Raw genomic sequence first — 115,343 nt, 5'->3', positions numbered from 1 at the left:
AATCGTGCTTTCCCCCATCGTATGGGAGATATCAAAACATTCCATTCGAGCTATAGACTCCAAATTCAATGTTTCGCGAAGCGCATGAAAACGCTGATTAATCGTCATTTTGTGATTGATTTTGGTGGTAATCGCCGTTAGTGCATTAGTGTTCGAAAGCTTGAGATACCTTGCTCGAGAGCCAGTTGGCGACGTATGAAAATGAACCTTACGGCCTGCCACTTCACTTAACGCTTTCTGTATTGGCGCAATATCTTCTGCCAACTCTTGATTCAAAATAATACGAGAAGGAATTGTACGTGCTTCGTTATGGCTCAAATAGTATTGAGTCAGAAAACTATCGAACACTTCCTGCTGGCTTGTATTTTGTGGGATTTTCGGAAAATGACTACGGCTACCAAGCACTTTGCCTTGACGTATCATCAGGATATGGATACACGCGATACCATTCTCCTGAGCAAACCCGAGTACATCCATATCATCCATGCTGTCTTCTGAGACGTACTGCTGCTCTTGAACACGCCTAATCGCTTGGATTTGATCGCGAAATTTAGCGGCATCTTCAAAGCGCAATTGCTGACTGGCAACTTCCATTTTCTCGATCAGTTGTTTGAGTACTTGCTGATCTTTGCCTTGCAAAAACATGCGCACAAAGCCAACCAACTCTGCATATTCTTCATCAGAAATGATGGTATTAACGCATGGTCCTGCACAACGACCAATTTGGTACATCAAACATGGGCGCGTTCGGTTGGAATAGACAGTGTCTTCACACTGGCGCACAGGAAATATCTTTTGCAGCAAATGCAATGTTTCTCTTACTGCACCAGAATCTGGGTAGGGGCCAAAATATTCACCTTTGCGCTTCTTGGCGCCACGGTGGATAGAAAGCCGTGGGTGCTTATGACCGCTAATAAAGATATAAGGGTAAGACTTATCATCTCGCAGCAACACATTGTATTTCGGCAAATACTGCTTGATGTAGTTATGCTCTAAGATCAGCGCTTCTGTCTCAGTGTGAGTCACCGTGACGTCTATTTTGGCGATATTACTGACAAGCGCGCGAGTTTTCTCACTGTCTACTTTTTTCCGAAAGTAGCTTGAAAGGCGCTTTTTAAGGTCTTTGGCTTTACCTACGTAGATTACAACAGCTTCGGCGTTGTACATTCTGTAAACGCCGGGCTGATTAGTTACTGTCTTGAGAAAGGAAGCCGAATCGAAGGGAGGATTCACGCTAAAGGGTCTCGGTGTCCAGCATTCCGTGGCGAATCGCTAAGTGAGTTAACTCAACGTCACCATTAATGTCCAATTTACTAAAGAGTCGGTAGCGATAGCTGTTGACTGTCTTTGGACTTAAATTAAGTTGCTCAGAAATATCCGTTACCTTTTGGCCTTTGGTGATCATAAGCATGATCTGCAATTCACGCTCGGATAAGTCTTTAAAAGGGTTCTCAGAGGCTGGAGAAAATTGACTCAATGCCATCTGCTGCGCAATCTCTGGCGAGATGTAACGCTGCCCACTATTAACTACACGAATCGCATTCACCATTTCGTCAGGGCCAGCACCTTTGGTTAAATAACCAGACGCACCTGCCTGCATCACCTTGGTTGGAAACGGGTTTTCTGTATGAACGGTAAGTACGATGATTTTCACATCAGGATTCACGCGAAGAATTTTTTTAGTGGCTTCCAAGCCGCCAATTCCTGGCATGTTCATGTCCATTAAAACTACGTCAGCATGATTACTGCGACACCATTTTACTGCATCTTCACCGCTGTCAGCTTCTCCTGCTACGTTCATTCCACGGACGTCTTCAATAATACGTCGTATCCCTGTGCGAACCAGCTCGTGATCATCTACAAGGAAAACATTTATCAAACTTGTATCTCCACACTTTGTATTGGTTCTGCACCCACATAACCATTATTTGTTAAATGTGGATATCAGTATGACTGCCTATATACTAACGTAATCGACAAAAAATTGCTTTCTATGAATATGTGCTGAAACGCAAACTTTAGCAAGAACTTATTCATAAACCACTCTATTATTTTAGAGCGTGATGAGCAGAACCGAAATCTAAGAAAAGACAATTAACAACATTAAGTACAATAAATCAAGTAACTAGATTTCATATTGCCCAGAGAAACACGCTATAACTTAAAATGACACTGTCCCTCTTGCACCAAAGACTAACTTGTAATCACTAATTCCAGCAAAAATTGAGACGCTTTCTTTACTGGTTATTTTTACAGTTCTTAGTGTTAAACTAACGTTCTTCAAGTTTTCTAAGGTTTCTCACATTTGAATATCCAACAAGGCTTTCTGCTTACTCGACAGGCACGAGACATCAAAGGTCAAACTCAAATCGAGTTGTGGCTTTCGACAGAAGCAGGTCCTACTCAGTTACTTATTAATGGTGAGAAGCCAGTATTTTTCATCGCTCAGAAACACTCAGAGCAAGCAAAGACACTCGCACGAGAAAAAAACATATTCGTCGACATCCGCCTTTTGGATCTCAAAACGTTTGAACATACGCCTCTTGCTGCCTGCTATACCAATGTAACCAGAGACGCTCTCGCACTCAAAGACACATTCGCTCAAAAAGATATCACTACGTACGAAAGTGATATTCGCCTCGCCGATCGCTACCTAATGGAGCGTTTTATCAAAGGCAGTATCGAGTTTACAGGCAATGTGACTCGCACCAATGGCTACCAACGCGTCCAGAGCGCAAAATGCCGTGCGGGGCAATATGAGCCGAAGTTAAACGTTGTCTCGCTAGATATAGAATGCTCTGAGAAAGGCATTCTTTACTCAATCGGATTAGACAGCGTCATGGATTCCCGCGTTATCATGATCGGAGAAGCAGAACCTTCGGAGACACCGATACAATGGGTTAAGGATGAAAAAGCGCTTCTAGAAGCACTCATCGTTTGGTTTAAACAGTTCGACCCCGATGTCATTGTCGGTTGGAACGTCATTGATTTTGACTTTCGTCTGCTACACAAACGAGCAGAATGGCACAACATGAAGCTAATGCTTGGTAGAGCAGACCAAGCCAGCTTTTTCAGAAGTTCATCTCAAAGCCAACAAGGGTTTATTTCCATTCCAGGGCGAGTTGTAATGGACGGTATCGATACGTTAAAAACGGCGACTTATCACTTTCGGTCTTGGTCATTAGAGTCTGTATCTCAAGAACTCTTAGGGGAAGGGAAAGAAATCCACAACGTTCATGACCGCATGGATGAGATCAATCGTATGTACCGCTCCGACAAACCATCGCTGGCTAAATATAATTTACAAGACTGCGTGTTAGTGAATAAGATTTTCAATCACACTCACCTGCTTGACTTTGCAATAGAGCGCTCTCGTCTCACTGGTGTCGAACTGGATCGTGTCGGCGGTTCGGTTGCAGCATTCACAAACCTATACATGCCTCAGATACACCGAGCAGGCTACGTTGCCCCAAACCTACACCCTGAAAGTTGGATTGCGAGCCCAGGCGGTTACGTGATGGACTCCATCCCTAACCTATATGATTCTGTTTTAGTATTGGATTTTAAGAGTCTATATCCATCGATTATTCGCTCTTTCTTGATTGATCCTATGGGTTTAGTTGAGGGGTTATTGCTCGATATTGGAAAAGAAGAAAATCAGGCTGTACCTGGCTTTCGCGGTGGGCAGTTCCATCGTACGAAACACTTTTTACCAGAAATGATTGAAAAGCTTTGGGCAGCACGTGATGTTGCAAAGAAGAACAATGAAAAAGCTTTTTCTCAGGCAATCAAAATCATCATGAACTCCTTTTATGGCGTACTGGGCTCATCGGGATGTCGTTTCTTTGATACTCGGTTAGCTTCTAGTATTACCATGCGCGGACATGAAATCATGAAGCAAACTAAGGTGCTGATCGAGGAGCAAGGATATCAAGTGATTTACGGCGATACGGATTCCACATTCGTGTCGTTGAATCGACCATACAGTCAAGTAGAAGCTGACGCTGTTGGAAATCAATTAGTTGATTACATCAACTCTTGGTGGCAAGAACACCTGCGTTCTGAGTACAACCTAACATCTATGTTGGAAATCGAGTATGAAACCCATTATCGCAGATTCCTTATGCCAACGATTCGTGGCGCAGAAACTGGCTCGAAAAAGCGCTATGCGGGTTTAATCGGTGAAGGAGAGCAAGAACGGATTGTATTTAAAGGGTTAGAAAGTGCCCGTACTGACTGGACCTCGTTAGCACAGAAATTTCAAAATACACTCTATAGCATGATTTTCCATGGTGAAGATCCAAGCGACTATGTCCGAGAGATGGTTGAGAAAACTAACAACGGTGAATTTGATGAACAGTTGGTGTATCAAAAGCGACTGCGCAGAAAACTGCATGAGTATCAGAAGAACGTCCCGCCACAAGTGCGTGCAGCTCGTTTAGCGGATGAGATAAATGCCAAGCTTGGCCGCCCATTACAGTATCAAAACCAAGGACGAATTGAATACATTATTACCGTGAACGGCCCTGAACCTTATGAGTACCTCAATAGCCCGATTGATTATCAACATTACATTGATAAACAACTCAAACCCGTTGCAGATGCGATTCTCCCTTTCATTGGGACGGACTTTGACAGGCTTTCAGCGCCGCAAATGGGGTTGTTTTAGCCGATACGAAACTCTGTTTTCTGGTACTGTTTGACTAACCAATCACCAAACGCATCAATTAGCCCGATAACAGAACGCTTGGGAATCCCCCGGCCAGAAAGTAAAATTTCTAGCCGCTCGATCTCAAGCTGCTTTTCAGGATGATAAGTTAAGAATACCTTGCCACACTCTACGGGGTCATCAAACCAACGTTTATCTCGATACATCACCAAAGAGTATGACGCTCTTAGTAACTTTTTAGCAATCACGCGCTGGGCGGCCACCTGCTCTTCTATCGTCTTCGCTTGTACGATTTTTTTGCGATAAGCCGTAATCCAATCTTCCACATCCATATTCCAGTGCTTAGCAATTTCCCAACTTGGGACGTAATCACCAAAACAGTCTGCTAGATCATCACCATAAACACAGACACAGCAATGCTTAAGCATAAAGCCCCAAGTGAAAATACTGTCTAAATTAGCTACTTCGCTCACTAAGGCTGTACGGACCGATACACCATTAACGTGAGGGTAACTCTGCTGCGCACGCCACTTAATTGTGTTGAGCAAAGTCGCGCTATTGTGCTCAAAGGATGATTGAGTAACGACAACCAAGTCTAAGTTCGACTTCCCAACGATCGCTGTTTTGCGAGCAACACTACCGTATACATAAACGCTGTGTAAGTTTTGCCCCAGTCCACCTTTGAGACAAGCGGTGACTTCCCTAATTAAAGGCGCAAACTCTGGTTGAAATGGTTGTTTAGGATCGATAACAGGCAGAGACATGACTTAAAACGTGTTCTCAGATGGTTCAAGAAGTTGGGCTATATGTTCTCTTAGCCGACTCACCGAATCAAGTCCATTCAGGTGTTTAGTCATGGGAGTAACAACAAATTTCTGCAATGAATTTTAATGCTAGGCGGCTAACTTAGCGCTATAATCACCGAGTTTTGCTTAATAAGTATGAATAGGAATATACAATGCCAAAGGCAAGTGAAATCAAAAAAGGCTTCGCAATCGAGTCTAATGGTAAAACTCTTCTAGTTAAAGACATCGAAGTAACGACTCCTGGCGGTCGTGGCGGCGCTAAAATCTACAAAATGCGTTGTACAGATCTAAACACGGGCGCACGTGTAGATGAGCGTTACAAGTCTGATGACGTTGTTGAAACGGTAGAAATGAACAAACGTGCAGTTGTGTACTCATACGCTGACGGCGATGAGCACATCTTCATGGATAACGAAGACTACTCACAATACACATTCAAGCACAATGAAGTTGAAGACGACATGCTGTTCATCAACGAAGATACACAAGGTATCCACATTATCCTTGTTAACGGTGCTGCAGTGGGTATTGAACTACCATCTTCTGTTGAGCTAGTGATTGAAGAAACTGACCCTTCAATCAAAGGTGCTTCTGCATCTGCTCGTACTAAACCAGCACGCTTCGCTTCAGGTCTTGTCATCCAGGTTCCTGAGTACATTGCAACTGGTGACCGTGTTATCATTAACACAGCTGAACGTAAATACATGAGCCGAGCATAAGCATGTCTGATTTGATTTCTTACGACGACGTCATCGACGCAGCGTACGACATTTTCCTTGAGATGGCTCCAGATAACCTAGAGCCAGCTGACGTGATTCTGTTTACTGCGCAATTTGAAGATCGTGGTGCCGCAGAACTTGTTGAAACCGGTGATGACTGGGTTGAACATGTTGGCTTCGAGATCGACAAAGAAGTATATGCAGAGGTTCGTATCGGCCTAGTAAATGAGGAAAATGACGTTCTTGATGACGTATTTGCTCGTATGCTAATCAGCCGAGACCCTGAACATAAGTTCTGCCATATGCTTTGGAAACGCGATTAACGTTTCTTCATCATGAACAAAGATACCAGCCTAGTGCTGGTATTTTTTGATCTGTTGTTTTCGTCTAGCTGAGATATATGTTTATACAAAGCACCCTGCTCTATATAGGCTTTAGATCCTTTTGTTATGTAACAGATAAGAAAAAGGCTTGCCGAATTGGCAAGCCTTTCTGATGTTTTGCTATCGATTAACGATGCTTATTGCGTGCGCCTTGGTCACCAGCAGTCTTCTTCGGCTTACGACGAGAAGGGTTGTTGCTGCGACCTTTTGGCGTGTTAACACGCTCTTCATGGCGCTTAACTGCGCGACGAATTTTTTGGCTGCGTGCACGCTCACGTTTGCGTGACGTATTGTCTTTGTTCAGATCAAGCATGGTTTCTTTCTCTGGACGAAGCTCTACAAGCTCACGCAAGTAGTTTACTTCTTTCAGGTCAAGCTCCATCCAACCGCCACGAGGCAGTTTCTTGTCTAAGAAGATGTCGCCGTAACGAACACGTTTCAGACGGCTAACGGCACACTCTTGCGATTCCCATAGTCGACGAACTTCGCGGTTACGACCTTCGTTGATAACAACGTAAAACGTGTGGTTCATGCCTTCACCACCCGCGTAAACAACATCTTCAAAGCGAGCTAAACCGTCTTCCAGTTCAACACCTTTTACTAGATTACGAACTTTCTGTTCAGTTACTTCACCGAACACACGTACTAGGTATTCACGTTCAACTTGGCGGCTTGGGTGCATTAAGCGGTTCGCCAGTTCACCATCCGTTGTGAAAAGCAGAAGACCAGAAGTGTTCGCATCCAGACGACCAACTGAAATCCAACGAGAGCCACGAATTTTTGGCAGACGATCAAAAACAGTACGACGACCTTCTGGATCGTGACGAGTACACAGTTCACCCTCAGGTTTGTAGTACGCAAGTACACGACAAATCACTTCTTCTTGAATCTTTGCAGAGACAATGTGACCATCGATACGAACTACGCTGCTCTCGTCTTCAAGTCTTTCACCAAGCTTAGCGACTACACCGTTCACGCTAACGCGACCAGATTTAATTAACGATTCAATCTCACGACGAGAACCGTGACCAGCACGTGCTAATACTTTTTGTAACTTTTCGCTCATTTATCTACCTATGTGTCGTCTTCACAGACGTCTAGACCAGGATTGGTCTGCATTTTGCTATTTACCCATTTCAGTGGGATTTTTCGGTCGGACATTATACGTAACTTTCTTAGTTAATGTAAGCTAAATCGGCGCCATTCTCCACACCAAAATTCACTTCAAAAATGACCGAAATATTTGTCCTATTCTGCAACTTTTTTACTACTTAATGCAGGCATTGCTCAACGAGAATCCCACTAATATCGGTCTTCCTGAACCACTTTAACCACGCGGTACCTGATAAAATTGTCAGGGTTACAACAATAACCACTTGGGGTGTGTTTACTGTTCGTATTGCTAGAAAGCAACGAAGAATAAGCCGTCCCTGTTTGCTGCTAAGTAATACCAATCACCGCAGACAATGAGCGCTCATAGCAAAACAAGGTCGTGGGTAGCAAGACAAAAATTGTCTTTAAGTCATTAGTTCACATCAAAAAATAACACTAATGCTATCGTGTACTCTGACTCTCTAGGTTCGCTCTGCACTCTCGGCGATTGGCATAAATCAGACAAAAAGGAATAGAACAATGTCTATGCTAAATCTCGACCTAAATTGGATTTTTGGGACATCTCAAGATGACGATATGACAGGCACAAAAGGCTCTGAAACAACCGATATTTTCTTCGGCTTCTGTGGTGATGATAAGTTTGTAGGATACGGAGGTAATGATATTGTCTTCGGTGGCTGGGGAGACGATACCTTGCTTGGTGGCCGAGGTAACGACTTTGTTTCTGGCGGCTTTGGAAACGATTTCCTATCCGGAGGATTAGGAAACGACAAACTCTTTGGTGGCTGTGGCGACGACACAATTTTTGATTATTCAGGCAACAACTACTTGAGTGGTGGCTGGGGTAACGACACCCTCGTTGTTGGTGATGGTGAATCAGTACTGAGCGGTGGCTGTGGAGACGACACCTTCGTGCTTACAAACCGCCTGGCTATTGGTGTACCTGATCAGCCAGTATCTTCCAACGATATTGATGTCAAAGCCGACATTGTCGATTTTAATATTTTCCATGACAAACTTGTCTTTGATATGGGCCGAGACACTGATAACGATGGCATTCGAGATACGTTCTTGGATTCAGCGGATGATCTGACTTTATCTTACAATGAATGTGGCTGGGCAGTATTCTCAAGTGATGAATACAATGTTGAAGTGACACTAAACGGTGTGAGCTCTGCATACATCAACTATGCAGAACAAAATGGTATCGACATTTTCGATTTTGCTTAACCTCAATCAGTTAAGTTCAATGAGATATTCGATATGACAACTAAAATAGGAGGCGCGATGCCTCCTATTTTGTTTGGCGGTGGTGCGTCTACTATTCGAATGGTGCAGGGTCACCTGATCCCAAACGAACTACAACAGGTTCACCTTCGCTAAAGTCAATTACAGTCGTAGGTTGTTCACCTAGGTAACCGCCATTAAGAATCACATCAACCGCATGTTCTAGTTTATCGCGAATATCCTCTGGATCAGATTCTGTTACGTCACTGCCAGGTAGAATCAACGACGTAGACATCATCGGTTCACCTAATGCTTCCAATAAGTCCAAGGCAATTTGATTGTCTGGGACACGGATACCGATGGTCTTACGTTTTGCATTCATCAAACGACGCGGCACTTCTTTTGTGCCTTTGAAGATGAAGGTGTAAGGACCTGGTGTGTTATTTTTCAGCAGTCGGAATGCAGAGTTATCCACTCGCGCATAGAGAGAAAGCTCCGACAAATCACGACACAGTAAAGTAAAGTTATGCTTATCATCCAGACGACGAATCTGACAGATTCGTTCCAGTGCTTGTTTGTTCTCCAACTGACAGCCAAGTGCGTACCCTGAATCAGTAGGGTAAACCACAACGCCGCCGTTACGAATGATTGCTACTGCTTGATTAATCAAGCGAGCCTGTGGGTTTTCTGGGTGAACGTAAAAAAACTGGCTCATTGTAATTCCTCATTATCGAGCCTCTCGGCTCTATATTTTTATGGGTTCTCGACTTCGTATTACTGAGTATTATTCAACGAAGGATCTATTCCCCAATCTTTCCAAACTGGTTCGACGCCAGCAGGCAACCATAGGTTCCTTCCTAGCTCCATCCACGGTGATGGGTAGTGAAAATCACTGCCTTGAGAGGCTAATAGTTTGTATTGTATAGCATAATCAGCCAAGTTGCGCCTTTCTTGTTGCGCTTGCTGTGGCTGTGCAACTTCCATCGCATCACCACCTGCTTCGACAAACGCTGCTAGAAGACGCTTAATCCACTTCGCTGTCAACTTATATCTGCCAGGATGCGCTAATACCGCCATTCCACCAGCCGCATGGATAGCATCAACCGCATCCTTCATCGAACACCAATTCGGTGGTACATAACCTGGGTTATTACGCGTTAGGTATTTTTTAAACACCATTTGCATGGTTTTTGCGTAACCATTATCTACCAACCATTTCGCGAAATGCGCTCTTGTCACTGGAGCATCACCGGCGATTTGCCTTACCTCTTCAAGCACACCTACTCGAGTTGCTTTTTGTAGTCGCTCTGCAATTAACTCAGATCGTGTTATGCGATGCTGCTTCTGCTGTTCTATGAGGGCAGATAATTGTTCATTTTCCGGATCAATATTCAGGCCGACAATATGAATGTCTTTGTTTTGCCAGACGGTCGATATCTCAATGCCATTGATGATTTTTATCGGCAAATTATTATCTTGAACGTATTGCTTAGCTAACGCCAAACCGTCAACCGTATCGTGATCAGTGATCGCCAAAACCTCGATATCAAAACTCAGCGCCCTTTCCACTAAATCTTTAGGTTCTAACCGACCGTCCGATGCAGTGGTGTGACTATGTAAATCAATTCTCATATTTTTATCGTTTTAATGCCGTTTTGGGGTTGACTTTTTACTCTCGCACTAGTTAACTAGTACACAAATACAAAGTACGTAATTTAAGGTTCACCATGTTACAAGAATTTAACCAAAACCAAAAAGCGAAAGTTGCGGTTTGTCTTAATAAGGCAAACTCATCAGATCTTGCTTGGTGGCGCACTTGGACTAGTTCTTGGTGGGCAAACGTATACTTCTAGTTTATAGAACCAAACGTTGTAAAGCCCGCTACTTAAGCGGGCTTTTTTGTTTTGTTGCTCATTTCACATTCAACTGCCTAAACATTAATCGAATATAGCCAACTCTAGATTGGGAGAACGTTTGCTTTATGCGACTATGTACGGTAGGAAGATTTAAACAGCTACAAGGAGGTCTTGTGAACAAGGCCATTGAAATTAAGAAACTTGGACAGCTTGAAGTGCTAACGGCTTCCGTCCCTTATACTCAAGACCCGACTCGCTTGTTCCACACACTATGTGAGAACAAAACTGACAGCCTATTGCTGGAATCTGCTGAGATCGATTCAAAGCAAAATTTAAAATCCCTGCTGATCGTAGATTCAGCGGTTCGCATTGTTTGCTTCGGCCATACCGTTAGCATGCACGCCTTGACCAATAACGGTAAAAACCTACTGTCTCACCTAAACCAGAACATCCGTGGTGACGTTGAGAGCAAGTTCGATGGCGAAACGCTAACTTTGCAGTTTAACCAGCCATGCGACACGTTAGATGAAGACTCTCGCCTACGTGAAGCCTCTTCTTTCGATGCGCTACGTTTGGTTCAGCATAGTTTTGATATTTCACAGCAAGACAAACACGCAATTTTCCTTGGTGGTCTGTTTGCCTACGACTTAGTCGCAAACTTTGAGCCGCTTGGTAATGCCGAAGTAACAAATCAGTGTCCAGATTACGTTTTCTACGTCGCGGAAACACTACTTGTTGTCGACCATCAAACGGAATCTTGCCAGCTTCAAGCGACGTTGTTTGTTGATGGTTCAGAGAAAACAGCGTTAGAGACTCGCATTGCAGAAATCAGCGCTCAGTGTGCAGCGCCAAAACTACTGCCAAGCGCAAAACAAATCGCTGACATAACGATAGAACCTAGCGTATCTGATACAGACTTCTGCCAAACCGTTCGCAACTTAAAAGAGTTCGTAGTGAAAGGCGATGTATTCCAAGTTGTACCGTCTCGTAGATTCACTCTACCTTGTCCTTCTCCACTGGCGGCTTACAAAGAACTGAAACAAAGTAACCCAAGCCCTTACATGTTCTACATGCAAGATGAGCTGTTCACTCTGTTTGGCGCATCACCAGAAAGCGCGCTTAAGTATGAAACCGATACCAACCAAATTGAAATCTACCCAATTGCAGGCACACGTCGCCGTGGTAAACGCCCGAATGGAGAGATCGATTTCGACCTAGATAGCCGCATCGAACTTGAACTGCGCACCGACATGAAAGAAAACGCAGAACACATGATGTTGGTTGACTTGGCACGTAACGACGTCGCTCGTATTGCTCAAGCTGGTACTCGCCACGTAGCAGACCTTCTAAAAGTCGACCGCTACAGCCACGTAATGCACTTGGTGTCTCGTGTGGTTGGTCAACTGCGTGAAGACCTAGACGCGCTGCACGCATATCAAGCATGTATGAACATGGGTACGCTCACCGGCGCACCTAAGATTCGTGCCATGCAGTTGATTCGCGATGTAGAAGGCGCACGACGCGGTAGCTACGGCGGCGCTGTTGGCTACCTCACTGGTGAAGGCACACTCGACACCTGTATCGTGATCCGCTCAGCGTACGTTGAGAACGGCATTGCTCAAGTTCAAGCTGGTGCTGGCGTGGTGTTCGACTCTGATCCGCAAGCGGAAGCAGACGAAACGCGCGGCAAAGCACAAGCGGTAATCTCTGCTATCCAAGCAGCGCATAAGTCACAATAAGGAATAGGGTTCAGAGATGGCTAATATCATTTTTATCGATAACTTTGACTCGTTCACCTACAACCTTGTGGATCAGTTCCGCTCGTTAGGTCACTCGGTCAAGATTTACCGAAACAACATCCCAGCAGAAACCATCGAACAAGCGGTAAACGAGCTTGAAAACCCAGTGGTTCTGCTATCGCCAGGCCCTGGTGCTCCTTCAGAAGCAGGCTCAATGCCTGAGCTTATCCAACGCATGAAAGGCAAAGTGCCGATGATCGGCATTTGTCTTGGTCACCAAGCGATTGTTGAAGCGTACGGTGGCACCGTTGCTGGCGCGGGCGAAATCATTCACGGTAAGGTCTCTATGATGGAGCACCAAAACCATGCGATTTACCAAAACCTACCATCACCACTTGCAATTGCACGTTACCACTCGCTAGTTGCGACCAAGGTTCCTGAGAGCCTAACCATCACAGCAGAAGTGGATGACTTGGTAATGTCTGTTGTACATGAAGAAGATAAAGTTTGCGGGTTCCAGTTCCACCCGGAATCTATTATGACGACCTACGGAGCAACACTGTTGGCCAATGCCATTGAATGGGCACTTGAAGAACAAACTTCAGCGACCCCACTCACTGCTTAAAAAGCACTTGGCACATAAGAAATTTAGGAGAGGAAATATGGAAGCAATCATCAACCCTATTATTACCAAACTGTACGAGCAAGAATCGCTTACTCAGGAAGAGAGCCAACAGCTATTCGACATCATTATCCGTGGTGAACTAGACCCAATTTTGATGGCATCAGCACTGACTGCACTAAAACTCAAAGGCGAAACGCCAGACGAAATTGCAGGCGCGGCGAAAGCACTGCTGGCAAACGCAAATCCATTCCCTCGCCCAGATTACGATTTCGCAGATATCGTAGGTACTGGTGGTGACGGTCACAACACCATCAACATTTCAACCACTGCGGCGTTTGTTGCTGCAGCATGTGGTCTAAAAGTAGCGAAACACGGTAACCGCAGCGTTTCAAGCAAATCTGGTTCTTCTGATCTTCTTGATTCATTTGGTATCAACCTAGCTATGAGCGCAGAAGATACGCGCAAAGCGGTAGACGATATTGGTGTCGCTTTCCTATTTGCACCTCAATACCACGGTGGTGTGCGACATGCGATGCCAGTGCGTCAAACCATGAAAACACGCACCATCTTTAACATTCTTGGTCCACTGATTAACCCTGCACGTCCTAACATCGAATTGATGGGCGTTTACAGTGAAGAACTGGTTCGTCCTATCGCAGAAACCATGCTACAAATGGGTATGAAGCGCGCCGCTGTAGTACACGGTAGTGGTTTGGACGAAGTAGCAATTCACGGTGAAACAACGGTTGCAGAAATCAAAGACGGCAAGATCACTGAGTACACGCTAACACCAGTAGACTTCGGTCTAGAAGCGCACCCATTAGAAGCGATCAAAGGTGGCGATCCTGAAGAAAACAAAGCAATCATTACCAATATTCTGACGGGTAAAGGTACAGACGCACAATTGGGCGCAGTGGCAGTGAACGTTGCTCTGCTAATGCGTCTATTCGGCCACGAAGATTTGAAAGCCAACACGCAACAAGCGATTGAGGCAATGAATTCAGGCAAGGCGTACCAATTGGTACAACAACTTGCCGCACACGCTTAAGGAATTGAAGAAGATGACTGACTTCAACACTCAGCAAGCTGGCAACCTGTCTGAACACGTTTCTAAGAAAGAAGCAGAAATGGCAGAAGTACTGGCGAAAATTGTCCGCGACAAATATCAATGGGTAGCAGACCGTAAGGTGTCTCAACCGCTAAGCACATTTCAGTCTGATTTGCTGCCATCGGACCGCAGCTTCTACAATGCTCTGAGTGGCGAAAAGACGGCATTCATCACCGAATGTAAGAAGGCATCTCCTTCTAAAGGTTTGATTCGTGATCACTTCGACTTGGATTACATTGCATCGGTTTACAACAACCATGCTGATGCGATTTCAGTCCTAACAGACGAGAAGTACTTCCAAGGTAACTTTGACTTTCTTCCTCAAGTGCGTGGTCAAGTTAAACAACCCGTTCTGTGCAAAGACTTCATGATAGACACCTACCAAGTTTACCTAGCACGTCATTACAGTGCTGATGCTGTGCTATTGATGCTTTCTGTCCTGAATGACGAAGAGTACAAAGCGCTAGAAGAAGCAGCACACAGCCTGAACATGGGTATCTTGACCGAAGTCAGCAACGAAGAAGAGCTTCATCGTGCCGTTAAGCTTGGCGCACGCGTTATCGGCATCAATAACCGTAACCTTCGCGACCTAAGTACTGATTTGAATCGTACTAAAGAACTGGCACCGACAATTCGCGAACTGGCTCCTAACGCAACAGTAATCTCAGAATCTGGCATTTATACACATAAACAAGTTCGTGATTTAGCGGAATACGCAGACGGCTTCTTGATTGGTAGTTCACTGATGGCGGAAGACAACCTAGAACTTGCTGTACGTAAAGTGACGTTAGGCGAAAACAAAGTGTGTGGCTTAACGCATCCAGATGACGCAGCAAAAGCATATCAAGCTGGCGCGGTATTTGGTGGCCTGATTTTTGTCGAGAAGTCGAAGCGTGCGGTTGACCTTGAAGGTGCTCGCTTAACCATGAGCGGTGCTCCACTGAACTATGTAGGCGTTTTCCAAAATCACGATATCGATTTTGTTGCTTCTGTCGTCACCTCTTTGGGTTTAAAAGCGGTGCAACTGCACGGTCAAGAAGACCAAGCTTACGTAAACCAACTCAAAGCCGAACTGCCAGCAACGGTAGAAATTTGGAAAGCTTACGGCGTGACTGATGCCAAGCCAGAACTGCTAGCAGACAACATTGATCGCCATTTATTAGATGCGCAAGTTGGCACTCAAACTGGCGGAACTGGTCAAGTGTTCGACTGGTCACTGATCGGCGACCCAAGTCAAATTATGCTAGCGGGCGGACTGTCGCCAGAAAATGCTCAACAAGCAGCGACACTAGGTTGCTTGGGATTAGATTTAAACTCTGGTGTAGAAAGCGCACCAGGCAAAAAAGATTCACAGAAGTTGCTCGCGGCATTCACCGCTATTCGCAGCTACTAAAGCTGGATATCAGCTAAAAAATTTAAAGCTATTCGTAGCGAAAAATACGAGAAGGAATATAACGATGGCAAAACTGAATGCCTACTTTGGCGAATACGGCGGTCAGTACGTTCCGCAAATTCTAGTTCCAGCACTGGAGCAACTAGAGCAAGCGTTTATCGACGCGCAAGAAGATCCAGAATTCCGCAGCGAATTCATGACGCTTCTTCAAGAGTATGCGGGCCGCCCAACGGCTTTAACTCTAACTCGTAACCTAACCAAAGGTACGAAAACCAAACTGTACCTAAAACGTGAAGACCTACTTCACGGTGGTGCCCACAAGACTAACCAAGTGTTGGGTCAAGCGCTACTTGCGAAACGCATGGGCAAAAACGAAATCATCGCTGAAACTGGCGCAGGTCAACACGGTGTTGCAACCGCACTAGCATGTGCACTGCTTGGCCTTAAGTGTCGCGTGTACATGGGTGCAAAAGACGTTGAGCGTCAAAGCCCGAACGTATTCCGTATGAAGCTAATGGGCGCAGAAGTTATTCCTGTCCACTCGGGCTCTGCGACACTTAAAGATGCATGTAACGAAGCGCTACGCGACTGGTCTGCAACTTATGAAGACGCGCACTACCTACTAGGTACAGCGGCAGGCCCTCACCCATTCCCAACGATCGTGCGTGACTTCCAACGCATGATTGGTGAAGAAACGAAGAATCAGATTTTGGCACGTGAAGGTCGTCTTCCTGATGCGGTTATCGCATGTGTGGGCGGTGGTTCAAACGCGATTGGTATGTTTGCTGACTTCATCGAAGAAGAAAGCGTTCGCCTAATTGGTGTTGAGCCAGCAGGTAAAGGTATCGATACTGACCAGCACGGTGCACCACTTAAACATGGTAAAACGGGTATTTTCTTTGGTATGAAAGCGCCATTGATGCAAGATCCAAACGGTCAGGTTGAAGAGTCATACTCTGTCTCTGCTGGTCTTGATTTCCCTTCAGTTGGTCCACAGCACGCACACCTAAACGCAATTGGCCGTGCTGAATACGACAACGTGACAGACGATGAAGCGCTAGAAGCATTCCAAGAGATTGCACGCCATGAAGGCATCATCCCTGCACTTGAATCTTCTCACGCCGTGGCACACGCACTGCGTATGGCACGTGAGAATCCAGAAAAAGAGCAATTGCTGGTTGTTAACCTATCTGGTCGTGGTGATAAAGATATCTTCACTGTACATGCCATCCTAGAAGAAAAAGGAGCGATCTAATGAGCCGTTATGAGAAGATGTTTGCGCGCCTAAACGAAAAGAACCAAGGCGCATTTGTACCGTTCGTAACGGTTTGCGATCCAAACGCAGAGCAGTCTTACAAAATCATGGAAACACTGGTTGAGTCTGGCGCAGATGCCCTTGAACTTGGTATTCCATTCTCAGATCCGCTAGCCGATGGCCCAACCATCCAAGGCGCTAACATTCGCGCGTTAGATTCAGGTGCAACACCAGATATCTGCTTCGAGCAAATCGGTAAGATCCGAGCTAAATACCCAGAGTTGCCTATTGGTCTTCTGATGTACGCGAACCTTGTTTACTCTCGTGGTATCGAGAACTTCTATGAGCGTTGTGCAAAAGCAGGCATCGATTCTGTTTTGATTGCAGACGTACCAACTAATGAAAGTGCTGAATTTGTTGCTGCTGCAGAGAAGTTTGGTATTCACCCAATATTCATCGCACCACCAACGGCAAGTGATGAAACACTGAAGCAAGTATCAGAGTTAGGTGGCGGCTACACTTACCTACTATCTCGTGCTGGCGTTACTGGCGCAGAAACCAAAGCAAACATGCCTGTAGGTCATATGCTGGATAGACTGAACCAATTTGATGCGCCACCAGCACTACTTGGTTTTGGCATCTCAGAGCCTGCACAGGTGAAACAAGCACTAGAATCTGGCGCCGCTGGTGCAATTTCTGGTTCAGCCGTGGTCAAAATCATTGAAGCGAACGTTGATCAGCCACAAATTATGCTCGACAAGCTAGGTGAATTCGTTTCTGCAATGAAAGCCGCCACTCAAAAATAATTTCAGTTTGATATGACACAACAACGCCCGCTTAACATTATGTTTAGTGGGCGTTTTCTTACTATCGCGTTTATGCCACGTCATTTTTTGTTCAACGCCCGCACTTTCCAAATCTATCTCAAGCAGAGCACTCAAAGAGTGTTAAGCTTGGGTAACTTAACTAACTCAATAAAGCAATGTGCAGTAAGGTTGCTACATGGAAGAAGTCAAAACACTGCTAGCCAAATGTCCTGTACTATCAGGGCTGCCAGATAAAGGGCTTAGTGAAGCAGCGCAAATGACTAAGGTTCGCTGCTTCGACGAAAAAGCACTGATTTGCAATAAAGGTGCGCTTCAATCTTCTCTTATGGTCATAGCTCAAGGTGCAGTGAGAGTGAACTCAATTAGTTCAAAAGGCAAAGAAGTCACACTGATGATTTTCGAAGCTGGTGGCTGGTTTGGAGACAATGTTTTTTCTCCCGGTATGCCTCGTATTTTTGGTGCGACCGCGCATTCTGACGTGACTGTAATGGAGCTTCCTGGAGATAAATTTCGCCAGTTACTCGCCAAATACCCTCAAAGTTACCCCACTATACTCGACTTACTTAGCCGCCGTTTATGGTCTGCTATTTCTGTTATCGAAGATGACGCGATTAGAGGAATTGAAGAACGAGTCGCCAAAAGGTTGCTGCTGCTTGCTGAATACCAACTTAATCAAGCGATCGATACTCGACCATGCGTTGTCAGGGTAACAAGAGAACATATCGCTAACATGATGGGGCTAACTCGTCAGAGCGTACACAAGATACTAAAACGATTAGAAAGTATTGGGATGCTAGAGCTAAACTATGGCTCAGTAACCATTACCAATCCGAAACGCTTAGAAGAATACTTTAAAGAACTCGAGCAATAGATCCATTCAACAAACGGTAAGTATTGTCTAACGATAGCTAAAAACCTTATGCATCTAATTGGTCAAGAGCACAACACCATTTGCACTTAGGCAAGTGGCGCTGTGACACAAAAACCATTGAATTGACTAAGCTATATTCAATTCAGATTTCAACTCACGTTTCAAAATCTTTCCTGTCGCACTCATCGGGAGGTGTTCACGAATTTCGACATAACGAGGATATTTAAACGAGGCTAATTGCTCTTTACCCCACTTTTGTAATGAATCGGCGTCAATGTATTCTTTTGGTTTAAGTACAACGTAGGCTTTTATCTCTTCGCCATACTCTTCATTTGGAATCCCTATCACCGCTACCATTGAAACTGCAGGATGAGTCATGAAAACTTCTTCAATTTCTCTGGGATAAACATTAAATCCACCTCGAATGATCAGATCTTTCATTCTATCGACAATAAATAAATTACCTGAACTGTCAAAGCGGCCCACATCACCAGTATGGAACCAACCATTTTGTAGCGCAGATTCAGTAACTTCTGGGCGGTCAAGATATCCCTTCATAACATTATGACCACGCACAACAATCTCACCTTCTTCGCCTATCGGTAGTGCATTACCTTCAATATCGATAACTTTTACTTCGACACCTTGAACCGGTTGACCTACCGAGCCTGGTATGCGCTCCTGATCCAAATGATTAAAACATGCAATAGGACTTGTCTCCGATAACCCGTATCCCTCTAAGATCGGCACATTAAATGTTTCTTCAAAGGTTCGAAAGATTTCGGTTGGCAATGGCGCACCACCGCTTACTGCAACACGCAATGACGAGGTATCAAATTGATGCTGCACGTGAAGCAGACCGATGTACATCGTTGGCACACCAGCAAATATCGTCACCCTATGTTTTTCCACCAGCTCAAGAACATGTTTAGGCTCAAACCTAGGCACTAACACCAATGTTGCCCCGCCCAAAACACTAGCATTTAAGTGGACGGTTTGACCAAATGTATGAAATAAAGGCAAAGTTACTAAGTGAATATCATCGGCCTGGCTGCCCATAATGTTTTGTGCCACCAGAGCGTTCATTATGATGTTCTGCTGAGTCAGCTCAGCGCCTTTTGGTAAGCCTGTCGTCCCTGATGTATACAAAATCACACAAGTATCATCCGCATTACGCGGTATATAATCCGGCAACGGTTGGACATCGGCTATAAACGCATTGAGAGTTATTACACCATTCCAATAGCTTTGATCTTGAGATTGAGTCAGTACGACTATGCCTTCGCATGTATCGACTTGTTCAAAGGCTTTGACGCCCTCTTTTGCCATTGGCAGTTCTTTCGTCCCTTCAAAGCAGAAATAAAACTTCGCTTTTGAATCTTCTAAGTGATACTTAATTTCTCGCGCTTTCAAAAGCACATTTAATGGGACTGCAACCGCGCCAGCTTTTTGTATTGCATAATAAACAAACGCGAAAAAAGGAATGTTTGGGCATGAAATCGCAACGCGGTCACCTGGCTTTACGCCTTTATTGATTAAAGACGCTGCGATCTTGCCGGCGATCGCATTAAACTGCGCATAATTTATCTTTTCAGCGCCACATATCAACGCCGTTTTATCTGGTTTACTCGCAGCATTTCTTTGTAACGCAGCAGCAAGATTCATCATAGTCTCTTCACCTCTTACTTGTCTTTCTCGTCTAATCAGCTCAGGAGCATTAACTAAGCAAGTTATCCTTAACACTGGATCGTCAGCATTTGATTCTCACCAGTCATTACCATTTAACATTATGTTTACAACGCAATCAGGACTAAGAATGTAAAGCAATTAACATTTCAGAAGGCAAATTAATAAAAGTGTGAGCTTGAAAGAGATGAATTGTTATAAATATCACCCCAAGTCACTAAAAACTCTGACTGCAATAGCAAATACAAAAGCGGTTAAAATTAACAAAAAGAAAACAAATAAAGAAAAATAAACTTGAACAATCCCAAGCGTAACCCTTATAAGAAAAATCAATAGCAAACGTTTGCTATTGAACAAAACTTTATCGTTCGTCAATAAAATATCGATTAATCCATCAATAATACCTTGCTGCATATTGCCAATTGTAAACGATAAGTGTAAAAAGCAAGGCGAGATAATTATCCGTAAATCCATTTATGGTTAGTGGGTAATTTTAGGATTTTACATTTTATTAGCACAGAGGTTATGGAAGTGTTAAAAGAAAAGAGTTTGCTAAACAACATTGGCGTACAAGTCGTAATCGCCATGATCGTGGGCACAGCCGTTGGTGCCATGATGGGTCATGATGCGACAGTGTTCGCTCCTTTAGGTGCTATCTTTATCAACTTAATCAAAATGTTGGTTATTCCTTTGGTCGCTGTAGCCTTGATTTCTGGCGCCGCTGGTCTTGGGAACAGCCAGTCAGCAGGTAAAGTTGGTATCGTCACTCTAGGTTATTTTGGTTTAACATCCGCCCTAGCCGTTGCGCTTGCACTATTTATGGGTGAAGTATTCCAACCAGGCATGGGTATCGACGTCTCTGGCGTCGAAGGCATGTTCTCAGCAGAATACGCTTCAAAAGGTGAACTACCTACTTTCTGGGCAACCATCACTGGTATGATCCCAACCAACGTTTTCCAATCACTAAATGAAGCAAACATCCTACAGATCCTCGTTTTCTGTATGTTCTTTGGTATTGCGATTTCTAAGCAAGCAAAAGAGCGTCGTGAACCAATCATCAATGGTGTTAACTGCATCGTTGACGCAATGGTTTGGATGATCAACAAAGTAATGATCATTGCACCTATCGGTGTATTTGGTCTGATGGCAGAAGCCGTCGGTACGTTCGGTTTTGGTGCGCTAATGGTGGTGTTTAAACTGTTCGTTGTTTACGTTGCCGCCATCCTAATCTTCGGTTTCGTTGTTTACCCAGCAATGGTGCATGTTTTCACGAAGACATCTGCGAAGAAATTCCTGTCTTCAATGAAGAAACCGCAAGCAGTTGCGCTTTCAACAGCGTCTTCTATGGCAACACTGCCTGTTACAATGGACACCTGTGAAAAAGAGCTGGGCGTAAAAAATTCAACTGCATCATTTGTTCTGCCTCTAGGCGCAACGATCAACATGTCAGGTAATGCGATTTACTATGGCTTGGTTGCTATCTTCTTTGCTCAACTGTTCAATATCGATCTAGGCATGGGCGCTTACATTGCAATTATCGTAACGTCTACATTGGGTGCGGTTGGTCAAGCGGGTGTTCCTGGCCCTTCTTTCCTAGTGGTTGCCGTGCTTCTTGCCGCTGGCATTCCAATTGAAGGTCTACCGCTGCTATTCGCTCTTGACCGTATTTTCGATATGATTCGTACAGCACTGAACATCACAGGTGATGCTGCATGTGCAGTTATCGTTGATGCGCTAATTGAAGAAGAAACGGCAGAAGCTGAGCTAAAAAAGCAAGAAGCCTAACCCTTTCTTGAATAGACCAAAAACCGCTCATAATGAGCGGTTTTTTTGTCTTTTCTTGCATTACGTAACTATACAAATAGAAACCGATGGCATAAATTTTTCAAAATGATATAAACCATTACAAAATATAACAAAACGTTAGAGCTAGGTTATATCATGAGTCTTGAGCAATCTTTGGACTATCTCACCAAAACAAATTTGCCGATCGAATCAAAGCAGCAGGCCTTGGTTGACTCAGTTATTCTTACCCTAACGAAACAAAAACGAGATGCTCTTTTTCAACAGGTTGCTCTGTATCGAATAAAACTGCTTAAATCTCTCTTTCCTAAACACGCATCAAAAAGTCTTTCTGCACTATTTGAGTTAATGGATTATCGAGATTTAGTGCAACAGTATCCGACAGGTTTCTCCAAAGAGATTCGTTTACTTGAACAACTTGCCGCAGATTGTTACCCGCATTGGATGGTTTTCTGGTGTCAATGCGAGATCGAAGCAATCAAGCAAAAATATCCTTCAAACGAAGCTGCGATTCCTACTCCGCTTCCGTTTGACGACCACAGCTATACTAGCGTGTTAATTGAAGATATCGCAGATTGCGATCTTGAGGTAATGCTGCCAAATCATGCTGCGTTAATGCCGATTTCCGAAGCGATCACACTGAGTAATCTTGAGCTTTTCGTCCAAGCTGAACAGTGGTTTGAAATCTTGCCTCTTTTATCACTCTCGCAAAAAGGGCAGCACTTTGCGCTCTTGCTCAAATCGTCATCTTCACCAATCATGGTCTCCTCCGCTATAGTGCAAGGCTGGCATCAACGAAATAACTGGCTCAGTTACTCACCACAGTTTAGTAACGAACAATGGCAGTTTTGCTTTCCTAATCATGGGTACAGTGTTCTCTATCAACTGGGTATTTTGGAGTGTCGTGCTCTAACTCCTGAGCACACTCTTGTTGGGTTTGATGCTCAGTTTCAATCTCATGTAAAGAACACTGAAGCGGTTTGCGAAGTACTGCGTCTTACGGTGGGAGGCAACATTCAACAAAAGCTGTATTTTTTGTATCTGGCGCAAAAAACTATGATGAGCGAGCTCTATAAAGCAGGCTATAAGCTCGGCTTTACCATTATTGAGCAAGTATTTATGTTAAATTTCTATCAATCTATTGATTTAAGTGCCTACTTTCACTCAGGATACCGCGACATTAACGGTGACGGTACCAAGACATACCGCGGTTTCTGGAATTTAGGTATGATGGTTGAAGCATTTCAAGACATACAATTTCGCGACTACAAACATTGCGTACGAACAAAAAGAATGGATAAAAAGGTGAATGAGCATGCTTGATGTTCATTTGCACGGTCTCTTTTACCCAAAAGCAATGGCATTGTACGCGACTGTACTAATAGTATTCGCTTGGCTACTGTATTACTGCTATCGCCTAAAACAGAAGAGTGAATCAATCTTAGGCTCGCATCACGCGCCTTACATCGCTTATTCCAGCTGTATCATTGTTTGGATAAGCAGCAACGCCTATTTCCATACCGATTTATTGCCAGAATTAGGCTCTGTTGGTGGCATTTTTATGGCTAAGTTAGCGAACTTAGCGTCTTTTTTCGCCTTTGCGTTTGCATTCTATTTTTCTTGCCAGTTAACCGCAGATGTTAAAAAAACAGCGGTCAAAGTCTGGCAAAAAGTCGTCTTTGTCGCACTAGCAACGTATTCACTGTACATCAACTTAGTGCCGAATCTTACTGTCGAAAATGTCACCATTAGTGGTCCAAGCCAGTTCGTCATTGAATTTGGCCCACATACCTCATATTTTTTCATTAGTTTGCTAGCTTTCGTGGTACTAACGCTGCTTAACTTGATTGCCATGCGCGCGAACAGCAGCAAGCTCACGCTAGCAAAAAGCAACTATATGATCGCTGGCATTTTGGTATTCATGTTATCTACGGCAGTGATACACCTTGGAATGACGTATTTCCTTGGCGACTTCTCCCTAACTTGGTTACCACCAGCACTTTCAATCAGCGAAATGTTGTTTGTGGGCTATGCCCTACTTACCTCTCGCTTCTACAGCGCTAAATATCTCACGTACTTAACGGTAAGCGCGCTCTTAGTCTGCGCCATTTTTGTTCTGCCGCTAGGGGCGATATTTATTCCGATCTCTGAAGATAACCAATGGCTTGTTGCGGTACCTTTATGTGCGCTTATCGGTATCACTTGGCACTTGCTTTTTAAGCGAGTCAGTCGTTACGCTTCGTATTTTATTTATGGGAAACGACACACTCCCGTTCAGCAAATCCTTGGGTTAGAGGAAGAGTTTAAACGCTCAATAGATGATGCTATGCGTCAGTTGGCATCGTTACTTAACATACCAAACAACAAGCTACAGCTAGTCACTAGCAATTACACAGAAACGTTTTACGAAGAGTACCTGCCGTCAAGCAAGTCAGTTCTCGTGCTTGATGAGTTGTCTGAAGAAATTGATTATGCCTCCTCTTCTAAAGGGTCGATGAGAAAGCTCTACGAGCGTATGCGCTCAAGCAATACTGCGCTCGTTATGCCTCTCTTCGGTCGTGGAAAGTCTGTTACTCACTTGCTGATTTCTTCACATAAAATAGATAATAAGCTGTTTTCTAATGAAGAAATCTCAGCTCTGCAAACGTTATTAGTTCGCATCCAGAGCACCATTGAAGCCGATAGAAAGGTACGCCAAAGCCGTGCGCTGGCTAACTCCATTGCACATGAAATGCGTAACCCTCTCGCTCAAGTACAATTACAATTTGAAGCTTTAAAACAGCATATAGAGTCAAACGCCTCACTGGATACGCTAAAAAGAGAAATTGATAAAGGTGAAGCCGCTATACAACGCGGTCGACAACTTATCGATATTATTTTACGAGAAGTTAGCGACAGTTCATCAGAGCATGAGCCTTTAGCTCTCACTTCCATACATAAAGCCATCGACCAAGCAGTAAGCCGTTATGGTTTTGAAAACGATCAAATAATAGAGAGAATTAACCTGCCACAGGCACACGATTTTGTCGCGAAGTTAAATGAGACCCTGTTTAACTTTGTCATTTTCAATTTGATTCGTAACGCTATCTACTATTTTGATTCTTATCCCGACAGTCAAATTGAGATTCGTACCCAGACGGGGGCTTACGAAAACATTCTGATCTTCCGAGATAGTGGGCCAGGTATAGATAGCAGTATCTTACACAAGATATTTGATGACTTTTTCTCGTATCAAAAAAGCGGAGGCAGTGGCTTAGGTTTGGGCTATTGCCAACGTGTTATGCGCTCCTTCGGAGGACGAATAGAGTGCCAGTCTGAATTGAACGAGTTCACAGAATTCTACTTGTATTTCCCAGTCGTACCAAACGCACCAAAACCAGAGACATTAAGAGCACCGGACTTTGATAGCTGGAAAGCAACTGCATCACATTTTGAAAATCATTCAGCTCAACACGTACAAGTATCTAAAGATGCACCAACAGTGCTCATTGTTGATGACAAAGAGGTGCAACGCACCTTGGTACAGATGTATTTAAAAAGGCTGGGAGTCAACAGCTTACAAGCAAATAATGGAGCCTCTGCGGTAGAACTATTCCACTCTCACAAGATTGATCTCGTTCTTATGGATGTCCAAATGCCGGTAATGAATGGATTTGACGCAAGCCAACGGATTAAGCAAATCACATCCTCCGTTCCAATCATTGCCTTATCTGGTGAGTCTGGAGCTAGAGAGTTGGAGCTAATTTCGAAACTCATGGATGACAGACTCGAAAAGCCCACCACGTTAAATGCACTTCAAGTCGTCATCCAAAGATGGTTACAGAACGAGAATTTTGCACCTTCCAACACTTTTTAATCTGCAAATATAGAATTGGCACTAGATGTGCATTATTGGAGTAAATCGAATTATCCAGAAGGTCAAGCAGGCTGCAAAAGAGTAGCGTATGAGCTTGATAAGGAGATCGCCATGTTACTTCATCGACATACATACTACGGCTTGATTCATCATGGAATCAAAACACTGTTACTTGATCGCTTAGGCCACTATACAGAAGAAGAGTATCATCAATATCTGAGCCTGATGACTGGTAAATCCACTTGCTTCACGATGTCTCTCGAAGAGCTAGAAGCAACGGTCGATAACTTACTGCGGGAAGGCTATTTAGAAGATGTAAAAACGCTTATTTCCCAATATCAACGTGTGGCTTAAGGTTTAAAACTCTCAACTTTATTGCCGCTTCACGCGGCAATTTTTATTCCTTCCATTTGCTGTTTAGACATGGAAGAAGCTTGCGGGCTGTACGATATACTAAGCGTTACTATTCTTACCTTAACTTCCTCAGTATTCACATCTTGTCAGATTCGGTTAGACTGTCTTCAATTCAACAATTAGGTAGATTTTGCCATCATGAAGCAGATCCTAGACTTTATACCACTCATCATTTTCTTCGCTTTATACAAGCTGTACGACATCTACGTGGCGACAGGTGCACTGATCGTAGCAACAGCCATTCAACTTGTCGTCACCTACGCGCTGTATAAGAAAGTCGAAAAGATGCAGCTAATAACATTTGTTATCGTCACTATCTTCGGCGGCATGACCCTTTTCTTCCACGACGACAATTTTATAAAGTGGAAAGTCACCATCATTTACGCGATTCTGGCGATTGGCTTAGCAGTGAGCCACGCATTGGGAAAATCAGCTATCAAAGGAATGCTAGGCAAGGAAATTACGTTACCTGACGCTGTTTGGGCAAAGATTAACTGGGCTTGGGTTGGCTTCTTCTCATTCTTCGCTGGCTTAAACATTTATATTGCTTACGAATTGCCGTTGGATGTTTGGGTTAACTTCAAAGTATTTGGAATGTTGATCGCGACATTTGCCTACATGATTGCGACTGGCTTTTACATTTATAAACACATGCCAAAAGAACAAAAAAATAACTCATCCGATGTGTCCACTGATGATTAAAAACTCAGTTTTGCTATAATCCGCGACTTCACAGCGACCTTAGGGTCGCTGTTTTGCTCCATGTATCAGTAAACCGCTCAAACAACGTACCGTTTTCAGACCATTCTTGCTGCTGTAAACCAACTTTCTCTGGTCCGGTATCTGCGGTTTTTTAAGGACCTTTGGTTCTAGGTATTTACTATGTTGGCGCTTAGTTTGAGCGCCTTTAAGATTTAGGATGTCACAATGAGTCAAGAAATTAGCTCTCCGAAAGGTCAAATGCTGCTTCGTACCCTTGCAATGCCTGCAGATACAAACGCCAATGGCGATATTTTTGGCGGTTGGATAATGTCTCAGCTCGACTTAGCGGGCGCGATTCTGGCAAAAGAGATCTCTTGTGGTCGCGTTGTCACCGTTTCGGTATCAAGCATTACGTTCAAAAAACCTGTTGGTGTGGGCGATGTCGTATGCTGCTACGGCGAATGCACTAAGATCGGCCGCACATCCATGAGTGTCGATTTGGAAGTATGGGTCAAACCCGTCAAAGCTCACGGTGTTGGCGAACGCTTCATGGTTTGTGATGCGACCTTCAACTACGTAGCCATTGACAGTGAAGGTAAACCACGTCCGGTTCAGAATTAGTCAACCTACAACGCTAACAGTTAGAAAGGATCTCACATTTTCTGTTGTTCACTTGTGAGAGACACAAAAAAGGCGTTAAATTAACACTTTACCCTACCAATTAAGGAACTATGCTATGTGGTATGTCATCTTTTCACAGGACGTTGAGAACTCGTTGGAAAAACGCATGAGCGTTCGCCCACAACACTTGGATCGCTTACAAAAGCTACAAGACGAAGGTCGCCTTCTTACAGCTGGTCCGATGCCTGCGATAGATTCTGACAATCCTGGAGAAGCTGGATTTACGGGCTCAACTGTCATCGCTGAATTCGCCTCTCTAGAGGATGCTAAAGCGTGGGCAGAAGCCGATCCTTATGTAGCGGCTGGTGTTTACGATCATGTAATCGTGAAACCGTTCAAAAAAGTGTTTTAATTTATGAAAAAATTACTGTGTCTTTTCTTGGTATTTGGTGCTCTGGCTGGCTGTTCATCAACCGATGATAATCAGCGCCAACTTGAGCTTATGGCATCAAACCGAGCAGGAGTCTTGTCTGCGGGCCTCCCTTTAGAGTACGGTCCACTGCAAATAATGCGTGTCTCATCCAACAAAAATGTTGTAGAGATGATGATGATTTATAACGATGGCGCACTCGGTGCAAAGCCGTTAAATCAAGTACTGAATACCAGTATCTATACCTACTGCAGCAACCCAGAAGTTCGCAAGCAAATTGATATGGGCTTGATGTATCGTATTAAGGTACGTAATTCTCGCGGTCAGTTGATGGCAGATGAGTTGGTTTCCGCACAGACTTGTACTCAGGTGAAGTAGCTACAGTAATTTTTGTTGCTTTCGGCATGAGACGATGATTCGCTATTATTGGATAATCTGAAAACGAAAGTTAACAATTAAGAATAGAAAAACGGAGACCACAGTCTCCGTTTTTATTTGCTGTAACGATGTGTTACGCCAGCTCAGCACGGAGCTTCTTCGCCGCTGAAACCAGATTTGCCAATGCGGCTTCTGTCTCCTTCCAGTTTCGTGTTTTCAGACCACAATCTGGGTTTACCCACAAACGTTGAGCCGGAATTTTTTCTGCCGCTTTCTTGATTAAACCTTCAATCCATTCTTCCGTAGGAATGTTTGGTGAGTGAATGTCATAAACACCAGGGCCAATTTCGTTCGGGTAATTGAACTCTTCAAATGCTTTCAGCAACTCCATATTCGAGCGAGATGTTTCAATGGTAATGACGTCCGCATCGAGTGCCGCAACCGAATCAATGATTTCATTGAACTCGCTGTAACACATATGAGTGTGAATCTGAGTTTCTGGTTTTGCACTTGCCGCAGAGACCTTAAACGCATTTACGGCCCATTCTAAGTACGCTTTGTGATCGCGTTTTTTTAGTGGTAAACCTTCTCGAATGGCTGGCTCATCAATTTGAATGATATTGATGCCTGCATCTTGCAGGTCAGACACCTCATCACGCAGTGCCAAAGCAAGTTGCTGCGCAATTTCTTGACGTGTGATGTCTTCACGTGGGAACGTCCAACATAAAATCGTTACTGGTCCAGTCAACATGCCTTTCATCTGTTTGCGGGTTAGCGACTGGGCGTACGTCGACCATTCAACCGTGATCGGTTTTTCACGTTCAATGTCAGCAACTACAATGGCAGGTTTCACACAGCGAGAGCCATAACTCTGTACCCAACCAAATTTGGTCGTTTGAAAACCCGCCAAGTTCTCAGCGAAGTATTCCACCATGTCGTTACGCTCTGCTTCACCGTGAACAAGCACATCTAGGTCGAGCGCCTCTTGACGTTTCACTGCGTCAGCAATATGTCCTTTAAGTGCTTGGATATATTCAGACTCAGATAATTGACCTGTACGATAAGCGCTGCGCTGCACCCGGATTTCACCCGTTTGAGGAAAAGAGCCGATTGTCGTTGTTGGCAACAAAGGCAAGCCCAATACTTCAGCTTGATGCGCAGCACGCTCTGCATAAGGTGCGCTGCGCTCGGCAAGTGACGCGGTAATGTTGTTTAAACGCGCTTGTACTTGAGGTTTATTCACATGTGTTGCTGTCTTGCGCGCTTTGATTGGCTGGCTATAGGTATCACAAGCGCGAATCGCATTTTGATCACCATCGAGCGCTCGGCCAAGCAAGGCGACTTCTGCCACTTTTTGTTTTGCAAAGGCAAACCAACTTTTTACTTCTTCGCTCAGTTCTGTTTCCAGTGCTAAATCAACAGGGCTATGTAGCAGAGAACATGAACTGGCAACCCAAAGTTTGTCGCCCAGTTTCTCTTTGACTGGCTGTAGACGCTCGAGTTGGGTACTTAAATCTGAACGCCACACATTACGACCATTCACAACACCAGCAGAAAGCACCCAATCCTCCGGTAACTTGGTAACTACATCGTCAAGCTGCTTAGGGACGGTAGATAAATCGATATGCAAACCATCCACCGGTAACTCTACAATTTTGTCTAGCGTATCGCTTACGGAGTCAAAGTACGTCGTTAGCAGCACTTTTACATCGCTTCGAATCACTTGGTAGGCCAGCTTAAACGAATCAGCCCATTTGCTTTCTAGCTCCAGTGACAAAATTGGCTCATCAATCTGAACCCACTCAACACCTTGACTTGCTAGCTTTGCCAAAATAGCTTGGTAAGCAGTAAGTAAGCGTGGTAGCAGGGTTAAGCGGTCAAACCCTTCTTCGACCTCTTTGCCCAAGTAAAGGTAACTGACTGGGCCAAGCAAAACAGGCTTCACTTGGTGGCCAGCTTGAAGCGCTTCATTGACTTCTTCAAACAGTTGGGGCCAGCTCACTTCAAACGTATCGTCCTTACTGAATTCAGGGACGATGTAATGGTAGTTTGTGTTGAACCATTTGGTCATATCCGATGCCGCAGCGCCCGCACAGCTGCAACCCGCCTGAGATTGACCGCGACCCACTTTAAACAACGTATCCAGGTTAGGGAAACCACCAGCGTGACGCTTTGGCACATGACCCAATAGCAACGTGGTCGTCAGTACATGATCGTACCAAGCGAAGTCGCCAGCTGTGGCAAAACTCAGACCAGCATCCGTTTGTGTTTGCCAGTTTTTGGCGCGTAGATCTGCCCCAACCTTTTTAAGCTCAGCTTGATCAATTTCTCCTCGCCAGTATTTCTCCTGAGCGAATTTTAATTCTCTTTTTTCACCAATGCGTGGATAACCTAGTATGTGAGTCGTTGTCGCCATGTCCCTATTCCTTTCTCAATTTTGTTCAATTTGTTTGGATCAGAGCATCTTTCGGTAAAGAATGAGATGTCTGGATGGCTAAACTATCGCTCTCATCTGATATTAGAACAACGTCCATTTATTCAACTTGTTTATTAAAAAAATTCATCATGAAGCGACATGATTCGCAGATAAAAACAACAAATAGACGTCTAGACGTTTACATATCCATTTTTTGTCGTTAAGTTATTTACACGATTGCTATTCTGTTCATAGCGAGCAACAAAGGATGAAAGGAATTCATGATAGAGCTAAAACATTTGCGGACACTCACTTCGCTTCGAGACACTGGCTCTCTAACGGCGACAGCGACCGCTTTACATCTCACTCAGTCGGCACTGTCTCATCAGATCAAAGATTTGGAGGCGCGAATTGGAGGGCAACTGTTCCTGAGAAAGACTCGTCCGGTGAAGTTCACTTCAGAGGGAGAAATCCTATTGCGTCTTGCAGAAGATATCCTTCCGAAACTCGCAAGAGCAGAAAATGATTTAGCGAGCTTGAAAGAAGACGTCAATGGCCGATTACATATGGCCATTGAATGTCACTCTTGCTTCCAATGGCTAATGCCTGCACTTAGGGAGTACCAACTTGCTTGGCCTAGCGTAACATTGGACTTTTCCTCTGGTTTTGGCTTTGAACCACTCCCAGCTTTATTGGCAGGCGAACTCGATCTTGTTATTACTTCCGATATCCAACCTCGATCTGAAGTCCACTACGAGCCTCTATTCGACTTTGAAATGCGTTTAATTACCGCAACCAACCACCCATTGGCGGAAAAAGAAATTATTGATCCGCAAGATCTCGCAGATCAAACCATGCTCTCTTATCCTGTTCAAAAACAGAGGCTAGACGTCGTAAAACACTTTCTTCAGCCAGCAGGAATAGAACCTGCGAAATGGAAGCAAGCCGACAATACTCTCATGTTAGTTCAGATGGTCTCTGCTGGATTAGGGGTGGCGGCACTACCCAATTGGGCGATTTCTGAATTTTCTCGCCAAGGTCTTATTACCAGTAAACCTTTCGGCCAAGGCTTATGGCGTCGCTTGTTTGCAGCAACGCGTCACTCAGAGAGAGAGAAGCGTTACTTACAAGCTTTTTTCGCAACCGCGAGGCTACAATGTAAAAGCCACCTTGACGGAATCAAGGTGGCTTAAAATATTTGGGTTATGAAAGGCTTAGCGTTGATATGCTTTAAATTGGTTAGTCAATGGATCGTACTGATAACCGAGCATATCAAGCTTGCCGACTACAGACTCTACATCCATCTCATACACTGATACTAACTCGTCAAAACTGTCGCACTCTAAACGTAGCTTTTCGTTGACGATACCTAGCAAAATAGTGCTGTCCAGATTACCTACATTGCTTAAATCCATCGCGACTCTCCTCTTCGACAAGGTATATAAACAAGCGTAGTAGTAATCACGCGAATTTAAAGTGAGTGCGATCTAAAACGTGATCACCTTATACCCAAGCACCAAGAAAGCACTTGGATATAAGCCGTCTAGCTTTGTCTTTAGAATAGAGGTTAAGCCGCGAGAGAGAATAAATCTTGCAGGCTCGTCATCGACGCGAGTGCTAGAAACAAGGCAACGCTCAGTTGCACCTTTTCTGGTTTCTTATGCGTAAAAATATGCCAACACCACACAATAATTGAAGAAATTAGCATAGCTAAAGACAGCAAGATTGGCTGTGTTGCAGCGTTCAGTGCAGCTTCATTTAACTGGTAAGAAGCAAACAACGTTGCGATGACTAATAGCATTCCAGACACAATGCCCGTAACTGGTAAAATACGGTGAAATGCCTGTAATCTGCTGCGAGCTATCGTAAGCAGCAATTGAGAAAATGACGCCCCAAGGAAAAATATCATTAGCGCCATCGCTATCGATGCTGGCCAGCTTGATTGCTCAAATACTTGAATACTCACATACGCAAAGGCCAAACCATTCGCTAAATGCATCGCCCATAGTGGCCCTTTTTCACGCGTTTTCTTGGTTTGAACCTGAGAATAGAAGTAGAAAATAGCAAACACGATCATAAATGCTTCAATGCGAAGTGACGCAACAGCGAGCCACAATACAGCTACTGCTGGCAACATTTTATGAAGACGTCCTCGCTGACCAGGACAAATATCGCCCTTGATTAGAAGCAAAGTCAGTAGCGCTTGTGCGCCAAATAGCATCGGAGGGAAAGTAACCAGCAATTGTTGAATCATGTTGAATGCACGCTCAAAAGTCATTTTGGGGGGGCGATAATATCAAATCAACTATCGCCAAACCACCGAAAGTCGGCCCCCAAATGAGCTAAAACGGTAAGACAATTTTATTCACAGAGAAGCAAGATACTTCAACGCGTCTTCCTGCGTTAAAACTCCACGGTACTCTTCTTTGGTATTACACAATACCCAAGGGAAACGAATGCCGGTTTTCACCAACTCTCGAATAACAGAGACAGGTAAATCCTCATCAACCAACACAAATTCGGTGCTCATTATCTGATTAACAGGACGTTTCCAAATTCTGCTTTCTCGTTCAGTTTCTCGCTCTGTGCCCATCGAGGGCGTTAGGTGTAAATTCACCGTCTCTTTCGTAATTAACCCAACACAACGATTTTCATTGAGAACAACTAAAGGCAAGCTTGGATTCAAATTCATGTACTCAACTGCCAAGGAGAGCGGTTCTCCAGGGTCCATAGACCTGACTTGTTCATGGCTCAAAGATTGCAACACATCACTTTGCTTAGACTCAATCGCGATGTCAGAGAACAGATGCTCATAACTGTCCGCTTTATCCATCAAATCGACAGGCACGGCAGCAGAAAATAGAAAGCCCTGCATGTAATCGACACCGATTTCTGCCAATACTTGAAGTTCTTGCTTAGATTCCACGCCTTCAGCAACCACTTTTACATTCATTTGCTGTGCAAGCTCGGTGACCATTTTCACAATGTTATAGCTGGTGCTCCCTTTATGAATGTTCTTGATGAATTTTCGGTCTATTTTCAGTAAATCAAACTGCCCTTTTTCTAGATAAGAAAAAGAAGAATACCCAGTACCGAAGTCATCAATCGCGATCTCAACGCCCTCTTTCCGCACTTCCTCTAGAGCTCGAGTATGCTCCTCATCTTGTTCAAAATACGCGGTTTCTGTTAGCTCGATAGTTACTCGCTTAGGGTCTACACCACTGGCTTTAATCAAATCATGCGACCGCTGAAGGATCTGAAGAGAATCCAATTTCGTGTTGAGGGAGCGATTGATGGTCACGCCCACTTCCTCGCCATAAATTTCTTGTAAGCGCGGAAAGTGCTTCAACGCAGCTTGGCAGACCACGTCATCAAGTGCCGCTATGAGTTCTAGATCTTCAATAATAGCGATCATCTTTTGCGTACAATACGCATCATTTTCATCATAAAAGCGTGCGAGAGCCTCGAACTTAACCACTCTTCCGGTTTGAACGTCGATAATCGGTTGAAAGTAAACGTCCACTAGCCCACTCTCTATTTGCGCCTCCAAAAACGCCTCGAGATGTTGGCGCTTCACTAATTCAGAGTGAAGTTCACTGTCGTAAAAGTTGAAATAGCTGCCTTCACCGGAAATAGAGGACAACATCGCTTGCGCTGCATGTGCTAGCGCTTGTCTTGGTCGGTTCGTATCATAGCCAAGGATTGACACACCAGTTTGGCCTTTAACGATAGTGGCATGCATTTTTGTGCCCATTTCATTTCTAAGCTCATTAAAGAACCCTTTCATGGCAATTTGGATCAAACGAACCGGGCTCAACCATTGACAATGAGGGGTCTGCAAGCATACGACAAACACATCCCGAGATAACTGCCCCGCAATACTGGTGTAGCGACTTCGCATAATAAAATCTGCAAAACCTAATTGCTGTTCAAGCAAGTATCTCTCCGAAAACTTGGGTCTGAGTGTCATAACAATGTTGAGTTCTTTATTTCTGCTTTCATTCGCTAAGGTAGCTAATTGGAGTTCAAATTCTTTCCTCGTTGGTAAAAAGGCAGCCCAATCATGCTGTTGTTCACAACGATTTTTCATCCACAACAACGAAGCAGAAATATCCGTAGAAAATCCGAGATAAAGAATTCGTCCAGAATGAAACGTAAGTCGGTAAATACAAAGATGATGAGCTTGGTTGCTACCGTTTGCTGTTTTGCTCAGCAAGTTACCACACCAACATCCTTCATCATTAATTTGCTGCCACAGCTGATCATAAAACGCTTGGCTATGGTGAGAGGTACTGAAAATATGAGTTTTAAGCCCAACCAGGTCTCGGTTTTGATAGCCCATTTGTAACTCAAAGGCACGGTTACAACCTAAGATGCGCGTATCTTCATCGGCAACTAAAACGCCTACATTCGGCAAATCAAAAATCGTTTCGAGGATTGTCGCTAACTCCTCGCAACCAGTGATTGTTAATTGTGGAATGATAGTGCCTTGGATAATGCGCTTATTGAGCCTTTCAAAACTAATAGTCACGTGCACTAAGTTAACGTTTTTCAGCATCATGCAACAAGAAAACCGCCCCCGTCCGCCAAAGAGTTCCACTTCTAGAATTCGTTGTTTTAGCGTTTCTTGTTGCCCCATCAGCATATGATCAAACAAGTTATTTAGGCTGGTTACTGGCGTACTTATCCCAAATGCCTTTGCCATTCCTTGCTGATCACATTCGAAATCGCGAGTATCAATATCGTAAGACCACTCTATAACAGGAGTTAGACTGGAAGTCGTTTGCATTTTTGGATGCACTGTTGTCGTAGATTCACTCATACCCTAGCCCCTTTTTTTGTAATTAGCCCAAGGCTCAAAATTCACAGTCAATTCGCGACATTCCAGTTGGGACCTGCCGATCCTCTTTATAGATGGATTGTGTCAACGATAAGCCTATCGACTTAGAACTATTTCCAGAGCAGCTCAGCCTTTTGCATTTAATATGCACTAATTTGATTATAGACTTTACCCCACATAAGCACACCATTGCTTATGCTTTGTATTAAGATTGCGACATTTTTCATGAACCGATCTATAACCATGAGGCTTTCAAGGTGAAATTAGACAGAAAATCGCCGATAGAGCATTGATATTTTTACAAACCAAATAAAACTCGATGAACTAAGCTGGAATAGATGAGTTTGTTATAGATACCTGATAATCAAATCGCTATAATTCGCGCTCCCTGGAACAGAGAGCAAAATATGACCAATAACATCACTCCTATTCATGAGTACAAAAAATACTGGGCAGAGTGTTTTGGTACGGCACCTTTCTTGCCGACCAGTCGCAAAGAAATGGATGCCCTAGGATGGGATAGCTGTGACATTATCATTGTAACCGGTGACGCTTATGTGGATCACCCAAGCTTTGGTATGGCTATCATTGGCCGCCTGCTAGAAGCACAAGGTTTCCGTGTCGGTATCATTGCTCAACCAGAATGGCAAAATAAAGATGCGTTCATGCAACTTGGTAAGCCAAATCTGTTCTTCGGGATCACTGCGGGTAACATGGACTCCATGATCAACCGTTACACCGCGGATAAAAAGCTTCGTCACGATGACGCGTACACACCGAATAACGAAGGTGGCAAACGCCCAGACCGCGCGACTTTGGTTTACTCTCAGCGTTGTCGTGAAGCTTACAAAGAAGTACCTATTGTTTTAGGTGGTATCGAAGCCAGCCTACGCCGTGTTGCGCACTACGATTACTGGTCAGATAAAGTTCGCCGTTCGGTACTATTTGATGCAAAAGCAGACATCCTACTTTTTGGTAACGCAGAACGCGCACTTGTCGAAGTAGCACATCGCATCGCAAACGGCGAAGACATCAGCACCATGACCAATATTCGTGGTACTGCCGTGAACTTGCCAACCGCGCCAGAAGGCTACACGGTTATTGATTCTTCTCGCATTGAAAAACCTCGTAAAGAAGCGTTCGTACCAAAGAACCCATACGAAGTAGAAACTCAGTGTGAAACTAAAAAAGACGAGCCAATTGCACAACCAATCACAATTCGCCCATCACGCCACGATGCTGCGACGACTGCGGTCCGTTTACCTTCGTTTGAAAAGCTAAGAAACGATCGCATTCTTTATGCGCATGCAAGCCGTGTACTGCATTTAGAAACGAACCCGTACTCTGGTCGAGCGTTACTTCAAAGCCATGGTGATCGTGAACTTTGGGTAAACCAAGCTCCAATTCCATTAACGACCGAAGAGATGGACTTTGTGTTTGGCCTGCCTTACGCGCGTGTTCCTCATCCTATGTACGGCAAAGCAAAAATTCCTGCGTACGACATGATCAAGACGTCTGTGAACATCATGCGTGGTTGCTTTGGTGGCTGTTCTTTCTGTTCGATTACCGAGCATGAAGGTCGAATCATTCAAAACCGTTCGAAAGAGTCTATCATCAACGAGATTGAAGAAATTCGCGACAAAGTTCCAGGCTTTACCGGCACAATTTCCGATCTTGGTGGCCCGACTGCAAACATGTACCGCCTGGGCTGTAAAGATCCAAAAGCGGAAGCGAACTGTCGTCGTCCTTCTTGTGTATTCCCGGGCATCTGTAACAAGCTAAACACAGACCACAAACACACGATCGATTTATACCGCGAAGCGCGTAAAGTTGAAGGCGTGAAGAAAGTGATGGTTGCATCTGGCGTACGTTACGACCTTGCGATTGAATCACCAGAATACGTGAAAGAGCTCGTGACTCACCACGTAGGCGGTTACTTGAAGATTGCACCGGAACATACAGAGAAAGGTCCTCTTGATCTAATGATGAAGCCAGGCATGGGTACGTACGATCGCTTTAAAGAGATGTTCGAGAAATACAGTGCAGAAGCAGGCAAGAAGCAGTACTTAATCCCTTATTTTATCTCTGCGCACCCAGGCACAGAAGACGAAGACATGCTGAACCTTGCTCTGTGGCTGAAAAAGAACAACTTCGAATGTGACCAAGTACAAAACTTCTACCCTTCGCCAATGTGTAACGCAACGTCGATGTACTACTCAGAGACAAACCCTCTGAAACGCGTGAAGTACAAAAAACGTGAAGATGTACCTGTAGCAAAAGGTGAACGTCAACGTCGCCTACATAAAGCGCTGTTGCGTTACCACGATCCAGCAAACTGGCCAATGATCCGCGAAGCCCTAGTCAGTATGGGTAAAAAACATTTGATTGGTGACAAACAAGGCTGTCTCGTTCCTGCAGAAGACATTGAAGCACAAACACCTGCGCAACGTCGTAAATCTGGTCGTCACGGGGCAAACCGCTTTGCAACCAAACATACCAAAAACCAACCAGGCTTCGGTGGTCATTTGAACAAACGCTCTGAAGGCGGTTCAAAAGATGGTAAACCATCTGGTAACCGTAACGGTTCTGGCAAAGCTACAGGTGGTCAACGCCCTGCAAGCAACGGCCAACGTCCTAGCGGCAACGGTGCAAACCGCCCGGCAGGTAGCAAGCCGCAAGGACAAGGCAAACCAGGTGGTCAACGTAAACCAAAGCGTCGCTAATTATTTAGAGCTTAAATACTAGAAAGGGCTCCAGAGTTAACTCTGGAGCCCTTTTGTTTTGTCGGCTCATTGAGGCATCACTAATAACTCAAACTTTGATTCAATCAATACAAAAAATGGTAAACACCAACCAACTTATTGGAAAAACAAACAATTATTTGATTGAAGCAAAACCATAAAAATCTAACTCATTGATTTTTAATTGCTTTATTTTGGTGCGATATTTGCGTAACAGAATAAAACTCTTAAACATGGGCTAACGATGAATAATCCACTTCCCCCAAAAACTTCTATGTTCTGGTATGACAACAGCTATACCTATGAGGAGGCCGTTCAGGCATTTGAAAGCGATGGTACACTGAAATCGCTGAATATCGTTCCAACCACGGAATCCGATGATCTTGCTGGCTCACCCCCAGAGCGCAGTATGTTTTGGGAGGGAGAAACAAAAAAAATCGATCCGCCACCGCCGTCTGAACCAGAGCCTCTCAATTTAAAAACTGAGAAAGAAGCAACGGAAGCATCACCTGCGCACTTTATCCCAGTCCGCTATGCCATCGATCAGCTAGAAACAGAAGAGACACAACCTTTTGGTTTGCCTGAAGAATGGAAAGGCCAAGGCCCAGCCAAACTCAATACCGTTGGTTACACCCTGCGTCAACTGCGCGACGGTTGGCTGTATGTCTATGATGCAATCAACAAAAGCTTAGACGAATACGAAATCAAAGGAACGCAATTCACGCTCTATAAGTTGGGAGAATCAGAAAGCCCAAAATCAGAGCAGCGTGGGACACCACAAGATGCAAAGCCCTTTCTTACTTACGTCAACGGAAGCGTACTATCGATTTGCTTCTCTGAGCACCGCTGGACATGGCACACGTTCATGCGCGTACTTAACAATCCGAGTAATCATATCGATCGCATGCAAACCATTGTTCTCTCCTCAAACGAGAATCAACACAACATTGCACCAATAGATAAGTTAACCCAAGTCGCTGATATTGAATCTTCTGCCGTCGATGATGGTCGCTTTGCGGATTCTGGCATCGCCACCAAAGCAGATGAAGATGGTTCTGTCTTTAAACCTGTCGCAGTCGAAAGCGATTTAACCTCTGCGATTCCAGAAGAAGAATCAGGCTACTTCGTCGCGATAAAAGATTACGCCGCAGACATTCAAGATATGTCACTGCATTTTGTTGGTGCCGCAAGCCCTTACCGCCTTTTCACTGACCAGTTTTCAAACCAGTGGAACTTGATGCAGACCGCCATGCAACTGTGTATGTTCGGGGCAAGTGACAATATAGACATGCCCACAGGAGTAAAGCGCAAAAACCAAGAGCTTGAATTCTATATGGACATGGCGGATTACTATGACAACTCAGCAATGGTTGACCTTACCAGTGAATCTCAAGCAGCTATCATCAAAGGAATGCCATCTTCATTTTCCCAGCAAGCTATCGATGATTACCAAAAATCCACTTCAGAAATAGCAGGGGCCATACAGAAGAAATATGGCATTTCAGCAAACCGATTTGGTAAATACGAGCAATGGATAGCGACTGAGCGTTGGCGTAAGCAACTCAACTGGAAACAAATGCTGAGCGAAATGCAAGAGCTGTCAGAACAAAAAGAAACCATGCTAGCCCAAGTTGTCTCGGTCAAACGCGACTTTATCGCAGTAATGGAGTCCTTAACGCCGCATCATCTCGAAAGAACCTTCGACCTATACAGCGAAGACACACAGTACAGCTTGTATCAACTGCACAAGCAAGCGGTTGAGTCATTTACTTTGGTGATACAAGAAGAAGACCGACAGTGGGCTGAAAGCCAATGGGAAAAACCAACCAGTTTACTTGCTCTCTATGCCTCTGGGTTTAGTCGTAGTTTATTTAAAGTGATGGAGAAGAATATTACTGAGGCGCAGAATGAACAGTCGATCACCTCAGAAAATTCTGATGCTGATAATCAGTTGATGGACCGGATCTCGGCTACCAGCAACCGTGTGAGCATGTACTCTAAGATCATGGATTTTGTTTCCAACCCAAACACTGCGGAAACGGACTTTCTCAAGGATATCGCCAAAGGTTTCCAAGAGCTGGACATTATCTTTAAATCTGCAATAGGTGCACTTGCAAAAGGCGTTGTAGAGTTTGGCGTTAGCATGACTTCACAAGCATCGATTTTACTGATGCCTGTTTTCGCTAAACCTCTGAACCGTCAGAGCTATTATTTGTTTGCCGTTATTGCAGAGCATATGGCACACAATATGCCGGTGACTGTAAATGAAAGCTACGCTCGCGATTTTGAAAAATGGAAAACACGCGTAAATGATTACCTAAGTGAGCTCAAGAAAAACGATGCGGTCATTGCTGACTTCCAGAAAAACAACCGCAAAGCTGACTCTAAATACACAACAGCTTTAAAAAATAAAAAGAGAATTAAGAAGGCACTCGCTGTGGCTACATTGGAGTACCCACAGTATATTGAATTACCCGATGATCTACCGCAAAGAACCGTCGAGCTTAGAACTGGGATCGCTATGAATAAGCTCGATGATTTGAATAAACTGTTCGAGAATGCCGGTGGTCTAGGCTTTATGGCATTAGTATTTAACTGCATCGCGCTTGGTGATGCCATGAGCAGTATTCAAGACACTGGATTAATGTCCTCAGATGAATTTTTGGATATCCAACAAAAGCTTTTTTATACAGTCAACGCTTGGACGGGTATTCGTACAGGTAAGCTGTGGAATCGTGTACAAGGAAACAGTGAACTTAGAAAAACTGCCCTGAAAGCGATTCAGACATCAAGAAACCCTAGAATACGAGCACTACCTTCTGCCGATTTAGCAATATTTAATAAATGGTTGGCGATTACGGGAATGCTAGGCACCCTAGCTTCAGGTATAGAAGCCTATCGCTCTTGGCAGAAAATAGACAACCTTCATGGAACAGCTAGAGTTGTGGAGTACTTCAATTTTGCATCTTTATTTGGATTGACACTTATCGGTGGATTTCAAGCTATCGGTGGATTAACCGGGGTTTGGTCGGCAAATATCCTGTTTGGAGGTCCGATCATGTTTGCCATTATGGGCCTCACTACGGTTTACCTTCTTAGTAACCATATAATGAGTAAACTTAAACAAGACGATTATCAAAAATGGTTAGATAAACTTCCTTGGGGGCATCACTCGAATAAAGCACGTTGGAGTCAATCCTCAAGCTTGGTAGAGAGAGAAAAGCATAATTCTTCTTTGGTACAAGAGGCTCTTTTTAAGTTAAAAACCATAATGGATAAACCTTTAATCTGCCAAATACCAATGATGCGTACCGTTCCGAATTCAACAACACAGTATCCAGCAGCAAAACAAGAATTGTTTGGTATTGAGTTACATATCCAAGTTCCTACCAATGCAGCAAGAGATGGAATAAAGCTTAGGACAAATACTTCTGTAACAGAGGGAGGACTGGAGTCGGGAGCTTGGTACACTGGAGTAGATCTAGAAACGTTGGATAGTTCAACTGATTCATCAGATTCTCAAAGCGTCTATAAATTGACTCTACCAATGAAAGACTCAGCTAACTATCTAGCATTTGAGATAGAATACATCCTTGATGATAAAAACGAATTAAGCCGTAAGTACTGGTTCCAAAATAATGCAAAACAGCGTGCAACTTATACGGCGATTTCAGACAATACTAAACAAGCAACGATCAGAAGTTCATTAACTTCAGATGCTAGTGAACTTAGCTTACAGGAGTAACCCTTGGCTTATTTACCTTTTTACATCACGCCAGAAGAATTTTCGTCCTACCAAGAAGAACAAGAGCAACAAATTCTAAAGGGGATGAATCTAACAATCTGGCACAAGCACGATATTGAAGAGCCTTTTCGATACTTATACCTATCGATTGCTATAGCCGCTGTCAGTCCATTATTTTTCCTTACCTATTTCCTACATGACAACAGCGACATGATCTTAACTTACATTTTATCGGGTCTGACGATAATCATGTCTGGTGTATCTTATCTGACATTTGGGTTGGACAATCGTTATGATTACACCTTGTCCGATCGCGGGTTGGTTATAAAAAAACGACGTAATTTACCGAATTGGGTAAACTCTGCAACTCAAGTCATGGGCTGGATTGGAGCTATTGTATGTATATTGATGGTTACGTTTGCCGGACCTGTGGTTCTTGTCGGAGCCGGGGGGTTTATACTGGTTTCGTTTCGAATGCTAAAGCGACAACAAAATGAGGAGACTGAAGTACTTGTGGCTCTCCGTGAAAATTGGCTTTGTTGTGAATACTGCAAAAATAGAAAAGTAATCGAACTATTTCATAAACACGATGACTGCTCGTACCAAGACACTGCTAAAACAACGGTAACAAGATACCACTCTATTGGAAGTTCCTATCTATTCGTCTCTTCACCAAAGCAATTAGAGGAAACCTTAAACATGCTTAATCAAGAGTTTGAACTGGATTGTAAAGAAGTCCCAAAAGCGAAAGACTTATTCGATTTCTCGAAACTTCCAGAAATATACAAAACAACGCCATTCCGCGGGACACATTACCCGTTAGAAGCAGTGGGAACGTTACGAACATCAAACGCTCCATTACCTGATTTAGAATATATATCTTCAATTTTAGCCAAGGAGTAACCCTTGGCATATTCACCATTTTATATCACCCCAGAAGAGTTGGCGGTTTATCAAGAGGCGCAAGAGCAAGAGATCCTCTCAGGAGACAATTTAACAACATGGCGTAAATATGATATCGAGGAAGCGAATCGTTTTTCATATATATTTGACAGCTTAGTTCCAATTGCCATCATGTCAGTGGTTCTTTTCTTATTTTGGTATACCTTAGGCCAAGACCCTATGATGGGGTATGTTGCTGTTAGTGTGCTAATAATGGGGTACGGACTCAGCTACCTATTGTTTGGCCTCGATTATCGCTATGACTATATTTTTTCTAGCAAAGGCTTTGTGATGAGAAAGCGTCGCAATATGCCTAAGTGGGTAAATACCGCTACGCAAGCCGTTGGCTGGATAGGTACAGTGGTGTGTTTGGTTATGGTAGCACTGGTTGGTCCAATGGCATTAGCGGGAGCAGGTGCCTTCATTTTGCTTTCATTTGGTATGTTAAAACGCCAGCCTGATGAACCAACAGAAGTGAGAGTTGGAGAGCGAGAAGATTGGCTTTTTGCTGATTACAATAAGAAAAGAAAAGTACTCCAATTCTATTTTAAGTATGACAGGTGCGAATACCAAGATACTGCTCAAAAGATTGTCTTTCGCTCACAAGATCGATTCGATTGTTACGTTTTCTTTAAAACTGAAGCGGATTTAGAATCCATGGTCGCGCAACTGTCAAAGGTCTACAAACTGAATTGTACAGAGGTTGATGACCATAAAAAGCTGTTTGAAGCAAAGCCAGAATCAAGGCTTTTTAGTATTCCTGTTTGTAGTAGAGAATACCAAACCGATGAGGTATTTGATTTTAGGGCGTCAAATGCCCCGCTCCCAGAGCGAGAGTACCTTTACAACGGCAAGTGGCAAACCGAGTCTGAAATCGAACAATCAAAGTCTAAACTAACTACAGCTCTGGAGTAACCCTTGGCATATTCACCATTTTACATCACCCCAGAAGAGTTGGCAGTTTATCAAGAGGCACAAGAGCAAGAAATACTCGCAGGCGATAATGTCAGAACATGGCACAAGTATGATGTAGAGGAACCATTTCGCTATTACTTTAAACTTTTTGCGCTTCCATTTGTGATCGCTCCATTCCTATTAACTTTGTTTATACACACGAGTGACACGGTTGACGTAACTATTTTTTCTTTTATTTTGTCGGTGATTGTATCTGGAGCCTTTTACCTTACGATTGGCCTCGACTATCGCTATGACTATATTTTTTCTGACAAAGGCTTTGTGATGAAGAAACGTCGCAACATGCCTAAGTGGGTGAATACCGCCACGCAAGCCGTTGGCTGGATAGGTGCAGTGGTGTGTGTGGTGATGGTAGCGATGGTTGGCCCGATGGCGTTAGCAGGCGCTGGTGCTTTTATATTAGTCTCCTTTAAAATGCTTAAACGTCAGCCTGATGAACCAACAGAAGTGAGAGTTGGAGAGCGTGAAGATTGGTTGTTTGCCGACTACAACAAAAAGCGCAAAGTGATCCAGTTCTACTTTAAGCAGGATAAGTGTGAATATATCGACACTGCTCACAGAACTATTTTCCGTTCACACAGTAGATCCGATTGCTACGTATTTTTCAAAACTGAAACGGACTTAGAATCGATGGTAAATCAGTTAGCTACGGAATATAAGCTGGATTGTACAGAGGTAGATGACCACAAAAAGCTGTTTGAATCGAAGCCAGAAGCTAGACTGTTTAACATTCCTGTTTGTAATAGAGAATATCAAACCGATGAGGTATTTGATTTAAGGGCTTCGAACGCCCCTCTCCCAGAGCAAGAATACCTTTACAACGGCAAGTGGCAAACCGAATCTGAGATTGAAAAATCTAAATCTGAACTAACAACAGCCAAAGAGTAACCCTTGGCTTATTTACCTTTTTACATCACGCCAGACGAGCTTTCGGCTTATCAAGAAGAACAAGAGCAACAAATTCTAAAGGGGAAAGATCTCACAACCTGGCACAAGCACGATATTGAAGAGCCTTTTCGATACTTATACCTATCGATTGCTATAGCCGCTGTCAGTCCATTATTTTTCCTTACCTATTTCCTACATGATAACAGTGACATGATCTTAACTTATATTTTATCGGGTCTAACGATAATCATGTCTGGTGTATCTTATCTGACATTTGGTTTGGACAATCGTTATGATTACATCTTGTCCGATCGCGGATTGGTTATAAAAAAGCGACGTGATTTACCGAATTGGGTCAACTCTGCGACTCAAGCCATGGGCTGGATTGGAGCAATAGTTTGTGTCGTGATGGTTGGGGTTGCTGGACCCATGGTTCTTGCCGGAGCTGGTGGGTTTATATTGGTTTCATTTGGTATGCTTAAACGACAGCCTGATGAAGCAACAGAAGTGAGAGTAGGCGAACGAGAAGATTGGCTGTTTGCGGACTACAACAAGAAAAGGAAAGTGATCCAATTCTATTTTAAGCAGGACATATGCAGATATCGAGATACTGCTCATAAGACTATCTTTCGCTCACAAGATAGATCGGATTGTTATGTTTTCTTTAAAACTGAAGCAGATTTAGAATCCATGGTCGCGCAACTGTCAAAGGTCTACAAGCTGGATTGTACAGAGGTAGATGACCACAAAAAGCTGTTTGAATCGAAGCCAGAATCAAGGCTCTTTAGTATTCCAGTTTGTAGTAGAGAATATCAAACCGAAGAGGTATTTGATTTAAGGGCGTCAAATGCCCCACTTCCTGAGCGTGAATACCTTTACAACGGCAAGTGGCAAACCGAGTCTGAAATCGAACAATCAAAATCTGAACCAACAGCAGCCAAGGTATAAACATTGGCTTATTCACCTTTTTACATCACCCCAGAAGAATTGGCGGTTTATCAAGAGGCTCAAGAGCAAAGAATCAGCTCGGGTAGCAATGTTTTACGTTGGAGTGTTGTAAACGTCGAGATGCCTTCTCGATACATTCACCTCTATTTTACTCTCGTAACCTTGTTTGTCTGTATTGCGATGTTTTTTGCCTTAGCAAACTTCAATCAAAACGATGACACCATTTTCTTAGCATGTGTACTTTCATTTTGCGTGGCACTTTTTTATTTCCTAATGAGATGGGGGCTTTTAAAGCAGTACCATTATGTTTTTTCAGAAAAAGGACTTGTTGCAAAGCCTAGTAGTACCATTCCAAAATGGATGAACAATGCGAGTCAAGTAACAGGCTGGGTGGGCGCCACCACATGTATATTAATGGTAATTCTTGTTGGTCCAATGGCTTTAGCTGGCGCAGGCGCTTTTATTTTGGTCTCATTCAAAATGCTTAAACGCCAACCCGAAGAGCGCACAAATATCAGAATTGCAGAGCGTGAAAATTGGCTATTTGCTTACTACAACAAAAAACGCAAGGTTATTACTCTTTATCATAGGTATGACGATTGTGATTACAGAGATGTAGCGAAAACGACCGTTAGTCGATGCCACTATAGAGGTAGGAGCTTTATATTTTTCAGTTCAACCAATGATTTAGAGAGAGTTTTGGAAAAATTGTCTAAAGAGTATCAACTTAAATGTACCGAATTCGAGGATATCAAAGCCTTGTTCAATGCTTATTCACCTGATGAATTGCTCTCGGAACCAGCAAGAAGCCTAGAGTTCCCCGTGGATGATACGTTTGAACTTAGAGCTCAAAACGCACCTATCCCTGAATGGGAATACCTTTACAACGGTAAGTGGCAAACCGAGTCTGAAATCGAACAATCAAAGTCTAAACTAATAACTACAGCTCTGGAGTAACCCTTGGCATATTCACCATTTTATATCACTCCAGAAGAGTTGGCAGTTTATCAAGAGGCACAAGAGCAAGAAATACTCGCAGGCGATAACGTCAGAACATGGCATAAGTATGATGTAGAGGAACCATTTCGCTATTACTTTAAACTTTTTGCGTTTCCATTTGTGATCGCTCCATTCCTATTAACTTTGTTTATACACACGAGTGACACGGTTGACGTAACTATTTTTTCTTTTATTTTATCGGTGATGGTGTCTGGAGCCTTTTACCTTACGATTGGCCTCGATTATCGCTATGACTATATTTTTTCTGACAAAGGCTTTGTGATGAAGAAACGTCGCAACATGCCTAAGTGGGTGAATACCGCCACGCAAGCCGTTGGCTGGATAGGTGCAGTGGTGTGTGTGGTGATGGTAGCGATGGTTGGCCCGATGGCGTTAGCAGGCGCTGGTGCTTTTATATTAGTCTCCTTTAAAATGCTTAAACGCCAACCAGATGAACCAACAGAAGTGAGGGTCGGAGAACGTGAAGACTGGCTCTTTGTTGATTACAATAAGAAAAGAAAAGTAATTAAGTTCTTTTTTAAGCATGACACATGCGAATATATTAATATAGAACATACTAAGATTTCACGCTTACACAACCGATTCCACTATTACGTATTTTTCAAAACCGTGTCTGACTTAGAGTCTATGGTCAATCAGCTAGCTACAGAATATAAGCTTGACTGTACGGAAGTCGCCGACCACAAAAAGCTATTTGAAGCTAAGCCAGAGGCTAGACTGTTTGGCACGCCAGTTTGTTATAAAGAATATCAAACCGATGAGGTATTTGATTTAAGAGCTTCAAAAGCCCCGCTCCCAGAACGTGAATACCTTTACAACGGCAAGTGGCAAACGGAATCTGAGATTGAAAAATCTAAATCTGAACTAACAACAACCAAGGAGTAACCCTTGGCATATTCACCATTTTACATCACCCCAGAAGAGTTGGCAGTTTATCAAGAGGCACAAGAGCAAGAAATACTCGCAGGCGATAACGTCAGAACATGGCATAAGTATGATGTAGAGGAACCATTTCGCTATTACTTTAAACTTTTTGCGCTTCCATTTGTGATCGCCCCATTCCTATTAACTTTGTTTATATACACGAGTGACACGGTTGACGTAACTATTTTTTCTTTTATTTTGTCGGTGATGGTGTCTGGAGCCTTTTACCTTACGATTGGCCTCGACTATCGCTATGACTATATTTTTTCTGACAAAGGCTTTGTGATGAAGAAACGTCGCAACATGCCTAACTGGGTGAATACCGCCACGCAAGCCGTTGGCTGGATAGGTGCTGTGGTGTGTGTGGTGATGGTTGCGGTGGTTGGCCCGATGGCGTTAGCAGGCGCTGGTGCTTTTATATTAGTCTCCTTTAAAATGCTTAAACGTCAGCCTGATGAACCAACAGAAGTGAGGGTCGGAGAACGTGAAGACTGGCTCTTTGCTGATTATAATAAGAAAAGGAAAGTAATTAAGTTCTTTTTTAAGTATGACAGGTGCGAATACCAAGATACTGCTCAGGAGATTACTTTTCGCTCACAGGGACGATTTTATTGTTACATTTTCTTTAAAAATGAAGCGGAATTAGAATCCATGGTCACGCAACTGTCAGAGGTCTACAAACTGGATTGTAAAGAGGTCAATGATCATAAAAAGCTGTTTGAAGCGAAGCCTGAACCTAGACTTTTTACGACTCCCGCTTATTATCGAGAATACCCTACCAATGAAGTGTTTGATTTAAGGGATGCGAAAGCGCCACTCCCAGAGTGTAAGTATCTTTACAACGGCAAGTGGCAAACCGAGTTTGAAATCGAACAATCAAAATCTGAACTAACGGCAGCCAAGGTATAAACCTTGGCTTATTTACCTTTTTACATACCCCATGAAAAGCTTTAGGTTTACTCTGATGTACAAAAAGAAAAATTGGTTCAAATAACGAATTTTTAACTCGAGGATAGGATAGTAAGCCCGAACCTTTCTATCCTCAACTAAACACCCATTTTGCACTGAGTAAATAGTTACTCACCATGCCTGCCAATATGCCTAAAATCAAAGCCAAATAGACCATCACTCCTTGCGTCCCTAACGAGAGCGTTACGCCTTTGAACACAATAAAGTTCGGCAAAGCACTGATACAGGCACTCGCCATAAATTTTTGCCATTGAGCGAAAGGGTTGGTTTTTTCTGCTTGAGAGAAAGTCAGCCAGCGATTGCCAAGCCAAGTTGTGGTTGCTGCAAACAAAAATGCTATCCCACGAGCCAGCATCAGCTCCAGACCAAACCAATGGAACAACACAGAAAAGATAAGGGTGTCGACCATAAAGCCGACACCACCTACTAGAGCAAACCTTGTTAACGAAGCAAACCTTTCCAGCGAAGCAAATTTTGGTAATTTGCCCATTCCGCTATCCAACCACACAGGTGTAGAGTGAGCGTTTCGATTTTGCTGTGAACTCGTTGGTACAACTCAACGCATTTTCATGAATCATGCTATCCACTTGCTGCGATTTACCAATCAGGTGGAATTTCTTCAGATTGTTTAAGTCATTCTTGTCTTCAAGCTTTTTCGCCTGACCATGACTATAGAACTGACCTGAGAACGGACGCTTACCAATATAAAAGACCGGAGCGTTGTCATCAATTTGCGCGAAGATTATGCGGTCGCTGCGGCTATCCGCTTTGCCCATATTCAAAACCAACATCGCAATCATAAGCAGGGCTGGCAACACCGCTGCCGTTCCGGTCAACCATTTGAAATCGTGTTTATCCACCAGCATCGCAATCAAGATACCCAATGCAGGCACACCCGGTAGCACGTAAGCAGGCAAGATATTCCGAGCCATGGTGAACAAGATCATTGGGGAAATCAGCCAACACATCAGGAAGCTAAATAGGCCTTGATGATCAGTTTCAATGGCTTTGAGTACTTTACGACGTTTCCACGCCAAGATAGGCAATACAATTGACCAAGGCGCAGCCGATTGCAGCCAGAATACCCAGATCATCCCACGTGGTTGATCATGAGCAGAGCCATACAGGTCTCCTTCCCAACCGCTGACAACAAAACGCTTAAAGTGCTCGCCAACAATAAAGTAATCAATAAATCCAGGCGTCGCCATTTCAGCCATGATGTACCAAGGTAGAGCAATCGCCAGCATGAGCGCCAACCCCAACACAATTGGAAAACGCTGCCACAAGGCTTTGAAGGCACCGAAGAAACCATGCTGAATCACAAGCCAAGGAAACACTGCGATGCCCATGATCACGATCGCCACCGGACCTTTTGCTAACAGCCCGCAAGCCAAGCCAAAGAAACCGAGATAACCCCACAATCGGCTGTGTTTGTCTTTGCCAAGCCAGCAGTAGTAAAAGCCGACCATCGCCATGGTCATTGCCAATGTCAGTGCCATGTCTGTCATCACTGCACCCGCCGCAATTGAAAAGATGCCACACGTCGCCAATACCAACGCTGCGATGACTGCATTAAAGCCAGCGCGATGCGCCATGGCTGCAACAAAAATAATAGTCGCGACACCCGCCAACCAATGAGGCGCGCGCACTGCGAATTCATTCAATCCAAACAACTCAATGCCATAAGCACTCATCCACGTGAACAGGGGTGGTTTCCCCCAAAAAGGCACGCCGTAATCAAACTGTGGGGTAAGCCAATTGCCTGTTTCCACCATTAAGCGCGCCATTTCGCCATAGCGGGCTTCTGTGGTGTCCATCAAAGGGTATGCGGCAAGTGAAATAAGACGGAGTAAAAGAGCAAACGCCAACAACAACCACAGATGGGTTTTATTAATACTCATGATTACGCGGTTTCTCCCAGTTTAAACTTCATGGTTTGGATGGATTGATGTTTTGCAGGCTGCTCGTAAACAGACTGAACAAGATAAAGAGGGCGTTGCTTGGTCTCGACAAAAATGCGGCCAATGTATTCGCCCAAAAGGCCAATCGACAGCAGTTGCACACCGCCCAAGGCAAGTTGGACGACCATCATGGATGGGTAGCCAGTGACAGGCTCACCAAACACAACAGTTTTCATCACTATGAATGCGCAATAGATAAAGGCACTGAACGCCACCAATGCACCAGCAAGTGTCGCTAAACGCAAAGGACGAATGGAAAACGAGGTGATGCCGTCCATTGCAAGGCCAATCAGCTTGAGGTAGTTCCATTTGGTTTCACCACAGAAACGAGCGTCACGCTCAAACTGAACCGTCACTTGCTTGAAACCCGGTCAAGAAAAGATGCCTTTCATGTATCGGTTACGCTCTGGCAACGCATTGATGTGTTTAACCACTTTTGCGCTCAGTAGACGGAAATCGCCCACGTTCTCCGGCACATCCAATTTCGCCATGCTATTAAGCACTTTGTAAAAGCAAGCGGCCGAGAAGCGTTTGAACCAAGTTTCACCGTGGCGTTCACTGCGCTGCATGTTCACCACGTCATAACCTTCACGCCATTTTGATACCATTTGCGGGATCAACTCCGGTGGGTCTTGCAAGTCGGCATCAATCACAATCACCGCTTCACCTTGGCAGTGTTCCAGACCCGCACTCATGGCGGACTCTTTGCCAAAGTTACGGCTTAGTGCAATACAACGAACGTCGCTAGAAGATTGAGAAAAGTTTTGCGCGATCATTAGGCTGTCATCTTTGCTGCCATCGTCGACATAAACGATTTCACAGCGTTCTGGCATTTCATCCAAAACGGCGGCTAAACGACGATGAAATTCAGGTAAGACTTCTTGCTCGTTAAAGAATGGCACCACAACAGACAAAACTGTTTTAGGCTCAGTGTGTTGGCTCACCTTTGAAAAGGTTGCAGCGTGAATGTTGAAGGTTGACATGCTACTCTTCCACTAAATCCGATGAATGAATCCAGTCTACAAACATCAACGTGAAAGAGATGTTATTGACATCTTTTTCACGTCCTTAGTGAATAATGTTCGGTTAAGACGAAATCTTATTTTCGAGCACCTGCCCACTTGGAGAGAAATACATGAAACGCGTACTTTTAGTCGAAGATAATCGAGAAATCGCAGGCATGCTGTTCGATTATTTTGAGTGTGCAGGTATGGAACTCGATTATGCAGACAACGGCGAGCTCGGCCTGAAACTGGCGATGGAAAACACCTTCGACATCATCTTGCTCGACCTCATGCTGCCACGCATGGATGGCCTGACCATGTGTAATAAACTTCGCGATGCGGGCAACAACACACCAGTGCTTATGCTGACTGCACTCGATAGCCGTGACGATATGCTCAAAGGCTTCCAACACGGTGCGGATGACTATCTGACCAAACCCTTCGATCTTGATATTCTTGAAGCGCGCATGATGGCACTGATCCGCCGTTACCGCGGCACTGTCGCGTCGAGCAAGTTGGAATATGGCGAAGTCTCTATCGACCAAAAAACACGTAAAGCTTACCGCCAAGATAAACTGTTGGCGCTAAACCCAACCACTTACACCATTCTGGAAATGCTTGTGAAAAGCGCGCCAGACGTAGTAACACGTGAAGAAATCGCCTTCCAACTATGGCAAGAGAACGAGCCGAACAACGACGTTCTGCGAAGCCACATTTACCAACTTCGCAACCAACTTGATAAGCCATTTGAACAACATGTGCTGATCACCGTGCCGAAAGTTGGCTTCCGCTTGGAGACAGTTGCATGATCAATCGCTTACTTGCTAGCACGCAAAGCACACAAAGTATGACAGGGCGGCTCGCTCTGTTTTTCTCTTTTGTGTCGGTCGTGATTGGCATCTTCTGTTTTTTGTTGATTACCGGCTCCCTGCTTTGGTCTGAAGACCGCGTGGGCGAGCGTCGTATTATGGTCGACAAAAAAGAAGCGATTGAACATTTCCAGTCCCACCCAGAGCAAGGCAGTATTCAGCTTGACCTGCTCACCACCGCATACAACGACATCTCATTGGTTGCCGAGCGCTACCAAAAATACCTAATAGGTCAAAAGCACTTTCTTGATGAAGTAGAAGATGGTGAATACTCGCGCATGGTTTACATGAGTACTTACACCTACAAAGGCGTTGAACATCCCGTTATTCTGGTTTCCTTGATTGATGAAATCGAGATCACCTCAGAGGAATTCATTCTCGTCGTCGCTATGGTGCTGTCCATTGTCGCCGTGCTGGTGTTCCTGTTTGGTAGCCTCCTGCTGCGCTTATCACAACGCTTGATTGAACCCGTCAATGCGCTTAAAACTCAACTCGACCATCATCAAGGCGATGCTACGCAAACTTTTAGCGTGCCAGAGGGATCAGCCAAAGAGTTCCAAACCCTCGCGGATGAGTTGAATGAGTACCGCCATAAAATCAACCAAGTCATCAAGCGTGAGCAAGCCTTTGCACGATACGCAAGCCATGAACTGCGTACACCGTTAACCGTAATGAAAGGCTCAAGTAGCTTACTAGCTAGAAGTGCGAACACGGATTTCCAAACCCGCCAAGTGAACCGAATTCAAGATGCGACGCAGCAGATGTCGACCATGGTGGATGCCCTACTCGGCTTAGTACGTTACGAGCGCAATGCAGATGATTCACCAGTACGAAGCATCACCGAAGAAGAACTCAACCAAATCATCTTCCAAAGCCAAGCTCAGGCGGATGAGAAAGCACTCAGCTTTGATGTTCAGATCGACGGCAACCCTAGAACGCGCGCGACCAATGCCGTGTTGACCATAATTCTTGGTAACCTGATTCGCAACGGCATCGCTGCGACACCTTCGGGATCAATTCATATCAGCATGGATGAAAACACCATCTCGGTGCGCGATGAAGGTGAAGGCTTTTCAACCATTCCACATTCTGATGGGCACGGATTAGGTTTGATGATTGTGGATGATTTGTGTCAACGCTATGGCTGGCAATTTAAGATTGGTACACATCCAGAAGGTGGTTGTGAGGCAGTAATTGATCTTGCGTCAGAGCATCAGGAATAACCGAAATGGTTGTACTGAAACACAGACTTTTTATCTGGGTTTAATGGCGTTACACTACGCGCCCTTTTTAACGGCAAGGTCGCGTGGTTGGACACGTCAGCAGTCACATGAAACTCTCTGAAAGCCCGATAACTCAACACAACTTCAACGGTCATACGTTTTTTCTTAAGCGTGATGACATGCTGCATTCTCACTTTTCTGGGAACAAAGCACGTAAGTTTATGACGTTAATGGAAGAGCAAAATCCCGACATCACCACGTTAATAAGCTTTGGCTCCGCTCAATCCAACGCGATGTATTCGCTAGCGGCTCTCGCCCAGATTAAAGGTTGGGCATTTGAGTTTTATGTTCATCACATTCCATCTTGGCTAAAAAGCTCCCCCATCGGAAACTATCGCGGCGCTCTCGATTTGGGTATGAAAATCACCGCCATGCAAGACATCGGTAGCGAACTCCACCCTAGTGAATACATCCACCAGGTACGAAGATTAGATGAGTCGACATTGCTTATTCCAGAGGGTGGACGTTCCCACCTCTCTGAAGCTGGCATCAAACAGTTAGCACGAGAAATTCTTGATTGGACGCGATTGAGAGGTAAAGAACAGTTTACCGTCGCCCTGCCATCAGGCACTGGCACGACCGCTTTATATCTTCATAAACATTTAAGCCCACACGGCATAGAAGTGCTAACTTGCCCTTGCGTAGGCGATGTAGATTACTTAACTGAGCAGTTCAACCAGCTCTGTGAAAACAGCCACCCAACCATTTTAACCATCCGCAACAAACACCATTTTGGTCGCTTGTACGAAGAAGATTACATCACATGGAAAGCGCTCTTTGAGCAAACCGACCTCGAATTTGACCTGTTATACGACCCGTATATGTGGCAATGCCTCACCCCTTGGTTGGAAGAGAACACTGATAAAACGGTGATTTACATTCACCAAGGCGGGTTACTTGGCAACGAGTCGATGTTGCCAAGGTATCAACGAGAATTTGAATAGCGTGTTCAAATAAAGTTGTTGCTGATTACAGTGATTCCACTATTTGATGAGCGCCAGAATTTCTTTGAATTCAGGTGCTCGGCAATCTTCGACCATTTCATACAAACACATTTCTAACCCAGTGAGCACCACACCGTTTGCGGTTAACTTCGCAAGAGCGAGCGCTTTATTGGCAGCGGTTCGGGAAGATACACAATCCGTGACTAATTCAACGCGATAACCGGACTGACGCAGAGAAACCGCGGTTTGATAGACGCAAATGTGGGATTCAATACCGCAAACCAACCAGGTATCAACTTTCGCGTTCTCCACCGCGACCTTAAACGTCGCCTCTTTGCAACCATCAAACGTGTACTTGGTAATAGGTAAATGCGTGCTTTCAAGCACTTCACGAATCGGCTCCGCGGTTGGGCCCAATTTTTCTGGATTCTGTTCTAGCCACAGAATAGGCAAATCTAGTGCTTTGGCGCCCTTTACCAGTTTCGTGATATTTTCAATCAGAGCGTCGCTTTCATGCATTAATGTAGCGAGTTTGCCCTGAACATCCACCACAATCAGGCCCGTGTTTCCTTTCGATAACATTTCCATCTCCTATCTTGTGCGACCACAAACCATACTCAACAAGTTGAGCAACAGTTAATGTATCAGAATCCTTTCATGTTAGAGCACTAAAACCTAGAAAGATGACCTTCGCTCACACATTTGCTCTTAGTTAAGAGTGGTTTGAACTGACTATTTAAATTTCTCTCGAATTAGCTCAATCAAGGCTTTGACTTTATTGGGCAGAAATAAGGCCGAGGGATAAATCAGAGTAAGATGCTGCTTCGGATGCGCGAATTGAGGCAGCACCTCGACCAACAAACCATCTCGCAATGCAGGCTTGGAATGAATTTGTGGAATAAACGCGATGCCGTTTCCTGCTATCGCCATCGAGCGCAGCAAGTTGAGATCGTCCGATCGCAACGCGACATGTAAATCTGAATCGAGCAAATCGGCATTGTAACGATTAGTTAAAAGGCGATGCTGCTTAAGATCTTCCACCGTTTTTACTGGCGGATGCGATTCTAGATAAGCTTTTGACGCAACAAAGTGACTACGATAAGGCAAAAGACTGAACTGCACATAGCTGTCATCGGTAACTTTGACCACGCTCGGAAGAAGCTGTAAATCAAACGATTGACGCTTGAGATCGACACTCTCTTGATGGTTTTCAATCTCGACCGAAATCTCCGGATACCGCGTTGTGTACTCGGTGATGATCGCGTTAAACGCGGCAGAGCTCATCAATGCGGAAGGAATGGCTAAACGCACTTTGCCCGTCAGCTCTTGTTGATATTCGTGCATGGCATTTAAACCTTGCTGAATATGGTCAATAGGCTGCCCCACCAACTCAAACAAACGTTTCCCGTGCTCCGTCAACTCAATGCTGCGTGTTGTGCGGATCAAAAGCTGTACCCCGAGCGATTTCTCTAATTCTTGCAGGCGACGACTCACTTTTGAGCGTTGTAGTTGATTCGCCTCTGCCGCTGCACTTATACCGCGGTGAACCACCGTCTGAGTGAATAGATAAATATCATCAAAACTAACGTTCATTGTCCTATTTTTAGGTCATTTATGTTCGTATTATCATTCTACTGAATTGTGAGTGACTTCTCTATAATCCGCTATCCAATATGTTTAACGGAACTTGTAATGACGGCTGACCAAAAATTCAAACACTGGATGCGAACTTTGATTGTCCTGTTCATAGTACTATTTTTGTACATTATCATTGCTGACCGCCACGCCCCCTTAACGACCGAAGGACGAGTGCAAGGATACGTTGTCCAAGTCGCGCCCGAGGTATCTGGTAAAGTGACCGACGTTCTCATCGAGAATAACCAGTCCGTTCAAAAAGGCGATGTGTTGTTTACGATTGATGATCGTAAATACAAAATAGCACTTGAACAGGCGGAGCTGTCTCTGCAATCCGCTTATGAAAAAGAAGCAACGCTGTATTCTCAACGCGAAGCCGCTCTTGCCAATATTGCTCGCGCACAAGCGACATTTGATAATGCACACCGCGAATACAACCGCTTACTGACGTTATCGAAGCAGAAAGTCATCTCTCAATCGACACTCGATAATGCCTTTGCCCAAAATCAGGTATCACGTGCTGCGCTTAAAGCGGAACGACAAAACTTAAAAGTAATTGAGGCGCAGTTAGGCGCTCAAAAAGGTCAAAGCACTGCCGTTCGAATTGCCAAAAATGGCATCGAAAAGGCGCAACTTGATTTGGCAAATACCGCAGTACTCGCTCCCAGTGATGGTGTCGTGACCAACCTGCAACTAGAAGTTGGCACGATGGCAAACACCAACATGCCATTGCTGACATTTGTACCAACAGGATCACTCTGGGTAGCCGCTGATTTTCGTGAAAAATCCGTCGCGAACATAGACAAGACTTTCCACGCCTTGGTCACATTTGATGCCAACCCAGGTTCGGTGTACGACTTTGATTTAGCTAGCCGCGATTACGGTGTAGCAGCCGCACAACAAACGCCTAATGGCGCACTAACCAAAGTGGAAGTGAACAACCGCTGGGTACGTGATGCGCAGCGTACACGAGTGAACCTAACCAGCAGCGAAGAGTTACCACCAGCACTGTTTGTCGGCTCTCGCTCTACCATTGTTTTGTACCCAGACAACAGCATTTTCTGGCAGTGGATGGCGCAAGCACAGATTCACCTCGCAAGCTGGTTCCACTTCATTTACTAGGCGGCGACAATGAAAACCTTACGAATTTGGTTCGGCTGCTCTTTAGGGCTTGCGCTAAGCATGGTCTTCGGTTGGTCTTACGGATTTTTTGCCATCATGATGCCGCTGTTTATATTGGGCAGAATGGACAACTTTAATCTTTCGGCTTTATTGATCGTGTTTTTCTCTGCGGTGTGGACAACCATACAAGCCACATTTTTGCTGGAATACTTGCAGTTTCATCCAACATTAATGACCGTTGCCGTCGGAATCATGATGCTGTTCAAGTGCATTGCAATGATGAACCAGAAAACCTATTTGTTTGGTTACATGGGGTTGTTGGTGGGTTCAATTGTGTTGAACTTTGCCAGCTATAACTTCATGGATATTGAAGAGTTCAACGTCAACATGTGGGTGATGGCGTTCAGCAATATTTTTGTTTGCGCATTCGCGTATTGGTTGTTCCCGGAGCCAAAATCCCCCGCCGAGCACATTGATATGTCGACCCCAGTGAAAAGCGATATTGACTACATCAGCCAAGTTACCATGGGCTGGGTAGTGGCGATGGCGGCGTTTATTGTATTCCAAGTAGCGGACTTATATGACTCGCTATCCGCACAAGCTTCCATTTTGATCATCCTAACCCCAATGACTTTAGCGGGCTCGCTCGCCATGGCAAAAATCCGCATCATCGGCACCGCACTAGGCTGCATCGCAGGGATGGCTGTTCAGCTCATATTGGGCAGTTGGTATGGGCATGGGCTACTCTTTTGGCTCGCCTTTACCATTGCAATGGGGCCATTCTGCTCGTGGCTCACCAAGGGGCAAATTAAAGCGGCTATCGCGTTTTCTGCCATGTCTGCCCTATCGGTTCCGCTGACGACCTCATTGGTGCCAGAACAAAAAGACGCGTTCTTTTCAATCTTGTACCGTTTCAGCTCGATTTTCGTCGCGGTTCTGCTCACCGCGATGGTGATGTGGGTAGTGCATCACTGGATTCGTGTAATGTTGCTAAAGCATCCTGAGATGAAGAACGTGGAGTTGAATTAAACCTGGCCGAGGCTGGAAACGGGAAATGTATGTCGCTCACTTTACTGTGAGCGGCATTTTTATTTAAAACGGTCACCCTAAACATCGAGGAACGAGCGTGGTTCAGGATCGACTCACCGAGTGCTGTGAAGTTCTAAGGTTATCGTCATTTCCTAGCGAGCTGTAACCCGATTCCTAGTCTCACTTAAACTCGCTGGAATGACCCTATCTTGGAGCTGCTCAAATATCGGTTTTGTGGCGAGCGATGTATCTTCCAACATCCATCATCCTGAACAGCGAGGGACGAGCGTGATTCAGGAGCTACCCACCGAGTGCTTTGAAGTTCTAAGGTTATCGCCATTTTCCAGTGAGTTGTTAGTAGATTCCTAGTCTCGTCTAGACTCGCGATGTATGGACTCCCTCCCTCTGGAGGGAGCTAGAATTTATGGTGTCAAAGCCTAAATCTAAGGAGTCCATACATGAAAAAGTCTACTACTATCGCCATTGATTTAGCAAAGCACTCTTTCCAAGTTTGTAAGCTTCAAGGAAGCTCTGATGAGTTTAATAAAGTATTTACTCGCGAAAAATTAAAAGCTTGGTTAATACAACAACCTCCAACGACCGTGGTTATGGAGGCATGCTCTACAGCCCATTATTGGGGACGGTTCTGCTGCAACCATGGGCATTCGGTTTGCCTCATTGCCCCAAAATATGTCACGGCATATCGAACGGGACAAAAAACAGATAAGAATGATGCAACAGCGATTGCTGTTGCATCTCAGCAAGCTAACGCCCGTTTTGTCGCTTTAAAATCTATTGATGAACAGGCACTACAATCGATCGATAGAATAAGACAGCACTTAACCGATTCGATGACAGCGACAAGTAACATGGTTCGCTCCTTGCTTTCAGAGTTTGGCTTCAATATCCCCAAAGGACATAGCGCCTTTAAAAGGCACATTATTGAAATTCTGGAAGATGGTCAGAACTCACTTCCTGATATCTTAAGAGAGCACATAGCAAACGCATTTCATTTGCATGAGACCTTAGCAAAAAAGAGGGCAGATTTAGAAACGAGCTTAACCCAACACCTCAAGCACCATGATGCATGTAGAAAACTTGAAGCTCTAGAGGGCGTTGGTCCAGTCAATGCTTTAGGGCTTTATCTTTCGTTAGGAGCCAATGGCGGTAACTTCAAAAATGGTCGAGAGGCTTCGGCTTGTATTGGACTTACTCCAAAACAGCATAGTACTGGAGGAAGAGTTACCCTTTTGGGTATCAGCAAAAAAGTTGGACAGAAGAAGTTACGTTCAAGCTTGATACAGGGAGCGCTTGCTGTTGCGAAGGTTGTAAATAAACGAGAGCCAAGGAATGTTAAAGAGACTTGGCTCAAGTCACTGATTCAGCGTGCAGGGTTAATGAAAGCCGCGGTTGCTTTAGCAAATAAGACCACAAGAACAGCTTGGGCATTGCTTCATTATGGCAGTGAGTATCAAGTGCCTCTAACTTACGAGTAGTAAGTCAAAGACGTTATTTACATCTTGATATAGCGAAGAACAGGTAAGACCGACCTTGAAGAGCCAGATCATTCCTTTGGATTATTTCCGCGCTCGCGAAATGGCATCAAGGTGCGAATACATCTAGGGTCGAGTTAGCTACTCATTAAAACCCGAATATACGCATGCATCTAATCTATTCTCGCTAAACAAGTTGTAATAACTCGGGAGTCCATATACTGGAATGACCCTACCTTAGAGCTGCTCTAATACCTGGGGGATGGCGAGCAATGTATCTTCCAGCATCCGTCATCCTGAACAACGAGGGACGGGGTGATTCAGGAGCTACCCACCGAGAGCTTTAAAGTGCGAAAGTTATCGTCATTTCCTAGCGAGCTGTAATCAGATTCCTAGTCTCGTTTCAACTCGCTAGATTGACCCTAATTTTAGTTCATGGTGCGGAGCCTAAGTATTAATATCAACCCACCAACTCTTTACGAATGATCTCCGCACCCGCACTTAACGCATTGAGCTTAGCGGTCGATACTTCACGAGACAAAGGTGCCATACCGCAGTTGGTACATGGGTAAAGCTTGTCGGCATCAACGTACTTCAACGCCTCTCGCAATGTGTTCGCTACTTCTTCTGGCGTTTCAATTTCGTTAGTAGCGACATCAATCGCACCAACCATCACCTTCTTACCGCGAATCAACTCAAGCAACTCAATAGGCACTCGCGAGTTATGACACTCAAGCGAGATAATATCGATATTTGACTGCTGCAATTTAGGGAATACTTCTTCGTATTGTCGCCATTCAGTGCCTAGCGTTTGCTTCCAATCCGTGTTCGCTTTGATGCCGTAGCCATAGCAGATGTGCACTGCAGTTTCACATTTCAGCCCTTCAATCGCACGCTCTAAACACGCAATGCCCCATTCGTTCACATCATCGAAAAACACATTGAACGCAGGTTCATCGAATTGAATAATGTCGACACCCGCCGCTTCAAGCTCTTTCGCTTCTTGGTTGAGGATCTTTGCAAATTCCCAAGCCAGCTTTTCACGGCTACCGTAATGATCATCATAAAGTGTGTCGATCATCGTCATAGGGCCTGGCAGCGCCCACTTGATAGGTTGCTTAGTTTGCTGACGCAAGAACTTGGCATCTTCAACAAACACGGACTTTGTGCGGCTTACTGGGCCAACCACAGTCGGAACACTTGCTTCATAACGGTTGCGAATAGTCACCGTTTTGCGGTTTTCAAAATCTACGCCGCTTAAATGCTCAATAAAGGTCGTCACAAAATGTTGCCGAGTTTGCTCTCCATCACTGACGATATCAACGCCTGCCAATTCTTGCTCTTGCAAAGCGACGCGTAGCGCATCGCGTTTGCCATCAATCAGTTCTTCACCTTGCAGTTTCCACGGTGACCAAAGTTTTTCTGGTTCGGCCAGCCAAGAAGGTTTCGGTAAGCTGCCAGCCGTTGAAGTCGGTAATAGTGTTTTCATCGTCATTCCTTTCTAGATTCTCGTTATCGATTACGCGTAGCTTGCAGACCATTGTTCAAGCACAGATTGATAGGGTTTGATGAAATGCTCCTCGGCAAATTTCCCTTGTTCAACTGCCAGTTGGCTGCGCTCTTCTCGGTCGTAAACGATTTGAGTTAGCGAGTGGTCTAGGTTTTTTAGGTTTGGCTGGTAGCAATTACCGGCAACCGCGTTGGCATTGTAAATCTCAGGTCGGTAAATCTTCTGGAATGTCTCCATCGTGCTTATCGTGCTGATAAGCTCTAGGTTTGAATAATCGTTCAACAAGTCACCGAAGAAGTAGAATGCCAATGGTGCAACACTGTTTGGCGGCATAAAGTAGCGCACCTGTAAGCCCATCTTTTTGAAGTACTGCTCCGTCAACGAAGATTCGTTCGGCTGATATTCAAAGCCCAAAACAGGATGTTGGTTTTCGGTGCGTCGATATACCTTGTTGTCCGATACACTCAGACAAATCACTGGCAGCTTTTTGAAATGCTGTTTGTAAGACTCAGAATTAACGAAAGCTTTGAACAGTTTGCCATGCAAATCACCGAAGTTCGCTGGGATGCTGAACTGTGGCTGGTTTTTGTTGTGGTCCAACAGCAAAACGCTAAAGTCGTAATCACGCACGTATGAAGAGAAGTTGTTGCCCACAATGCCTTCGATACGCTCGTTAGTGTTGTGGTCAACAATGTTAGTTTTGAGCACTTCAATCGATGGGAAGGCTTCTCCACTACCTTGGATATCCATATCAACGGAGATGATTTCAAGTTCAACGGAGTAGCGGTCACCTTGCGCGTTATCCCAATATGCCAACGCATTAAAACGATTGTCGATCATTCGGAGCGCATTGCGCAGATTCTCTCGGCGGTAGTTTCCGCGAGCCAGATTAGCAAAGTTGGTAGTGATTCGCGTATTGTCTGATGGTTGGTAATTCTCATCAAAGCGAATGCTTTTGATAGCAAATGTGAAATCGTTATTCATCGTGAGTTGGTATCCTATTTCCTTAGATAAAGCAGACTTTTCCTAACTCTGTGCATGGGGACATTTTTTGTTTTTTGGTTTTCCCAATCGTTAGGTTGCACAGCACTTACGACGAACGGTTCGTACAAAAATGACCGTCGCAGTGCCTAACACCAGAGCAGTCCTTTTTTTATACTTGCTTCACGAGTTGAGTAATATTGGTATTGTTTCACATTGAACATGAAGGAATTTCATGATTTGAGGAAAAAGCCTGTCTCGTGCGTGTTACACATGCAGTCGATAAAGACTTCCATTGCAGGCGTAACACACTTTCCGGCATTGCAGCCACACTGCGGTTTGATCATTTGCGGTGCGTTGGTAAACTCAAGCTCTTGCTGGCTGCCCTCTTGTAGTTCTTTTTCAACAGTGAAGCGAGGCAGATAAGAGATACCGATATTACTCTCTACACAGTTTTTGATGGTGTTAATACTGCTCAGCTCAATCCTGTTATCGATGCTGATGTTTCGCTCTTGGATGATGCTCTCAAAAGTCTGACGGAAAAGGCACTTAGGACCATTGCTGATGAATCCCAAATCAATGTGTTGCTCCCCTTTCTGTAGATCCAACCCTGTTAAAAGCGGCGAAGCAACAAGGACCAACGGCTCTTGTTCAAACTCATGCACCTTGAGTGCATCATCATTACCGACACGATAAAACACACCCAAATCGGCTTTATCAGCAATCAATTCATCACGAATCTTATAGCAGTTTTGTGATTGCAGTGAGAGCCTTACTTTCGGCGCTCGTATTCTGAATTCCTTCAAAACATTGGCCATTTTATAAGCGAGCTGAGTTTCTGCGATTAAAACCTTCAACTCCCCTGTCGGCTCAGAACTCTCTTGCTGCGCCGTGCCTTCAATGTTTTCCATCACTCGTGCGAGCTCATAAACGTAAGGAAGGATCTTTTCTCCTGCCTGAGTCAGCACCATTTTTCGGCCAATCTTTTCGAACAACTGCAATGAGAGATCTTGTTCTAACTGCCTGATCTTAAAGGTCACTGTCGACTGAGTGCAATAAAGCTTTTGCGACGCTTTAAGAAACGAGCCTTCCTAAACAATGGTTTTAAACGTAAGGAAACGCTTTAGATTCATGACTAAACTCCTGACGTGATAGTTCAAAAAATTAAAACTCTTAGTTTAAATATATTCAATTTCTTAATTGATTAACGCGAAGTATAGTGCACAAAAAACAGGAGAGATAGAGATGAGTGCCATCTACACCGCATTTTTCACCTACGTCATCATTACTTCGCTCACGCCGGGTCCCAACAACATTTTGTCGCTTAGTGTTGCAACCCAGCACGGGCTAAAGCGTTCTACTAAAGTCATTTCTGGGATGTTCTGCGGCTATATTGTTTTGATGCTGTTGTGTGGCGTTTTCACTTACCACATGGTCAGCCTGCTTCCTGTGATTACACCTTGGCTCACATGGGTGGGTGCGGCTTACATCATTTGGTTAGCTTGGGGAATTGCGACAAGTGATATCAAAGCCGCATCAAAAGATTCTGAGGGCATCACTTTCTTAACGGGCTTTGGTTTGCAGTTCGTAAACGTGAAAATCATTCTGTACGGCGTAACATCCATCTCGACATTCGTGTTGCCTTATACACAAAACATCTACTGGATCTTGGCCACCAGTCTAGTGTTCGCATTTATCGCATTGGTGAGCAACTTAATCTGGGCAATAGCAGGCAAACTTCTTCAATCGCAATTCCAGAAATATGGTAAAGCGATCAATATGACTTTAGCGGCGACGCTACTTTACTGCGCGGTACAGTTGTTTGTTTGAGGCTGAGGTTGAGGAGATGAGACGCAGCGATTTCCGCGTCTCGAATTTGTAGGTGGAGAAGTGGTTGGCTTTGAGTGTGCTAACTCAAAGTTGGACAGAAGCTTGTTGAACTTTCTGCTCTATTTTGGCTGGCGGTGATTAGGAGAAGTATGGATAGATCCATAAATATAGTTTTTTAAGATATCAAAAATCCGCCAAGATGCGCGGTCACTTGACAGTCATTCAATTTATGAGCGCTAAAACACTGAGCAGACGAAATGTTGCTGAAATGAGATTTCCAAATAAGTCGAACTGCCCTGTGGGAGTTAACTGCTCTTGTATGCTTTACGTTTGTTTGAATCACAAAGCCTTTCTGCTACCCAAACGACTAAGTAAATAACTGAAAGGCGTCTCCGACGGTAGCTATATTACCTTCAAAACAAAAGGAAGATCTTAAACATCTCCTCCCGTGCTCTACTGAATAGCTTTTGCATGTGGATCTGTCGTTAATTTTTTACCTTTCAGCAAGCCAAGCTCGTGTAAAAAAGAACCTGCACATTTATGTACTTTCGCCTTTTCGAGACTCATACAAACAAACCGTCAAAAGAACTACTGCCTTTTATTCGGCAGTACTCGTTTTGTGTGCCTCAATATATATGGTTTCAAGGATAACTTATCAATAGTTGCTATTTACCAGCTCAAGACGACAGCATCCAAAATAGCTTTAATTCCGCTTAGTTACTACACCAAGATCAAACGCCCATGGGCTAATAGTGCGCACCGAACCAGGAATGATCACACTAGTGATCTCGTTATCAGTAAATGCCCTCCTCCCAATGGTAAGTACTGAGTCAGGTAGAGTTACTCTGGTGAGCTCATTATGGCTAAGTGCCAGCTCCCGAATGGTAGTCAACGTGTTTGGAAGGGTTACGTTAGTGAGCTTATTTTCATAAAGTGCCCCCTTCCCAAGAGTAGTCACGGAGTCAGGAACAACGATATCTCTTCTTGCTCCACCGTAGGAAACAACGACCCTTTTGTTCTCAGTTCCATCATCATTCCGAGCAAAAATAAAGCCATCTGATGGTATATTGTTTAATGTGGATAACGCGTTACCATTGAACCCTCCAGCACCGATGGTGGATAACGAATCTGGGAGAGTTACGCTAGTGAGCTTGTTATCACTAAACGCCCCTTTGCCAATGGCTACCACGGAATCTGGAATGGTCAGGTTGGTGAGCTCATTGTCCTTAAATGCCTCATCTTCAATTGTGGTAACCGAATCCGGTATGGTTACATTAGTGAGTTGGTGACCAACAAACGCGCCTTCACCAATAATGGTCACCGAGCTTGAAATTATGACATCGGTCTCTCTACCGGTATACTCTACAAGTATTGATTTGTTCTGCGAGCCATCTAATTTTTTAGCGTAGACTAACCCTTCCGTTGCATGCTCACAGCCTGTTAGAAGGGCTAGACTAAGCAAGATGCCAAAGATTTAGCCAGTTAGCCTATTGAGTTTTATTCTTGATAATGACATTGCTACTCTCGGGTTTATAATTAGACCGTTATCGGTCTTTCTATGCAAACGCATAAAATGTTCACAGAAATTTAGCTCTACTCAGAGATAAAAGGATGATAACAATACTTTTAATGGATTATCACTCCCAAAAAGATGCTTAGATAGTTTCTCTAACAAAAGAGGCACTTTGACAAGCCAAACAAGCATATAAAACGCTTAAATCGTGTTGAATTTCATTCTATCGGATAAACTTTTGCAGGGTATTTGATCTAATGAGTATAGGGGCAACAGTTTCCTGTAATAAAGAAAACTGTTGCCTATTTGATCATCCATATTCAAGATGAATATTCATAAGAAGACTAGAGATGGGCAATTTCTGCGGCTATCAAAGTCGAGCTAAAAGTCGCGGAAGCGAACAAAGGCTCAGACCAAGCGGAAGTTACGCTCCTAACCCAATTCAATATTATCGGGATGTTTGCACGCAAGCGCCTGAAGGGGCGTAACAGCTGGTAAAACTAATGTATTTCAAGCGATGAGATTGGTTTTAGATTAATCATTATCTACTCCAGTCTGGCTGGAGTAGTTCATGTCAAAAATCGCCTTCGAATAAGTCAAATTAACTTAAATTCAACGCATAGAATCCATCAGACATTCACAGATATATTATCTCAAAGGAATAAGAAAGTGCGCTATATTCGTCTAATTATAATCGCATTGAGTATAGCGATTTTTTCTGTCCAAGCTTTTGACGGAGCTAGGTTTGATCACAAAGATTGGTATTTGGCTTGTGACAATACTGGCACTTGCCGAGCTGCGGGGTACGCGCCAGCTGGTCTTGGCTATGGTATGGCAATGATGTTTAGACGTGAAGCTGGACCTGCAACCCAGATCACGGCAAAGCTTTTTCTGCAGCTACATGATGAGCAGGCGTTGCCAGCAAGTGTGACTTTGTTGATTGACAACCAAGACCTCGGCCCAATCTACACGGATAAAACGAGTCAGCTGAGCGCCATGCAAGTACAGGCATTATTGGCGGTGGTTACTACTAACGCGGTAATTGAAGTAGGCGCTGGCAAGCAGCGCTGGCGCATTTCGAACAATGGCGCCAGCGCTGTGTTTCGCAAAATGGATGAGTATCAAGGGCGTAGCAACACACCATTTGCTGTGGTTGCCAAAGGTAAACAATCTGAGAACGAAGTACCACCCGCTAAAGTACCACCAAGTTTGACTGTGCAAGCACCGCTATCAAACGCTGTTACCCTTGAAATCGGTTCGTCAGCTTATAATGAGGTGTTACAGTTGCTGACCACTAATGTGCCAGCATCTGAGTTGGATTTCGAACTCCAGAGCGCATCACTTGAAACTGCAGAGCTGGGCCAGGGTAAACGCTTTATTGGTGCTTGTTGGCTTATGGCTTACAACGCGCTTTGCCACCATTGGTTAGCGGATAAAAATGACCCCAATCAGTTGGTTGCATTGAAGAGTGATGGTTTTTATATCGATGGTATGGCGCGCCAAGACCGCAAGGTACGAGGATACGGCGATTGCTGGGAAAGTCAGGCATGGGTGTTTGATGGGCAATCTATGGTACCCACTTTGATATCCAGCACGGGTCCATGCAGGGGTATTGCCGGCGGTATTGACCCTATGCCGACCTACATCACTGATGTAACTTTTCCTTCTAAGCAATAATTTTGTAAATGAGGTGAGTTTAAATGTCGCTCTTGGTAGCGGATTGCTAAGTTGTTCGCATCAATAAGTGGTGGAGTATAAAAAAGGATTACTTTCAGTAGGGCAGGTACATGCGGCCTCTGTTTTATAGGGTATAAGATTCTAAGCGATTTAGGGCATTTTCAAGCTAGAAAACACCATGTGTTAAAATTCAGATCGTGATATTTCTGTACAAAAACGTGTTTAGGAAAATTGAATATAAGCAACTATCAAATAACTACAGATGCGGCAACATGAGTTTGGAAGTGCTAGTGCGATGAGCGAAATCGCAATAGTAAAAAGGCTTTGTTTAGATACAGATTATTAAATACCATTACTTTAAATACCTAGACAAGGATGTTGCACGTCGACCTCGGTCGTCATAAGAGAGCCTTCAAAAACAATATCTGATGAAAACACCATTCTCCAAAAACTTTGTGTACTGCCACATATTAAAATTGCAACAGCACACAAAATAGTGTTAATACCAGTGAATATCTACACCTTCATCAAACGCTATCAAACCATTGTGGGTCGCCAAAGATGGAATAGTCACACTGGTGAGTTCATTGCCAGCAAACGCTTCACTTTGAATATCGAACACTGATTCTGGGATAGTTACGCTGGCAAGTCGGTTATTCCGGAACGCTTTATAACCAATGAAGGACACTGAACTTGGTATAGTCACCTTAGTGATCTTATTATCAGCAAACGCCTCCGGTGCAATGGTATTTACCGAATCTGATATAGTTACGCTAGTGAGATTATTGTTACTAAATACCCCATAGCTAATAGTGGAAACCGATTCTGGGATGGCCACACTGATAAGTTCATTGCCAGCAAACGCCTCACGCCCAATGGTGGTAACCGAATCTGGGATGACCACACTGGTTAGTTCGCTGCTAGCAAGCGCCCTACGCTCAATGATGGTCACCGTATCAGGAATAACAACTTCTTTTCTTGCCCCACCATAGGAAATAACAACCTTCTTATTCTCGGTGCCATCCTCATTACGAGCAAAAATAAAGCCATCTGATGGTGCATTATTAACTGTGGATAGTGCATTGCGATTAAATGCACCTAAGCCAATAGTAGTCAACGAATTTGAGAGGGTCACGTTGACAAGCTGGTTGTCAGAAAACGCAGCCTCTCCGATAGTTCTTACTGAATCTGGAATGGTCAAATTGGTGAGTTTATTATTACTAAACGCCTTATCCTCAATAGAGGTCACAGAATCTGGGATAGTTACGCTGGTCAGTCGGTTGTTCCGAAACGCCTCATTCTCAATGGTAGTCACTGAATAAGGTATAGTCACATTGGTGAGCTTGTTGTAAGCAAACGCCTTTTCACCAATGGTCGTCACCGAATCAGGCATAGTCACACTGGTGAGCTCATTATCAGAAAACGCGCCACGCTCAATAGTGTTTACCGAATCTGGAATAACAATTCCTTTTCTTGAACCACCATAGGATACGACAACCTTCTTGTTCTCTGTGCCATCATCATTACGAGCAAAAATAAATCCATCTGATGCCGCATTGTTAACTGCAGATATTACATTACCATTAAACGCTCCATTACCAATAATGGTCACAGAATCCGGGATAGTCACGCTGATGAGCTGGTTGTTAGAAAATGCAGCCCCCTCAATAGTGTTCACGGAATCTGGGATAGTCAAACTGGTGAGTTTATTATCACTAAACACCTTCCAACCAATAATGGTCACCGAATCTGGAATGATCAAATTGGTTAAATTATTGTAACTAAATGCTTCCCACCCAAGAATATTCACGGAATCTGGGATAGTCACACTGGTGAGTTCATTGCCAGAAAAGGCCCGATGTCCAATGGTGGTTATCGAATCTGGAATGGTCACGTTGGTGAGCCTGTTGTGAGCAAACGCATCATCCTCAACGGTAGTTAAAGAACTAGGTATAGTCACACTGGTGAGCTCGTTATCAGCAAACGCCCCCTGGCCAACGGTAGTCAGCGAATCAGGGATAGTCACGTTAGCAAGCTTGTTAGCAGAAAACGCCTTCACACCAATGGTGGTCACCGAATTTGGAATGGTCACACTAGTAAGCTCATTATCAGCAAATGCCCTCTCACCAATGGTGGTTACCGAATTTGGAATGGTCACACTAGTAAGCTCATTATCAGCAAATGCCCTCTCACCAATGGTGGTCATCGAATCTGAAATGGTTACACTAATGAGCTTGTTGTCAGCAAACGCCCCTTCACCAATGGTGGTCACCGAATCTGGAATGGCCACACTGATGAGCTTGTTACCAGCAAACGCCCCTTCACCAATGGTGGTCACCGAATCTGGAATGGTCACACTGATGAGCTTGTTACCAGCAAACGCCCCTTCACCAATGGTGGTCACTGAATCTGGAATGGTCACACTGATGAGCTTGTTACCAGCAAACGCCCCTTCACCAATGGTAGTCACCGAATCTGGAATAGTCACACTAGTGAGCGCGTTATCAGCAAACGCCTCCTCACCAATGGTGGTCACCGAGTCTGGAATGGTCACGCTGGTAAGTTTGTTGTGAGCAAACGCATTATCCCCAACAGTAATCACAGAACCTGGGAGCGTTACACTAGTGAGCTCATTGTAAATAAACGCATAGTCTCCAATAGTAGTTATCGAATCTGGAAGGGTTATGCTAGTGAGATTATTATGACCAAACGCGCTCTTATCAACGGCAGTCACCGAATCTGGAAAAGTCACACTGGTAAGATTGTTGCCCTCAAACATACCGAAACCAATGGTAGTCACCGAATCAGGAATAACAATCTCCTTTCTCCCTCCGCCAAAGGAAACAACAACCTTCTTGTTGTCAGTACCATCATCATTACGAGCAAAGATTATGCCATCTGATGGCGCATTGTTGAATGTGGATATTGCATTACCATTAAACGCATTAGAACCAATGGTGGTCACCGAATCTGGGATAATCACGCTGGTGAGATTGTTGTCAGAAAACGCTGAACCCTCAATAGTCGTCACAGAGTCTGGGATGGTCACACTGGTAAGCGTATTGCCAGTAAATGCCCCCCAACCAATAGTGGTTACCGAATCAGAGAGACTCACGTGGGTGAGGTTGTTGTCAGCAAACGCAACTTTTCCTATGGTGGTCACTGAATTAGGTATAGTCAGGCTGGTGAGTTTGTTTCGAATAAACGCCTCATCCTCAATGGTGGTCACAGATTCTGGTATAGTCACGTTGTGGATCTCATTATCGGCAAACACACTCTCGCCAATAACGGTCACCGAATCTGGAAGGATCAGGCTAGTAAGCTCGTTGCGTTCAAACGCACTATCCCCAATAGTGGTCACAGAATTTGAAAGGGTCAGGCTAGAGAGCTTGTTTCCATAAAATGCTTCCTTACCAATGGTTGTTACCGAGTCTGGAATGATCAAGCTAGTTAGTTCGTTGTGTTGAAACGCCCAATCACCAATGGTAGTCAACGAATTTGAAAGGGTCAGACTAGAGAGCTTGTTTCCATTAAATGCATCCCTACCAATGGTGGTCACGGAATTTGGAATAGTCACATTGGTCAAATTGTTGTAACTAAACGCACTCGCACCAATAGTAGTCACTGAATCAGGGATAGTCACGCTGGTGAGCTTGCTACGTCTAAACGCATCACGCCGAATAGTAGTTACCGAATCTGGGATGATGACATCTGTTTCGCTACCATTATAGTCAATAATTACTGACTTGCTTTTTGTGCCATACACCAACCCTTCTGTTGCTTTTTCACAGCCAGTAAGAAAGGTTAAACAGAGCAAACTGCCCAGGGGCGGGCAGATTACCCTCGTGAATCTTGTTATTGATAATGACATACCTGTTCTCAGATTTATATTTAGACCGTCATCAGATTTTCTGTGCGAATGCATAAAACATTCACATACGGTCAGTTTTATCTTGGGTTAAGAGGATGATAGCAATACTTATTGCGACTTATCATTCCCAACAAGTTGTTTAAACAATTTCACTACTAAAAGAAGCGGTTTGACAAGCAAAACAACTATATAAAAGGCTTAAATCTTGTTAAGTTTCATTCTATCGCAGTATTTTCGTAGTATAAAACACACGCTTTTAGACTTTTTAGATTATTTAATCTAACGAATTTGGGGTAGAGCCCTCTTAAAACCATCACATCCACAAAGTACCACGAGCAAAATTAAGCTTGAGGGGCGAGCCGGCATAAAAGTTGAAATAGGAGTAAAGAACCTCATCAAAAGAGCTTTTGGTATAGTTCCTGATTTCGCAAACTTTACACCGAATTGATTATATATTGGATGTATTTTTTATCTGACTATAGCTACGCCTTATCGAAGCTAGGAACGCACAAGAAGAGTTTTATGTAATTTATACTTTACAAACAATTTCTCGTAGGTATTTGTGATAGGGTCTACCGTTTTTTAGTACCAGAATTGTTACGAGTCAGACAGCAATTATTGCTTTTAAACTCAGAACCTTAAAAGGCCCTGAGCAGAAGTGCTAGAACAGTAACTTAAAAACATAGCTATTTATTCAAATCTTGTGTAGTAACCACTTCGCTTACCCAAATAGGCATGAAGTCAATGCCTCCAGCGGCAATACCACGGCACAAACCTGTATTACCATAACTCGCACGAACCATTTGTTTGCCATCAAACAACCAGCTTTCAAAGCTCCAGCAATCCCCCAATCCTCGGCCTTTATGAGCGGAGGAAACAATGCCGTCAGAATAGTCATTACCAGAGATGTTAAGACGTTTAGGCACAGCAGCATCGCCTTCTCCCAACAACCAATAACTTGAACCATAGTTATAAGCCGCCATCCAACAGGACGCCTCAATCAATGATTGGCCATTATTAAGCTTTGCAATAGCAATTGACGGTGTTTCTTCAAACAACCTATGGCACTCGGAGCTGTCTCCCTTAGACTCATAGCTAGCACGAAGCTGTGGTAACAATTTGGCATATTGGGCAGATTCTGGCTCAAGTGATTTCATCATTGCATCGCCGCCAACATTCACAAGTGTTGGGATAGCCACAGCAAGATTCACCCTAGACTCAGCGCCCTGACCTTTTGCGACAATAGCAAACGGAGTATTCTGGCGCCCCTGATATTCATCCATCTTACGAAACACGGCACTGGCACCGCTACCAGACAGTACCCATTTAGTTTTACCATCACCAATTTCAATAAGTGCATCTTTAGTCACTACTGCAAGAATGGCCTGAACCTGCATGGATGTCATGGCGTCATGCTGTATCGGGCCCAACTCTAGGCCATCGATATAAAGATTTATCTGCTCAGGCCAATGGTCAAAATCAGATTCATCACCTAAATACACTTTGCCCGTTACTGGCGCTGCAGGCCCCGCTTTACGAGTAAACATCACAGCAACAGGATTAAGACTGCCAATTTCTGAATAGCCAGCCGCCCGGCAGGTCCCTGTATTATCACAAGCTAGATACCAATCTTTGTGTTGAAAACTCTCTCCCTCAAAAGCGCTGACAGAAAAAGCTACCAAACCCAATGTATATATTGTACTTCTAATACAGAGCATTAGCATATTCCTCCAGTTCAGTTTTAATGAATATATCATTGTGCCTCCTTTGCTACTTGCTACTTCTATTTGCCAGTATTAAAAATTCCGTATTCTTATTAACATAAATTTTATATTTATTTATTAGAGCGAACCAGAAAACAAATTTAGTCATTTACTCAAATTCATCAATAGCTAAAGGAATGGCTCCATATCTTTTAGGACTTAACTTTCTTCTCTTTATTGACAAACAATAATAAAAACTCATAATAAATTATTAAGCAATCTTATTTTAATAATTATTCACCTATATATAGTACCTTTTTCTCCCATTTTATAACCTAGAGTAAAGCCCAAACTTTTAACAGGTTTTACTTTATAATTCTGAGCCGAACGTAGTGCTTTATCTATATCTTTTTTCGTTAGTTTATCAGAAATTTCTTTGAACTGTTTTTCTGCGTCTGGATGTTTGTTTTTTTTTGCCCAGTAAGACCATTTAAACGCTTCAATTAAATTCATCATCCCATTTTCATTATCACGATATAATTGCGCAAAGCCAAATTGAGAATATGGGTCATTGTATTTAACTCCCAATGAATACCACTCTATTGCTTTATCTATATTCTTATCGCAACCCAGGCCGTATTGGTACATATACCCAATTTTCCCCATCGCAACGCTTGAACCTTCTTTTACTGCGCTATAATATTTTTGAATAGCCTCTTTATAATTTACAACGTTGTACTTAGTTGATGAATAAATGTCACCAAGTAAAACTAATGCGTAGTGATCCTTCTTTTTGGCAGCAGTCTTAAGCCACTTAAGAGCCTCGTTGAGATCGTAATGGTCATCATCGAGATAAGTGTGTCCAAGAAGAAGCATTGCATCCGTGTCATTCTGATCTGCTGCCTTGTGTAGCCAATGCATCATCATTTTAGGGTTAGAGTACTCTTTTTCCATGGTATAAATCGCCGCAAGAGTTTTTTGCGCTTCTAAATCTCCAGATTCTGCTGCAATCGTGTGCCATCTCAACATTTCTGCTGAATCTCGACGAAAGTGTCCGTTTCCTTCATAGATTACGCCTAAAATAGCAGCGCAATCTACTTCTCCGTCAGCATATGCTTCCGTCAACCATTTGCTAGCTAACCGCCAATCCTTTTTAAATTTTTCACCACTAAAATACAGGTAGCCAAGTTCTTTCTTTGCCTCCGAGCTTCCCTTCAACGCTGCCTTCGTTAACCAATTTACTACTAGCTTTTTGTTATACTTAACACGCCTTCCATGATAGTAACGTCTCGCTAAGATAATTTGAGCCACACTAGACCCCTTTATCGCTAAGTATTTAAGAATATCAATCGGCAACGCAACAACAAGTAATTTATAAATAATATTGAATGTTATTTTTAGCCTAAACATGACTCTTTGTAATAAATTAACATCACGTTTTTTCATTGTTATCTAAATTTCTCCAAGGTTAAATCCTCCGAACTTCATATCAAACTTAATAGTTATTAGTAATATTGAACTTCAACATTTACCTATATCTCTTTCAACTTGTTAAGTACAGGTAAGCATCTGTAGATGATAACCCAAAATTGACCGTGTTTGTGTTGGTTTCACTATGCAAGATAACTTTTTGTCAGGCAAAATCACGTCAGCAACATATAATTGAGTAAAAACACTCTGTAGAAAAGAAACACTATTGAGCTAGAAAGTATAACGGGTAGAAATACAATCGTGTTTGGTGTTCCACCGGCACATCTATGAATATCTATTTGTAACTTTTTCAAATTTAGTAAGTCATGATATTGCAACGTTATTTGTGGACACCAGCGTAATGGTTAAGATTGCACCAGTTAAAAGATATGATCAAAGTGGGTAAGTGCCGTTTCATTAAAAAGCACAGAATAATCATTGCTGACCAGATATCAGGATAACTCGCCACCCAAAAAGGTAACTTTGAACAGACAAACACCCACAGTGAGAGTTTGAATCGCTTTAGGTTACATTTTATGAGGGCAAACGAACGCACCAGATTTTGTAGGGTGTTTTATCTAGTGGGCAATCTAAAACTCAATGTCTAACTGAGCTTCCGTAAGTTTCTCTCACTACTAAAGCTTCTCCCCCTCCTTCCCTTTTCCCACACTTTCAACGATACTCTTGCGCCCTATTGTTCAGTTGGAAAACTTCATGCCTCAAGCTAACTCCGTTGTCGTACTCGACTTTGAAACCTCAGGTCTGTCTCCGAATATGGGGGATCGCGCGATTGAAATCGGTGCGGTTAAGATCGTCGATGGTGAGGTGGCCGATAGTTTTCAGCAACTTATGAATCCTGGCTTTCGTGTTAGCTCATTTATTGAGGGCTACACAGGCATTACCAATAACATGCTGCGCACAGCGCCGAGCTGCGATGAAGTGATGGCATCGTTCAGTGAATTTATTGCGGGTGAGAACCTTATCGCGCACAACGCGTCTTTTGATAAGCGCTTTCTGGATACGGAACTGGAGCGAATCGACTGCGGCTACTCTGGTGAGTTCGCGTGTTCTTTATTGGTAGCAAGACGCCTTATTCAAGATGCGCCGTCACACAAGCTGGGTGAGTTGGTTCGTTATAAGAACATCGAAAACGACGGTGTATTCCACCGCGCGTTAGCCGATGCACAGGTAACAGCAAAACTGTGGCTGCTGATGGTAGAAGAGCTTGAGCAATCGGGCATCGCAGCGCCAAGCTTTAAGTTTATGCAGACGGTAAGTAAAACAGCGAAAGGAAAAGTGGAGCAGTTGCTCTCTAAAAATCGGTTTTAACCACACGAGATATAGACAAAAGTCGATTGCTTTTGATAGGAATCGGATTATTAAATATAGAAAGCGATTGCTCACATTAACATCGCTTTTTATGTATTTAATAACTACTGTTTAGTGTTATTTAATCTCAAAATTTTGTTTGCCAGCTTTATTTGACCTGGAAGGTAAATCATTTGTAATAAACTTGGAACTGAAAATATCAAAACAGCTTTCAATAGATTCCAAATAACATCGTAATCACCAGGAGTAAATTTAAGGGCTGACATTAAAAAAGCCAGAACAATAAATGCATAACAAAACTTTTGAACAAACTCATCAGGATACCAAGAGTACGTTATTTTCGTTTTATTTTTATCTTGTTCTAGTTTACATCGAAGCTCGCCGCCAATCTCTCGCCCTGCAACAATTGAGCTGGAGTTTATAAACTCACGATCATTGAATAGCCGGTCTTGATGTGCTTCAGAACTTCGAGAAGTTTTTCTTTTTACTATTAAGATATTTTTCTTTTTCTTAGTCAAGTAAGCACCTTCACTAGGGTTACTCTCATTCAAATAAAAATAATCAGTATTGTTTAACCGAGAAAGGATCTCTTCTATTGGTTCATCGCTATATTTTTCACTTCTATAAAGTGCGTGATTGATATGCATTACAATATTACAGCCTTGTTTAAAATTGAGATGTAAATTCTAAACAAGGATGACTAAAACACCACTTCCAAAGTAACCATTTTCATAGGTAAATTATCTTTATTTTAGTAAAGTTCCAAACTGTAGATATCACTCCGGCACCCAATCCGAAATCACCTTACCATCTTTGATCGTGATGATGCGTTTGGTGCGTTCTGCGAGGGCGTTATCGTGCGTCACGATGATTAAGGTTCTACCTTCGGCGTGGAGTTGGTTGAACAGAGCTTCGATCTCAGCACCAGATTTTGAATCCAATGCACCCGTTGGTTCATCCGCTAAGATGATTTGCGGATCGTTGACCAAGGCTCTTGCAATCGCAACTCTCTGCTTTTGACCACCAGAAAGCTGGTTTGGTTTATGGTCTAAACGATCCCCTAGCCCGACTTGCTCTAACAATTTGGCGGCGCGCTGGCGACGTTCTTTGGCTTTGATGCCAGAGTAAACCAACGGCAGTGCCACGTTATCAAGCGCCGTCGCGTATTCCAATAAGTTAAAGCTTTGGAAGACAAACCCGATCTTTTGGTTACGAATGCCAGCCAACTCATTCGCACTTAAACTTGCTACGTTTTGGCCGCCAAGTTGGTACTCGCCATCGGTGGGCTTATCTAAACAGCCGAGCATGTTCATTAGCGTTGATTTACCCGAGCCAGACGGGCCAAGAATCGAAAGAAACTCACCTTGATTGATGGTTAAGTCTACGCCGTCGAGCGCACGTACTTCCGCCTCTCCGCTTGAGTAGTATTTGCAGATGTTGGTTAGCTCAACAAGCGGCTGGTTCGACATGTTCTTTCCAGAGTTATTGTTGTTATTCACTTTGTAGCGCCTCCAATGGGCTGACTTTTGCGGCTCGGTTTGCAGGTAACCATGCAGATGCCACACCAATTATCACTAAGGTGAGGATGACAATCGCGACAACGACCCACGACAACTCAGGGACAGGTTTACCCAGTTGTTCATAAAAGGCATTGCCCTCTAAAGGAATGGAACTGATGGCAGACACCAGCGCGTACGTCACGCCTAAGCCAAGCGCGCCCCCCATCATCATTGTCAATAAAGACTGCACTAAATAGTGCATGCGAATGGCCGTTGGGGTTGCACCGACCGCCATGCGCACGCCGATATCACGCGTAGATCGCTTTACGGTGGCATACATCACATTGGCGATGCCAACGCCAGCAACAGCTAACGTCACGAAGCCGATAATGCCAAGAAAACTCTGCAAACCTATCAGAAACTGCTGCATACTCTTTTGTTTAAGGAACATATCATCGACTTGGACGACCTGTTCATCACTGACACTTGCCCCGTGCTTACGGGCAATCACTTGCCTGATCGTCTTTGCTAAGGCTTCTCGGTCTACATCGGCTTGTGGTTGCACATTGATGCCACCAATTTCACCGTTGACATGAAATCGCTTCCACGTCGCTAACGGCACAAAGCTGGAATAGTTGATAAGATCCCCCAGTTCTATTTGGGCGCTGTTTTTCTCCAATACGCCCACAACGGTGAACTGCTCATTGCCGATTTTTACCTTTTGCCCAACAGGGTTGACTTGCAATGTGACTGTCGCAAACCAACTAAAGTCCTCATTCGGGTTGAATAAGTCGGCTGCCAGTTCATAACCCAGTACAACGACTTTGCGCGTCTCTTTTTGATCGAGTGGATTTAACCATCGTCCCCCCGCCATCGGCACCAAATTGGTCATGGATTGAAACTCGCTCGTGACTGCTAACGGCTCTTGCCATGAGCTTCTGTCACCAACGGTGATGCGCTCTTTCCACTTCGCAGTTGGCGCAACGCTTTTTACATCGGGTAATGCTCGAACGATCTCTGAATCGTCCATTTTTAACGTCAGAAACTTACCTTGGTGAAAAGCACCGTGGTCGACGGTGGCCATCCCTCCGGTCAAATAAATCAAGTTGCCGTTACCATTTTGTGCGGTTTTCAATACCCCCTGACGAATGCCCTCACCTACCGCCAACATAGCAGCGATACAGAGGGTCGCCCACGCTACAGCCAGAATGGTCAAACCCAATCTCAGCTTTTCTGCGGCCATTTCTTGGAAAATTTGTCTCATCGGTAACAACATGACTAGGCCCTCGCACTCAAAGCAATGACTGGCGTGAGACGCGATGCTCGCCTTGCTGGGAAATACGATGCCATCAATGCCAAGATAAGCGTCACAAGTAAAGACCAAGCAATGGAATCTGGCGTGATCACAGGTAAACCAATCCATTCCGGTAATGCCATGCTGCTTAGGACAGACACCACGGCATACGAAAACATCAGACCTAATGCCGTGCCCACAGCTACCAAAATAAGCCCTTCAAGAATAAACTGACTGAGTATGGATTTTTGAGTCGCCCCGATCGCCAAACGCACACCGATTTCACGCGTGCGCTCCGTGACAGATAAAAACATGATGTTGGCAACGCCAAGCGCACCGACCGCCATGGTCATCGCGCCGCTCGCTCCAAGAAAAATCTGAATGCCACGCAAAATTCCACTGATGACCGCCGCACCTTCACTAAAATCGGGTAATTCGACCGCATCTTTATCACTTGGGTCAAAATGAAGCTGCTTGGCGAAAAAGTTCACGATATTTTGTCGAAATGACGATGCATCCATCCCTTCTCTCGGCTTCATCAATACCATCCAAGGTTTCGCATCCCACAAATCGCGGTACGTTGTTTGAGGAATGAAAACCGTGCGGCTATCGCCGAATGAAATGCCAGTGTCCTCACCAACGGTTATCCCAATCACCAAAAACGGAATGCCGTTGACTTTGAGCCTATCCCCGATTTGGATTCCGCCCATTTGCGCAATTTGATCGCCTAACACCGCCACGCGAGTGTGGTTGTCCATATCACTTGGTGACAGGTTTCTCGAACCGGATTGCAGCTTGCGTTGCATTAAAGGAAAGTAAGACGTATCAATACCGCTGACCGTACTCGATAAATTCTGTCCTTTGAGATTGGTGATATTCGCATCCCATTTGGCGTAAACGCTTGACGCCTGTTGCACGAAGCCCGACTGTTTGATCATGTCGACTTTTTCTTGTGGTATATCAATTTGGCGTCTTGAAGGTAACCCTTGCCACGGTTTACTGGTACTCGACGGAAACACCACTTGCACATTGTTGATCATAAATGAAAACGACTGAGTCTGATGGCGATAAAAGCCTTCGCCAAGTGCGATTAACACCACCACAGAGATCACGCCCCAAGCAATCGCGATAATGGCTAGCACGCTCTTCATGCGATGCGCCATCAACGTTTGCCAAGTTTGCTGCAACAGGCTGCTCATGAATGAAAAGCCCGAGAGATCAACGCCATGGTATCGTCATCGAGTTTCCCTGCGGTTTGCAGTAAGCCGATTCTCTTACGCCAATAGCTGTACAAGTTGGTTTGCAGACTGTTTTTCGCCTCAAACAAGCTGTTGTGTGCACTGATAACTTCCGACACTTCAAGCAGACCAGCGTCGTAAAGTTTCTCTTTGCTTTGCAACACTCTGGCGCGCGACTCAACCAGCTCGTTCGCTATCAAAACTTGATTCCAGTTGATATCGACCTGCGTAAACTGCTGAATAACTCGTTTCTGAATATCAATTTCCACTCTACGCATATCTTGCTTGGCGTTTAAAATGTTCAACGATGCTTCGTCCACTTTCGCTCGCACTGCACCATTGAGGTCAATCGGCAAACTCAAACTAATCCCAGCGTTAAACTCGCCGTTTGAACGATTGTCACCATCGCTGTAGCCCACACTGCCTTTGACGGTTGGGTAGTATCCACCTTTAGCTGAATCTTTCGCGAACTCGCTCGCTTTCACCATCTGCGCCGCCACCAACAGCTCTGGACTGCTGTCTTTAGCCAGCTTTAGCCATTGCTCCTGAGAGTTCACTAGCATCGGCGGCTGAATCAAAGAATCCGTTCGAATTTGGTCGACACTCTCGGGCATTTGATTGATTAACGCCGCAAGATCTGCTTTTTTCACTTCGAGATCGGCTTTTGCATTGAGGATACTTGCTTGCTCAGAGACTTGATTCGCTCGCATCTCTTCAACATCAACCGACTTCACTTTGCCTGCTCGATAGCGTTTCTCGATGATGTTGAGAAGTTCTTTCCCCTCCTCCAGCTTGGACTGCGCCAATTTGAGGTCGCCCTGTGCGCTTGCCACATCTAGGTAAGCGGTGAGCAACGTCTGCGCAAGCTCGTTATGCGATTGAGATAGCTCTAACTGTGCTTTGAGATAATTGGCATTCGCTTGATCCAGTTCCGACCATAAACTGCTATCCCAAATAGTTTGAGATAAGGTTGCGCCGTAACTGTTCGAATGGCTTGAGGACTCATTCCAATCCGCTGACGCACTGGCACTTAAACCCGGCAATAACGCACTGCGGCTACTCTGTACGCCAACCTCGCCAAGCTGGACGCCGATTTTCGCTTTTTCGTAATTTGGATCGTTCTGCTTTGCTTGTTGCCAAGCTTGTTCAATAGAAATTGCGTAGGTCGGCAAACTGAGCGTGGCAGCCAACAATGCAAAGGCGATTGTTGATCGTTGCAGCTTAACCATGCGCCGCTCCCATCATACTGTTGTCGATAACCTCTTCATCAAGCTCCACGCCGTCAAGCACTTCGACATTGATGCCATCTGACAGACCGAGTTTCACAGGTTGTTTATGAAACCCTTGTTCTGAGCTATCAGGGATCAGAACATTCGGTGCGTCACCATCAAATTGCAGAGCGCGCTCCGGTAGCGTGAGCACGTTTTCAGACTTCTTCAGAATGATTTGAGCCGTCGAAGAAAAACCAGAACGAAGCAACACATCTTGTGGGATCTTGAGTTCTCCCACTTCAACCTCAAAACCGTTATCAAAACTTTTTGCCGAAGCGTTGCCTTCTGGTGAGTTAAGGTTTTCAGATTGAATCGCCACTTTGGTTAGCGCACCAGAAATCGCCACATCAGGATAAGGCGCAACCGTCAACATAACGGGCATTCCCGGAGACAACTGCGCAGCATCATGCTCACTGACGCTGCCTTTAAAAATCAGACTGTTCATGTCGGCCAATGACATCATTTCAGTCGCGGCTTGGCTTGATTGAGTCGAGATGATCGGCTCTCCGACCTCAACTTTCTGGTTGAGTACCGTGCCATCAATTGGCGCGTAGATCGTCGACGTTAAACGCGCATCTCCGATCGACGCCTCACCACTGCGGATGAGTTCGAGATTCTGGCGCTTTTGCAATACGTCCGCTTGCGCAGATTTGACTGCCGAGCGCGCACTTACGTATTCGTCGTAGTTACTTGGAATAATGTCCTGCTTGACCAAGCTTTCTAAGTTGGACAGTTTTTGTTTGGCGGACTCCAGATCGGCTTCGCTACGCATGAGTTCTGCCGATGCATCCGTTAATGCTTGGGGAGTTGGGTTTGGACGCACTTTGATCAGCGGTTTGCCTTGCTTCACCTTTTCACCAACTTTCGCGTAAATTTCACCGACGATACCGTCGATTTGTGACTTGATAGACACAGAGTGTGCAGGGACAATTTTACCAACAGCCACCGCTTGTTTTTCAATCGTGCCTTTTTCCACAATCAATGTAGGCAGTAATTCTGGTTGAGCGGCAGATTGGAGATAGAAATACGTACCACCGCCGAGCAGCGCAATGCTCACAGCGGAGACAAGCCAACGTTTCGTCATTATTTATTCCAACAATTATTGGGTAGTCTAATGACTACTCCTAAAACACAAAGTTGAAGGAATAATATCCTGCTTTAATAGCGGTTTGGTTGTCACAGTTGGTATGGTTTTGTCAGTCGCCTCTGACAATCAAAGACTAAAAAACTTCGAAGAATCATTCAGCAAAGGCGCTGTCTACGATGGCGACTGACAAGCTCTGTAACCGCTCGTTTCAACCGCTATCAATTTCATTCTGAACAATGTGCAAAATGGCGCTGTTCGATATCCTCCAATCGCATATCCATACAGTCTTGCGCCTCACGTCCTAGAGCAGGAAAAACTGCATGCGCTTTTAAAATGCCTTGGCTGATAAAGCCGCATTTCTCCAACACACGGATACTCGCGTGGTTGCCAATATGCGGGGCGGTGCGAATGCGCGTTATACCCAAGCTTTGCAGGTAGACAACGCCAAGTTTGCAGGCTTGGGTTGCATAGCCTTTTCCCCGATAGCGAGCAGAAATACCAAAATGGATTTCACTGCTGTCTTGCTCAGGTATCAGCACCAGACAACCAATAGGAGTTTGAGAAGTGAGTTCTTCAATAGCGAAGACTAAGAGATTGGGAGACTTTTGATCATATTGAGCACACCATCTTTCGATAGCTTCAAGGGTTTGATTAACATTTTGGTGGGCTTGGCGATTGAGGAAGCGGCATGCTTTCTCATCGCCTAAATAGTTTTCAAACAGGGGAGCAGCGTCTGTTGTTTTGAGGTATCTGATTGCCACTTGTTGAGATTCAACTCTCATCATGATTTAGCTCTGATAAACATTCGGTTTCCAGATTTGCATAAAGTTTTCTACTGGAGCAATAGGAGTGAACCCAAACTGTTCGTACAACCCATGAGCATCGCGGGTTGCAAGCATCATACGGCGTAAGCCTTGTAGTTCTGGATGAGCAACAATTTCTGAGATCAACCACTTACTGATGCCTTTACCACGGTGTACCTCCATAACAAACACATCGGCAAGGTACGCAAACGTGGTACGATCGGTAATTAACCGAGCAAAAGCAACGAGTTGATTTTCATCATCCAAAACCGCGAAACAGAACGAATGGCGCAATGACTTCTCAAGGCGTTCTCTTGGAATGCCCTTTCCCCAGTAACTGTTTGAAATGAACTCGTAGATAACGTCTAAATCCATGTCATCTAACGACGTAGTAATTTGAAATCCTTGCATTGTATCCCTCAACATTGATTTATATTTTCTTAGCCACACAGACAAGCGAGTTGGCATTCGCCTCAAATGCTTGCGCTGACCAAGACTGGTACTTCTCTATGATTCTGAATCCCGCTTGTTCAAGGAAAACCTCTATGTCTTCCAGCGGACGATATTTTAAATCAATGCTGGAATACTCAATCGTTCCACCTTCAAAATGGCGCTCTTTCTTCAAATACATGATGGATGTTTGCAAGTCATACTCGGCCTTCATACCTAAATAATTCACTTCACCATAAGTAGGAGAAACATAGGTTTGCCACAGTGCCATCTCATTATCCAGTTCTAGATTCTCTGGCGTTGGTAACCGCGTATCGAAGACAAATCGCCCACCTTTTTCGAGGTGTCTTGATATTGAGCTCAGTGCACCTGCTAGCATCTCATCACTTAAAAAGGCTTGGAATGCATTCCCTGTCATTATGGCTAGGTCAAACTTCTTACCTAACGAAAACTGGGTTGCGTCGAGATGAAGAAAACGCAAGTTACTCCTGCTTTTGGCTTTGTCCTTTGCATGTTTGAGCATCCCTTCAGAAATATCAATGCCAATGGCTTCGTTGAGTTGCTCAGAGACTGGAATCGTGACAATACCGGAACCACAACAGACATCCAATACACTTCGAGCATTGGTTTCTTCGATTAACCTTGTGATGAAAGCAATGTCGTGATGGTAATGCTGGTCGTATTGAGCATCGTATTCAATTCCAGACCCGAACTCGGTTAAATCTTGTGTTTTCAAAAACAATCCTTGTTTGTTACTTATTTCAGCGGTGTGACTTTTTCAGCTCTAGCATCAAGTATCGACACACATAACCAACACCAGATACGTAACCAATCACATTTTCTAGGGAAACCACTTCCAACCCAGCTTGCTGACAGAGTTGCTCAACTTCACTTTCGGTATATGCCTTATGCACGACCGATCCACTATAAGTATTTCGAGGCAAATCTTGCCCATCCGGATCGTGGTATTGAAAGCTGATAAAACATCGTCCATTCGCAGTTAGCTTATGCGAAATGCACTCCAGAAGTTGTTGAGGCTTTGCTAGAAACTCAGTAAAACCAAGTGCGGTGATAAGGTCGAAGGTTTGCTCAAACAAAGGGAAAATGGCTCATCGAGATTATGAACCGCGACACTTTGATAGAGGCTAGTTTGGCGCGCTTTATCAACCATTTTGGACGAGATGTCTAAGCCATGGATGGCGAGTTCTGGATAGTGACTTTTTACGACATGGCCGATACTGCCAGTCGCACAGGCTAGGTCGAGAACCGAGCCTTGCTCGATGGGAAAGGTTTTTAACTTCTCAGAAATCCAACGTGGACCGACGTAGTGACTGCCATCCACCAACTTTTGATAGCGATCCGACACATCATCATACATTTTTGCTACGTTCATCGTTTCCTCCTTGATAACCAGAACGATGCTCGAATGTAGCACGCAATAAGCATCTAGACACTTATTAGTTAACTAGTTCTTTATGGTATGTGACCGACTGGTTGTTTAGGACAACAAAAAATCCGATACTCAATATTTTGAATATCGGATTTTTATAGCGTTATCGAGCTAACCAAATTCTCGCTAGTATTCCTATAGGAGTAGTAACGCCAGTTGTGACAGAGGAAATTTCACCATTTCTTAAAACATAAATGGTTGGGGTCACGCTAATTTTCCATTCGCGCATAATATCGCTTGAAGGATCGTTTATGTTTTCGAAACGATATTCTTTTGCCCTCATAAACTGCGCCACACGCTCATTCGGTCCCGACGATCCAGAAACGCCAACTACGGTGTAGTCATCACTCAGCCAACTCACGCTTGGGCTTACAAATTTACAAGCGGGACACCAAGTAGCCCAAAAATAAACAACGACAGGTTGTTCATAACTTTGCGCGATTGCATCGAAGTATTCACCATCGCTCAATACGGAGCTCAATGGTGGAGCCTCCTGTTTAGGAATATCTTTGGTGCGATACCAATCCATCGCGATAGAAATCGCGGTGACAATGAGCACCATCTGTACGATTTGAACGAGCCAATATCGGAATGTTCTACGCTGCTTTGTCGAACTCATTGAATGGTTCCCCCACTCGCTTGTTTCACCGCGCTTAAAACAACATCATCAGTCAGAATAACAGGTAACGGGATACCTTGTGGCGCCGCCGGGCCATAGACGATGTTAAACGGCACACCGTAACGCCCATGAGCTCGTAAAAAGTCCGTTACCGAGCCGTCCGGATGTGTCCAATCCCCTTTTAACGTCGCCACATTAGGGCTTTGCAGCAATGAGTAGACAGGATCTTGCCAGATCACGCCGATCTTGTTCGCTTTACACGTGACACACCAATCCGCAGTGACATCCACAAACACCACTCGCCCATTATTGACGTGCTGTTCTATCGCCGAGTTAGAAAGCTTCTGCCACGCTAAGTCCTCAGGAAGCGGTGTCGCCCATTGGTCGGCAGTGATACTACCAAGTAGCAGCCCGCCAGCAATTAAGATAAGCGATGCAGAGCCGGATAGCACGAGTGCTTTATCGCCATGAACGCGTTTAACGCGAATCATCAGAACAATAAACGCGACTAAACCGGCGAAAATGACCCAAAACACTGGGAGGTGATTGGCCATCAAAGACAGTAGCCAAACGCTGGTGGCCAACATCATCACACCAAATACGTTTTTGACCACGTTCATCCACTGACCCGGCTTCGGCAATTTAAGCGCAATACTTGGGAAAATTGCCACCATAATCCAAGGCAACGCCATCCCCAACGCTAAGGCGGTGAAAATAGCAAACAGCGTAACCACATCGGCACCCAAAGCAAACGCCACGGCCGTTCCTAGGAAAGGCGCAGAACACGGCGTAGCAAGCAAGGTTGCAAACATCCCTTGCACATAGTGTCCAGCTAACGAGTTGTCGCCTTTCGAGGCCAGCCATGTATTGGTACCCGATGATAGACGGACTTCAAACAGCCCCAGCATATTGGCCCCAAACAAAGTGGTGACCAACACCATCAAACCTAAGAACCAAGGGCTTTGAAATTGCACGCCCCAGCCAATGGCATTACCTGTTAGCTTAAGCACCAAAATAAAACCAGCGAGAATCCAGAACGACGTTAATATACCAAGTGACGAGGCAACAAACTGAGCGCGAATTTGACGACGCTCGATACCTTGAGCGGCAACAATACTACTTAGCTTCATCCCCAAAACCGGAAGAACGCAAGGCATAATGTTAAGAATTAAACCGCCGAGCAACGCGAATAGAAAAACACTCGTTAGAGACGTGCTCGGCAACGGTTCAACTATTGCCTCAGCAGTTGCTTGAGTGGTTTCTTCTGCTAGTAAATTGGTGTCTTTGATGGTCACAAACAGCGACTGACCATCTAACTCCACATCGCCCAGCCAAGTATCAACGATATAGCTCGCGGTGACGATGTTTCCTTCTTGATGCATTCCTTCAAGCTTGAAGCTATAGTCTCGCGTTGCTTCATCGACACCATCCACCAGCACTTGTGGTTGTTGCCAACCCTGACTGTTCTGTAGCTTGATTTGTAGTTTCGATTGGTTCACATCCCAACTCGCCTGAGTAACATCAATAAACGGCGATGGCTGCGGCACGTTACTCACTGCTTGAGCGTAACTGAACATCACGCCTTCATCGACTGTTAGATCAGAAGGCAAGAACGTCAATTGAATTTGATAGTCGGTCAGCACACAAATCGTCGTACAAGAAGAAAGTGTCAGTACCGCATCAATCGTGACAGGTTTGGACATGTCTTCGACGTGCAGCGTCATGGGGAACAAAGTATCGCCTTTATACCCAAGAGTCTCGATACCTAATAGTTCGAATTTTTGTGGGTGCGGCCATTGCCAATCCACTTTGGATAAATTTTGTGAATTTTGCCAATCAATAGATGGTGCTACGCCGCCCTCACCAGGTGAACGCCAGTAAGTTTTCCAGTCTCCGGTTAACTTGACATCCAAATAACCTGTAAGTGTTTTGGCTTGCGGATCTTGTTGACCAGTGAGCACAAAGCGCGTTTGCACTGGAGGATGTTGTGGGTTGGTTATCCAACCTGTATCAGTAGTTTGAGCTGAAATACTCAGAGAGAGCAAACTCAAAGCAAGCGTCATAAAAAACATGAACGCAAACTGAGTCAGTTTAGTAATTTGATTCATAGTGATTCCTAGTTAAAAGACAAAGGTGCTAAATAACTGACGCTAGTGGTCAGAAAGCACGCTTTTATTCTCGGAACACACAGAAAGTCAGATGGACTCGATACTTACGGCCTATCGGTTCCGTCCAATGTTGCGCACCAATATAGGCACTGCACAACCAAATTGCCGAAGCAAAAAGACCGACAAACAGAACAACAATAAATACATCGAGTTGATGTTGAGAAAACTGAATTAACTTTTCAGACAATTCGCACTTGCTAGTTTCTTTAGTATCAATCGACTTGACGCTCGAACGCTCATCAGCAAGTGAAACCGCGGGCGATTCCGTCTCATATTTCATAGAGCATGACGATGCAAAGCCTGAATTTTGCATCAGACACACAACGACCACCCAGCCAATAATCGCCAGTAGCCATTTTGCCCGCTTATGTGGCGTGTGATGTCGTTTAGTCAACAAACTCATAAGAATTCAGATAAAGTAAGAACGAAGAAGATAATACGCGAGTCGTCATAAAGCTCAAGTTGTATCCTCTAAATAGCCTTAAGAGGCTTCACTCGGTAAGCTTTAATCTAGCTTGCCATAAATATATGCCAACTCTGCGACGGTTTTTGCCGAGAACTTCTTCAATAGATTAGCTCGGTGTACTTCAACCGTTCGCATTGCTATGCAAAGTTCGTCAGCAATACGAATGTTGCGCTTTCCTTCAATAATCAAACGTAAAATGTCTTTTTCTCTAGGTGTGAGCGATTCATAAGCCGATTTAGCTGCTGCCATATCGAGGTTTGTGGCAGACTGCGCCTGTCCCTGCAAAATGGCTCGTGCCAGTTCATCGCCTTTGACTGGTTTTTGGAAGAAATTGACCGCCCCAGCTTGCAATGCATCGACCGCCATCGGAACATCACCATGCCCTGTCAGATAAATAACGGCTAGCGGGCTGTTGGCTTGATTTAAAATTTGGTGCACTTGCTGGCCACGAAGGTTGGGCATTCGGCTATCAAGGATCACGCATCCGGCCTGATGAATGTTCACTTTATCGAGAAAAGATTGCCCATCAGCAAAAGTCGTCACGTTGAAGTCATGCTCTTCCAACATAAAAGCGAGCGAGTCACGCACCGATTCATCATCATCGACTACAAAAACAGGTAGCTGCTTTTCACCGCTGCTCATTGAGTGCTCCTATGCCTAGTTCAGATTAGTTTTGATATGGAAACACAAGCTCAACCAAACAACCATGTGGTGCTATCGAGCTGATGACAAACTCGCCACCATGCATTTCCATCACATCGCGACAAATGGCTAACCCCAGCCCAAGCCCTTCTTCTTTGCTACTCACAAACGCTTGAGTCGGATTCTCTTGCTGCAACCCTGTACCATTGTCTAACACTCGAATAGAGAGTTGACTGATTTGGTAATCGCAATGCAGGGCAATTTTACCTTGATAACCTGATGAGTGATATTTCTCTTGGAACAAAGTACACGCATCAATCGCGTTGCTGATCACATTAACTAAAACCTGTTGTACGCCAACTGCATCGACAAGTAATGGACGAATGTTCCCTTCTGTACTGGCCATAATCGAAATGTTTTGCTTCTGCATTCTAAAATGGAGCAACTCAATCGTGTCATCAATGAGTACTTGAAGATCGCACGACGTTTTGTCGACACTGCGCTTGCGAATCAACGTTCTTAATCGCTGAATAATTGCATCGGCTCTTTCAACTTGGCCCTGTATTTTCTCAAGCACAGGGACAATATCTTCATGAGGGCGCTTTTTGGCCAAGCGAAGTAAACCGCCTTCACTATAATTGCGAATGGCTGCCAATGGCTGATTGAGTTCATGAGCAAGACTAGTGCCGATTTCTCCGACAATCGCGACCCTTTGTGAATGTTCTAACTGTTCACTTTTCTCTTTTAATCGTAACGATGTCTGCTCCAACGCTTGCTTACTCTTGCTAAATCGATACTCAAGCCAAAAGTGGTACGCGTTCAACACAATCACAAACATGAACAGCGCCCATGCCCATTCTTGATGACTACGCAGCCAGCGTAGAGCCTCACTCCACCAAGGTTGTTGCAACGGATGGAGATCCAACGCCTGATACAGTTTGTCGATACTCAGCAAGCTGACGGGGGACGTCCAACCTGACGCGCCTGCCGCAATAACCGCAGGGTGTTCAGGTGGCATCGCTAACAATACTTGCGCAATCTGTTTGGCAATCTGAGATGAGCCGCGCTCTGTTTTGGCAAATGACCAGTTCGGATAAAGCGGTGTGGAAACAGCGCATAACGAACGCTCGTTCGGCTGTTGATTTAAAACTCGGTAATTACTCGGTTGTAAAAGCCCTTCGCTTAGCATCTGTTCCAATAAACAAGCAGGGACAACGGCCGCTTCCACATTGCCATCACGTAATTGATACAGGTTGGCATCAATAGGAAAACCAAGATAGCGGACATCAGAAAAGAAATCGTTTGGATTAAGACCCATTTTGACTATTTGATAGCGCATCGTGAGATAACCACCAAAGGCTTTTTCTGATACCGCTGCAACGGGACGTCCTGAGACATCTTGCACCGTTTGATAACTTGAATTGGCTCGAACCACAAGCGCCGAACCAATGCCGTAATTCGAGTTTTGTGGTGCTCTGCTGGTTAGCGTTGCCATCCACGACAGCGCGTATTGCCTGCCCAATCGCACTGCCTGACCTGGGTTGGTTAAGATGAAATCTATCTTCTGAAACTTCACCGCTTCGCCCATTTCATCCAAGTTAAGGGGATGAAGGACAAAATGCACATCGGAAATTTGCTGATTGAGCCAATCAATGGTCGGTTGCCATCTCTGCTCAGCATAAAGATGACCACGTATCGCTAACACGCCCACTTCGACTTTTTGCTTGGCCTGTGGCTGCTCTGCTTTTTGCTCTTGCATTCCTTGCAGATCTGCTTGTTCAGAAACTGCGCCCTGAGCCAAAGATGCAAAGGCAACTAAGCAAAGAATCCAAAGCTGAAGCCACAGTGCTTTTTTCATGATGAGTCGAATCGTTCCGTCAAGAGAGTACGACAAGAATAACAGCTACCTTCCCTAAACCACATTTGTTTTAGATCAAGTTTGATCTGGGTATGTGGAAATCCACAATATAAGCCTCGCGGCGCATTTCTCACAATGGAATCAGTCAATTCAAATACAACAAAAAAGCAGGTGAGTTATGGATTCCACCAAACGTCGCTTTCTCAGCGCGGTCACAGCCGGAGCCGCGTTAATTCCAGTCGCAGGCATTGGCACGGCAACTGCGGGAAACATTATTCGAAATAACCAGTCCGCTGACCGAAAAGGACAAGTCGGCAAGCGTTATGCCATGGTGGTGGATTTGCGTAAATGTGTCGGATGCCAGGCTTGCACTGTGGGTTGCAGCATCGAGAACCAAGTGCCTATCGGTCAATTCCGAACCACCGTAAAGCAATACGAAGTTACGTTAGATGATGGCTCTACAGCCACGCGAGAAGCGAAAGCCTTTATGCTCCCTCGCCTTTGTAACCACTGCGAAAACCCACCCTGCGTGGCTGTGTGTCCGGTTCAAGCGACCTTTCAGCGCGAAGATGGCATCGTCATGGTGGATAACAGTCGCTGCGTCGCCTGCGCGTATTGCGTACAGGCTTGCCCTTACGATGCGCGTTTTATCAATGAGGACACCCTCACCGCAGACAAATGCACCTTCTGCGCTCACCGTCTAGAACAAGGCCTATTACCTGCCTGCGTGGAAACCTGTGTTGGCGGAGCACGTGTAATTGGTGATTTGAATGATCCATCAAGTGAAGTTCGCCGCTTAATTGCGAAGCACCAAGACGATATCAAAGTGCTAAAGCCCAATGAAGAGACCAAGCCGCATGTGTTTTACATCGGCATGGATGAACGCTTCACCAGCCACATCGACGGGCAGCCAGCTATTTACGACCCACAAGGAAAGCGCGCATGAACATCACCGAAGTGTTAGTCCAACCTCAAGCAATGGCTTGGCTCCCGTGGGCGGTGCAGTATTTCTTCTACATCGGTTCGGCTTATGCGGCTGCTGTTTTATTCCTAATCGCCCTATTATTTGAAAAACACACCAGTCACAGACTGCGCGCTGCGCTTGTTCTGACGCTGGCCATCGGCGCCATCGTGGGGCCATTAGCGTTAACTGGCGACCTTCACCAACCGGGACGCGCATGGCATTTTTACGCACACATCACTCCGTGGTCATGGATGTCTTTAGGGTCGCTTTTCTTGCCTGTTTTCTCAGGTTTAGCGGTAGTGACTGCATGGCTGTATCTCCGCGAGGATCTGATCAAATTACGTAATCAGCCAGGGAAAGTACTGCCTCTAATTTCAAAGCTGTCACTGGGTGACTGGGCGCTCTCTCGTAGAGTCATGCTTATGGTATCTGTTATCACGGTGCTATCAGGCATCACCATTGCAGTCTACACAGGCGCTGAAATTGCAGTCGTTAAATCGCGCTCTTTATGGCACCAACCCGCGTCGCCGGTTCTTTGGTTTGTCACTGCGTTTATGAGCGCGGTCGGATTTTCTCTGTTGATTTGGCTCTTGCTGCCTAGTCAGTCAAAGACGCTGACATCTGGCGATACTAATTTACTTAAAAAATCAGTGGTTACCAGCGGTGTATTAACGCTGATACTGCTACCGATTTGGGCATCCAACAATTCCGCATTTTCGCTCTATTCTAGCGAACAATGGATGCACAACATTGCCCTGCTCACTTTTGTCGTTTTAGGTTGTGTTTTGCTCGCTTTCATCTTCTTGCGCGATACCAAAAAGTCCGCATCAGCCAGATTTCGTCACGTCATAGGGCTCAGTTTTGTGTCTGCTGCCGCACTGGCAAGTGCATGGCTGATTCGCTGGTTTACCATCATGGAAGTGCAAACCATCGCCAAGTTCGATGCAGGGCTGTATCCATACCAACTCACTATGGATGGAAATGGCTGGATAGGCATTATCGGCATGCTCGGATTATGGCTTGCACTGGCACTGCTCGGTTCGGAGCTGGTTCAGCCAAAACAAAAGATCGAAGTAAAAGCCTCATCACTCACCTTAACTGAACGCTAATCAAAGAGGATTTCATCATGGATAACAAACGCCGTCAGTTTTTGAAATCAGGCATTGCAGTGGGTGGGCTTGGCGCATTCGCTGCGGGTTACGCCACCACCACCAAACACATGGTCGAGGGTGCGCTCGAAGGCACTGCGGGAGAAAAAACGCGTGATATTCACCACGGTAACTCGCTTGAACCAGAGTACACGGTCAACAGCAAAGGCAACCTAATCCCTAATCCAAATCAGCGCGTTGCGCCATCGATGTGCTTTGGTTGTTGGTCACTGTGCGGATTGCGTGTACGCATTGATAACCGCAACGACGAGATTTTGCGTATTACTGGCAACCCATATCACCCACTCTCTCATCAGCAACACATTCCGTTCGAAACGCCAGTCAAAGGTGCTTATTTAAGTTTGGCAGGAGAAGCGGGCCTTGACGGTCGTTCAACAGCATGCGCACGTGGCAATGGGATGCTAGAAATTCGCAACAGCCCGTACCGCATTACTCAGCCACTGAAACGAGTTGGAAAACGCGGCGAAGGAAAATGGATTCCGATCAGTTACGAACAACTGATAGAAGAAGTCGTCGAGGGCGGTGATTTATTTGGTGAAGGTCATGTGGATGGCTTACGCGACATTCGCGATTTAACAACGCCCGTTGATCCTGAAAACCCAGAATATGGACCGAAAGCCAACCAACTGTTAATGACCAACGCCGGTAACGAAGGCCGAGACGACATATTCAAACGCTTCGCGTTCAACAGCTATGGTACGCGTAACTTTGGGCATCATGGCTCTTACTGCGGCTACGCATTTCGTGCTGGCAGCGGCGCATTCATGAACGATTTAGATAAGAACGCGCACTTGAAGCCAGACTTTGATAACGCGGAATACATCATCTTCATCGGTATGTCACCAGCTCAAGCGGGTAACCCTTTTAAGCGTCAGGCGCGCCAACTCGCCAATGCGCGAACAGAAGGTAGCTTGGAATACACCATCATCACACCAAGTTTGCCTGCTGGTTCATCGAGCTTGGCTGCCGGTGACAACAACCGCTGGGTACCAATCAAACCAGGCACCGACTCTGCCCTCGTGCTTGGCATGATCCAGTGGATCATCGAAAACCAACGCTACAACAAAACCTTCTTGGCGCAGCCGGGGGCAAACGCGATGAAACGAGCCGGCACCGCGCACTGGTGTAATGCTACGCATCTCGTGATAAGCGATAATCAGCACCCGAGAAACGGCACGTTTTTACGCGCGTCCGACTTGAATCTGCCATTCGAGGGCGAAGCGTTGTCTGACTCCGACCCGTACGTCATCGTGGATGAGCAAAGCGGCGAATTTGGTGTTCATACCCAAGCTGAGGAAGCGGCACTGTTTGTCGATAAAACGGTTTCGCTTGCATCGGGCGAAGTGCGCGTAAAATCGTCTCTACAAAGACTCAAAGAAGAGGCGTTCAAATACAGTCTTGAGTTCTACAGCCAACAATGTGAAATCCCTGTCGAACAAGTTGTTGAACTAGCAAAGCGCTTCACCAGTCACGGAACAAAAGCGGTGGTCGATACCCACGGTGGCAACATGCACACCAATGGGTTCTATAACTCGTTTACCATCATGATGCTCAATGCGTTGATTGGTAACATAAATATGAAAGGCGGCGCGATGGCCAAAGCGGGTGGCTACCCAACTTCCGCTGCGGGTCCTCGTTACGACTTCACCAAATTTGCTGGCAAAGTCGGCCCGAAAGGCGTCTTTTTGTCGCGCAGTAAATTCCCCTACCACAAAACCAGCGAATACAAACGTCGCGTTGAGGCAGGAAAATCCCCTTACCCAACTCGCGCACCTTGGTATCCGTTTGCAGCGCCACTGCTGACAGAACACCTATCTGCGGCTATTGATGGTTATCCATATCGCGTTAAAGCGTGGATCAACCACATGGCGAACCCGATGTATGGTGTACCCGGTTTGAAAACGCTGCTGGAAGACAAGCTTAAAGATCCAAAGCAGCTCGGTTTGATTGTGTCTATTGATGCGTTCATTAACGAAACCACCGCATTGTCGGACTATATTGTGCCGGACACGGTCACCTACGAAAGCTGGGGGATGGCAACGCCTTGGCACGACGTTCCGGTGAAAACCGTCACCGCTCGCTGGCCGATTGTGGGAGCGCGAACAGAGAAAACCGCCGATGGTCGTTCAATTTGCTTAGAAAACTTTTTGATTGATGTCGCCAAGAAAATGCAACTAGGCGGCTTTGGTGACAACGCGATTCAAGATGCGCAAGGGAATTGGCACGCCCTCCACAGCGCTGAAGATTTCTACTTACGTTCCGCGGCAAACTTGGCTTATGTGAAAGGCGGGGTGCCTGAAGTTTCGGCAGAAGACATTGCGTGGTCCGGCCTAGAGCGTTTAATGCCAGCCATGCAGAAGACGCTGACAGCGGATGAGATGAAACGTGTGGCGTTTATTTTTGCTCGCGGTGGACGTTTCGAAAATGCAACCGAAGCGTATCAAGGTGAGCAAATGAAGCACAAATGGACACGACCTGTCGCGATATGGAATGAACGTGTCGGCAGCGCAAGAAACACCATGACCGGTGATTTCTACACGGGTTGCCCAACATGGCATCCACAAAAACTGGCCGATGGCACACCAATGGAAGACCAGTTCCCAAGCTCAGAATGGCCTTTCAGCCTGACGAACTTTAAATCCAACATTCACAGTGCGGTATCCAACCTATCGCCAAGGTTGAACTCGATTAAAGGCGTAAACCCAGTGTACATCCATCCAATCGATGCCGAGCGCGCAGGCATTAAAACGGGTGATGAGTTTGTTATCGAGACACCATCTGCAAGCACCAAAGCACTTGCGATGATAGTCAGCGGGATTCGCCCTGGCACACTCGGATTTGAACATGGGTTTGGTCATACCGAGCTAGGACAACGCTCGCACTGGATCGGCGATAAACAACAACCCGTAAAAACACGCAGCCAAGATGGCGTCAATATTAACGACATTGGCTTAATTGACCCTACTCGAGAAGGCAAAGGCGTGTTGTTGGATTGGGTAGTGGGCGCGGCGGCACGTCAGTCCCTGCCAGCCAAAATCCGCAAAGCGTAACGCCGCACGTTAAGACGTCTCTACCACTTAGAGCTGCCGATTTGTGCAGCTCTTCACCACTTTGTTTTTATCGCTTATAGAACAACCAATAAAAACAAATACGGCCATTTACACTTATTAAATATGTGGAAATCCACAATACCTTTCATTATTGACAAGGCCGACAATATCGTCCATGTGACTACCAAGTAGCACTTAGACATATTAATAAAAATTAAAGTGAGTCAGCATGTCAAAAATTCTTCCAGTGGTGGTGGCCTGTTTGTTAGCAACCACTATGGGCGCAAGCGCCTCGTCTATTCCGGAAAAAGCCAGCGTATGTAGCGGTTGTCACGGCCAAGATGGCATGGGACAGCCAAATATCGCGCCGATGATCGCTGGTTTAAACGCGAATTATCTCAACACTCAAATCGAACTATTCCTTAGTGGCGAACGCCAAAATGTGGTCATGCAAGGCATGGCGAAGGAACTCAGCGATCCCGCAGACCGTAAGGAAGTTATGGAGTACTTTGCTAACCTCCCGAGCTATGAGTTCACGAATCCAGAACAACGCGGCGACCAAGCTGATATTCGTAACCCGTATCGTAAATTAATTTTCCAAGGCGATTGGGATAGAAATATTCCAGCTTGCGCAACTTGTCATGGAGCCAGCGGTATGGGCGTCGACAAGTTCCCTCGCCTCGCAAGCCAACATGCTGATTACTTAAAAACGCAATTGATGGCATGGAAAAACGGCACTCGCAGTGGCGACCCGCTCAATATGATGGGGACCATCGCAAAAAATCTCACTGACAAAGAGATCGAAAATCTTGCTTACTACTTTGCCTCATTACGTTACTAGGAGCAGTCATGAAACGTTTCTATTCTTTGTTCGCACTGCCTTTCATTTCTACGCTCGTACTAGCTAGCGATCCATTACCGGACCGCCAGAAAGAGCTACCTGCGATAGAAAAAGAAAATCACGGTGAATACTTAAAACCGCGTGATCTCAGCACAATCCCAAACACCGCATTTGGTGAGCAAGTAAAACGCGGTTACTCGCTCTTTGTTAACTCACAACAAATGCGCGGAAAATACGTTGGCAACGAACAAAACTGTGTGAACTGCCATATGGAGGCAGGACGAAAAGCAAACGCTGCGCCACTGTGGGCAGCTTACATGGCATACCCGGCATATCGTAAGAAAAACGATCGCGTAAACAGCTATGCTGACCGTATCCAAGGTTGTTTCGAGTATTCCATGAACGGTAAAGCGCCCGCTTACGATTCGACAGAAATTGTTGCCCTTAGTGCTTACGCCTACTGGTTAGCGATGGGCGGCTTGCTTGACAAACATGGTATGGCGGATGAACCCATTCCAGAGCTAGACGCAAAAACGTTGCAAATTGGTGGAAAAGCAAAAGACTTCCCGTTGCCCGAAGCCATCGCACAAGCATTACCAATTGAAAAGCGGGGTAATCTCTCTGGGCGTGGCTACCCAAAAATCAACGCCCCTGAGCAAGAACCATCAATAGAGCGAGGCGCACTGGTCTACGAAAAGAACTGTGAAACTTGCCATCGCGCCGACGGTTCTGGCATCAAAGACACCAACGGCCACTCATACATTCCACCACTTTGGGGCGAATATGCGTATAACTGGGGCGCAGGTATGCACCGGATTAACACAGCGGCCTATTTTATTTACGAAAACATGCCGCTTGGGAAAAGTGTCCAGCTGACAGAGCAAGAAGCTTGGGATGTCGCAGCATACGTTAACAGCCATGAGCGCCCACAAGATCCTCGATTCAAAGGCAATGTCACCGCAAACTCGGAGAAATATCACCAGCACCAAGGCTATTACGGCAAAACGCTCAACGGTACGCAAGTCGGCTCCAATGCCTTTAAGAGCGGAACGGTCAAGTAAAGTACAACTAAGCACCTTAAATAAAATGCTCTTTTTCCCTGCTCAGATTATCTGGGCAGGGTTACTTACCCTTAAAAACAAGTAGTTACCCCCTCCAATAAACAAGCAACATCATATTACTTTCGGCTTCCAACATACTCATCTTCGCCGTAAAATCTTGTACCAAACGCGACTTCGTTTATGTCTTAGATCTCCCATATGCTCTAATGCCAGAAGTAAGAAACTCGTAAACTCCTGAATCAAAACAAGCGTGCCTAGTGAAAAAAGAGTATTCTTAAAGCAAATGAATCTAAAACCTACCCGATGAGTATTCAACCTAATTCCCGTCAGTTAATTTCATGCGAAGAGTGCGGCCTTGTTGTTCGCATTCCCGATATCGAACAGGGGCAAAAAGCACAATGTCCTCGATGTTCGCATTCGCTGACTAAAGTGAATGCCAAGCCTTACCAAAGCGTGATCGCCATATCATCGGCATGTTTGATCATGTTAGTGCTAAGCATTTCTTTCCCTTTTATGTCGTTCAGCGTGCAAGGGTTGTCGCAAGAAATCACCTTGTTGCACGCTGCCAAAATGCTGGCTGAGTTTCAAAATGTGCTTTTGGGTGTGCTGCTACTCGCAACAGTTATCGTTTTGCCTGCAATCTATGTTGGTCTCATTCTCTTTCTTCACCTTGAAGCATTAAAAGCACGTAAACATACCCCCTCCAAAAAGCAGCAACGAATGGCAAAAGTTTTATGCCGTCTTCTGTTTCGAGTCGAACCTTGGTTAATGGTGGATGTATTTTTGATTGGCGTGTTGGTCAGCTTAATTAAAATCGCTTCCCTCGCAGACATAGGAATGGGCACTTCATTCTGGGCGTTTTGTGTATATACCGTTCTGGTAGTCAAATGCATATCAATGGTCGACAAAAGCTGGCTCTGGGGGCACTTCATTCCAGCTATCGAGCTACCTGATGTAAAAGAGGGTGATACGCACCATAACCACAACCATATTGGTTGTCATACGTGTCACCAGCTCAACCCTATTGAAGCTAAAAAACACCAACACTGCATTCGTTGTAAAAGCCCTATTCACAAATACAACCCCGCAGACAATTTACAAAAAGCTTGGGCGCTTTTGTTTGCTTCAATCATTTTCTATATCCCTGCAAACCTCTACCCTATGATGTACACAGTAAGCCTTGGACATGCAGAAGGTTCAACTATCATGGAGGGGGTAATATTGCTTTGGCATTTAGGTTCTTACCCTATTGCGATGGTAATTTTCTTTGCTAGCGTATTTATTCCAATGGCGAAAATGCTGGCACTCGCGTGGCTGTATTACAATGCGCAAAAAGCGCGATATCTTCCGCACGAAGAGAGTATTTCACGCTTAAAGATCTACCGTATAACTGAGTTTATTGGCCGTTGGTCCATGATCGATATCTTCGTCGTCGCGATCTTAGTTGCACTGGTTCAACTGCAAAACTTAATGGCGATTTATCCAGGTCCTGCTGCGCTCTCTTTCGCGGCAGTGGTCATTTTTACTATGCTTTCTGCAATGATATTTGACTCACGTTTATTGTGGCAATTGCCACAAAACGAAGTGCAGGAGCCGATTTCTGACAACTTAAACGAGAAAGCCAAATATGAGTGATGAGAACAACGTAACCGCTCAAATAAAACCGCAAAAGCAGATTTCTGCGATATGGATTGTCCCGATCCTTGCGCTAGCCATGGGAGCGTGGATGCTGTTCCAATATATCAACAGTACAGGCCCACAAATTACTCTCCAACTGCCAACCGCAGATGGGATTGAGGTTGGCAAAAGCGAAATCCGAGCATTGAATGTAAAAGTCGGACTGATTACTGAAGTCACTCTCAGTGAAAATTACGATCACATCATCGCTAAGGCACAAATGAACAAGGATGCAGAACGCATGCTGCGAGATGACACCATGTTTTGGGTGGTGAAGCCTCGTATTGGCCGTGATGGCGTTTCAGGTTTAGAGACCTTGCTGTCTGGCGCTTATATCCAACTTCAACCGGGTAAATCTAAGATAGAGAAAGAGCACTTTACGGTCTTAGATGTTCCCCCAGTGGCCTCTCCTGATGCAGAGGGGTTACGCCTTGTGTTAACACACCGCGAGGCTGGTAAGCTAGGCGTTGGTGACCCCGTCATTTATAAAGGCTTTACGGTTGGTCGTGTAGAGAAAACCAGCTTTGATGTTGACACTCGCAAAGCGTTATACCAACTCTTTATTTTCAAGCCTTATGACAGCTTAGTGCGCACTCGTACCAAGTTCTGGCTGAATTCTGGCGTAGATTTACAGCTCAACGCTGAAGGGTTCGAAGTCAAGTTTGGCTCATTAGAGAGCATGCTAACGGGTGGTGTTACCTTCGATACCGTTCCAGGTCTTGAATCCGGTGAACAGCTCACTGAAAATATGGTCAACTTCCGCTTGTACGATGATATTAAACAACTTCGAGAAGGCATGTACGATGATTATATTGAATTCGTTATGCTTTTTGATGAATCGGTACGAGGACTTAAACGTAAGGCACCTGTCGAATATCGAGGCTTGAGAATTGGTACTGTGATGCGTGTACCAATGCGACTTCCAACCCCAGAAGAGAACTTTTCTGCGAAAAAAATCCCTGTATTGGTACGTATCGAGCTCGGCCGTGTTTATGGCGATTTCCAATCCCAATCTTTACCAATGTTAAAAGATAAATTGAAGAGTGAGTTTGCTAAAGGCCTACGTGGTACTTTAAAAACAGGTAACTTATTAACAGGCGCACTATATGTTGACGCCGACTTCTATCCAAATGACGAGCCTTACGTACCGAGTAAGTTTGCTGATTTAGATGTTTTCCCAACCATGCGTGGTGGTTTTGCGCAGGTTCAGCGCCAAGTGAACGACTTCCTAAATAAGATTAATAACTTACCGATGGAAGAAACGCTAGATTCTCTCAATTCAACGTTAAAAACGTCCGAAAAAACGTTAGCTTCAGCAGAACGCGTGGCGGACAGTATTGATAAACTTTTGAATCAAAAAGAAACGCAAGAGATCCCAACAGATATTCGCCAAAGCTTACAGCAATTACAAAAAACACTCGATGGTTATGGGCCCAACTCAACCATGTACAGCGAAATGGAAGCCACGCTAAAAGAATTAGAAAGCGTGATGACAGAGTTTAAACCCGTACTTAAACAGCTAAACGAAAAGCCAAACTCTCTTGTGTTTGGAGAAGATGAAATCAGTGACCCAATACCAGTTAAAGGCCAAAACTAATGAAACGAGTATTCTTTCTGTCTATCGCGCTATTTGTCGGTCTAACGGGTTGCAGTAGCGCTCCGCAAACTAAAGGAGCTATGTACCTTCTACCTAAGGTGGAACCAGTGACGCTGAGCTCTTCTGATATCGCTCAGCGCCCAACTTTAGTTGTTCGTCCAGTGACATTGGCGAGTTATTTGAATGATAATGGCATTGTTTATCGAACCTCTGAGACCCAAGTTATTCAGGCAAAACACAATCAATGGGCGCACAGTATTTCTGAGCAAATCACTCAGAGAGTTGTCGCGGAACTACGTCAAAAGCAAAGTCATTACTGGCCGACTGAAATGAATAATCTGTTGGATCAAAGCGGTGAAGCCAAACTACAGCTTACGTTAAATAAATTTAATGGCAGCTACAAAGGTAATATCGAAATTGAGGGGGAATGGTTACTCATTAATGCCGAAGGTAAGGTAGAAAACAGCGCGCCAATACAAATCTCTCAGCCGCTTCAAGATGAGGGCTATGAAGCGCTCGTCAACGCTTTATCCATAGGCTTAGAAAGCCTAACCTCAGACATTGCCAAACAACTCTAAGTCAATGTTAATTACAGGGAAGCAAGTTGCTTCCCTTTTTTATGCAGAGTGTAGCGACTTCTACTAAGCTGAAAGCTGACGAAAAGCCGAAAAGGAAATTGGATGAAACCATGTAACCTGCTATCACTCTCCTCACTCATTCTTGTATTACCTACATCAGTAGCGCTCTCAGCCGAGACACAAGAATCTCGTTGGCGAAATAGCATAGAAGTGTACATGCTAGGACTGAATATCCACGGGGATACCAGTATTGGTCGCTTTTCATCAGAGGTGGATGTCGATCCTAAGTTCATCGTAGACCACCTCGATATTGGGGCGATGTTGCGATTCGAGAGTATTTACCAAAGTAAGTGGGGCTACTACATAGATTATAGTTTCATGAACTTAAGTGGTGATGTTAATAATATCAAGGGCGCTCTGCCTAACGCTCGTTATCGTGCGGACATCGAAATACGGCAAGGTGTTCTAGAAGCAAAGGCATTCCAACGCGAACAATATTCATTTGGTAAACTGGATTATATGTTTGGATTACGTTGGTGGGACAATGACATCACCGGCAAGCTGTATCGTAATGACAACCGGGTACTAGAAGATAGACTGTCATTACAAGAAGATTGGGTCGATTTTTTAGTTGGCTTGCGACTCATTGATGAATTGAGCGAAAACTGGCGATTTCATGCCAGCATCGACGCCGGACTTGGCAACGATACTCACTTCACTTATGCCATTCAAACTGGTGTTCGTTATAGCTTTAACGAATGGTCTGATCTCAACTTAGCTTACAAGTCGACCTGGGTCGATTACAAAAATGAAGAGGTATTTGAATATGATACGGCTTCTCAAGGGCTTTTAGTCGGACTTGGCTTTTACTTTTGATCAGGTGAAACCCTAGCCTATATTCAAGCGTTGTAACGTGTACTAGCTCTAGGTACACGTCTAGTGCCGCTTTACAGATGTTTAAATAAGGCAAATTGATCTTCATCAGGCTATAAATTGCTCTTCGGTGTTACTCTCTGTCGCAAAATATAAAACCCCACTCTATGACCTCATATAGGTCTTGTTGATAAGGTTCCCGAGTAGCAATGTCGATTAACATTTCCGATTTAACCACCGCCCTAAATAAGGTGGAGCATATTCATAAAGTGCAGCTTGAAAACGTACATCAGTTCTTCAAAGCAAACGAAGCTTTCTCGTTGCAAGCATTCAGCCAGCTGATATCCAGCGACTCGCTTGATGATCGATTTAAAACCATCGATAAAGCGTTCTCTTTGCTTGGTGATGCAAAAACCTACCTTTTAGAAGTGTCTTACCTTATTAAGTAAAAAAGAAAGCCCCGATAAAATTCATTATCGGGGCTATCATTTTCTATCTAAACTACTGATTTACAATTTGTAACGATCATCAATTACCGTTAGTTCTGGGAAGGTTTTACCCTCGTCCATCGCTTCTTCTGTCTCTTCTTTTACTTGGTTATCAATCCAGAAATTACCGATATCCATTGGATGAAGCACCCATTCTGTCGCTTTTGTCATGCCGTTTTTAGGAATTTTAACCCAGCGCCAATGAGCAACTCGAGAATAAGGCACCATGTAGCCAGGAACGATGATATTTGCTTTGCTGACATAGTTTTGGATTTGATGCGACAAGTCGTAACGCTTCTCCTGATCAAACTCAGAGTCATACGCTTCAATTAACTTGTCTAGCTCAGGGCTGCTGTAGTTGGTGTGAGCATTCGTTTGTGGTCGATTTGCATTATCCGAGTGTAGGTATTCCCAATACGCAGGGATCTCACCAGAGCCCATATTCAAAAACGCTAGCTGATGCTTTTTCTCAAGAATGTATTTAAACGCAGATGAGCCATCCACCAAGTTTAACGTGAACTCAAGACCAGCAAGTTTCGCTTGCTCTTTCAGGTATGCAATACGCGGTGTCCAAGAGTTGTATCCATAGGTGATAGCAAAGCTCAAGCGTTGGCCCTTGTCGTTAACACGAATACCATCTGCGCCCACTTTATCAAAGCCCGCTTTTTCGAAGTGTTTAACCGCCGCATCAGCATCAAACTTTGGCGGTGTATTGTTAGGATCATCGTATTCGCCATGACCAAAGCCGAGTCCATGCGGTTTACGTGAATAATCTCCACGCATGATGTTTTCAATCATGCCGTCATAGTCAGTGGCTGCCATAACACCTTTACGCACTTCTAGGTTATCCAACATCGGCATCGCTGTGTTCATCCAAAGACCACCAGCTCCTTGCGGTGCTTCGTTAAAGCCCCAGTACTTTTGGATATAGCCTTTTTTGTACACATCACTATTGGTTTTGTCATGCCAAAAGCTTGGTAGCACCATCTCAAAGTAGTCTAAGTTGCCTTTCTCAAAGTGCTTCATGGCAATATCAGGATCGCGAATCACCTTAATGCGAACCTTTTCAACGTTATAACGGTTTTTATAGTAGCGGTTGTTGTATCCCCACCAATCTTCACCGACATGTTTGAATGTCACGCTCTTACCTTTCTTCACTTGATCAATGTAGTAAGGCGCTGCGGTTGGCTCAGATTTAAAGTTAAACTTTCTGACGAAGTTATCAGGCATGCCATCGTTATTTGCGTCCTTTTCTCCTTCAAAGAAGTGTTCAGGACGAGGCTGAAAACCATTACTTGGCATGTTAATCATAACCATAAGTGAGTCATGACTTTGAGCTACAGCAAGATTGACTTTGATCGTGTAGTCATCAATTTTTTCAACACTCACAATACTGTTTGTGAAGAAGTCGTTATACCACGGGTCGATAATGTCTTTTGACGTGTAGTACTTCATCATAAAGACGTAATCATCTGCTGTAATTTTTTCACCATCTGACCACTCGGCCGTTTCGTCGAGTTTAAAGAATACGGTTTTGTTGTCTTCTCCAAATGCCCATGACTTAGCAAGTTGAGGGATCCATTTGCCAGTATTTGGATGACGCTGAGCCAGTTTTGGTGAACCATCCATTAAGTATTGGCGCAAACCTGAGTTCGCATCTGGACCAACACTTCGTAATGTTTGCGGAAAGCTCTGAATGTAAGTGCGATAGGTGCCACCTCGTACCGCCTCTTCAGAGGCAAATAGAGGTTCGTTGTTGTTTGAAATCCATTCGATATCAGCTGGCAATTCTGCCGCACTCAGTTGAAAACTGGCAGCGGTCAGTGTTGCTAGTACTGAAAATGGCAGTTTTTTAGTCATGTTTCTTCCTTGTTGTGTTTGCGCACTAAGGTCGTAACAAGGAAGACAGCGTGTGAAAGCTCACAGAAAGCTGCGATTTAAAATACGCAGATAGGAAATAATAGGAACGTAATATGAAGTGACGTCCTGCCAGCTTCTATATTAATTTCAAAGAGTTTCACTAGGTCATCCTAGACCTTACAACGCAGTGAATGCATCTTCGCCATAGTATTCTTTAGACATTTGTAACGCAAGCCATCAATAACACATGGTTGCATTTTCGAGGCATCACAGTGAGTTATGTTACAAAAGTGTGATCGGCATAGTACCAAGCCCTACTTTACTCAGAATAAACCGCAGAACCTTTATCTCAATTGGCCCCGATATACCAGTTACAGCGAGTAAATGATCAGACATAGCTGGTTAAAAGGAATGGTTTTTTACCGCGATTAGTATTTTCATTCGATGTAAAAAGTGAGGCATCTTAGCCTCACTTTTCTCCATACAATCGAGACAGTGCTTACATTTTAGATAAGCTCTCATTGATCGACTTCAGCACTTCTGCAGGATTTGACGCTTGAGTGATAGGGCGACCAATCACAAGATAATCTGAACCTGATTGGATAGCGTCTACTGGTGTCATGATACGGCGTTGGTCACCTTGTTCTGAGCCAGCAGGTCGAATACCAGGGGTCACTAATTTAAATTCTTGGCCTAGTTCGCTCTTCAGTAATGAGGACTCTTGCGCTGAACATACGACACCATCTAAGCCTGCGTTTTTGGTCAAGGTTGCTAGACGAATAACTTGCTCCTGAGGCGCAACATTCAAACCAATACCAGCTAAATCACTTTGTTCCATACTGGTTAGTACCGTTACACCGATAAGAAGTGGACGATCTTTACCATATGGCTCAAGAATTTCACGTGATGCCGTCATCATACGCTCACCACCGCTCGCGTGTACGTTCACCATCCATACACCCATTTCAGCCGCAGCGCGAACTGCTTTCGAGCAGGTGTTTGGAATATCGTGAAATTTTAAATCTAGGAATACCGAGAAACCACGTTTATGGAGTTCACGTACAAAATCAGGACCAAATAGCGTAAACATCTCCTTGCCAACTTTTAGTCGGCATGACGCAGGATCAATTCTATCTACAAACGCAAGTGCATCTGCTTGGTTATCATAATCCAGTGCGACAATAACTTTTTGGTCGATCATTTCATCTCCTAACTGTTTTGGTTCTTATTAAATAAAAAGTTAAAAAAATGCAGCGGACAGAAACTCTGCCAGCTGCATTAAGAATTATTCACCATCCAATCCGCGGATTGGCTTGATCGTCCCCCATCCTTTACAGGACGGACAATGCCAATAAAGGGAATGGGTAGAAAATCCACACTTCCGGCATCGGTAATGCGGTTTCACTTTTAATTGTTCACCCACCATCGCTTGTAGTGTTGATAGGCTGTCTTTCGCTCGACCATCTTCTGCTTCTGCAATGTGGTAGTCAATTAAACGGTAGAAGCCCTTCATGGTTGGATTTTTCAGCAATTGTTTCGTCAGTAACTCTTGAGCAGCCCCAACGTTCTCGTGATGAGCAACTAATTGAGCCAACATCAACTCGGCTGATACGCCTGCTTTCTTATAAATGCAAGCTCGCAGAAATTCGACAAGTTCATCTTCCTGACCCAGATGATGATAGCATTCTGCAATAGTTGGCAAGACATCACTGATAAAGTCTTTATCTTGCTCAAGTACCCCCGTCAGATATTTGATGGTGTGCTTATAGTCTTCAGACTCTAGGTAAATTCGTCCCAAAGCAATACTTGCTCGAACACACTTCGGGTCTTCCGCTAACGCTTTTTTAAAATGCTGTATTGCCTTATTAGTATTCCCATCAGCTTGGTCGAGCATGGCTATTTCACACCAAAAATGGGCAATATTTGCACGCATCCTTGAGCGTTTATTACCTAACTTAGCCAATTGGTTCGCGTAATAAATCGCCTTTTCCCATTCTCGTGTTTGCTGATAAATGGTCACTAATTGTTGAAGAGCCGCCTCTTTGTAATCTGGCTCTTCGACTAACTGTTCGAAGATTTTCTCTGCACGATCAAGAAAACCTGAGACCATGTAGTCTTTCGCTAACTGTTGAAGGGCGAGGTTCTTTTGGTCCAGTGTTAAGCCTGAACGAGAAATAAGATTTTGGTGAATTCTGATTGCGCGGTCGACTTCACCACGAGACCGGAACAGGTTACCCAACGCAAGGTGAGTATCGATGGTCTCGTTATCAACTTGGAGCAATTCAATAAAGTGATCGACAGCCTTATCTGATTGGTCAGAGAGCAGTAGATTAAGACCCGTCATATACTGACGAGAGATTTGATGAGATTGCTTCTGCTTGTCTTGCTGAGCGCTGCGATGTCCCATATACCAGCCATACGCAGCAGCTATAGGCAACAACAAGAAGAGTAGTTCAAGCATTAAAGTTAAGCCTTATCCTTATGCCTGTTTTTCAATGGCTGGCTTATCAGCAGCGTTGTTTGATTCAGTTGGTTCGTACTTTTTCAGTTTTTTCTTTAAACGACGGACCTGTAGCTGAGTTTTCAGTTGGATGCTACCAAAGATAACCCACGCTAAAGCAAAGCCAACCACAAATACTACACCTAATAGCGTAGATAAGTGGAACTCTCCTTTTGCTAGAAGATAGTTAAAAGTCACGAGCTCTTGGTTTTGGGAACCTAACGCCAATGCAATTAAAAAGAGAGCTAAAACAGCAACGATTTTTATAATTTTCATGTTACATCACCCTTCTAGGAGTAAGTCGGTAAGATTATGCAGGAAAATGCTTCTTCAGACTACGTATATTAGCAATAATCTATACCCAAGTAACCTCAAGATGCTTAGTTTGTAGACATGCTTAGAAGTTAAAGTTATTTGGGTATAGAAAATAGCTGAATCCACAATTAGATTAGTAAACGATCTTGGATGTATTACTAACTTGGATACATTACAAAAAAGCGGCATACACAAACGTATGCCGCTTTTTTCAAACTAATAAGAGTGCATTAACCAATATTTACACGCTCACGAAGTTCTTTACCAGGTTTGAAATGTGGAACGTATTTACCTTCCAATTCCACTTTATCGCCCGTTTTAGGGTTACGACCTACGCGAGGCTCGCGGTAATGAAGAGAAAAACTACCAAAGCCACGGATCTCGATACGGTCACCGCTCTCTAGTGTAGAGGCCATGTGCTCTAAAATATCTTTTACAGCATCCTCTACCTCTTTCGCTGATAAGTGTGTTTGCTCAGCGCAGAGTCTTTCAATCAGTTCAGACTTAGTCATAGTTGCCCTCTTTGAGTATCTTTATTACTTATTATAGTAAGTAATACTAATTCCAACAAACACTTGCTGACAATTCTAGACAAATTTTATGCAAAATGCGCAATGAAGAAATGCCTTTTATTAAGATAGTTTACTGTCATTAGTATTACTACTTAAATATGACCAAATATAAAAAAGGAGCCTTGCGGCTCCTTTTTTGCTTAAGCGAGTATATTATTCGCCTTTAGCAGCTTTGAAAGCGTCAGCCATTGCGTTACCGAATGCATTGTCATCTTGCTTGTTGATAGATGCCATTGCTTCTTGCTCGTCAGCTTCGTCTTTAGCTTTGATAGATAGGTTGATTACGCGGTTCTTACGGTCTACACCTGTGAACTTCGCTTCAACAACATCACCAGCGCTTAGGATTAGAGAAGCATCTTCTACGCGATCGCGTGATACTTCAGAAGCACGGATGTAACCTTCAACGCCTTCTGCGATTTCAACAGTAGCGCCTTTAGCGTCAACAGCAGTTACAGTAGCGTTAACTAGAACACCTTTCTTGTTGTCAGCAACGTAAGCATTGAATGGGTCATTTTCCATTTGCTTGATGCCTAGAGAGATGCGCTCACGCTCAGCGTCTACTGCTAGAACAACTGCAGAGATCTCGTCGCCTTTCTTGTACTCACGTACAGCTTCTTCGCCAGCAACATTCCAAGAAATGTCAGATAGGTGAACTAGACCGTCGATGCCGCCTTCTAGACCGATGAAGATACCGAAGTCAGTGATAGACTTGATCTTACCAGTAACTTTGTCGCCTTTAGCTTGTGCTTCAGCGAATGACTGCCATGGGTTAGCTTTACACTGTTTCAGACCTAGAGAGATACGACGACGTTCTTCGTCGATTTCAAGAACCATAACCTCAACTTCGTCGCCAACATTAACAACTTTAGAAGGGTGGATGTTCTTGTTAGTCCAATCCATTTCTGAAACGTGAACTAGACCTTCAACGCCTTCTTCGATTTCAACGAAGCAGCCGTAGTCAGTTAGGTTAGTTACGCGACCAGTTAGTTTGTGACCTTCTGGGTAACGCTTAGCGATTGCTACCCATGGATCTTCGCCTAGTTGCTTAAGACCTAGTGATACGCGAGTACGCTCACGGTCGAACTTAAGAACTTTAACTTGGATCTCGTCACCAACGTTAACGATTTCAGATGGGTGCTTAACGCGCTTCCAAGCCATATCAGTGATATGTAGAAGACCGTCAACGCCACCTAGGTCAACGAACGCACCGTAGTCAGTAAGGTTCTTAACGATACCTTTAACTTCAGAACCTTCTTGTAGAGTTTCTAGAAGCTCGTCACGCTCAACGCTGTTCTCTGATTCGATAACTGCACGACGTGAAACAACTACGTTGTTACGTTTTTGGTCAAGTTTGATAACTTTGAACTCTAGCTCTTTGTTTTCTAGGTGAGCAGTGTCGCGGATTGGACGTACGTCTACTAGAGAGCCAGGAAGGAAAGCACGGATACCGTTTAGTTCAACAGTGAAACCGCCTTTAACTTTACCGTTGATGATACCAACAACAGTTTCAGCTTCTTCGTAAGCTTTCTCAAGTACAATCCAAGCTTCGTGACGCTTAGCTTTCTCACGAGAAAGTTGAGTTTCACCGAAACCATCTTCAACAGCGTCTAGAGCTACGTCTACTTCAGCGCCAACTTCAACTTCAAGTTCGCCAGCAGCGTTCTTGAACTGTTCAGCAGGGATAGCAGATTCAGACTTAAGACCAGCGTCAACAAGAACGAAACCGTTCTCGATAGCTACTACAGTACCTTTAACGATGCTGCCTTGTTGGAATTCTGTTTCGTTTAGAAACTCTTCAAAGAGTTGAGCAAAAGATTCAGTCATTTAATTAATCTTCAATAAATTAAACTTCCACGGGTATCCTACCGCATGGGGTTATTAAATTCGCCAGTCATCATCCTTGCGACCAACGCTCTTAGCCTAGTCGAGTATTATTACTCAGCTAGCTTCGATTCGATATATTGTAGTGCCTTTTCTACTACTTCGTCGATACTCATCGACGTAGAATCTAGCACAAGCGCATCCTCAGCAGGGCGTAATGGCGCCACTGGGCGGTTACGATCTCGGTCGTCACGCTCTTGGATCTCGCTTAAAAGGTCAGCAAATCTAACATCTAACCCTTTCTCTTGCAACTGTTTAAGGCGTCGATTTGCACGCTCTTCAGCACTCGCATCAAGGAAGATTTTTGCTTGCGCACTCGGGAATACAATTGTGCCCATATCACGACCATCAGCAACCAGACCCGGAGCGGTCTCAAATGCACGCTGACGACGTAGTAATGCTTCACGAACACGTGGCAAAGCCGCAACTTTAGATGCTGCCATACCCGTTTCTTCTTTACGAAGCTCCCCTGACACGTCTTCGCCTTCTAGAATGACCTTAACTAAGTCACCTTCCGCGATAAATTGAACGTCTAGGTGGGTTGCTAGTGGGACAAGAGCATCTTCTGACTCGGTGTCGACACCGTGGTGAATCGCAGCGAGTGCAAGTACACGATAAATTGCGCCAGAATCTAAGAGTTGGAAACCCAACTTTTTCGCCAGCAACATACATAAAGTGCCTTTACCTGCACCACTAGGTCCATCTACGGTTACAACCGGAGTTTGAGAGGACATGTTCTTCTCCACCAATAGTTTCTTTTCAGCAATTTGCTCGGTTTTCGAGGCGCACATTATACGGGTAATCAGTCTTTGGAGCGAGGAAAAATGTCGTGTAAAGCATTACACCTAATGCGTAATTGGATTCATCAATAAACATAAAGTTCAACAAAAACGGCGAGAGCTTCCGCCCTCGCCGTTTTAAATGTCATGAACTTAAGCTCGATTAAACAATCGGCTTTTGACCACGCTCAGCTAACTTTAAAATCACACTATCAGCGACTTTACCCGCCACACCCGCTAGCTTGTCGGCCAGTTTTTTCTTTTGTACATAATGCACAGAAAGTACAGTTTTATCTTTGCATGCTGCAACAACGATATCATCAGATGTACTAATGTCATCCACCAAACCAAGCTCTTTCGCTTGTGTACCGAACCAGTGCTCCCCAGTGGCTACTTTGTCTAGGTCCAAACTAGGACGACGCTCACGGATGAAGTCTTTAAACAAGACATGTGTTTCTTCAAGTTCTTGCTTAAACTTATCGCGCGCTTTATCGGTATTCTCACCGAACATCGTTAGCGTGCGTTTATATTCACCCGCTGTTAGTTGTTCGTACTCAATGTCATGTTTCTTCAACAGTTTGTTGAAGTTAGGAATCTGTGCGATAACGCCAATAGAACCCACAATTGCAAATGGTGCAGAAACAATTTTATCTGCTACACATGCCATCATGTAACCGCCACTTGCCGCAACTTTGTCAACAGAGATGGTCAGAGGAAGACCCGCAGCTTTGATTCGGTCCAGTTGAGAAGAGGCAAGGCCGTAACCATGAACCATACCACCGCCAGACTCTAAGCGAAGTAACACTTCATCACCTTCACGTGCGACAGCCAAAATAGCGGTGATTTCTTCACGTAGAGACGCGACTTCTTTTGCGTCTATGCTACCGTTGAAATCAAGAACAAATAGGTGTGGTTCACGCTTGCTATCTAATGAACCGTCTTTGCTCGCTTGTTTGATTTCTTTCTCGCGAGATTTGTTCTTCTCTTTTTCTTCTTTCTTGACGGCTTTATCTCGAGCCTTGATGAAAGCATCGTCATGCAAATGATGCTCTAACTGCTCAACAGATTGTTTGTGTTGCTCTGAAAGGTTGGTAATCTCTAACTCCCCTTTCGCCGCACCCGATTTGCCACCAGCCGATTTTGCAATAATGAGCAGAACAATTATCGCAGCAACCACCGTGATAATTTTGGCCAGAAACAGACCATAATCTAATAAAAATTCCAACGAGAGCTCCTTTATCTCATTTCAGATGACGTTAGTATGTTACGCAGAAACATCAGCGAGAAGGCAGCGCGGTTTGTAACCACTTGTTCTGATTGATAGCATACCTAACGAAAGTTCTGGAATTGGTATAACACATGAATTGGTGTATTGTAACCATCTTGTCACGATTACCAAGATTTTCCATTGAGAAACAGGCGTTTTTTAGCGTCAATTAACTATCATGGACCCTCTTACAATAATAAGGATTTATCGCCGTGAACTACTCCGTTTCAGCTGATGCTCTAAAAGGTAAAGTCATTCTTGTTACTGGCGCTGGTAATGGCATCGGCCGTCAAGCCGCGCTTTCTTATGCAGAGCACGGTGCAACTGTTATTCTCTTGGGTAGAAATGTGCAAAACCTTGAATCTATCTATGATGAGATTGAAGCTGCTGGCTATCCACAAGCAGCTATCATTCCATTGGATCTCAAGGGCGCAACTCAGCAGAATTACATTGATATGGCAGAGACAATCGAAGGACAGTTTGGTCGCTTGGATGGTCTATTACACAACGCAGGTGTCTTGAGTTCGCTGTGTCCATTTGATCAAATCAAAGAGGAAGACTTCGACGATATCATGCAGATCAACGTGAAAGCCGAAGTGCTAATGACTCAAGCACTACTGCCTGTGATGCGTAAATCAGAAGCTGGGCGTATTATCTTTACCTCTTCAACCGTCGGCCACTCTGGCCGCGCATTCTGGGGGCCATACGCTATCTCTAAATTTGCCGTAGAAGGCATGATGCAAGTTTTGGCTGACGAGCTGAGTGATACACCGATCCGCGTTAACGCAATTAACCCTGGTGCCACTCGTACTCGCATGCGTGAAAAAGCATATCCGGGTGAAGATGCGAATACTCTCAAAACGCCACTGGATATCATGCCGCTATATTTGCACTTAATGGATCCTGCGGTTACCGATGTGAACGGTCAGTGCATCGACGCTCAACCGAAGCGTAAATAACTCATTCAGGTTACCTCACATAATCGATTGAAAAGGCAGCAAACGCTGCCTTTTTTCATTTCTCTCTTCATAAAAATCTTGCGACTTTCTCCCACAGAAATATACTGTATATATATACAGGTATTTATTATGCAAGATATTATTCAGAACTTAAAAAGCCAACACCTTGTTTGGCAAGCAAATTTAACGAAAGCAGATCCTCAGCAGTTGCAGACTAGTTCCGGTTTTTCTGAATTAGATGATTTGCTCGGCGGAGGCTTTCCACCTCATGGCGTAGTGGAGATGGAATCTATTGGTAGTATTGGTGAATTGCGTTTGCTCGCTCCCTATTTAAAAGCCACTCAGACCAATGGTATGACCGCATTTATTCAACCACCTGCGCTAGTGAATTCTCTGTTTTTACACTACATCGGGTTGGATATAAACCAAGTGTGGGTTGTTACTCCAACTCACCCCAAAGATGCTCTTTGGGCTGCAGAGCAATGTCTGAAAAGTGGGGTATGCAGTAATGTTTTGTTATGGCAAGAAGAGCTTGAAATACATCAAGTGAAACGCTTACAGGTAGCAAGTGAACAAGGGAGTTGCCCTCTCTTTATGCTTAAAACAGATACTATCAACCGCTTGTCTTTACCTGTGTCACTCAGTTTAAAACTGAAAGGCGACGAGCAAGGGATTCATGTTGAAGTGCTGAAAAGGAAAGGAGGCTGGAATAGAGGTAGCGTTAGTATCGGATTCCAACACCATTACCCGCAACTGGTGAAACCATCATCTGAAACTGTGCACTCGACTGTGGTCAATTTCCCACTGGCGAACCAAGGTTAGTGATATGTCTCTGTGGATTTACTTGCACTTCCCTCGCCTGCAGCTAGACGCACTCTTTGGTGATAACCAAGAACAACCCGTAGTGATTGTCGAAAGCCAACGTTGCCAGATTCTTCAATACAACGAGATTGCCGAACAACAAGGCATTAAGCCTGGTATGGGCTTAGGCAGTGCTGCGTCCTTGTGTCGAGATTTACAAGTGCATCCTTATCATCCACAAACCGAATTAAATAAATTACAAGAGGTAGCCCAGTGGTTGTATTTGATCACATCTGACGTTGTGTTGATGCCAAACCAAGGTATTTTACTGCGTGCTACTCCAATGCTCGCTCTGTATGAAGGGCTTGAAAACTATTGGAATAAAGTCAGAGCTCACTTATCGGAGCTGAAACTGAGCTTTCAATTCGGATGTGGTTTTTCGCCTTTTGCTGCCAAATTGATGGCATTATCAGGAGCGAACGTCATCAGCGAAGACAAATCTGCCATACAAAAAGCCTTATCACCAATACCGTTAACACTGACAGATTTATCAAACGCTACCGTAGAGAAGTTACAACGTGTAGGTGTCACCACATTGCAAAACCTGCTTGAACTGCCATTGCAAGACATCGCACGACGCTTTGATATCGATTTGGTGAACTACGTTGGTCGACTGACTGGGCAGTTTAAACACCCTGTCGACTTTTATCACCCTACCGAATCCTTCCAAGTTTATTTAGAGCTGTTGTTTGAGATCGAAAACGTTCAGTGGATTGAAAAGCCGTTGGCCAAATTACTTCGTCAACTCGAAATCTTTCTTAAATTAAGAGATAAGGTCGCTTTTGAACTGTGTTTAACACTCCACCAGCGTGAGAAACAAGAGCAACACCTTCAACTCACTTCTGCGCAAGGTGATTACCTATGTCAGCGTTGGCAACAGTTAGCGAGTTTGAGCTTAGAGTCACTCTCGCTTAATGGCCCAGTCACGGGGCTAACGTTAAAAGTCATCCGTCAAGGTGAGCCTCTTAGTGCATCACGCGATCTCTTTGCTGGGCAGAAAGGAAACATGAATGCTTTAGAGCTGCTCTCTTTACTGCAAGCTAAATTGGGGAAAAGTGCCGTTTTAAAACCCAATATTGCTTGCGATCCTAGA

At 44.5% G+C, this 115,343-nt stretch carries 95 protein-coding genes, 6 pseudogenes and 1 other annotated feature (2 of these 102 running past the window's edge); of the genes and pseudogenes, 54 read left to right on the top strand and 47 right to left on the bottom strand.

Annotation, left to right across the window (positions count from 1 at the left end; translation table 11 throughout):
* Together uvrC and uvrY are read right to left on the bottom strand one after the other, a co-directional pair.
* Positions 1 to 1,233, bottom strand: partial view of an excinuclease ABC subunit UvrC gene (gene uvrC, locus UQW94_RS13305; RefSeq protein WP_315956421.1) — the 5' portion only. Its footprint begins 600 nt before the window's first position; 1,233 of the gene's 1,833 nt are visible here — the first part of the coding sequence; the start codon lies at positions 1,231 to 1,233; its stop codon lies off the left edge, out of view.
* Between the two features lies 1 nt (position 1,234).
* On the bottom strand, positions 1,235 to 1,879 hold the full coding sequence (uvrY, locus tag UQW94_RS13300; protein ID WP_005386783.1) for a UvrY/SirA/GacA family response regulator transcription factor: 645 nt from the start codon (positions 1,877 to 1,879) through the stop codon (positions 1,235 to 1,237).
* 426 nt (positions 1,880 to 2,305) lie between these two features.
* Between uvrY and UQW94_RS13295 the strand changes: the two genes are divergently transcribed.
* Complete coding sequence (locus UQW94_RS13295) at positions 2,306 to 4,669, top strand: DNA polymerase II (protein ID WP_064354135.1); 2,364 nt, start codon at positions 2,306 to 2,308, stop codon at positions 4,667 to 4,669.
* On the opposite strand, the gene UQW94_RS13290 is transcribed toward UQW94_RS13295, so the two are convergent.
* Entirely contained in the window at positions 4,666 to 5,433 is a 768-nt protein-coding gene (locus tag UQW94_RS13290) for a hypothetical protein (protein ID WP_064354136.1), read from the bottom strand. The two genes, UQW94_RS13295 and UQW94_RS13290, sit on opposite strands and share 4 nt — an antisense overlap.
* A gap of 194 nt (positions 5,434 to 5,627) precedes the next feature.
* Here UQW94_RS13290 and yeiP point away from each other — a divergent pair, with 194 nt between their 5' ends.
* Positions 5,628 to 6,194: an elongation factor P-like protein YeiP gene (yeiP, locus tag UQW94_RS13285; protein WP_005376801.1), complete on the top strand. Its 567-nt coding sequence runs from the start codon at positions 5,628 to 5,630 to the stop codon at positions 6,192 to 6,194.
* Positions 6,195 to 6,196: 2 nt separating this feature from the next.
* Positions 6,197 to 6,517, top strand: coding sequence for an HI1450 family dsDNA-mimic protein (locus UQW94_RS13280; protein ID WP_005376800.1), 321 nt, complete (start codon positions 6,197 to 6,199; stop codon positions 6,515 to 6,517).
* Positions 6,518 to 6,704: 187 nt separating this feature from the next.
* On the opposite strand, the gene rluB is transcribed toward UQW94_RS13280, so the two are convergent.
* A complete protein-coding gene (rluB, locus tag UQW94_RS13275; protein ID WP_322142271.1) occupies positions 6,705 to 7,643 on the bottom strand; it encodes a 23S rRNA pseudouridine(2605) synthase RluB in 939 nt (312 codons plus the stop codon).
* Between the two features lie 566 nt (positions 7,644 to 8,209).
* Here rluB and UQW94_RS13270 point away from each other — a divergent pair.
* Positions 8,210 to 8,920, top strand: a complete 711-nt coding sequence (locus UQW94_RS13270) for a calcium-binding protein (RefSeq protein ID WP_005376796.1) — start codon at positions 8,210 to 8,212, stop codon at positions 8,918 to 8,920.
* 91 nt (positions 8,921 to 9,011) lie between these two features.
* Here UQW94_RS13270 and UQW94_RS13265 read toward each other — a convergent pair whose 3' ends face one another.
* Together UQW94_RS13265 and rnm are read right to left on the bottom strand one after the other, a co-directional pair.
* Entirely contained in the window at positions 9,012 to 9,632 is a 621-nt protein-coding gene (locus tag UQW94_RS13265) for an L-threonylcarbamoyladenylate synthase (RefSeq protein WP_005376791.1), read from the bottom strand.
* A gap of 59 nt (positions 9,633 to 9,691) precedes the next feature.
* The gene (rnm, locus tag UQW94_RS13260) at positions 9,692 to 10,549 is read right to left on the bottom strand and encodes an RNase RNM (RefSeq protein WP_005386777.1); all 858 of its coding nucleotides are present in this window, start codon (positions 10,547 to 10,549) and stop codon (positions 9,692 to 9,694) included.
* 95 nt (positions 10,550 to 10,644) lie between these two features.
* Here rnm and UQW94_RS13255 point away from each other — a divergent pair, with 95 nt between their 5' ends.
* From UQW94_RS13255 to UQW94_RS13220, 8 genes are all read left to right on the top strand, one after another.
* The gene (locus UQW94_RS13255) at positions 10,645 to 10,770 is read left to right on the top strand and encodes a trp operon leader peptide (protein WP_005376787.1); all 126 of its coding nucleotides are present in this window, start codon (positions 10,645 to 10,647) and stop codon (positions 10,768 to 10,770) included.
* Positions 10,717 to 10,820, top strand: a sequence feature (Trp leader region). (Overlaps the previous gene by 54 nt.)
* 126 nt (positions 10,821 to 10,946) lie before the next feature.
* Positions 10,947 to 12,512, top strand: coding sequence for an anthranilate synthase component 1 (locus UQW94_RS13250; RefSeq protein WP_225474054.1), 1,566 nt, complete (start codon positions 10,947 to 10,949; stop codon positions 12,510 to 12,512).
* 16 nt (positions 12,513 to 12,528) lie between these two features.
* A complete protein-coding gene (locus UQW94_RS13245; RefSeq protein WP_054577042.1) occupies positions 12,529 to 13,137 on the top strand; it encodes an aminodeoxychorismate/anthranilate synthase component II in 609 nt (202 codons plus the stop codon).
* Between the two features lie 37 nt (positions 13,138 to 13,174).
* Entirely contained in the window at positions 13,175 to 14,185 is a 1,011-nt protein-coding gene (gene trpD / locus UQW94_RS13240) for an anthranilate phosphoribosyltransferase (protein WP_225474055.1), read from the top strand.
* A 13-nt stretch (positions 14,186 to 14,198) separates the two neighbouring features.
* A complete protein-coding gene (trpCF, locus tag UQW94_RS13235) occupies positions 14,199 to 15,638 on the top strand; it encodes a bifunctional indole-3-glycerol-phosphate synthase TrpC/phosphoribosylanthranilate isomerase TrpF (RefSeq protein ID WP_225474056.1) in 1,440 nt (479 codons plus the stop codon).
* 64 nt (positions 15,639 to 15,702) lie between these two features.
* A complete protein-coding gene (gene trpB, locus UQW94_RS13230; RefSeq protein ID WP_005376781.1) occupies positions 15,703 to 16,893 on the top strand; it encodes a tryptophan synthase subunit beta in 1,191 nt (396 codons plus the stop codon).
* Complete coding sequence (trpA, locus tag UQW94_RS13225) at positions 16,893 to 17,699, top strand: tryptophan synthase subunit alpha (protein WP_047009991.1); 807 nt, start codon at positions 16,893 to 16,895, stop codon at positions 17,697 to 17,699. Before trpB ends, trpA begins: the two co-directional genes overlap by 1 nt.
* A 196-nt stretch (positions 17,700 to 17,895) precedes the next feature.
* A complete protein-coding gene (locus UQW94_RS13220; protein ID WP_005376777.1) occupies positions 17,896 to 18,591 on the top strand; it encodes a Crp/Fnr family transcriptional regulator in 696 nt (231 codons plus the stop codon).
* Positions 18,592 to 18,717: 126 nt separating this feature from the next.
* On the opposite strand, the gene UQW94_RS13215 is transcribed toward UQW94_RS13220, so the two are convergent.
* Positions 18,718 to 20,259, bottom strand: coding sequence for a long-chain-fatty-acid--CoA ligase (locus tag UQW94_RS13215; RefSeq protein ID WP_064354141.1), 1,542 nt, complete (start codon positions 20,257 to 20,259; stop codon positions 18,718 to 18,720).
* Positions 20,260 to 20,802: 543 nt separating this feature from the next.
* On the opposite strand from UQW94_RS13215, the gene UQW94_RS13210 reads away from it, so the two are divergent.
* The 8 genes from UQW94_RS13210 (at position 20,803) to UQW94_RS13175 (ending at position 28,481) form a co-directional block, all read left to right on the top strand.
* Positions 20,803 to 22,062 carry a dicarboxylate/amino acid:cation symporter gene (locus tag UQW94_RS13210; RefSeq protein WP_005376774.1) on the top strand — a complete coding sequence of 420 codons (1,260 nt, stop codon included), beginning with the start codon at positions 20,803 to 20,805 and terminating at the stop codon, positions 22,060 to 22,062.
* A 156-nt stretch (positions 22,063 to 22,218) separates the two neighbouring features.
* Positions 22,219 to 23,403 carry an acyl-homoserine-lactone synthase gene (locus UQW94_RS13205; RefSeq protein WP_033905683.1) on the top strand — a complete coding sequence of 395 codons (1,185 nt, stop codon included), beginning with the start codon at positions 22,219 to 22,221 and terminating at the stop codon, positions 23,401 to 23,403.
* A complete protein-coding gene (luxN, locus tag UQW94_RS13200; RefSeq protein WP_064354142.1) occupies positions 23,396 to 25,936 on the top strand; it encodes a quorum-sensing autoinducer 1 sensor kinase/phosphatase LuxN in 2,541 nt (846 codons plus the stop codon). Before UQW94_RS13205 ends, luxN begins: the two co-directional genes overlap by 8 nt.
* A gap of 111 nt (positions 25,937 to 26,047) precedes the next feature.
* Positions 26,048 to 26,290 carry a hypothetical protein gene (locus UQW94_RS13195; protein ID WP_005376770.1) on the top strand — a complete coding sequence of 81 codons (243 nt, stop codon included), beginning with the start codon at positions 26,048 to 26,050 and terminating at the stop codon, positions 26,288 to 26,290.
* Between the two features lie 198 nt (positions 26,291 to 26,488).
* Positions 26,489 to 27,052, top strand: coding sequence for a septation protein A (locus tag UQW94_RS13190; protein WP_033905687.1), 564 nt, complete (start codon positions 26,489 to 26,491; stop codon positions 27,050 to 27,052).
* Between the two features lie 225 nt (positions 27,053 to 27,277).
* Complete coding sequence (yciA, locus tag UQW94_RS13185) at positions 27,278 to 27,673, top strand: acyl-CoA thioester hydrolase YciA (RefSeq protein WP_005376768.1); 396 nt, start codon at positions 27,278 to 27,280, stop codon at positions 27,671 to 27,673.
* Between the two features lie 115 nt (positions 27,674 to 27,788).
* Entirely contained in the window at positions 27,789 to 28,085 is a 297-nt protein-coding gene (locus UQW94_RS13180) for a YciI family protein (protein WP_005386727.1), read from the top strand.
* A 3-nt stretch (positions 28,086 to 28,088) separates the two neighbouring features.
* The gene (locus tag UQW94_RS13175) at positions 28,089 to 28,481 is read left to right on the top strand and encodes a GspS/AspS pilotin family protein (protein WP_005386726.1); all 393 of its coding nucleotides are present in this window, start codon (positions 28,089 to 28,091) and stop codon (positions 28,479 to 28,481) included.
* Positions 28,482 to 28,614: 133 nt separating this feature from the next.
* On the opposite strand, the gene metE is transcribed toward UQW94_RS13175, so the two are convergent.
* A complete protein-coding gene (metE, locus tag UQW94_RS13170; protein WP_064354143.1) occupies positions 28,615 to 30,897 on the bottom strand; it encodes a 5-methyltetrahydropteroyltriglutamate--homocysteine S-methyltransferase in 2,283 nt (760 codons plus the stop codon).
* Between the two features lie 281 nt (positions 30,898 to 31,178).
* Between metE and metR the strand changes: the two genes are divergently transcribed.
* Complete coding sequence (gene metR / locus UQW94_RS13165) at positions 31,179 to 32,090, top strand: HTH-type transcriptional regulator MetR (protein ID WP_054730490.1); 912 nt, start codon at positions 31,179 to 31,181, stop codon at positions 32,088 to 32,090.
* A 21-nt stretch (positions 32,091 to 32,111) separates the two neighbouring features.
* Here metR and UQW94_RS13160 read toward each other — a convergent pair whose 3' ends face one another.
* The 3 genes from UQW94_RS13160 to UQW94_RS13150 form a co-directional block, all read right to left on the bottom strand.
* Entirely contained in the window at positions 32,112 to 32,312 is a 201-nt protein-coding gene (locus UQW94_RS13160; RefSeq protein WP_005376762.1) for a DUF4250 domain-containing protein, read from the bottom strand.
* 152 nt (positions 32,313 to 32,464) lie between these two features.
* Positions 32,465 to 33,175: a hypothetical protein gene (locus UQW94_RS13155; protein WP_195723078.1), complete on the bottom strand. Its 711-nt coding sequence runs from the start codon at positions 33,173 to 33,175 to the stop codon at positions 32,465 to 32,467.
* Between the two features lie 87 nt (positions 33,176 to 33,262).
* The gene (locus tag UQW94_RS13150) at positions 33,263 to 35,719 is read right to left on the bottom strand and encodes an EAL domain-containing protein (RefSeq protein WP_318184169.1); all 2,457 of its coding nucleotides are present in this window, start codon (positions 35,717 to 35,719) and stop codon (positions 33,263 to 33,265) included.
* A gap of 425 nt (positions 35,720 to 36,144) precedes the next feature.
* Here UQW94_RS13150 and UQW94_RS13145 point away from each other — a divergent pair, with 425 nt between their 5' ends.
* From UQW94_RS13145 to UQW94_RS13105, 9 genes are all read left to right on the top strand, one after another.
* Entirely contained in the window at positions 36,145 to 38,460 is a 2,316-nt protein-coding gene (locus UQW94_RS13145; RefSeq protein WP_318184170.1) for a YgiQ family radical SAM protein, read from the top strand.
* Positions 38,461 to 38,722: 262 nt separating this feature from the next.
* Positions 38,723 to 42,223, top strand: a complete 3,501-nt coding sequence (locus UQW94_RS13140; RefSeq protein ID WP_225474062.1) for a T6SS effector BTH_I2691 family protein — start codon at positions 38,723 to 38,725, stop codon at positions 42,221 to 42,223.
* Between the two features lie 3 nt (positions 42,224 to 42,226).
* On the top strand, positions 42,227 to 43,126 hold the full coding sequence (locus tag UQW94_RS13135) for a hypothetical protein (protein WP_225474063.1): 900 nt from the start codon (positions 42,227 to 42,229) through the stop codon (positions 43,124 to 43,126).
* Positions 43,127 to 43,129: 3 nt separating this feature from the next.
* Positions 43,130 to 44,080, top strand: a complete 951-nt coding sequence (locus UQW94_RS13130; protein WP_047103328.1) for a hypothetical protein — start codon at positions 43,130 to 43,132, stop codon at positions 44,078 to 44,080.
* Positions 44,081 to 44,083: 3 nt separating this feature from the next.
* Positions 44,084 to 45,028 carry a hypothetical protein gene (locus UQW94_RS13125; RefSeq protein WP_258484506.1) on the top strand — a complete coding sequence of 315 codons (945 nt, stop codon included), beginning with the start codon at positions 44,084 to 44,086 and terminating at the stop codon, positions 45,026 to 45,028.
* Positions 45,029 to 45,031: 3 nt separating this feature from the next.
* The gene (locus UQW94_RS13120; RefSeq protein WP_225474342.1) at positions 45,032 to 45,976 is read left to right on the top strand and encodes a hypothetical protein; all 945 of its coding nucleotides are present in this window, start codon (positions 45,032 to 45,034) and stop codon (positions 45,974 to 45,976) included.
* Between the two features lie 3 nt (positions 45,977 to 45,979).
* Complete coding sequence (locus UQW94_RS13115; protein WP_322142270.1) at positions 45,980 to 46,933, top strand: hypothetical protein; 954 nt, start codon at positions 45,980 to 45,982, stop codon at positions 46,931 to 46,933.
* A gap of 3 nt (positions 46,934 to 46,936) precedes the next feature.
* A complete protein-coding gene (locus tag UQW94_RS13110) occupies positions 46,937 to 47,881 on the top strand; it encodes a hypothetical protein (RefSeq protein ID WP_322142269.1) in 945 nt (314 codons plus the stop codon).
* Between the two features lie 3 nt (positions 47,882 to 47,884).
* Positions 47,885 to 48,829 (top strand): hypothetical protein, encoded by a 945-nt coding sequence (locus UQW94_RS13105; protein ID WP_262635800.1) that lies wholly within the window; start codon positions 47,885 to 47,887, stop codon positions 48,827 to 48,829.
* A 133-nt stretch (positions 48,830 to 48,962) separates the two neighbouring features.
* On the opposite strand, the gene UQW94_RS13100 is transcribed toward UQW94_RS13105, so the two are convergent.
* From UQW94_RS13100 to UQW94_RS13090, 3 genes and pseudogenes are all read right to left on the bottom strand, one after another.
* Positions 48,963 to 49,379 carry a GtrA family protein gene (locus UQW94_RS13100; RefSeq protein WP_170893482.1) on the bottom strand — a complete coding sequence of 139 codons (417 nt, stop codon included), beginning with the start codon at positions 49,377 to 49,379 and terminating at the stop codon, positions 48,963 to 48,965.
* 4 nt (positions 49,380 to 49,383) lie between these two features.
* Positions 49,384 to 50,790 (bottom strand): glycosyltransferase family 39 protein, encoded by a 1,407-nt coding sequence (locus UQW94_RS13095; RefSeq protein WP_322142268.1) that lies wholly within the window; start codon positions 50,788 to 50,790, stop codon positions 49,384 to 49,386.
* Between the two features lie 2 nt (positions 50,791 to 50,792).
* Positions 50,793 to 51,833: pseudogene (locus tag UQW94_RS13090) on the bottom strand (glycosyltransferase family 2 protein).
* A gap of 152 nt (positions 51,834 to 51,985) precedes the next feature.
* Between UQW94_RS13090 and UQW94_RS13085 the strand changes: the two are divergent.
* The 3 genes from UQW94_RS13085 to UQW94_RS13075 all read left to right on the top strand — a co-directional run bounded on the left by UQW94_RS13085 (position 51,986) and on the right by UQW94_RS13075 (position 54,950).
* Positions 51,986 to 52,663: a response regulator transcription factor gene (locus UQW94_RS13085; RefSeq protein ID WP_020197905.1), complete on the top strand. Its 678-nt coding sequence runs from the start codon at positions 51,986 to 51,988 to the stop codon at positions 52,661 to 52,663.
* Entirely contained in the window at positions 52,660 to 53,946 is a 1,287-nt protein-coding gene (locus UQW94_RS13080; RefSeq protein WP_258494395.1) for a sensor histidine kinase, read from the top strand. The genes UQW94_RS13085 and UQW94_RS13080 overlap by 4 nt, the downstream gene beginning before the upstream one ends.
* Positions 53,947 to 54,053: 107 nt before the next feature.
* Positions 54,054 to 54,950, top strand: a complete 897-nt coding sequence (locus UQW94_RS13075) for a 1-aminocyclopropane-1-carboxylate deaminase/D-cysteine desulfhydrase (RefSeq protein WP_322142267.1) — start codon at positions 54,054 to 54,056, stop codon at positions 54,948 to 54,950.
* Positions 54,951 to 54,989: 39 nt separating this feature from the next.
* Here UQW94_RS13075 and UQW94_RS13070 read toward each other — a convergent pair whose 3' ends face one another.
* Both UQW94_RS13070 and UQW94_RS13065 read right to left on the bottom strand, forming a co-directional pair.
* Positions 54,990 to 55,532, bottom strand: coding sequence for a hydrolase (locus UQW94_RS13070; protein ID WP_054701260.1), 543 nt, complete (start codon positions 55,530 to 55,532; stop codon positions 54,990 to 54,992).
* A 150-nt stretch (positions 55,533 to 55,682) separates the two neighbouring features.
* The gene (locus UQW94_RS13065) at positions 55,683 to 56,543 is read right to left on the bottom strand and encodes a LysR family transcriptional regulator (RefSeq protein ID WP_086046918.1); all 861 of its coding nucleotides are present in this window, start codon (positions 56,541 to 56,543) and stop codon (positions 55,683 to 55,685) included.
* A gap of 99 nt (positions 56,544 to 56,642) precedes the next feature.
* Between UQW94_RS13065 and UQW94_RS13060 the strand changes: the two genes are divergently transcribed.
* From UQW94_RS13060 to UQW94_RS13050, 3 genes are all read left to right on the top strand, one after another.
* On the top strand, positions 56,643 to 57,707 hold the full coding sequence (locus UQW94_RS13060) for an HlyD family secretion protein (RefSeq protein ID WP_225474294.1): 1,065 nt from the start codon (positions 56,643 to 56,645) through the stop codon (positions 57,705 to 57,707).
* Between the two features lie 9 nt (positions 57,708 to 57,716).
* Positions 57,717 to 58,736: a DUF2955 domain-containing protein gene (locus UQW94_RS13055; protein ID WP_225474293.1), complete on the top strand. Its 1,020-nt coding sequence runs from the start codon at positions 57,717 to 57,719 to the stop codon at positions 58,734 to 58,736.
* 458 nt (positions 58,737 to 59,194) lie between these two features.
* Positions 59,195 to 60,232: an IS110 family transposase gene (locus tag UQW94_RS13050; RefSeq protein ID WP_161440720.1), complete on the top strand. Its 1,038-nt coding sequence runs from the start codon at positions 59,195 to 59,197 to the stop codon at positions 60,230 to 60,232.
* A gap of 457 nt (positions 60,233 to 60,689) precedes the next feature.
* On the opposite strand, the gene UQW94_RS13045 is transcribed toward UQW94_RS13050, so the two are convergent.
* The 3 genes and pseudogenes from UQW94_RS13045 to UQW94_RS13035 all read right to left on the bottom strand — a co-directional run bounded on the left by UQW94_RS13045 (position 60,690) and on the right by UQW94_RS13035 (position 63,853).
* On the bottom strand, positions 60,690 to 61,718 hold the full coding sequence (locus UQW94_RS13045; RefSeq protein ID WP_213868110.1) for a methionine synthase: 1,029 nt from the start codon (positions 61,716 to 61,718) through the stop codon (positions 60,690 to 60,692).
* 30 nt (positions 61,719 to 61,748) lie between these two features.
* A complete protein-coding gene (locus UQW94_RS13040) occupies positions 61,749 to 62,723 on the bottom strand; it encodes a DUF1852 domain-containing protein (protein ID WP_025767248.1) in 975 nt (324 codons plus the stop codon).
* 230 nt (positions 62,724 to 62,953) lie between these two features.
* A pseudogene (locus UQW94_RS13035) lies at positions 62,954 to 63,853 on the bottom strand (LysR family transcriptional regulator).
* A gap of 112 nt (positions 63,854 to 63,965) precedes the next feature.
* Here UQW94_RS13035 and eamB point away from each other — a divergent pair.
* Positions 63,966 to 64,550: a cysteine/O-acetylserine transporter gene (gene eamB / locus UQW94_RS13030; protein ID WP_225473322.1), complete on the top strand. Its 585-nt coding sequence runs from the start codon at positions 63,966 to 63,968 to the stop codon at positions 64,548 to 64,550.
* A gap of 222 nt (positions 64,551 to 64,772) precedes the next feature.
* On the opposite strand, the pseudogene UQW94_RS13025 reads toward eamB, so the two are convergent.
* Positions 64,773 to 65,087 (bottom strand): annotated as a pseudogene (locus UQW94_RS13025) (thiamine biosynthesis protein ThiJ); the annotation flags it as partial.
* Here UQW94_RS13025 and UQW94_RS13020 point away from each other — a divergent pair.
* A pseudogene (locus UQW94_RS13020) lies at positions 65,082 to 65,201 on the top strand (plasmid-related protein); the annotation flags it as partial. The pseudogenes UQW94_RS13025 and UQW94_RS13020 overlap by 6 nt on opposite strands.
* 52 nt (positions 65,202 to 65,253) lie before the next feature.
* Here UQW94_RS13020 and UQW94_RS13015 read toward each other — a convergent pair.
* Entirely contained in the window at positions 65,254 to 66,012 is a 759-nt protein-coding gene (locus UQW94_RS13015) for a leucine-rich repeat domain-containing protein (protein ID WP_322142266.1), read from the bottom strand.
* 405 nt (positions 66,013 to 66,417) lie between these two features.
* On the opposite strand from UQW94_RS13015, the pseudogene UQW94_RS23515 reads away from it, so the two are divergent.
* Positions 66,418 to 66,552 (top strand): annotated as a pseudogene (locus UQW94_RS23515) (chromosome partitioning protein ParB); the annotation flags it as partial.
* Between the two features lie 180 nt (positions 66,553 to 66,732).
* Positions 66,733 to 67,740: a DUF1176 domain-containing protein gene (locus tag UQW94_RS13010; RefSeq protein WP_225473326.1), complete on the top strand. Its 1,008-nt coding sequence runs from the start codon at positions 66,733 to 66,735 to the stop codon at positions 67,738 to 67,740.
* 499 nt (positions 67,741 to 68,239) lie between these two features.
* On the opposite strand, the gene UQW94_RS13005 is transcribed toward UQW94_RS13010, so the two are convergent.
* The 3 genes from UQW94_RS13005 to UQW94_RS12995 all read right to left on the bottom strand — a co-directional run bounded on the left by UQW94_RS13005 (position 68,240) and on the right by UQW94_RS12995 (position 74,760).
* Positions 68,240 to 71,506 carry a leucine-rich repeat domain-containing protein gene (locus tag UQW94_RS13005; RefSeq protein WP_262687453.1) on the bottom strand — a complete coding sequence of 1,089 codons (3,267 nt, stop codon included), beginning with the start codon at positions 71,504 to 71,506 and terminating at the stop codon, positions 68,240 to 68,242.
* Positions 71,507 to 72,297: 791 nt separating this feature from the next.
* Positions 72,298 to 73,368 carry a DUF1176 domain-containing protein gene (locus UQW94_RS13000; protein WP_225473329.1) on the bottom strand — a complete coding sequence of 357 codons (1,071 nt, stop codon included), beginning with the start codon at positions 73,366 to 73,368 and terminating at the stop codon, positions 72,298 to 72,300.
* Positions 73,369 to 73,611: 243 nt separating this feature from the next.
* Complete coding sequence (locus UQW94_RS12995; protein ID WP_225473331.1) at positions 73,612 to 74,760, bottom strand: tetratricopeptide repeat protein; 1,149 nt, start codon at positions 74,758 to 74,760, stop codon at positions 73,612 to 73,614.
* 738 nt (positions 74,761 to 75,498) lie between these two features.
* Here UQW94_RS12995 and UQW94_RS12990 point away from each other — a divergent pair.
* Entirely contained in the window at positions 75,499 to 76,113 is a 615-nt protein-coding gene (locus tag UQW94_RS12990; RefSeq protein WP_225473334.1) for a PolC-type DNA polymerase III, read from the top strand.
* A 104-nt stretch (positions 76,114 to 76,217) separates the two neighbouring features.
* On the opposite strand, the gene UQW94_RS12985 is transcribed toward UQW94_RS12990, so the two are convergent.
* From UQW94_RS12985 to UQW94_RS12915, 15 genes and pseudogenes are all read right to left on the bottom strand, one after another.
* On the bottom strand, positions 76,218 to 76,760 hold the full coding sequence (locus UQW94_RS12985; protein ID WP_054824120.1) for a hypothetical protein: 543 nt from the start codon (positions 76,758 to 76,760) through the stop codon (positions 76,218 to 76,220).
* 129 nt (positions 76,761 to 76,889) lie between these two features.
* Complete coding sequence (locus tag UQW94_RS12980; protein ID WP_322142589.1) at positions 76,890 to 77,582, bottom strand: ABC transporter ATP-binding protein; 693 nt, start codon at positions 77,580 to 77,582, stop codon at positions 76,890 to 76,892.
* A 22-nt stretch (positions 77,583 to 77,604) separates the two neighbouring features.
* Positions 77,605 to 78,888: an ABC transporter permease gene (locus UQW94_RS12975; RefSeq protein ID WP_222133036.1), complete on the bottom strand. Its 1,284-nt coding sequence runs from the start codon at positions 78,886 to 78,888 to the stop codon at positions 77,605 to 77,607.
* Between the two features lie 2 nt (positions 78,889 to 78,890).
* The gene (locus tag UQW94_RS12970; protein WP_047010017.1) at positions 78,891 to 80,105 is read right to left on the bottom strand and encodes an ABC transporter permease; all 1,215 of its coding nucleotides are present in this window, start codon (positions 80,103 to 80,105) and stop codon (positions 78,891 to 78,893) included.
* Positions 80,102 to 81,373, bottom strand: coding sequence for a TolC family protein (locus UQW94_RS12965; protein WP_262630371.1), 1,272 nt, complete (start codon positions 81,371 to 81,373; stop codon positions 80,102 to 80,104). Before UQW94_RS12965 ends, UQW94_RS12970 begins: the two co-directional genes overlap by 4 nt.
* Entirely contained in the window at positions 81,366 to 82,499 is a 1,134-nt protein-coding gene (locus UQW94_RS12960) for an efflux RND transporter periplasmic adaptor subunit (RefSeq protein WP_322142265.1), read from the bottom strand. The genes UQW94_RS12965 and UQW94_RS12960 overlap by 8 nt, the downstream gene beginning before the upstream one ends.
* A gap of 227 nt (positions 82,500 to 82,726) precedes the next feature.
* The gene (locus tag UQW94_RS12955; protein ID WP_213868106.1) at positions 82,727 to 83,287 is read right to left on the bottom strand and encodes a GNAT family N-acetyltransferase; all 561 of its coding nucleotides are present in this window, start codon (positions 83,285 to 83,287) and stop codon (positions 82,727 to 82,729) included.
* Positions 83,288 to 83,290: 3 nt separating this feature from the next.
* Complete coding sequence (locus UQW94_RS12950; protein ID WP_161440840.1) at positions 83,291 to 83,716, bottom strand: GNAT family N-acetyltransferase; 426 nt, start codon at positions 83,714 to 83,716, stop codon at positions 83,291 to 83,293.
* A 19-nt stretch (positions 83,717 to 83,735) separates the two neighbouring features.
* Positions 83,736 to 84,491: a class I SAM-dependent methyltransferase gene (locus UQW94_RS12945; protein WP_086046926.1), complete on the bottom strand. Its 756-nt coding sequence runs from the start codon at positions 84,489 to 84,491 to the stop codon at positions 83,736 to 83,738.
* A 25-nt stretch (positions 84,492 to 84,516) separates the two neighbouring features.
* Positions 84,517 to 85,148, bottom strand: a pseudogene (locus UQW94_RS12940) (class I SAM-dependent DNA methyltransferase).
* 160 nt (positions 85,149 to 85,308) lie between these two features.
* The gene (locus tag UQW94_RS12935) at positions 85,309 to 85,824 is read right to left on the bottom strand and encodes a protein disulfide oxidoreductase (protein ID WP_033905715.1); all 516 of its coding nucleotides are present in this window, start codon (positions 85,822 to 85,824) and stop codon (positions 85,309 to 85,311) included.
* The gene (locus UQW94_RS12930; RefSeq protein WP_137282251.1) at positions 85,821 to 87,932 is read right to left on the bottom strand and encodes a protein-disulfide reductase DsbD family protein; all 2,112 of its coding nucleotides are present in this window, start codon (positions 87,930 to 87,932) and stop codon (positions 85,821 to 85,823) included. The genes UQW94_RS12935 and UQW94_RS12930 overlap by 4 nt, the downstream gene beginning before the upstream one ends.
* A gap of 64 nt (positions 87,933 to 87,996) precedes the next feature.
* Complete coding sequence (locus UQW94_RS12925; protein ID WP_005376702.1) at positions 87,997 to 88,395, bottom strand: hypothetical protein; 399 nt, start codon at positions 88,393 to 88,395, stop codon at positions 87,997 to 87,999.
* Positions 88,396 to 88,497: 102 nt separating this feature from the next.
* Positions 88,498 to 89,100, bottom strand: a complete 603-nt coding sequence (locus UQW94_RS12920) for a response regulator transcription factor (protein ID WP_025767241.1) — start codon at positions 89,098 to 89,100, stop codon at positions 88,498 to 88,500.
* A 25-nt stretch (positions 89,101 to 89,125) separates the two neighbouring features.
* Complete coding sequence (locus tag UQW94_RS12915; protein ID WP_137282250.1) at positions 89,126 to 90,958, bottom strand: sensor histidine kinase; 1,833 nt, start codon at positions 90,956 to 90,958, stop codon at positions 89,126 to 89,128.
* 178 nt (positions 90,959 to 91,136) lie between these two features.
* Between UQW94_RS12915 and dsrO the strand changes: the two genes are divergently transcribed.
* The 10 genes from dsrO (at position 91,137) to UQW94_RS12865 (ending at position 103,217) form a co-directional block, all read left to right on the top strand.
* Positions 91,137 to 91,904, top strand: a complete 768-nt coding sequence (gene dsrO, locus UQW94_RS12910) for a sulfate reduction electron transfer complex DsrMKJOP subunit DsrO (protein WP_213870307.1) — start codon at positions 91,137 to 91,139, stop codon at positions 91,902 to 91,904.
* Entirely contained in the window at positions 91,901 to 93,031 is a 1,131-nt protein-coding gene (nrfD, locus tag UQW94_RS12905) for an NrfD/PsrC family molybdoenzyme membrane anchor subunit (RefSeq protein WP_322142264.1), read from the top strand. Before dsrO ends, nrfD begins: the two co-directional genes overlap by 4 nt.
* Positions 93,032 to 93,048: 17 nt before the next feature.
* Positions 93,049 to 96,141 carry a tetrathionate reductase subunit A gene (locus UQW94_RS12900; RefSeq protein ID WP_322142263.1) on the top strand — a complete coding sequence of 1,031 codons (3,093 nt, stop codon included), beginning with the start codon at positions 93,049 to 93,051 and terminating at the stop codon, positions 96,139 to 96,141.
* Between the two features lie 277 nt (positions 96,142 to 96,418).
* Positions 96,419 to 96,982: a c-type cytochrome gene (locus tag UQW94_RS12895; protein ID WP_370687796.1), complete on the top strand. Its 564-nt coding sequence runs from the start codon at positions 96,419 to 96,421 to the stop codon at positions 96,980 to 96,982.
* A gap of 8 nt (positions 96,983 to 96,990) precedes the next feature.
* A complete protein-coding gene (locus UQW94_RS12890; protein ID WP_213871728.1) occupies positions 96,991 to 98,043 on the top strand; it encodes a c-type cytochrome in 1,053 nt (350 codons plus the stop codon).
* 303 nt (positions 98,044 to 98,346) lie between these two features.
* Positions 98,347 to 99,678: a paraquat-inducible protein A gene (locus UQW94_RS12885; RefSeq protein WP_005376683.1), complete on the top strand. Its 1,332-nt coding sequence runs from the start codon at positions 98,347 to 98,349 to the stop codon at positions 99,676 to 99,678.
* Positions 99,671 to 101,317, top strand: a complete 1,647-nt coding sequence (pqiB, locus tag UQW94_RS12880; protein ID WP_262630362.1) for an intermembrane transport protein PqiB — start codon at positions 99,671 to 99,673, stop codon at positions 101,315 to 101,317. The genes UQW94_RS12885 and pqiB overlap by 8 nt, the downstream gene beginning before the upstream one ends.
* Positions 101,317 to 101,895, top strand: coding sequence for a PqiC family protein (locus UQW94_RS12875; RefSeq protein WP_053349629.1), 579 nt, complete (start codon positions 101,317 to 101,319; stop codon positions 101,893 to 101,895). The genes pqiB and UQW94_RS12875 overlap by 1 nt, the downstream gene beginning before the upstream one ends.
* 102 nt (positions 101,896 to 101,997) lie before the next feature.
* Positions 101,998 to 102,771: a hypothetical protein gene (locus tag UQW94_RS12870; protein WP_031778929.1), complete on the top strand. Its 774-nt coding sequence runs from the start codon at positions 101,998 to 102,000 to the stop codon at positions 102,769 to 102,771.
* 206 nt (positions 102,772 to 102,977) lie between these two features.
* Positions 102,978 to 103,217, top strand: coding sequence for a hypothetical protein (locus UQW94_RS12865; protein ID WP_322142262.1), 240 nt, complete (start codon positions 102,978 to 102,980; stop codon positions 103,215 to 103,217).
* A 60-nt stretch (positions 103,218 to 103,277) separates the two neighbouring features.
* On the opposite strand, the gene UQW94_RS12860 is transcribed toward UQW94_RS12865, so the two are convergent.
* From UQW94_RS12860 to sohB, 8 genes are all read right to left on the bottom strand, one after another.
* Complete coding sequence (locus tag UQW94_RS12860; RefSeq protein ID WP_017633867.1) at positions 103,278 to 105,116, bottom strand: extracellular solute-binding protein; 1,839 nt, start codon at positions 105,114 to 105,116, stop codon at positions 103,278 to 103,280.
* A 499-nt stretch (positions 105,117 to 105,615) separates the two neighbouring features.
* Positions 105,616 to 106,317, bottom strand: coding sequence for an orotidine-5'-phosphate decarboxylase (pyrF, locus tag UQW94_RS12855; protein ID WP_017821659.1), 702 nt, complete (start codon positions 106,315 to 106,317; stop codon positions 105,616 to 105,618).
* An 84-nt stretch (positions 106,318 to 106,401) separates the two neighbouring features.
* Positions 106,402 to 107,577 carry a lipopolysaccharide assembly protein LapB gene (gene lapB, locus UQW94_RS12850; RefSeq protein WP_322142261.1) on the bottom strand — a complete coding sequence of 392 codons (1,176 nt, stop codon included), beginning with the start codon at positions 107,575 to 107,577 and terminating at the stop codon, positions 106,402 to 106,404.
* Between the two features lie 18 nt (positions 107,578 to 107,595).
* The gene (locus tag UQW94_RS12845) at positions 107,596 to 107,892 is read right to left on the bottom strand and encodes a LapA family protein (protein ID WP_005376663.1); all 297 of its coding nucleotides are present in this window, start codon (positions 107,890 to 107,892) and stop codon (positions 107,596 to 107,598) included.
* A 269-nt stretch (positions 107,893 to 108,161) separates the two neighbouring features.
* Positions 108,162 to 108,443: an integration host factor subunit beta gene (gene ihfB, locus UQW94_RS12840; protein ID WP_005385816.1), complete on the bottom strand. Its 282-nt coding sequence runs from the start codon at positions 108,441 to 108,443 to the stop codon at positions 108,162 to 108,164.
* A gap of 213 nt (positions 108,444 to 108,656) precedes the next feature.
* A complete protein-coding gene (gene rpsA, locus UQW94_RS12835) occupies positions 108,657 to 110,327 on the bottom strand; it encodes a 30S ribosomal protein S1 (RefSeq protein WP_005385817.1) in 1,671 nt (556 codons plus the stop codon).
* 110 nt (positions 110,328 to 110,437) lie between these two features.
* The gene (cmk, locus tag UQW94_RS12830) at positions 110,438 to 111,118 is read right to left on the bottom strand and encodes a (d)CMP kinase (RefSeq protein WP_053306696.1); all 681 of its coding nucleotides are present in this window, start codon (positions 111,116 to 111,118) and stop codon (positions 110,438 to 110,440) included.
* A 208-nt stretch (positions 111,119 to 111,326) separates the two neighbouring features.
* Positions 111,327 to 112,388 carry a protease SohB gene (gene sohB / locus UQW94_RS12825; RefSeq protein ID WP_005385819.1) on the bottom strand — a complete coding sequence of 354 codons (1,062 nt, stop codon included), beginning with the start codon at positions 112,386 to 112,388 and terminating at the stop codon, positions 111,327 to 111,329.
* 254 nt (positions 112,389 to 112,642) lie between these two features.
* On the opposite strand from sohB, the gene UQW94_RS12820 reads away from it, so the two are divergent.
* From UQW94_RS12820 to UQW94_RS12810, 3 genes are all read left to right on the top strand, one after another.
* Positions 112,643 to 113,389, top strand: a complete 747-nt coding sequence (locus tag UQW94_RS12820) for a YciK family oxidoreductase (protein WP_005372980.1) — start codon at positions 112,643 to 112,645, stop codon at positions 113,387 to 113,389.
* Positions 113,390 to 113,518: 129 nt separating this feature from the next.
* A complete protein-coding gene (gene imuA / locus UQW94_RS12815; protein WP_033905734.1) occupies positions 113,519 to 114,211 on the top strand; it encodes a translesion DNA synthesis-associated protein ImuA in 693 nt (230 codons plus the stop codon).
* Between the two features lie 4 nt (positions 114,212 to 114,215).
* Positions 114,216 to 115,343, top strand: partial view of a DNA polymerase Y family protein gene (locus UQW94_RS12810; protein WP_322142260.1) — the 5' portion only. It continues 276 nt past the right edge of the window; only the first 1,128 of its 1,404 coding nucleotides appear in the window; it begins with the start codon at positions 114,216 to 114,218; its stop codon lies off the right edge, out of view.

Origin of the sequence: Vibrio sp. PBL-C16, from assembly GCF_034321865.1 — a bacterium.
In the GTDB taxonomy this organism is placed as follows: Bacteria; Pseudomonadota; Gammaproteobacteria; order Enterobacterales; family Vibrionaceae; genus Vibrio; species Vibrio alginolyticus.
The sequence above is the reverse complement of the archived record's forward strand: the minus strand, read 5'-3'. Positions and strand labels throughout refer to the sequence as shown.

Excerpts from the sequence above, each read along its gene's own strand:
- UQW94_RS13290 (WP_064354136.1), bottom strand. The coding sequence starts at position 5,433 with ATGTCTCTGCCTGTTATCGATCCTAAACAACCATTTCAACCAGAGTTT.
- yeiP (WP_005376801.1), top strand. The coding sequence starts at position 5,628 with ATGCCAAAGGCAAGTGAAATCAAAAAAGGCTTCGCAATCGAGTCTAAT.
- UQW94_RS13280 (WP_005376800.1), top strand. The coding sequence starts at position 6,197 with ATGTCTGATTTGATTTCTTACGACGACGTCATCGACGCAGCGTACGAC.
- rluB (WP_322142271.1), bottom strand. The coding sequence starts at position 7,643 with ATGAGCGAAAAGTTACAAAAAGTATTAGCACGTGCTGGTCACGGTTCT.
- UQW94_RS13270 (WP_005376796.1), top strand. The coding sequence starts at position 8,210 with ATGTCTATGCTAAATCTCGACCTAAATTGGATTTTTGGGACATCTCAA.
- UQW94_RS13265 (WP_005376791.1), bottom strand. The coding sequence starts at position 9,632 with ATGAGCCAGTTTTTTTACGTTCACCCAGAAAACCCACAGGCTCGCTTG.
- rnm (WP_005386777.1), bottom strand. The coding sequence starts at position 10,549 with ATGAGAATTGATTTACATAGTCACACCACTGCATCGGACGGTCGGTTA.
- UQW94_RS13255 (WP_005376787.1), top strand. The coding sequence starts at position 10,645 with ATGTTACAAGAATTTAACCAAAACCAAAAAGCGAAAGTTGCGGTTTGT.
- UQW94_RS13245 (WP_054577042.1), top strand. The coding sequence starts at position 12,529 with ATGGCTAATATCATTTTTATCGATAACTTTGACTCGTTCACCTACAAC.
- trpD (WP_225474055.1), top strand. The coding sequence starts at position 13,175 with ATGGAAGCAATCATCAACCCTATTATTACCAAACTGTACGAGCAAGAA.
- trpCF (WP_225474056.1), top strand. The coding sequence starts at position 14,199 with ATGACTGACTTCAACACTCAGCAAGCTGGCAACCTGTCTGAACACGTT.
- trpB (WP_005376781.1), top strand. The coding sequence starts at position 15,703 with ATGGCAAAACTGAATGCCTACTTTGGCGAATACGGCGGTCAGTACGTT.
- trpA (WP_047009991.1), top strand. The coding sequence starts at position 16,893 with ATGAGCCGTTATGAGAAGATGTTTGCGCGCCTAAACGAAAAGAACCAA.
- UQW94_RS13220 (WP_005376777.1), top strand. The coding sequence starts at position 17,896 with ATGGAAGAAGTCAAAACACTGCTAGCCAAATGTCCTGTACTATCAGGG.
- UQW94_RS13215 (WP_064354141.1), bottom strand. The coding sequence starts at position 20,259 with ATGATGAATCTTGCTGCTGCGTTACAAAGAAATGCTGCGAGTAAACCA.
- UQW94_RS13210 (WP_005376774.1), top strand. The coding sequence starts at position 20,803 with ATGGAAGTGTTAAAAGAAAAGAGTTTGCTAAACAACATTGGCGTACAA.
- UQW94_RS13205 (WP_033905683.1), top strand. The coding sequence starts at position 22,219 with ATGAGTCTTGAGCAATCTTTGGACTATCTCACCAAAACAAATTTGCCG.
- luxN (WP_064354142.1), top strand. The coding sequence starts at position 23,396 with ATGCTTGATGTTCATTTGCACGGTCTCTTTTACCCAAAAGCAATGGCA.
- UQW94_RS13195 (WP_005376770.1), top strand. The coding sequence starts at position 26,048 with ATGTTACTTCATCGACATACATACTACGGCTTGATTCATCATGGAATC.
- UQW94_RS13190 (WP_033905687.1), top strand. The coding sequence starts at position 26,489 with ATGAAGCAGATCCTAGACTTTATACCACTCATCATTTTCTTCGCTTTA.
- yciA (WP_005376768.1), top strand. The coding sequence starts at position 27,278 with ATGAGTCAAGAAATTAGCTCTCCGAAAGGTCAAATGCTGCTTCGTACC.
- UQW94_RS13180 (WP_005386727.1), top strand. The coding sequence starts at position 27,789 with ATGTGGTATGTCATCTTTTCACAGGACGTTGAGAACTCGTTGGAAAAA.
- UQW94_RS13175 (WP_005386726.1), top strand. The coding sequence starts at position 28,089 with ATGAAAAAATTACTGTGTCTTTTCTTGGTATTTGGTGCTCTGGCTGGC.
- metE (WP_064354143.1), bottom strand. The coding sequence starts at position 30,897 with ATGGCGACAACGACTCACATACTAGGTTATCCACGCATTGGTGAAAAA.
- metR (WP_054730490.1), top strand. The coding sequence starts at position 31,179 with ATGATAGAGCTAAAACATTTGCGGACACTCACTTCGCTTCGAGACACT.
- UQW94_RS13160 (WP_005376762.1), bottom strand. The coding sequence starts at position 32,312 with ATGGATTTAAGCAATGTAGGTAATCTGGACAGCACTATTTTGCTAGGT.
- UQW94_RS13155 (WP_195723078.1), bottom strand. The coding sequence starts at position 33,175 with ATGACTTTTGAGCGTGCATTCAACATGATTCAACAATTGCTGGTTACT.
- UQW94_RS13150 (WP_318184169.1), bottom strand. The coding sequence starts at position 35,719 with ATGAGTGAATCTACGACAACAGTGCATCCAAAAATGCAAACGACTTCC.
- UQW94_RS13145 (WP_318184170.1), top strand. The coding sequence starts at position 36,145 with ATGACCAATAACATCACTCCTATTCATGAGTACAAAAAATACTGGGCA.
- UQW94_RS13140 (WP_225474062.1), top strand. The coding sequence starts at position 38,723 with ATGAATAATCCACTTCCCCCAAAAACTTCTATGTTCTGGTATGACAAC.
- UQW94_RS13100 (WP_170893482.1), bottom strand. The coding sequence starts at position 49,379 with ATGGGCAAATTACCAAAATTTGCTTCGCTGGAAAGGTTTGCTTCGTTA.
- UQW94_RS13095 (WP_322142268.1), bottom strand. The coding sequence starts at position 50,790 with ATGAGTATTAATAAAACCCATCTGTGGTTGTTGTTGGCGTTTGCTCTT.
- UQW94_RS13085 (WP_020197905.1), top strand. The coding sequence starts at position 51,986 with ATGAAACGCGTACTTTTAGTCGAAGATAATCGAGAAATCGCAGGCATG.
- UQW94_RS13080 (WP_258494395.1), top strand. The coding sequence starts at position 52,660 with ATGATCAATCGCTTACTTGCTAGCACGCAAAGCACACAAAGTATGACA.
- UQW94_RS13075 (WP_322142267.1), top strand. The coding sequence starts at position 54,054 with ATGAAACTCTCTGAAAGCCCGATAACTCAACACAACTTCAACGGTCAT.
- UQW94_RS13070 (WP_054701260.1), bottom strand. The coding sequence starts at position 55,532 with ATGTTATCGAAAGGAAACACGGGCCTGATTGTGGTGGATGTTCAGGGC.
- UQW94_RS13065 (WP_086046918.1), bottom strand. The coding sequence starts at position 56,543 with ATGAACGTTAGTTTTGATGATATTTATCTATTCACTCAGACGGTGGTT.
- UQW94_RS13060 (WP_225474294.1), top strand. The coding sequence starts at position 56,643 with ATGACGGCTGACCAAAAATTCAAACACTGGATGCGAACTTTGATTGTC.
- UQW94_RS13055 (WP_225474293.1), top strand. The coding sequence starts at position 57,717 with ATGAAAACCTTACGAATTTGGTTCGGCTGCTCTTTAGGGCTTGCGCTA.
- UQW94_RS13050 (WP_161440720.1), top strand. The coding sequence starts at position 59,195 with ATGAAAAAGTCTACTACTATCGCCATTGATTTAGCAAAGCACTCTTTC.
- UQW94_RS13045 (WP_213868110.1), bottom strand. The coding sequence starts at position 61,718 with ATGAAAACACTATTACCGACTTCAACGGCTGGCAGCTTACCGAAACCT.
- UQW94_RS13040 (WP_025767248.1), bottom strand. The coding sequence starts at position 62,723 with ATGAATAACGATTTCACATTTGCTATCAAAAGCATTCGCTTTGATGAG.
- eamB (WP_225473322.1), top strand. The coding sequence starts at position 63,966 with ATGAGTGCCATCTACACCGCATTTTTCACCTACGTCATCATTACTTCG.
- UQW94_RS13000 (WP_225473329.1), bottom strand. The coding sequence starts at position 73,368 with ATGATATATTCATTAAAACTGAACTGGAGGAATATGCTAATGCTCTGT.
- UQW94_RS12995 (WP_225473331.1), bottom strand. The coding sequence starts at position 74,760 with ATGAAAAAACGTGATGTTAATTTATTACAAAGAGTCATGTTTAGGCTA.
- UQW94_RS12990 (WP_225473334.1), top strand. The coding sequence starts at position 75,499 with ATGCCTCAAGCTAACTCCGTTGTCGTACTCGACTTTGAAACCTCAGGT.
- UQW94_RS12985 (WP_054824120.1), bottom strand. The coding sequence starts at position 76,760 with ATGCATATCAATCACGCACTTTATAGAAGTGAAAAATATAGCGATGAA.
- UQW94_RS12980 (WP_322142589.1), bottom strand. The coding sequence starts at position 77,582 with ATGTCGAACCAGCCGCTTGTTGAGCTAACCAACATCTGCAAATACTAC.
- UQW94_RS12975 (WP_222133036.1), bottom strand. The coding sequence starts at position 78,888 with ATGTTGTTACCGATGAGACAAATTTTCCAAGAAATGGCCGCAGAAAAG.
- UQW94_RS12970 (WP_047010017.1), bottom strand. The coding sequence starts at position 80,105 with ATGAGCAGCCTGTTGCAGCAAACTTGGCAAACGTTGATGGCGCATCGC.
- UQW94_RS12965 (WP_262630371.1), bottom strand. The coding sequence starts at position 81,373 with ATGGTTAAGCTGCAACGATCAACAATCGCCTTTGCATTGTTGGCTGCC.
- UQW94_RS12960 (WP_322142265.1), bottom strand. The coding sequence starts at position 82,499 with ATGACGAAACGTTGGCTTGTCTCCGCTGTGAGCATTGCGCTGCTCGGC.
- UQW94_RS12955 (WP_213868106.1), bottom strand. The coding sequence starts at position 83,287 with ATGATGAGAGTTGAATCTCAACAAGTGGCAATCAGATACCTCAAAACA.
- UQW94_RS12950 (WP_161440840.1), bottom strand. The coding sequence starts at position 83,716 with ATGCAAGGATTTCAAATTACTACGTCGTTAGATGACATGGATTTAGAC.
- UQW94_RS12935 (WP_033905715.1), bottom strand. The coding sequence starts at position 85,824 with ATGAGTTCGACAAAGCAGCGTAGAACATTCCGATATTGGCTCGTTCAA.
- UQW94_RS12930 (WP_137282251.1), bottom strand. The coding sequence starts at position 87,932 with ATGAATCAAATTACTAAACTGACTCAGTTTGCGTTCATGTTTTTTATG.
- UQW94_RS12925 (WP_005376702.1), bottom strand. The coding sequence starts at position 88,395 with ATGAGTTTGTTGACTAAACGACATCACACGCCACATAAGCGGGCAAAA.
- UQW94_RS12920 (WP_025767241.1), bottom strand. The coding sequence starts at position 89,100 with ATGAGCAGCGGTGAAAAGCAGCTACCTGTTTTTGTAGTCGATGATGAT.
- UQW94_RS12915 (WP_137282250.1), bottom strand. The coding sequence starts at position 90,958 with ATGAAAAAAGCACTGTGGCTTCAGCTTTGGATTCTTTGCTTAGTTGCC.
- dsrO (WP_213870307.1), top strand. The coding sequence starts at position 91,137 with ATGGATTCCACCAAACGTCGCTTTCTCAGCGCGGTCACAGCCGGAGCC.
- nrfD (WP_322142264.1), top strand. The coding sequence starts at position 91,901 with ATGAACATCACCGAAGTGTTAGTCCAACCTCAAGCAATGGCTTGGCTC.
- UQW94_RS12900 (WP_322142263.1), top strand. The coding sequence starts at position 93,049 with ATGGATAACAAACGCCGTCAGTTTTTGAAATCAGGCATTGCAGTGGGT.
- UQW94_RS12895 (WP_370687796.1), top strand. The coding sequence starts at position 96,419 with ATGGGCGCAAGCGCCTCGTCTATTCCGGAAAAAGCCAGCGTATGTAGC.
- UQW94_RS12890 (WP_213871728.1), top strand. The coding sequence starts at position 96,991 with ATGAAACGTTTCTATTCTTTGTTCGCACTGCCTTTCATTTCTACGCTC.
- UQW94_RS12885 (WP_005376683.1), top strand. The coding sequence starts at position 98,347 with ATGAGTATTCAACCTAATTCCCGTCAGTTAATTTCATGCGAAGAGTGC.
- pqiB (WP_262630362.1), top strand. The coding sequence starts at position 99,671 with ATGAGTGATGAGAACAACGTAACCGCTCAAATAAAACCGCAAAAGCAG.
- UQW94_RS12875 (WP_053349629.1), top strand. The coding sequence starts at position 101,317 with ATGAAACGAGTATTCTTTCTGTCTATCGCGCTATTTGTCGGTCTAACG.
- UQW94_RS12870 (WP_031778929.1), top strand. The coding sequence starts at position 101,998 with ATGAAACCATGTAACCTGCTATCACTCTCCTCACTCATTCTTGTATTA.
- UQW94_RS12865 (WP_322142262.1), top strand. The coding sequence starts at position 102,978 with ATGTCGATTAACATTTCCGATTTAACCACCGCCCTAAATAAGGTGGAG.
- UQW94_RS12860 (WP_017633867.1), bottom strand. The coding sequence starts at position 105,116 with ATGACTAAAAAACTGCCATTTTCAGTACTAGCAACACTGACCGCTGCC.
- pyrF (WP_017821659.1), bottom strand. The coding sequence starts at position 106,317 with ATGATCGACCAAAAAGTTATTGTCGCACTGGATTATGATAACCAAGCA.
- lapB (WP_322142261.1), bottom strand. The coding sequence starts at position 107,577 with ATGCTTGAACTACTCTTCTTGTTGTTGCCTATAGCTGCTGCGTATGGC.
- UQW94_RS12845 (WP_005376663.1), bottom strand. The coding sequence starts at position 107,892 with ATGAAAATTATAAAAATCGTTGCTGTTTTAGCTCTCTTTTTAATTGCA.
- ihfB (WP_005385816.1), bottom strand. The coding sequence starts at position 108,443 with ATGACTAAGTCTGAACTGATTGAAAGACTCTGCGCTGAGCAAACACAC.
- rpsA (WP_005385817.1), bottom strand. The coding sequence starts at position 110,327 with ATGACTGAATCTTTTGCTCAACTCTTTGAAGAGTTTCTAAACGAAACA.
- cmk (WP_053306696.1), bottom strand. The coding sequence starts at position 111,118 with ATGTCCTCTCAAACTCCGGTTGTAACCGTAGATGGACCTAGTGGTGCA.
- imuA (WP_033905734.1), top strand. The coding sequence starts at position 113,519 with ATGCAAGATATTATTCAGAACTTAAAAAGCCAACACCTTGTTTGGCAA.